Source organism: Trichocoleus sp. FACHB-6, assembly GCF_014695815.1.
GTDB classification, from domain to species: domain Bacteria; phylum Cyanobacteriota; class Cyanobacteriia; order Cyanobacteriales; family FACHB-T130; genus Funiculus; species Funiculus sociatus.
Window position 1 is genome coordinate 1 of record NZ_JACJOY010000077.1, and the last position, 115,343, is coordinate 115,343.

The window sequence follows — 115,343 nt, forward strand, 5'->3', positions numbered from 1 at the left end:
TTATGAGTTATTGCCAGAAACATCGGAGACTTTTATTTATCTGGCAATGATCCGTATCATGGTCAGGCGGTTGGCATAATATTTAACCCCTCACCACTTTTCAAACATCCTCTTAGAAATAAAAGGAATTTGTCCGCCTGCTTCTGCACTGGTATCCAAACTCACAGACTTTTCAACAGTTTCTTCGTTCTCTTGAGTAATTTCTTTGAACCAAGATTCAAAGTTGTTTAAGAGCTGAGCATTAAACTTCAAACCTAATTTGTATAGTTCATCAGCAACTTTTTTGATAATTACTAAATATAAATCCGTATACTCAGCATCAAGGATATCCAGTTCTGCATCCGCTTCTATATAAATAACTTTGTATTCAGATTGCCATCGATCCTGAATCCGTCTTAGCTCGGTACTTTTACCACAACCCCGATGTCCAGTAAACAAAATGGTACAAAATTCTGCGGCTTCAAGAAAGTCTAATCGAGTATTAACACTTTGAATTGCCTCTGTATTGCGAACTTGTGACAAGTCAACATAGTATCGCTCAATATCTGCACCAACCAGCGAACCAACATCACAGGCGCGAAACGCAGCTTTAAGAGTCGTAGCACGATTGAGAGGAAGTGAAGTCATCGAGTTAGCCTAATTGTAATAACTGAATAGAGCTATAAAAATTCATATAGCCAAATTCTAGGCGATTTGCTGTGCCATCTCAAACCCGATTGTGTCTTGCGGCAAAATCTACAAAAGCGATCAGCAAGTAGCGCTTGCATACATACGCTTCGCGATCGCTCCTTCCTCAAAATCTAGCAGAGAGCGATCGCACTCTCAAGAGGAAAATGCGATCGCTCTTTAGTTATTGCCCGATGCTACTGGTTCATCTGTGTCCCAGGAGTCGTCTGGGTTCCACGGTTCATCTGCGTCCCAGGAGTCGTCTGGGTTCCACGGTTCATCTGCGTCCCAGGAGTCGTCTGGGTTCCACGGTTCATCTGCGTCCCAGGAGTCATCTGCGTCCCAGGAGTCGTCTGGGTTCCACGGTTCATCTGCATACCCGGTCTTGCAGGGGTAGCATCGTTTCTTTCAGCAAATGTGTTGCGTGTCATCGTCGCCGCCATTTGCAAATGGCCCTGCACCCTTGGCAAAATCCTAGCAGCAAAAGCTCTCAGATCCGGATCTTGTCCCAGCAGCACTTGACGCTGGTACACAGCCTGACTTTCCATGTGACCGTTAAGCCCGCCCTCCATCATATAGGCTTTATCGAAATTCTCTCCAGACAACTGCTGAAGCTGCATCATTGCTGCTTCATACTTTGGCCCGGGAGTGGTTGGAGGAGTGACACCCTTCTGGGCGGCTAAGCTCATGAGTTCTTTATTTGCTTGCGTATGCTCGTTAATCATCTGTTGAGCAAACTGCTTTACCTCAGCGTTTGTTGACTTTCGCAACGCTAGTTGCCCAAGTTGTACTTCTGCTATTCCCCCGTGAGCAGCATCCATAACAAACTGCCTGTCTAAGGCGCTAAGTTGGTTGTTTCTTGGCGACATTCCAGGTGCTGGCGACATCGGCCGGTTTGGTGACATTCCAGGTGCTGGTGACATTCCAGGTGCTGGCGACATCCCAGGTGCTGGCGACATTCCAGGTGCTGGCGATGTGGGTCGGCTTGTTTGAGCTACGGCTGAGTAACCCAAAGACGCAAATAGTCCAGCTGCCACCAGAGCGGCAGTTGCTGTTGCCCGTCTAATCATTGTCAAAGTTCCTTACCTTTCTGAGTTTATATGTGTCCTAATACATTTATTAATCTGTCACCAGATTAATAATTTTAGGACGGTTTTAAAGCGCGATTTTTGTGATTTTTACCCAGACTAGGAGGAATATCTGAGCAGTCAACCATCTATTGTTAATGATGCTTTACTTTGGATAAATTCCCTCTTTCTTTAGGTATGTGTATTTACCAATTAAAGCTAAAACTTAATTCTAAAGAAACTATTAGACACCTAACTATAGATAGATGAAGGTTTATCAAAAAGCAAAATTAAAAAAACTTTAAAAGCAGTGCTTGGGCAATATCCAAGTCACAAAGAGGCTCTTGTGTAGCAAAAGCTTGCATTGAACAATTTGGGAGTGGTAGCGTCACAGAGCTAGTTAAATTTACGTAGAAGCTGCAATATAGCCCAAATGATTAAGCGATCGCTCCTTAGCCTCACTATAGGCTTAACTTTCCTAGAATCAGTCGTTCCAGTCGCCTTGGCCGCGCCACCCAGAAGCCCAGATCAAACTGTAGAATGTGAAATTTTGGTTGCGGGAGGCGGACTTTCCGGTGCCGCAACAGCATATGAAGCCTTGCTATCCGGGCGGACAGTTTGCTTAACTGAGATTACCGACTGGGTAGGCGGACAGATTTCCGCCCAAGGAACTTCGGCACTGGATGAACGCCCCACCCAGCGCCAGCAACTACTTTATTCTCGCGGTTACTTGGATTTGCGGCAGCGGATCAAGAGTAAATATGGAGAACTCAACCCAGGCGACTGTTGGGTAAGCGAATCCTGCTTTTTGCCCAAAGATGCTCATAACATACTCTTCAATCAGTTAAAAGATGCCGCCAGACGGGGTAAAGGCACGCTAAAATGGTTTCCCTCGACGGTGGTTAAGGAACTAGACATCAATCAAAGTGGGAAACTGATTCAAGGCGCGATCGCTATCCAGCATCGTCCCGTTAAAGGCGCACCACCGCTAAACACTTCACCCCTGTCTCAAACCATCGAAGATTCCTATCGCTACGAGAACTCCTCTCAGTTTGAAAAAAGTATTGTCCGCTTCGTACCCCAGCAGCGGAAAAAGCAAACCGGGGGAACAGCCCCTGATTGGTATGTAGTTGATGCAACGGAAACCGGGGAACTGATAGGCTTGGCGGACGTTCCCTATCGGCTAGGTATCGACCCCCGATCTTACCTAGAACCATCGTCCTCCAGCGAAACAGGCGATCGCTACTGCACCCAAGGCTTTACCTACACCTTTGCTATGGAGGCAACTAAAGAACCGCAAGCCCACACTCCGCCGCCGTTTTACCAACAATATGCGCCTTACTACAGCTATGAATTACAGCGATTGGCGGACTTTGGGCTTGTCTTTACTTATCGCCGCATTTGGAGTCCGAAAGAGGGACAACAAACCAAATTCGGGGGCATTACTTATAGCGCACCAACACCTGGCGACATCTCGATGCAGAACTGGACTTGGGGTAACGACTACCGCCCTGGAACTGCCGAAGATAACCTAATTTACAGCCGCGATCAATTGCAAGCTAGCGGACAGCTACAGCCCGGAGGGTGGATGGGAGGACTGCGGACAGAAACCCTCCGTAAAGGCGAAGAAAATGCCTTGGGATATTTCCATTGGTTGGTAGCCGGAACTACTGATTCTCAACTAGGGGCAAACGTCAAGCAGCCGCAACCCAATAATCGCTATTTGAGTGGGCTAGATTCCCCGATGGGAACAGCACATGGCTTGTCTAAGTACCCATATATGCGGGAAGGACGGCGGATTATTGGACGGCCTGGTTGGGGACATCCCCAAGGCTTTACCTTGTGGGAAATTGATATTTCTCGCCGCGACTACAACGAGGAATATTACCGCAACACTCTCTCACCACAAACCTATCGTAGTTTACGGGCAGCAATTGCAGGTTTTGAAGCAGCAAGTGCGATCGCAGGCACCAAGCCTCTAGATCAAATCATGCGGCGCAGTCGTTCCACGATTTACCCGGATTCTATCGGTATTGGTCACTATGCGATTGACTTCCATCCTTGCATGACTATGAGTCCCGCAGAAACTCCAGGCAACAAAGAACGTGAGGGCGAACGGCGGGGTGCAGGACAAGCGTATCCGTTCCAAATTCCACTCAGAGCATTAATTCCCCAAAAAATCGACAATATGTTAGTCGCTGGGAAAAGTATTGCTACCAGCCACATCGCCGCCGCCGCCTATCGGGTGCATTCCTTTGAATGGTCAGCTGGTGCAGCTGCGGGAACAACAGCCGCTTTTGCCTTGGAAAACGGAATAATGCCTTATCAGCTAGTAGATGAACTGCCTCGTCCGGAACCGCAATTAGAAGCGCTCAAACGTCGTTTGCAGAAAAATAGCAACCCAATTACTTTTCCAGATACCTCAATTTTTAACCAGAATTGGGAAGAGTGGAAGTAATATTTGCTAATGGCTAATGGTTAATGGCTAATGGCTAATGGCTAATTGTTTTTTATTAAAATAGCAATCCTATCTGAGGCATAAAATTCTTTCTTTTTCTTTTTAGAGTGCCTCGGCGGTTCGTTTTTTTACAAACCAATTAGGATTGCTATATTAGCAATTAGCAATTAGCAATTATTTTGCCGTTTCTACAGGCGCAGCCAACCACCCATCGCTGACACCAGCTTCCCGCAGCCGCATAGCACCGATATTGCGGCTGAGTACCGCTAACCCTGCCAAGTGAGCTTGCAAGCCTGCCGTACTAGCGCAGCAATCGGTTAGTATAATTGGTTCTACGCTGATGTCAAAAAGATCCATTGCAATTTTTAACACGCACATATCGGTATCGATACCGACGATGAAGATGCGCTTAATATCCTGCTTTGAGAGATAGTCTGCCAAAGAATCCGGCAGCCCGCATAGTCCCGACTTGGAAAAAATGAGGTCTTCTTCTGCAAAAGTTTCGAGTTCCGGGACAATGTTTGTGTCTGGTTCGTGGTTGCAGCCGTCCCAGTCGAGGAAGCGACTATATGGCCCATTTTCCGAGTTGATAAACCGAGTAAACAAAAGCGGTGTATAGTGCGATCGCGCGATCGCGCGGGCGATGCGTTGTGGGATGTGATGCGTGAATTCGTTGATGAAACCGGGTTGCACATCAACGACCAGTAATGGCTCGGACATTTAAATGGTCTTATATAAATTGAGGAGTCTATCTTTCATAATTAGAAGAGTTATTAAAGGAAATTTCTACCCCTCTAAAGTTATAAACCCACTTTTGTAGCCTAATTCTAGGTTAGGTTGAGGCAACCGAAACCAAACAAAGGCTCATTAATGATTGCTAGTGGCTAATTGAAGAATTACCATTAGCCATTAGCGATTAGCCATTAGCTACTTTTCAGACCAAATTGGCAATTGATTAATTTCTTCTAGGGTTAACTCCACATAGGTGATGTCATTTTCCTGGGCAATTTCTTGACCAAAATAGCCTTCTGGGCCATCGTGGGTGTGGGGGCCGCTGATACTAGCTGTATACTTGCCTCGCAGACGAGCTTGATTATATTCGCTGCCAACGTTCCACAGCCAGCGCGACGGGAAAATAATGCCGCCTATATCTTCAACCCAATCTCGACGGCCTCGCAGATGGTAGAAATGTTCGCTGGCACTAAAGCCAGTTCTGCCATTAAACACGCCACCAATCGAAACTATAATAATTTTTGCATCTAGCCACTTGTTAAGATAGCTAGCGGCACCCAAGGAAACTTCTACACCGCCACTCGTACCAGCGAGAATAATTTTAAAAGGTTTATTCTGAACCTGTGCGATAGGATACTTCGCATTCATCCGTTCGATGATGGCATCGGCAATCCCCTGATTATAAACCTCGCCATAACGAGGATCGGCTGAGATTGCGAATCGCCAGATATTGCGAATTTTGATCAGCACGTTTGCTATTCCAAACAAACCATCTGCCTTATTAGCAAAGTTCCATAGGGGCGCTAGCACTCGCTGACCTCCTAAACTTTTATTAGCTGCTGAGTAGGGGAAAACATCCCCTACGGCTACGCAGTTGGGATTAATTTTAACTATCCGGTCTAGAAACTCTTCTTCTCCGGGAGTTAATTCATTAGCAGAAAAATCTCCCACTCCTGAAAGATAAACAATGTAACAATTTATTTGGGAAGATTTAACAACAGAAGTTACCGCATTGTTAGGTGGCAGGGTATAGGGCTGGTTTTTCTTCAATCCTACAGTTTCAGCCCCTTGCCCTAGCCACCACATCAGTGTTCCCACAGGCGATATGATTCCCCAAATTAGGAGGATGAATCCCGCTAGGATCAATAACCTTAAGGTTCCACCCCGAAGCCATAGAAGTATCCGCCCAATTAGTTGCAGCATTCAAGAATGTCTAGTTACCTGATTTCATTATCATGCCGCAAAGGTTGAACTTTTTTTTGTAATCTGCTGTCTGAAACTGTATGCTATCAAGTTGTCAGCAATTGCGATCGCAGGGATTCAACGTGAGTGACCAGAAATCAAAAGGCAGTTTTGGAAAGACGCTTTGGAAGGCTCTCTCTTTGGATGCAAATTTTTATGAAAATGCTCCCAATAATCCAACAACGAATCGCATAGCCCGCACGATGGTGATTTTCGCCGCAGTGTCTCACGCTTTGGGCAGTGCAGTCATTTTATTAATTAATCGGGCATCGCTTCCTGTGCTAGTTGTTGCACTTTTGATAGATGGCATCAGCGTCATGGCAGGCTATTATTTTTGGACTCTAACTATCTCCAAGATCGGGGATTGGCTAAAGCCGAATCACGTAGCGTTTGGGGATTTGTTGATTCCGATTGGCTTTGCCTATGCTCCCCAAGTGCTGAACTTCTTAACGTTGATTCCTTTGCTGGGGCGGGGTATTGAGTTGGGGCTATCTGTCTGGAGTTTGCTGGCTGTTATTGTTGCAGTACGCCAAGGTTTAGATATTACTACGGTTTGGGCGGCGTCGATCTGTTTGGTGGGGTGGCCTCTGATTCAGATAGCGATTGGCTCTGTACAGGTACTTCAACAGGATTTAGTAGGGCGCTTTTAAGGGATTAAAAATTTAAAATGTCAGACAAGGGTGGTGCGGGACGTATTACCCGAAGCGTCGCCAGCTTAGAAGTTGGGGGAGGTTAGGCTTTGGTTTGCGGGATTTGTGTAATAAATCGTTAAAATGAGATAAATAGCTGTAAGTTAATTTTGTTAAAGTATTTTCGGAAACTGCCTTATGACTAGCAGACTTTCAGCGGTTGACGCGATCGCCTCTGCACCAATTCAAGCTCCTGAACGGTCTAGTCAAGTTGTCCGCAAACAATATCCCAATTACAAAGTCATCGTTTTGGACGATGATTTCAATACGTTTGAACACGTTCACGAGTGCTTGGTGAAGTATATTCCCCAGATGACGAGCGATCGCGCTTGGGAACACACCTACGAAGTCCACTTTGAAGGTCAAGCACTCGTTTGGGTTGGCCCCCAAGAGCAAGCAGAACTTTACCACGAGCAACTTTCTCGCGCTGGGTTAACTATGGCTCCTCTGGAAGCGGCGTGAAAAAGATAGCTAATGGCTAATAAACAATTAGCCATTAGCTATTAGCCTTTAGCCGTTAGTTATAATTGCCATTGCTTTTTCAACTGCTTGCAAGGCTTGGTCTATTTCTTGAGCTGATACAATTAGCGGCGGCACAAAGCGGATTACTTTGGGGCCTGCGGGGACGAGTAACACACCGTTAGCGATCGCTGCATTGACGACATCAGCACTCGTTAGCTGAGTTTCGGCATTTAATTCCATACCATTAATTAAACCCCAACCGCGCACTTCGCTAATTTGGTCGGGATATTTAGATGCGATCGCTTTCAACCCTGCTCTTAACTGTTCGCCGCGTTCCTGCACATTAGCCAGCAGATTTTCTTTCTCTAAGGTTTGACAAACAGTTAAAGCCACAGCACAAGCAAAAGGGTTTCCGCCAAAGGTGCTGGCATGATCTCCTGGCTGGAAGACATCACAGAACTTCTTGCACATTGTCGCACCAATCGGGATGCCACCGCCTAATCCCTTAGCAGAAGTGAAGATATCCGGCTCGATTCCCAGATTTTCATATCCCCAGAATTTGCCACTGCGACCCATCCCAACTTGCACTTCATCTAAAATCAGCAAGATGTCGTTGTCATCGCAGATTTTCCGCAATTCTTGGAAGTATTTGACATCACCGGGACGCACGCCACCTTCTCCCTGCAAGGCTTCCAGCATAATTGCGGTGACGTTTTGATCGCCTTCATCGAGGGTAGCGATCGCATTCTTGATCGCCCCAATATCGTTGTATGGCACGTAGAAAAATCCCGGCATCAACGGGGCAAAATTTTTCTGATACTTCGGTTGACCTGTGGCGGTAATCGTCGCCAACGTGCGCCCGTGGAAGCTGGCGTGAGCAGTCAAAATAATCGGCTTTTGTATCCCTTTGACCGTGTGGGCGTATTTCCGAGCCAGTTTAATCGCCCCCTCGTTTGCCTCAGCACCGGAATTGCAGAAAAACACCCGATCCGCGCAGGAATGCTCGATCAACCATTTTGCCAATTCCCCTTGCACCGGGATGTAATACAAGTTAGAGACATGGTGCAGAGTCTGAATTTGCCGAGTTACTGTTTCCACCAAGGCTGGGTGAGCGTGTCCGAGGGTACAAGTGGCAATCCCGGCAACAAAGTCCAGGTACTCGCGTCCCTCGGTATCCCAAAGACGGCAACCCGCACCCCGTTCTAAAGCTAGAGGATAGCGCCCGTAGGTACTCATCACGGAGGTGTCAAAGCCTTCTGGGTCATACGGAACAGACACACCTGACTCTGCCGGAATTGAGGGATTTTCAACCAGAGTTTCTAGACTCACTGCTTACTCCTAAAATTTTTTATCCTTATTTGGCAATCTTAAAGGGAATTTTCAAAAAGTTGTGTTTAAAGAGAACTATAAACGCTGAGAAAACAGAAAAAGGCTTACTTGCGAAAGGTTAGCTGAGACGGTTAACATCGTCCACGCGACTCCGGGTTGAGTCTACGATTGACCGTGAGCATTGCACTTTATCCAATTTGCTCCCCGACAAGGGTGATTTTGGGGAAGTACAAGCTGCGATCGCTGGTCACTTTTGTTTGTACCAATCAGCTAAATTAGATGATGCCTCTATTATCCTTAGCGGAACCCGCCGTCTGGTGCTTTCCGCAGCGGTTTATTCTCGCTAATCTTAACGAAACAAACCAACAGCCTCAAGCAAACATTGCAGAGTTAGTCCCGATTCTGATTATTCTCCTGCTAATTGCCACAGGTGTTGCCCTGGTGACGCAACGGCTTCGTGTTCCCTACGTCACGGGTTTAGTGTTGGCAGGTTTGCCGATTACCGAGCTATTTTCTCGTCGCATTGGACTAGATCCTTCTCTGGTTTTGAATCTTTTCCTGCCAATCCTCATCTTTGAAGCTGGCATCAATACAGATGTTAGCCGTCTCCGAAGCACGTTTAAACCAATTGCCCTCTTAGCTGGCCCAGGGGCTATACTTTCCTCTGGGATTATTGCCGTTCTGTTGAAATTTGGACTGGGGCTAGCTTGGATCCCGGCGCTACTGATTGGAGTCATTCTCGCAAACACTGATACGGTTTCAATGATTGCCGTTTTTAAGGAGATACCTGTACCCTCCCGGCTTTCCACGATCGTTGAAGGAGAAACCCTATTCAATGATGCTGCCGCCCTAGTTTCATTTAACCTGATTCTGACAGTGTATTCGACAGGTTCGCTCACGATATTAGAAGGAATCCAACAACTGTTATTTGTTGCCGTGGGAGGCAGTATCGTCGGCTTAGTCTTGGGCTACTTAAGCATACCTGTATTTATTCGTTTACACGATCCGCTTAGCAGTCTCTTACTGACAGTTGCAGTTGCATTAGGAACCTTTCAGATTGGGCAATCTTTGGGGGTATCTGGTGCTGTGGCTGTGGTTGTGGCTGGATTAATTTTCGGGAACATTGGGCTTTCTCGCAGCACGTCTGCTTCCGAACGAATTGCGTTGTTGAGTTTCTGGGACTATGCCAGTTTTGCGGTCAATACTTTTATTTTTCTGCTGATTGGTGTAGAAATAAACCCAGTGACCTTCTGGAGGACTTTGCCAGCAGTTTTGCTCGCAGTTTTGGCTTACCAAATTGCGCGAGTTCTCACTGTCTATCCTCTGTTGGCTGGGGTACGTTTGTTTGACCGTCCGATTCCATTGCGTTGGCAGCACGTCCTGTTTTTAGGTAACATCAAAGGCTCTCTTTCAATGGCTCTTGCCCTCAGTTTACCTACAACGCTACCGGGGCGAGAGCAGTTGATAGCCTTAGTGTTTGGTGCAGTGCTGATATCTCTGGTTGGGCAGGGGGTAAGTTTACCTTGGTTTGTACGACGTTTGCAGCTATCCCATTTCTCAGATTCCCGCCAGCAGGTTGAGGAATTGCAAGCTCAGTTGATTGCTTCTAAGGCGGCTCAAGATGAACTGGATAGTCTATTGAAAAAAGGGGTTTTGCCAAAAAGTGTTTACGAAGAAATCCGAGCCGCATATCAGGTGCGAGTGGCAGGGGCAGAAAAAGCGCTGCGGAATCTTTATAATCGTCGTCCGGGACAATTAGTTGAAGGCGATCGCTCAAAACTTGACGCGATTAGACGACGATTGCTATTGGCAGAAAAAGGAGCGTTGAATGAGGCAATTCGGCAGCGAATTCTCTCTGAGGGAATCGTGCAAGGGCGGATAAAAACGATTGATGAACAACTGATGAAACTAGAAGATGATTAGGTACAACCGTTGATAAAATCGATGGCTTGATGTAATGACCCTGGCTTCGTCACCATTAATATCGTCGCTCCCGGTTCTAACACTGTACTGCCGTTGGGAATCTCTAAATCCATGTGGGGATGGGATTGATAACCAATAATTAAAGAGCCTGTAGGAAATTGGGGTTCTTGAGCGATTTCAGCAACGGTAAGACCGACAACATAGCACTTTTCTGGAATCGAGAGTTTTAAAACTTCTATTTGACCTTGCTCAAAGTGCATCATGGATTCTACTTGCGGATACTCAATGGCATTCACCATTGTGGAAACTCCCAAATCGACGGTACTGATGATATGAGAAGCTCCGACAATGCGTAGGGGTTCGGCAAAATCACGGTGGCGCATTCGGCTCACAATATGGGAAACGCCGTAGTGTTTAGCAAGCGTGACCATTGCGAGATTTAAGGCATCATGACGGAGAACGGCTGCGACGGCATCAGCTTTGTGAATCCCGGCTTCTAATAGCACTTCGGTACTGACAGCACTGCCTTCAAAAGCCATTGCGCCGACTTCTTCGCGGGCATAACGGCAGGCACTCGGATCGATATCAATTACGGCGACGGTATGTCCCAGTTCTACCAACCGTTCCGCCAAATCCAACCCAACAAGTCCGGCTCCGCCAATGAGTACGTACATAGTTGATCTCTAAGAATGTTGACTTTATGTTTCACTTTACAAGTTGGGAACAGTTATCCTGCGATGGAATGCTCATTTTTTTTTACCCCTATTTTGACCTAAGTGAGTACAAGCACTGTACGCGATTCTCGGACAGCACTTGAACAAAAATATCGACGTATCCGCCAAGAGCTAATTGGCGGGACGATCGCTCTCGGCGGTGTAGCCCTCGGCGGTACTCTCTGGTATAAGCTGGTTGAGGGCTGGTCGTGGTCAGACGCGGCTTATATGACTGTGATCACCTTGGCAACTGTGGGGTATGGGGAAACTAATCCTTTAGGCGATCGCGGTCGGCTGTTTACCATTACCCTGATTTTGATGGGTGTGGTCAGCATTGGTTATATCGTCAATCGGTTTACAGAAGCCCTGATCCAAGGCTACTTTCAAGAAGGAATACTACTGAGGCAACGGAGGCGTTTGGTGGATTCCTTAAATGAACATTACATCCTTTGCGGATTTGGTCGCACCGGGCGGCACATTGCTGTAGAATTTGCTGCCGAGGGCATCCCGTTTGTGATTATTGACTCTCAGTCAGAGCAAGTAGAGGAGTCGCAGGGGCTGGGTTATATTGCCGTACAGGGTGATGCTACTCTGGATGATACTCTGCATCGGGTAGGAATTGACCGGGCGATTTGTTTAGTGGCGGCGTTACCTTCAGATGCGGAAAATCTTTATACGGTACTTTCGGCAAAAACGCTGAATCCGCAAATTCGCGCGATCGCGCGTGCTAGTACGGAAGAAGCTGTACAAAAGTTGCAACGCGCTGGGGCTGATGCTGTTGTTTCTCCTTATATTACTGGCGGTAGACGCATGGCTGCTGCTGCCCTTAGACCCCAGGTGATGGATTTTGTGGATGGGATTCTCACAGGGACAGATCGGGCTTTTTATATGGAAGAGTTTCTGATCGATCCCCAAAGTTGTCCAGTTGTCGGGCAATCTTTAAGGGAAGCGAGGTTGCGATCGCAATCTGGTGCTTTAGTTCTCGCGATTCGTCGCGCTGATGGCACTCTTATTGGCGGCCCCACTGGTGAAACTCAATTAATGCCTAAAGATTTACTAATTTGCATGGGTACGGCTGAACAATTACGAATGCTCAGTCAAATTCTTATTCCCATCAGTTCCCGCAAGTTCCGTCCACCTAAACACACTTAAAATTAAGCTTATGGTCAATTACTAATTACCAATTATGGCCTTCATTAATCCTAAAACTGATTATGCTTTCAAGAAAATCTTTGGTTCTCCGCAAAGTAAGGAGCTTCTAATCAGTTTCTTAAATACTTTCTTCTATGATGCTCAACCTGTCATCAAAGATTTATAAATCATCCATCCTTATCAATTTCCCCGCGTTTCTGGCTTAAAAGCGCAATAGTAAACAAAATCTTTTTTCAATTTTGGGCTAATACAAGGTAAAAGGTAAAAAGAAGGACTTTTGTACCTTTTACCTTTTACCTTTTTACCGCCGCCGTTCTCTAAACACAATCATGTTTTGCCGCATCGTCACGTTATAACCGCTGAAAAAGTTTTGTCCTAAAAGTGGCGCTCCGGCTACTAAAACTGTAAAATCTTCTATTACAGCACCGCCTACGTCAATAGAAGATACACGTCCTACTGGTACTTCAATAGTCTCACCATTAGCTACTTTTACTCGTGTTGTACCAGTCTTGCGAAACCCTATTTGATTTGCCATCTGTGGGGTAATTATTGTTACACTTGCCCCAGTATCTACCATCATTGGGAATCTACGCCTGTTGTTAAAAGTAACTTCAACTACGGGTATTCCCGACTGCCGTCCTATAATTGGAACTTCAAATATCTGTTGGTTCCTTCTTTGTTCCAAACGCTCTCTTCTTTGAGCCAATTGGTTTGTGCTTGCGGGACGTTCATTTAGAGATGAGTCTAAAGCAGCTGCTAAAACTTTTTCAGAGGTGTCCCCATAACTGTTATAGGCAACAGTGGTAAATGCTAGTGTGCCAGATAGTAAAAGGAGTGTGGCACCAAATCGAGAATGTTTTTGGATCATGGTGTGTAATAGATGCGCTTAAGAGCGTCAAAAAGTGAGTTTTACAAAGCTAAATTTTACACTACGCTGAACTTGCAATTCGCGTAAGCAACAACTGTTTGGCTTTACTGAAGTTATGGTAAAAACAGTAACAAAAAATACCTAACTTCTCAGGAGCGGCATGACATCAGTAATCACTTTTGTTGATCGCCACAAAGTCAGAAGAGCCAAATTTATCTACAACTGAAGTTGCAGTTTTCCAGATTAATTGGCAAATAAATTTGCCAAACTCCAGATGATCCGACGCACACCCCTGACGAAAGAGCTAATCAACAAGAGCTTTCATCGATTATTAATCTAGCTTTAGGGCGTTAACTGGCACTTCGTCCCAAGAATCAACTGTCCGCAATCTAGCAATCCAACCTGCACATTTTTGAACTTCAGTCAAGTTCTGTTTATAGGAATCATGACAATCTTTTGCCTGCTCCTCATTACAACAGGCAATGCAAGCATGGATCATACCAGACGGATCGATTTGTTCATTTACCCAAATGGTCATTAGGCCATTCCTCCTGAATTTTAAATGGATGGACTGGTTAAGTAGAGTTATTTGTTCAACTCAAGAAAAATCGGTTACCTCAAGGGCTGCACTCGCGCTTGTTCGAGGGATTTTATATTGATTTGTGGTTAATCTACTTATACCAAGTCGCGTTATCTCATACACCAGACCGTAATCGCAAGGCAAAGGTGTTTTGCAATTGTGGATTCACTTGTGTAACTGATTGACCTGCATTGATACCAATACCATTAACCACAGATATACAATACCACCGTTAAATCTTAGACAAAATTGGGAATTCTAAGAAAGGAACCGGAGGCGGTAGCCTTCTTAGCGCATCACTCAACTCTTGGCTCAAGGGAGGGAAGCGTTACCAAGCGTTCTGGACAGCGATCCATCCCCAAGACAAGCGCAGGAGTGAAGAATCGCCATCCTATTAGGTTAACTGCGAAAGGCAGTAGGACTCTAGTTCAGTCACAAATTTAATTTCATGAAATCTCGACTTCTCCGCTTTGCGTCCCTTTTCTTACTAAGCCTGGTACTCGTCACAGCTTGCAATGGTACGACAATCGTAACTTCCCGCCCAGAACAGCCGCCCTTGGAAGTCGGCTACAATCTGTGGCCTGGGCTTTTTCCGATAGCGATTGCTCAAGAAAAAGAATTCTTCACGGCTCAAGGGGTAAAAGTCAAACCCGTCTATATCCAAAACTTTCTAGAATCGGTGTCTGAGTTCACTGCTGGACAATATGATGGCGTCGCCATCACAGTAGGTAGCTTGATGAGCATTATTGGGAAAAACCCAGATGTGCAGATTGCGATGGCAACTGACGAATCGTCTGGTTCTGACTCAATTGTAGTTCGCCCGGATGTTAAAAGTGTCGCTGACTTGAAGGGTAAGCGCCTCGGCGTCAGGTTAGGCGATGGAGAATTATTTGTGAGCCAAATGCTCCAGAAACATGGTTTGACTACCGATGATGTGACGCTAGTCAACGTAGAAGGAGAAGCGGTTCCAGCACGTTTTAAGAGCGGTGATATTCAAGCAGGACATACTTGGGAACCATACCTATCGGAAGTAACTAAATCTGGAGGGCGAGTCTTATTCACCAGTAAGGATACACCCGGTTTAATTTCGACTGTAATCGTGTTTCGCACCTCGGTAGTACGCGATCGCCCACAAGACATTCAAGCTTTTATTCGCGCTTGGTTTCAAGCTCAAGATTACTGGAAGGCAAATCCCGAAGAAAGTAAAGCACTGATTGCGAAAACGCTCTCTATCAAACCTGAAGAAGTTTCCACTGAGGGTGTTAAGTTGTACACCTTAAAAGACAACTTAAAAGCATTTACTCCCGGTTCTACAACCGAGTCGTTGTACCATACCGCCAAATTGTACTCCGACTTCTATATTCGCACCGGAGGGCTAAGCACTGCCCCAGATATTCAAAAACTGATTAATCCTTCTTTTGTGCAGCCGTTGCAGGCAGGAAGCTGACAAAAAAATAGCATTATTCCATGCAATTAAACATCAAAATTCATTTAATATGAAATCTCGATTTTTCCGTTTTGTGTCTCTTTTACTGCTCAGCATTGTGCTGGTTACAGCCTGCAATGGCAGAACCTCTATAACCTCTAAACCTGAGCTTCCACCACTGCGAATTGCCTACAATCTGTGGCCTGGGTATTTTCCGATGGAAATAGCTTCAGAACAAGGATTTTTCGCAAAACAGGGGGTGGAAGTTGAACCTGTGTATTCAGAAAACTATTTAGGGGTTGTTTCTGATTTTAGTGCAGGTAAATATGATGGCATCATCGTAACATTGGGTGGTGTGATGAGCATCATTGGGAAAAACCCAGATATCCACATTGTCTTGGAAACCGATCAATCGGCTGGTGCTGACACTGTAGTGGTGCAGCGGGATATTAAAAGTATCGCTGACTTAAAGGGCAAGCGGCTTGGCGTAAAGTTAGGCGACTACGGGGAATTGTTTGTTGTCAAAATGCTGGAGAGCAATGGTCTTACTACCGATGACGTGACCCTAGTTGATATAGAAGGAGAAGCAATTCCAGCTCGCATAAAAAGCGGTAATATTCAAGCCGGACAAACTTGGTATCCCTACACATTAGAGGCAGTGAAAGCGGGAGCAAAGGTACTATTTACCAGTAAGCAAACCCCTGGTTTGATTCCGAATGTCATTGTGTTTCGCAGCAATGTAATACGCGATCGCCCTGCACAGATAAAAGCATTTGTCCGAGCTTGGTTCCAAGCCCAAGACTACTGGAAAGCCAACCCAGAAGCAAGCAAATCACTGATTGCTAAGCGGCTGAAGATTCAACCGGAGACTGTTTCAACCGATAACATTCATCTGTCCACTTTGCCAGACAATTTAAAGGCGTTTACTCCCGGCTTTACAGAAAAGTCGCTGTACCATACCACTAAATTGTACGCCGATTTCTCGATTCGGACAGGAGGACTAAGCGCTGCGCCGGATGTTCAAAAACTGATTGTTCCTTCTTTTGTGCAGCAGGTGCAATCGGGAAGTTGACACAAGAGCCAATATGATTGCATTTACTCACACGCATCAAAGCAGGTCTGTATGAAATCTCGATTTCTTCGTTTTGTATCTTTTTTTCTGTTGAGCATTTTACTTATTACAGCTTGCAATGGCACGACAACAGTGACTTCTCGCCCAGAACAACCGCCCCTGAGAGTTACCTATAATCTTTGGTCTGGAAATTTTCCGATAGCGATCGCTCACGAAAAAGGTTTCTTCCAACAGCAAGGGGTGAAAGTCGAACCCGTGTATATAGAAAACTATCTACAATCAGTATCTGCCTTCAGCGCTGGCAAATCTGACGCGATCGCTACCTCAATGGGTAGCATCATGAACATTTTTGGGAAAAACCCAGACGTGCAGATTATTCTGGCAACGGATCAATCGGCTGGCGCGGACGTTTTGGTGGTGCAAAGCGATATTAAAAGCATGAACGACTTAAAGGGCAAGCAAATCGGCACTAAATTAGGGGATTTTGGAGAATTATTTGTCACCACCTTGCTGGAGAAAAATCGCCTCACCACTGATGATGTGACCCTAGTCAATGTAGAACCGGAATCGGTTCCAGCGCGTTTAGAAAGCGGTGATATTCAAGCTGGAAATACGTGGGAACCATACACATCGCAAGCGGTTAAAGCCGGAGCGCAGGTGCTAGTTAGCACTAAGCAAACCCCTGGATTGCTTCCAAATGTCATCGCGTTTCGTACTTCGGTATTACGCGATCGCCCAAAAGACATTCAAGCATTTATTCGCGCTTGGTTTCAAGCTCAAGACTACTGGAAGGCGAATCCAGAGGAAAGCAAGACACTCATTGCGAAAACGCTATCCATCAAACCTGAAGAAGTTTCCACCAATGGAGTCCAGTTGTCAACTTTACAAGACAACTTAAAAGCTTTTACTTCCGGCACCACAGAAGAGTCGTTGTACTATACAGCCAAATTGTACGCCGATTTCTATACTCGCACAGGAGGGCTAAACACTGCGCCGGACATTCAAAAACTGATCGATCCGTCCTTTGTGCAGCAGTTGCAGCCAGGAAGTTGACCGCTTTGAGTCACACACATCAACAGGTTTTAGCATGAAATTTCGATTGCTACGCTTTGTATCTCTTTTATTACTCAGCATTGTGCTAATTACCGCCTGCAATAGCACGACAACCGTAACTTCCCGCCCACAGCCTTTGCCTCTTAGGGTCGGATATAGTCTCTGGGCTGGACACTTTCCGATGGCGATCGCCCAAGAAAAAGGGTTCTTCCAAGCGCAGGGTGTTAAAGTCGAACCCGTTTATTCAGAAAACTTTCTTGTACCCCTGTCAAACTTCAGTGCGAATAAAAATGATGGGGTTGCTGTGCCATTAGGTAGCGTTATGAGTAAGCTTGGGCAAAACCCAGATGCAAAAATTGTTTTAGTCACTGACCAATCAGCTGGTGCTGACGCATTGCTAGTTCAGCGCGATATAAAAAGCGTGGCTGATTTGAAAGGAAAGCGAATCGGCACTAAGTTAGGTGATTTTGGAGAACTGTTTGTCACCAAGATACTAGAAACTAAAGGTCTTTCTACTCAAGATGTCAGCTTAGTCAATATAGAAGCGGAAGCAATTCCAGCTTTCTTAAAAAGTGGTGAAATTCAAGCGGGGCAAACCTGGGAACCGTATCTGTCTCAAGCAGTCAAATCTGGGGCTAAAGTGCTATTCACCAGTAAGCAGACTCCTGGGCTGATTCCAGATGTCATCGTGTTTCATGGCAATGTGGTACGCGATCGCCCTCAAGATGTGAAGGCATTTATTCGCGCTTGGTTCCAAGCCCAAGACTACTGGAAAGCCAATCCAGAAGAAAGCAAAACAATAATTGCCAAAACCCTCAATATTAAACCTGAAACCATTTCAACAGATGGCATTAAGTTGTCCAGCTTGCAAGACAACTTAAAGGCATTTACTCCAGGTTCGACAACCCAGTCGCTGTATCATACAGCCAAATTGTACGCTGACTTCTATACTCGTACCGGAGGGCTAAGCGCTGCGCCGGATATTCAAAAACTAATCGATTCGTCCTTTGTGCAGCAGTTACAAAAGGTAAATTGACCGTGAAACAGTTCCAACTTTCTACTCTAGGCAGTAAGCTGATCTTTTCTTTCTTGGGTGTGGCGCTCCTCCCCTTGCTATTACTAGCATTTTTGAATCAGCGAGCCACACAAAAAGTGCTGACGGACAATGCTAATCAAACCCTCTTAACATCTGCTTCTCAAACTGCCCTGAGTATAGATGCCTTTATCAACTCCAATCTGGATGCTGTCCGGGTTGAAGCTCAGTTGCCAGTCTTAGCCAAGTACTTAAGTTTACCTGCTAACCAGAGACAAAGTATCGCCTCAGAAGTGGAGGGCGCTTTACGTTCGCTCAGCCGTAAAGATACTTTGAATATCTCGTCATACGCGCTGCTCGATCGTCAGGGGCGAGATGTAATTGATACGTATACACCAGACATTGGTATGGATAAATCTGACCAGGATTACTTCCAGAAACCGCTCAAAACTGGCTTACCCTATGTCTCGCCCATCCAGTTTTCTTCAACTACTAATGAGATCGGTTTGTACTTCAGTAGTCCGGTACGAAATGCATCGGGAAATATCATCGGTGTCTTGCGTATCCGTTATAACGCTGCTGCTGTCCAGCGATTAGTTAGCCAAAATACCGACCTGGTGAGAGGAAGCGCATCCTTTGCGATTTTGCTGGATGAAAACCATATCCGTTTAGCTCACGGCAACGCACCTGAGTTAAATTTTAAATCGGTTACGCCCCTGCCACCGGCTAAAGTGAAAGCGCTGCAAGCAGAAGGACGGTTGCCGCAGGGAAAAGAGGCAAACTTCTCGACAAATTTTCCTGATTTTGAGCAAGGTCTAGATAACGCTGCAACATCCCCTTACTTTACAACCGCCTTATCCTCTACAAACAACGAGCCGAACGCAGCAGCAGTTACCAAGCTAAAGACGCAGCCTTGGTTTGTGGTTTTCGTCCAGCCTCAATCGGTATTTCTCGCGCCCATCGAAGCCCAAGCCCGCGACACTTTGTTGCTTGCTTTGATTATTTCAGGTGCAGTTGTCATCACTGCTGTGACGACCGGACAACTGCTAGCTAAACCTTTGATTTACCTAACTGAAAGCGTTAGCGAATTTACTGCTGGCAACCTCGCAGCTCGTGCTTACATTAAATCAAAGGACGAAATAGGCCTCTTAGCCTTCAGTTTTAATAAAATGGCTTCGCAGGTCGGTAAACTACTCCAGGGTTTAGAAGAGCGCACCCGCGAACTGGAGGCGAGTCAACATGTAACCGTTGCGGTGAGCGAACTGTCGAAAGCGATCCTAGACTCGGAACTGCTGTTGCGCGAGGCGATCGCCCTGATGCAAAATCGCTTTGGTTTACACTATGTTCAGATATATCTATTAGATCAAACAAACAGCCAACTGGTTAGGTGGGCTGATTCTGGCAGTTACGATATACTCAGGCAAGACCAAAGTGCCTGTATCTCGCTGGAGTGCGCTCGCTCTGTTGTCGCTCATGCCGCCAGAACACACCAACCCGTCTGGGTGGATGCTATCAGTAATGTATTGACACAAGCAGAATTACAACCCGGTCAAGCGGGTTCCGAGGTAGCCATCCCGCTGATCAGTCGTGGCACGCTTTTGGGGGTGCTTAATATCCAAGATTACCAAAGCGATCGCTTCAGCCAAACCGATCTCGATACATTCAACACTTTGGCTGGACAAATCGCTACGGCTTGGGAAAATGCTCGTTTATTTGAAAAAATTCAAAAAGCTGAAGCTAAATACCGAGACAAAGCTAAAGAGTTGGAACAAACGCTACACGAGTTAAAACAAACTCAAACCCAATTGATTCAAACCGAAAAAATGTCTAGTTTGGGTCAATTAGTGGCTGGCGTAGCCCATGAAATTAATAATCCGGTTAACTTCATCTATGGCAACGTTACCCCTGCCAATGAATACCTGCAAGATTTATTGCAATTGCTGGATTTGTATCAGCAGTACTACCCCGATCCTGCCCCGGAAATTAAAACGCATATTGAAGACATTGAGCTTAACTACCTGACCGAGGACTTTCAGAAAATCTTGTCCTCTATGAGAGTGGGAGCTGAGCGTATACGTCAAATTGTTCTTTCTCTAAGAAACTTTTCTCGTTTGGATGAAGCGGACATGAAAGAAGTTAATATTCACGAGGGCATTGATAGTACGCTAGTGATTTTGCAAAATCAACTCAAAAATAAACCAGGGCATCCTGAAATTCAGGTGATTAAAGAATATGGCGAATTGCCCTTGGTCGAGTGCTATGCCGGACAAATCAATCAAGTCTTTATGAATTTACTCACGAATGCGATTGATTCTCTAGATGAGTACAACCATAAGCGATCGCTAGAAGAAATTAAAGACGATCCCGGCACTATCCGGATTTGCACCAGGGTTGTAGAGGGCAATCAAGTAGAAATCCGGATTATAGACAATGGTTTAGGTATTACACCAGAGGTTAAGCAAAGACTATTCGATCCTTTCTTCACCACGAAAACTGTTGGTAAAGGGACTGGGCTTGGCTTAGCGATTAGCTACCAAATTATTGTTGAAAAACATAAGGGAAATTTAGAGTGTATTTCTGCACCCGGAAAAGGGGCTGAATTGGCGATGAAGATTCCGATTAGAGTTTAGAATAAGTGTTTTTTTAAGAGAGCGATCGCGTTTAGCAATCTCATACCACTAATTCTCTATTAAATATACATAGTACACCGTTTTTGTCAACCTACTATTAGAAACCTAATCCCCAACCCTTTTCCTATTCCGGGAAGAGGAAATCACTCTTAGCCCCTACTCCGCACTTCGTACCGCTAAGGCGAAGACAGCGCTTCGCTGACGCTAACGCAGAGCAGGGGTGGGGCAGAGGTATCCCTTGAAGTATGGAGCTGGTGCCTATATACACTTGAAAACCAACTGCATAACCTGGTGTTTCTTTAAGAAAATATTAAGGTATGACTAATAAATGGTTATTGATATGAATATAATTTGATATCAATAACTATTCAGCTCCCTCCTGGGTTTATTCCCAACTTCCACAAGGTGAATCCATGCAGTCCTTTTGCGCCCAAAAACTGAAAACCTTGGCAGACTCAACACGGCTTGAGGTTTTAGAACTCCTGATGAACGGTCCCAAGCACGTTGGCCAGATAAATGCAGTGCTGGGGTTGCAGCAGAGTTTGCTATCGCATCATCTCAGAGTTCTCCGGGAGGAAGGTTTTGTGACGGCGACGCGAGATGGTAAAGCGGTGCTTTATCAGCTAGATCCCACAGTTCAGAGGGCAAATGCTGGGAAGGCGATTGACTTGGGATGTTGCCTACTCTCGTTTGAATCACACAGATAAAAAAAAACTTAAATTCATCACAGATGAAGAACCTAAAAATGCTTGCCTTCCTTTCGACGGGGTTAGCTGCTTGCTTCTGGCTGCAATCTTGTGCAAAGGCCCCGTCAGTGGCAAACCAGTCGTCCGATAAGTTACAAGGCAAACTCGTCTTGACTGGATCTAGTACGGTAGCGCCCCTTGCTTCAGAAATTGCCAAGCGGTATGAAACTCAACATCCGGGAGTCCGGATTGACGTGCAATCAGGTGGATCTTCGCGGGGAGTTGCAGATGCCCGTCAGGGTGTAGCGGATATCGGCATGGTGTCGCGAAGTCTCAAAGATAATGAAAAGGATCTGCAAGCCTTCACCATTGCTAAAGATGGCATCTCGGTCATTGTTAATAAAAACAATCCAGTTAAAAGTCTGAGTGACAAACAAATTGTTGATATTTACAACGATAAAATCAATAACTGGGAACAAGTCGGCGGGAAAGATGCTCCGATTACGGTTGTTAATAAGGCTGAAGGTCGCTCTACTTTAGAACTTTTTGCCAGTCATTTCAAATTAGAAACGAAAAATATAAAAGCCGATGTAGTGATTGGCGATAACGAGCAAGGAATCAAGACAGTAGCCGGTAATCCTAATGCTGTTGGTTACGTCTCTATTGGTTCTGGCGAATATGCTGCTACCCACAATACTCCCATCAAACTATTGCCAGTTGAAGGAGTAGAAGCCTCAATCGCCAACGTCAGTAAAGGTACTTTTCCTATTTCTCGCCCTCTGAATCTGGTGACGAAAACTACACCCACTGGATTATCAAAGAATTTTATTGATTTTGCCAGTTCCCAGAGCGTGCAAGACATTGTAAAGGAGCAATATTTTGTCCCAGTTACGAAATGAAGCCATCCTAGTCTGGATGTTGCGAGGAATGGCGATTGTTTCCGGTGCAATTGTTCTCCTAATTATAGTTTTCCTGATTTGGGAAACCTTACCTATTGTGCAAAATATTGGGCTTACACGCTTCTTCACAGACCCCTCTTGGCATCCAACAAGTGATGAATTTAACCTAACACCAATGCTTTCGGGGACGCTTTTGGTGATGTCTGGTGCAGTGTTAATAGCAACTCCGGTGGGCATTCTCTCAGCAGTTTTTTGTCACTATTACGCACCCCCAGTTTTAGCCAAACTTTACCGACGATTGATCGAGCTTTTGGCAGGGATTCCCTCGGTGGTTTATGGCTTCTGGGGTTTAGTTGTGCTGGTGCCAATTATCGGACGGATTCACCCGCCGGGGCCGAGTTTATTAGCTGGAACTTTAATTCTGACACTAATGATTTTACCCACCATTGCTCTAGTAGCGGACGCTAGCCTTGCCAACGTTCCCCCAGATTATCTGCGGGGGGCGGCGGCGCTGGGATTGGGGCGCTGGGCGATGGTGCGCGGGGTGGTTTTCCCGGCGGCAAAGTCAGGGCTATTAACGGGGATCATCTTGGAAACTGGACGGGCAATTGGCGAAACAATGGCAGTGCTGATGGTTTGCGGTAACGTGGTGCAGACACCAAAAAGTTTATTTGAACCAGTGCGGACGTTGACGGCAAATATTGCCCTAGAGATGGCTTATGCAGTAGGAAATCACCGCGCCGCCTTGTTTGTTAGCGGATTGGTATTAATGGCGATGATTGTAGTTTTAGTAATTGCTGCGGAAAAGAGCAACAAAGAAAACATTTATTAATGCGGTTCAATTAGGATTACTAACAAAACTTTGCGTAGATTGGGTTTGGTTTCTCAACCCAACCTGCAATTATTTTTAAGTGAATAGGATTATACTTCTATGAGTAACCCCTTAGGAAAATCACAAGTAAAAAGGCACAATGCAAAAGAAAAAACCAAGTTTTTGCATTTTAAATTTTTACCTTCTTCAGAGCTACTTTCAACCGTGGTCATTTGGGCTGTTGTGGCTGTGGTAACAGCTTCGCTGTTGTGGCTGTTAAGCGATATTATCTGGCATGGTATCGGTCAAATTAGCTGGGACTTTCTAACAACAGAACCGCGCAATGCTGGGCGAAATGGGGGAATCGCCCCAATTTTAGTCTCGACAGGGCTAATTGTGGGAGTCTGCATGGCGGTTTCAATTCCTCTGGGAGTGGGGACTGCTGTATTGCTGACTGAGTTCGCCTCGAATGATAGTATTTTGGGACGTTTGGTGCGCCTCAGTTTAGATGTTTTAGCAGGTGTACCTTCGATTGTTTTCGGTCTTTTCGGTAACGCTTTCTTCTGCAAAACTTTTGGGATGGGCTTTTCTATTCTTTCCGGTGGGTTGACGCTGGCGTGTATGGTGCTGCCGATTCTGATTCGCTCAACGCAGGAGGGCTTGCGAGGTGTACCGGACGATTATCGACGTTCGGCGGCGGCGCTGGGACTCTCGCGTACAGCAACATTATGGGAGTTATTGCTACCAGCAGCAATGCCTGGGTTAGTGGTGGGGTTACTGTTGGGTTTGGGACGAGCGATCGCAGAAACTGCTGCTTTAATCTTTACCAGCGGTTACGTAGACCGAATGCCAGAGTCATTGTGGGATTCCGGGCGATCGCTCTCCGTACACATTTACGACCTCGCCATGAACGTTTCTGGCGGTGAATCGAATGCCTACGCCTCCGCCCTAGTATTAGTCAGCTTTCTATTACTAATTAATGCGGCAATATCTTGGCTAGCGGTGCGTTTTCGGCAATCACGAATTTGGGTAGCGTAAGTTTCCCTGCGCCCTCTGCGTCCTCAGCGGTTCAAATTTTTCATGAAAAATACAAGCAAAAACGAGCAACACGCAACATTACTCTCAACTCAGCCACCGGAAATACAAACTGAGAATTTAAGCCTGTTTTATGCTAATAAACCAGCATTTAAAGATGTCACCTTCTCCATCAAATCCGGTAGCATTACGGCGCTTATCGGTCCTTCCGGCTGTGGCAAAACTAGCTTTTTAACTTGCCTGAACCGCCTCACCGATTTAACTGCAAGCTGTCGATTATCAGGGCGGATTCTGCTGGGAAATCAAGATGTGCAAGAAATCGATGTAATTTCATTGCGTCGCCGCGTGGGAATGCTATTTCAAAAACCCAACCCGTTTCCGCTTTCAATTATCAGAAATATCGAATTTCCGCTTAAGGAACACGGAGTGAAAAATCGAGAAAAAATCGATGAAGTTGTAGAGGATGCTTTGCGTGATGTCGGCTTATGGGATGAGGTGAAGGACAGGCTGAAATCTCCTGCCCTTGCCCTCTCCGGCGGTCAACAACAACGGCTGTGTCTTGCCAGAGCGATCGCGCTCAAACCTGATGTTCTCCTAATGGATGAGCCTTGCAGCGCCCTCGATCCACTTTCTAGTGAAGTGGTAGAGGATTTAATCGCTAATCTGCGCGGTAAATATACGGTTCTCGTCGTCACCCATAATCTGGCACAGGCAAAGCGCATTGCTGATGATGTGGCGTTATTTTGGGTTCAGGATGGCGCTGGACAATTGATCGAATCCGGTTCAGTTACCCAGATATTTGCATCCCCACAGCACCCTCTAACGGCTGCCTACGTCACTGGCAGAAGAGGTTAATGGTGCAGATGCTAGGTTGGTGAGGGATTCTCCAGCCACTCGGCAAATCCGCCAGTCGGGTAAGACATCTGCACCAATGCGCTCATAGAAAGCGATCGCGGGTTGATTCCAATCCAGCACGCTCCACTCCATCCGGCCGCAGCCACGGTCAACTGCAAGCTTTGCCAAATAGCTAAAAATCTGTTTACCAATACCTTGACGACGATATGCTGGGAGAACAAATAAGTCTTCCAGATAAATCCCCGGCTTGGTGAGAAACGTCGAATAGTTATGAAAAAACAAGGCAAACCCGACCGCTTGCCCATTATATTCAGCTATAATCGCCTCTACATAGGGTTTAGAGCCGAATAAGTGTTCTTTCAGGTCGTTAGCGTTGCCAGTGACAGCATGAGATAGTTTCTCATACTCTGCCAGCCTCTCAATCAAGCGAAACAGCACTGGCACATCAGCTGGAGTAGCTGGGCGCAAATTTAAATCATTGATCATTTGTAAATAGCTAATAGCTAATAGCTAATTGTAAATTACCATTAGCTATTAGCTAATAACTTAGCTAAGCCAGCCTTTCAAGCGTTTAGCGACTTGAGGGCGGCGCAGTTTCCGCATTGCTTTGCTTTGAATCTGACGCACTCGTTCGCGGGAAAGATTGAACAAACAGCCGACTTCTTCTAATGTGTAGGGTTCGCTGCTAGTTAAACCATACCGCAGAGAGATGACATCTTTTTCGCGCTCGGTGAGAACATCTCCTAAGACTTCCCAAATTTCCTGACGCATCATCGCTTCGCTCATTTGTTCTTCGGGAGATTGGTTATCACCATCTTCCAGAAGATCCATCAGTTCGGTTTCTTCACCCTTACCTATGCGATGATTTAGAGAAAGCGATCGCCTCCGCAACTGCAACAACTGCCGCAACTGGTTTGGCTCAATTTCTAGAGCCTTCGCCATTTCCTCTTCTGTCGGATTGCGGTGCAATTCTTGCTTTAATTCTCGCTGCGCTTTTTTGAGTTTATTCAGCTTCTCAACAATGTGGATTGGCAAGCGAATTGTCCGAGCATCATTCGCAATTGTCCGGGTAATTGCCTGACGAATCCACCAATAGGCATAGGTAGAAAACTTATAACCTTTGTCTGGGTCGAATTTTTCCGTCGCGCGGTTTAATCCGAGTGCGCCTTCCTGAATCAAATCCAGAAATTGAACGCCCCGATTTAAATAACGTTTAGCAATAGAAACAACCAAGCGCAGGTTTGAGCGAATCATCTTCCTTTTCGCTACTCTACCGCGATAAAGGTGATGCTCAAGCTGCCTTTCCGTCATGCCATCTGCTGCTGCTATTTCTGCCTTTGTAGGCTTGCGTCCCAACTCCTCTTGCAATTTTTCTTGAAGCGCCTCTATTTTTACTAAAAATTGGACGCGATGCGCTAACTCTACTTCTTCCTCTGGTTTCAGAAGTGGATAGCGTGCCATCTCTTTAAAGAAAGCTCCCACTGTGTCGTCGGAAACGGTTTTGCGGTAGCCGGAAGGGCGACCAGCCGCTAATTTATCGACTTCCTCTGAGATTTCAGCTTCGACACTGCCTATTTCATCAGATTCCTCTAGATGGTGTTGGGGAATATCTGCAAAATCGCTATCAGATATAGATTCCAGAGCGTCACTTGGGTTCAGTTCAGCAATATTCATAACAAGGTCTGAGTCGGTATTGGATAAAGCGAGTGTGTTTAGATGATTGCTCTCTTTGTACATATCCATGACGGACTGAAGACAAGCTCTCTAAGCAAAGAATCAAGGCTCAATTTTTATTTCTCCTTTTTACTTCTCTGCTATTTTTGTTGTTCATTTATCTGATAATGACTTAAGTAAATCAGCTACCAGTATTGAAACAATCAAAATGTCTTTTTCCCACCTGTTGAGAAAGCAAATTGCTTTTTTAGGCTACCAAAATATTCTTTTCTGATTGTTCTCCTGATTACAGAATATATAATTCCTTTAGATTTGGTGGAGATTTGGATAAAAAATCAGGAGAAATGAAGGTAAAGCTTTAGTCTATCAGACGGTTGCCTTTAGCTTTCACGTCGTGGATAAAATTCCTTGAAATAACTTATAGCAAATGCTTATGTTTGGGATTTTTGATAGTTTTGCTGCCTCCTGTTGTAACTAAGCGATTCTAAAAGTTTTTAAAATTTAATTGGTTATGCCAACAGGATCTCATATAATTATTAGCTTCGCTCTCTATCAATAGGGAGAAAAACACAGATGCGCTCTTTGCATGATAGATAGAGGGTAGCAAATTTACTTAGGACTGGGGGTTGGGGACTAGGGACTAGGTAAGACTTTTCCCAATCCCCAATCCCCAATCCCTGAAAGGTCAACAGCCAGCTAAAATTAACTGGTTACAGTAAGCGCAAGGAAGGGGTTTGCCGGGTGATGGCATCCGACTGCCAAGGTGGAGGGGAAAGAGTATGTCGTCAAATCCCAATTTCGTACTACAAGGCAGTGCGCTGGAGAGTAGAGCGTCCTACCAGTCTGGTTCTCCAGAGAATCAGTGGGTTGAAGTGCTGGTAGATTGTCCAGAGGCAGAAGCGCAAAAGAAATTGTATACGTACCGCTTGCCAAGTGAGTTGCAAGTGCAGCCGGGGGATATTCTGAGTGTGCCGTTTGGGGCGCAGGTGCTGGGAGCGATCGCTATCCGCATAAAAGACGCACCACCACCGGAACTGAACAGCGCCAAAATAAAGGATGTTGAGGATGTGGTCAGTGCTGGGTTTTTCCCGCCTAGCTACTGGCAGCTGCTCAACCGAGTAGCTGAATATTACTATACTCAGTTAATTCAAGTGATTCGGGTAGCATTGCCACCAGGATTGCTAGGGCGATCGCAGCGAAGAATCCGCCTTATTAAAGGAGACAAGAGAGATTCCCCAATCCCCAATCCCCAATCCCCAATCCCCAATCCCCAATACCTTAGTCCAGCGGCTCGTCAAATTCTAGAAATCCTGCAAGCTCAAAGTGCTGGAGACTATAGCTTCGCCTACCTGCAACGTCAAGTCAGAGGAGCATATCGAGCAGTACGGGAGTTATTGCGGAATAACTTGGTAGAAAGTTACCTAGAACCGCCCAGAAAAGGACGCCCAAAGTTACAGAAAGCAGTAACGCTGGTTGTGGATGTCTTCCCGATAGATGTGACGCAACGCCAACGAGAAATTTTGGAAGTGCTGCGAAGACGCGGCGGTGATTTATGGCTGACAGAGTTGCTGCAAATTTGCAACGCCAGTTCATCCACCGTCAAGACCCTGGAGCAAAAAGGTTGCGTTGTAATTCAAGAGCGAGAGATGTTGCGGAGTGCAGCAGAACCCGCTTTAGCTGAGGATCAACCGAAAGAGTTGACAAATGACCAAGCTCAGGCATTGGAAGTCATCACAAATTTATCTGGGTTCTCTGAGGTGCTGTTGCATGGGGTGACGGGAAGTGGCAAGACAGAGGTGTATTTACAAGCGATCGCGCCCATCTTAGAATCAGGACAATCAGCACTCGTTCTAGTGCCAGAAATTGGTCTTACGCCTCAGCTAACCGACCGATTCCGCGCCCGTTTTGGCAATAAAGTCTGCGTTTATCACAGCGCCCTTTCCGACGGCGAACGTTATGATACTTGGCGGCAAATGCTCGCAGGTGCAGCTCAAGTAGTAATTGGCACCCGTTCAGCCATCTTTGCCCCCTTACCGCGACTGGGGCTGATAATCTTAGATGAAGAACACGACTCCAGCTTTAAGCAAGACCAACCAGCGCCAACCTACCACGCCCGCACCGTCGCTACTTGGCGTGCTGAGTTGGAAAATTGCCCCCTACTTTTAGGTTCCGCCACACCCTCTTTAGAAACCTGGGTGAATATTAACCAGGGGTTCAGCCGAGAGTCTGGGATTGAGGGAATCCCCAATCCCCAATCCCCAATCCCCAATCCCCAACCCCCAATCACCCATTACCTCTCATTACCAGAACGCATTCAATCGCGCCCGCTACCACCTGTAGAAGTGGTAGATATGCGCTCTGAGTTGCAGCAGGGGAATCGATCCATTTTTAGTCGGTCGCTGACTGAGGGACTGCAACAACTGCAAGAACGAGGACAGCAGGGGATTTTATTTATCCATCGTCGGGGACACAGTACCTTTGTTTCTTGTCGCAGCTGTGGGTATGTGGTGGAGTGTCCGCACTGCGATGTTTCTCTGGCTTATCACCACACCCATGAGGATGCGGCCCAACTGTTGCGATGTCACTACTGTAACTTTGTGCGATCGCATCCTCAATCCTGTCCCGAATGCGGTTCCCCCTACCTGAAATTTTTCGGCAGCGGTACTCAGCGAGTCGCCCAAGAATTAGCGCAAGCTTTCCCCCAATTGCGTTTCATCCGATTCGATAGCGACACCACCCGCACCAAAGGCGCTCACCGAACCCTGCTGACCCGCTTTGCTAATGGGGAAGCCGATTTGTTAGTGGGGACTCAAATGCTCACCAAAGGTCTAGATTTAGCTCAGGTGACACTCGTGGGAGTTGTCGCCGCCGATGGTTTGCTAAATTTACCCGACTACCGAGCCTCAGAAAGAGCATTTCAAACCTTGACACAAGTTGCAGGTCGTGCTGGTCGAGGCAATGACCCCGGTCGAGTAATTATTCAAACTTACACCCCAGAGCATCAAGTAATTCAGGCAGTACGCCGTCACGAGTACCAGTCTTTTATCGAGACAGAATTACAACAACGAGAGGCGCTGAACTATCCCCCCTACGGGCGTTTAATTCTGTTGCGGCTAAGCAGCACTGATCCTGCCCAAGTTCAGGAAACTGCCGAATTGTTGGCAGCAACGCTTACTCAGAAAGATGAGGATAGCGCTGGTTACGAGATATTAGGGCCAGCACCCGCTACTATCTTACGGGTGGCGAATCGATACAGATGGCAAATTATGCTGAAGTTTGCGCCGGATTCGCTGCCACATTTGCCAGATTTTACCGAATTGCGTTTTCTTTGCCCGTCCTCAGTCAGCTTGACAATTGATGTTGACCCGCTGAATTTGATGTGATGGGTGATGGAAAGTTAGGAGTTATTAACTCTTAGCTCCTAGCTATTTCCAATTACCAATCCCCTAAGTTAACTCATCGGGATTAACGCCCATAGCTCTTAACCGTTCTGCCAAGCGTTCAGCGCGTTCTTCTGCCAGTTGGTTACGCTCCCACCCTGTGAGCAGGAGCTTCCCTTCGTGATCCCACCAACGCAACCACGGGAGTTCCATATTCATGTATTGACCCTGCCAAATGCCCAATTCTACCCCTAAAGGCTCGATGGGATAGTGTCCGCGCTCGTTAGGCTGCATCACATGATAGCGCCCGTTAATTAATTGGTACACTTCCACTCGTGCCAGATTTACTTCATAGATGCCATAGAAGGGAACGCGAATCGCCTGCTCGTAAACCCAAAATTTGCCAGTTATCGGCGTTCTGTCTCGTTCTTGGGAACCATCCCCTGAGACAAACTCCAGCACAATTAGCGGTGCAACGTATTCTTGCCACAAGACATAAGAACGCCGCACTTTACCATTCAAAGTTGGCGGGACATTCGGCACATAAAACCAGTCTGGTGCTTCTGCTCCTCTTTCTGGGGGTTCTGTTATCCGCCAATAGATACCGCTATCTTGACCGATGCAGTATTGACTATCGGGATGCAGTTGCACTAAGACTGGCTCTATAGAGTCTGTCAGTAGAATGCTCTGAGGATGTTCTTGAAAGTTTTTCCCAAATGTGCCATCCGACTCTGGTAACTGGGTGTGGTCGGGAAGGGTAAAACCGACGGCAAATGGTGTCTCGGCTGAGGTCATGGGCTGCCCTCTGAATGTAGCGGTTTACCAATTAATATTGCACATTTCTAGAATATAGTTTTCATTACAAGTAGATAAAATTAATTTGAATTTGGCACAGCGAGTAGGGAAAATTAAAAAGGTATTTCAGTTCTTATTGCTTAAATGATGCGCGTAATTGGTTTGATAAGCGGCACATCAGTAGATGGTATTGATGCTGCTTTAGTGGAAATTTCTGGTAAAGACTTGGATATAGAAGTGACTTTGTTAGCTGGAGCTACTTATCCTTACCCAGATGCCCTGTCCAAGCAAATTCTAGAGGTTTGTGGCGGGGCATCTTTGTCAATGGCAGAATTTGCCCAATTAGATGATGCGATCGCATCCGCTTTTGCACAAGCCGCCCAAAACATCCAAAACGGCAACCCGACCGCCGAATTAATTGGCTCCCACGGACAAAACGTTTACCACCGCCCGCCCACAGACGATTTGGAATTGCCGATTTTAGATTCTGGATTAAAAAAAATCCCAAATCCAAAATCCAAAATGGGGTACAGTCTGCAACTAGGTCGGGGTGCCTTAATTGCCCATCTGACAGGTATTCCAACTGTAAATAATTTCCGGGCTGCGGATATTGCCGTCGGTGGACAAGGTGCGCCTATGGTACCAGCAGTAGATGCTTATTTATTGAGCCACCCCGACAAGCACCGATGTGTCCAAAATATCGGCGGTATCGGTAATGTCGCTTATCTACCAGCGCGTCAGGGCAACTGGCTAGAAGACATCCGTGGCTGGGACACTGGGCCGGGAAATGCGCTTCTAGACTTAACGGTGCAGCATTTTACCAATGGAAGCAAAACCTACGATCAAGACGGTGCGTGGGCGGCAACAGGTACTCCCTGTAAGGCGTTGGTTGACCAATGGCTAAGCCAAGACTACTTCCAGCAGTCACCCCCCAAATCTACGGGTCGAGAGCTATTTAGCTTTGAATATCTACAACACTGTATAGCAGACGCTTCGGCTTATGAGCTTAGTACATCTGACTTGTTGGCAACGCTGACTGAACTCACCGCTGCGTCAATTGTTCACAGCTACCGGACTTTTCTGCCTCGGATGCCCGACGAGGTGTTATTGTGTGGTGGCGGCAGCCGCAATCTCTACTTAAAACAACGCCTACAAGCAACTCTGGAGCCTGTTCCGGTGTTAACAACGGATGAAGCTGGTGTGAGTGCCGATTTTAAAGAAGCGATCGCCTTCGCCGTTTTAGCATACTGGCGTAATCTAGGAATTCCCGGCAACCTTCCCCAAGTCACAGGTGCTGATAAAGCAGTGCTGCTGGGCGATGTCCATCTTCCCCACAACTCAAAAGACGCAAGGTGAGGAATTATTAATTCAAAACTCAAAACAACAGACGCGATTTATTGCGTCTGTACAATCCCAGTTCTTCGCTCTCGTGAGTAATAATACTAAAATCAGCGAGGGCATAAAGCCACAAAAGTATATGGGATTGTTCGTCACAATAGTCCGGTTATACTAAATTTACTTGCCGCTTTTAATCTAATTTTATCCGGGAACGGCAATAGGGTTAATGTGGATATCTAGAGGTGGTGGCATCATGGGATGAGAGTGATCAGAGGTTGAGTTCAAAAATTCTCCCACTCTCCCACTCTTCCCTGAACCCACGCCCGATCCCAACCGTATTGCCTGCAACGGAAGAATAGTTCCTGGCGGTGTTTCATATAGGCAGCAAGGTAGACAAGCGTGGGTCACACGTTTTTAATGGAGGCAGGACGCTGGAGGCTACAGGGAACTTGGCTGGAGCGCAACGAGATGCCAATCACCGTGAGAGGCAGAACCTTAGTAGCTTGGGGTAGAGAAAATTGGTTCACAATGGTGACAATGCTAAGTTTTCCTAGTACCGATCGCCAGGAAATTTCTTTGCAGTATCGCGGGCGTTTTGATGCAGGCGATCGCCAATATACCTTTGTTCTACAGCACAACGTCTTAGGTCGCGTTGAAGGCGAGGGCTGGGTTACGCCAGAATCAATTGTTCAGCGCTACTGGGTATTAGGCGATCGCCAACGGCGCAGTGGCTTTGAAACCCTGCACAGGATGAACGACAACACCTACTACCTATCCAGTGGCATCATGGCAGGTCATTTTTTAACCAGCACGATGGAGGGTACCCTAGAGCGTCTGCCAGAATCAAACTATTCTTAATCGCTCACTCGCTTTGGGGTGCGGGCAGTCAGCAAAAAGTATAAAGTGTGAAGTATAAAGTGTGAAATATTAAAGTATGAAATATCAACCAGTAAATTTCCACCTCTAGTTTTTTCTCGCTCTTTGTCTAGAAACTCATAACCGTCTCATTTTATAGACTTGAGGCTTCGCCCTTAAGCTTTCATCTTTTAGAATTTACGCCCTCGCCTCCTTACCTATAGGGATTAGGGCAAATAAATGATGCGGTGTAAGTTCTGTCGTTAAGACTTGAAACTTCCTGGTTTTTGGTAAAAGCCGTTATACCATTTTGGATTAGAAATTGGGAATTGGTAATTGATCTCTCCCCAATCCCCAGTCCCCAATCCCCAATCCCCAGTCCCCAATCCCTCCCCGACAGATGCTCCGCGTTTTAGGAGCCTAACTATGACGCCAGATCCCAACAATGGTCGCTTACTCGCTAATCGCTATCAACTCGTGGAGTTGGTAGGTAAAGGCGCAATGGGCAGAGTTTATCAAGCCAAAGATATGTTACTGGGAGGTGTCACCGTAGCCGTCAAGTTTCTCTCCCAGACACTGCTGAATCAAAAAATGCGCGATCGCTTCGAGCGAGAAGCCACCATCTGCGCTGTATTGGGAGAACAAAGCATACACATTGTCCGAGTCAGGGATTATGGCGTAGACGAAACCGAAATCCCGTTCTACGTGATGGAATTTCTGCAAGGAGATAGCCTTAGCGACGTTCTCAGAGATCGTCCCCTATCCGTGCCGAGGTTTTTAAATATAACTCGTCAAATTTGTTTAGGTTTACAATGCGCTCACCAAGGCATTCTTTTAGATGGCGAACTCTGCCCAATTATTCATCGGGATATTAAGCCGAGCAATATTTCCATCGTTCAAGACACCACTTTAGGTGAATTGGTCAAGATTTTGGATTTTGGCATCGCCAAACTGCTCCAATCAGATAGTTCTCAGACCAACTCCTTTATGGGTACTCTGGCGTATTGTTCTCCCGAACAAATGGAAGGTAGAGAACTCAATAATCGCTCTGATATTTATAGTCTGGGCGTGATGATGTTTGAAATGCTCACAGGTGAAATGCCCTTAATGGCAGAAACTCACTCATTTGGCGGTTGGTACAAAGCCCATCACTTCGTACCTCCTAGAACCTTTGAGTCAGTTAACCCGGATTTAAAATTGCCAAAGGCATTAGAAAGTTTGGTACTTAGCTGTCTTGCCAAAGCACCAAGCGATCGCCCGCAAACCGCCGCGCAAGTCCTACAAGCATTACAACCTTTAGAACAACGCTTTGGCCAAGGTCGGCAACTTGGTCAGCGCATTGGTGCAGTTTTATCCAAACTACCAGTTGTCGCTGAGCCTAAACCCAAGCATCTACCCTCAGCTGATGAAGTCTGTCGCTTAACTTCCTGGCCCAAAAACAAACCCATTGCAGAAATTGTATTTCCCCATCTGCTTCGCACTAGCCAAGAGAGTTTAGCAACCCTCTGGGTAATGCTGCATAAACAAGAAATTCACAATCGTGTCATCAGCACCCGCTACAACCAGTTTCTGTTTTTGATGTCTCCCCATCCAATGCTGCTGTGGATTACCGCCCTCTACAACCGCGAACTTGGCCCGCGTTGGCTCTCTTGCTACCTAGATTTAAAAACCCCGATGGGTCAGCAAATGGTGCGACAGTTAGGCGAAAGCGGGTGCTACCGTATTTTATTCTTTGCCCTAGAAGAACCCCCTCGCTGTGCCAATGTGATGACCTCCACGATTGCCCCTCTGCAACGCCAAATGCTGCAAGAATGGGCAAATACCAGTCAGACTTTAGTATCAGCAGCCCAACCGCAGATGAGTAAAAGTCTTCTCAAGCAGGAGTTCGAGAAGCTAAAGCCGAAGATTCTGATCAAGCTTGAATCTATTCAAACATCAGATTATTCTTCAGATATCTCAGGATGATAAAAAGTTAAAAATAATTGTAGGTTGGGCTTGTGGCCCTTTGTTACCCAGCACTCAAAAATGCGTTTGGGTTTTAGTTTCGTTACCTCAAACTAACCAACAGTGTTTGAGTTTTTAGCTAAAAGATTGGTGTAAATTAAGCAACTTCCAAATTCCAGACCGGAATATTTTCTTGCTGAAGTGCGTAATTGAACAAACTAATCAAAAAATCTAATCTTATACTTCAGCAAATAAAATAAGTAGCGGTTTTAACGGTAAACAGTTTTAAAAAATACGCTTTATCGAAACTTGAACTAAAGTTGACGCCCCGGCATCCCCAGCTTCTTTCCTTCTTGGAACAAAGCAAGAGACGGAGGTCGCCTACTGCGACACGGGATGCTCTACTCAAATTGAGCATTTGGCTCTAAGCCCCATTGGTGCTTTAGAAGATGCTTGTATGTCGCTTCGCGCATCATCATTTGTTCGTAGAGCTTAACCAAGAAGTGCTGAGCCTGTTCTCGGCTCATATTCTCCACCTGAGTTTCAAAAGAGCGAATACTGAATTGTTGTTCCAGAGACAGTTGTATAGGTTGGTTCATAGCTAACTCCGACTTTAGAGTGAGTGTGTTGTTTACTAGATGAAGCACCGAAGTAGTAAGGCTTGACGGGGACGAACAGGTTTTGTTTCTGCTCTTATTACGAAAGATAACAATTATTTGACAAACTGCCCATCTCTCTTAATGTGTACTTCTGTTATACCAAAAGAATGAAAATCAGCCCGGAGACTTTAATTCCAGAGCTGATGTAGTTTTATCAAGTTGTCAAAGGCAAAATTGCTCAGTACGAACAAATGACTGAGTAGATTTACTCAGTCATTTGTTCGTAGCGGTTAGCTCTAGTTATAGGTAGCTGACGAATGACTAATCACCGCTTGAGGAGTCAAGTGCCACAATCACCACGGTGATATTGTCTCTACCCCCTTTATCTTTAGCCGCCTGAACGAGGTTCTCGGCTGCCTTTTCCAAGGAGGACAATTTAAGGTAAGTCCCAATCAGATTATCCGAAAGTTCTTCGGTGAGTCCGTCACTACACAGCAGCAGCTTGTCGTCCGCTTGCACATCCATCGGTTGGATATCAATCTGACGCAAATCCTTACGACCTAGACACTGGGACAAAACGTGACGCCAGGGGTGCATCTTAGCTTGTTCTGGGGTCAATTCCCCTGCTTTCATCGCTCGCGCTACCCAGGTATGATCCTCAGTAATTTGCTCTAGCTTGGAGCTTCGGAGCCGATAAAGGCGAGAGTCGCCAATGTGAGCTACCCAGGACTGATTTTCCCGGAAAACCACCACTACGCCCGTTGTACCCATGTCTGAGCGCTCTGGATGATCGTCTTGATCCTGGATTATGGCGTGATTCGCCTCGAAAAAGGCTTTTTCTAATAAAGCTTGAGAAGACTCACTTGAATGCCAATGCTCATTCAAATAGGTATGAATGGCGTGAGTAGCGATTTGACTCGCCTCTTGGCCTCCTGCGTGTCCTCCCATGCCATCAGCAACGATGAAAAATCTCCCATCAGGATCGATGTGGTAATCATCCTGGTTTACGGAACGAACAAGTCCCGGATCGGAGAGGCCCGTGAAGCGACATATCATAAATGATCCGCTGGCATCAGCAACTTTACTTTACAGTAATCAAAACATACGATCAAATCGGTCGAGGCGCATGAGCTGGCGGATCAGGACAAACCCCAAAGCAACTGAAACCAGAATAACTGCCACCGCCAGCCCGACATGACCATTAACGAATAGGATGGTGGCTGACAGGGTGAAAGCACTGATTAGTAAAGTATAGTTGGTTAAGAGCTGAATACTGCTCATCCGCCGCATAATTCGGTCTGATTCTATAGATCGCACCCGAATTCGCAGGTCGCCGCGCTCTAATTTTTCAATCGTATCTTCAATGCGCCGGGGCAAGCTCAAAGCGGTACTGCTGACTTGAGCTGCTTGACGCCCCAGTTCATTGAGAAAACTGTTGCGATCGCTTCCATTACTCTCTGTCATAATCTGCATTGCAAAAGGTCTTGCAACCTCCATAAAGTTAAATTCTGGGTCTAAGCCCTTTCCTACACCTTCTAAAGTAGAGAACGCTCGCATCACAAAGGTGAAAGTTGCTGGGAAGCGAAACGGTTGGTCGTAGGCAATTTCATAGAGGTCTTCGCTAATGGCAGCTACTGATTGGTTTTCAAACGGCTTATCCATGAAGTGATCCAGCATATACTGAACCGAGCGCCGTACTGGCCCCATATCGTCTGTTGGCGCTAAAGCCCCCAGTTCGACCAGAGATGTTACTACTCTGTCAGCATCTTTTTGGGCAATGCCAAAAAGCGTTTCCATTAGTTGTTCGCGGATGTTGGACTTGATGCGCCCCATCATCCCGAAGTCATAGAAAATCAAGGAACCTTCAGCACTTACTGCTATATTTCCTGGGTGAGGGTCGGCGTGAAAAAACCCGTCGTTGAGGAGTTGTTGCAGGTAAGCTCTTGCGCCCATTTGAGCGAGTTCCTTCCTGTCTAGTCCAGCTGCTTCTAAGGCTTCATAGTGGCTAATTTTAATCCCTGGAATATACTCCAAAGTCACCACCCGTGGAGATGTATACCGCCAGTAGACACGCGGTACTTTTACCCAATCATAGGCGCGAAAGTTACGACGAAATGTATCGGCGTTACTGCCTTCATTCAGGTAATCAATTTCTTCCCAGAGAATTCGGCAGCACTCTTCATAGATTCCCAACCAGTCGCGGCCCCGGCCCCACTCTGGATGATTTTGAAAGAAACGGGCAATTCCTTTGAGGATTTGCAAATCAATGTTAAACAGCTGCCGCAATGCTGGACGCTGTACTTTGACTACGACTTCTTCGCCGCTATGTAGAGTTGCTTTGTGTACTTGCCCCAGACTAGCTGCGGCGAGGGGAATTGGGTCAAAACTTTTGTAAAGCTCTGGGATTTTTTTCCCTAAATCCTTTTCAACAATCGCTACTGCTTGTTCGTAGCTAAAAGCGGGTACTTTATCTTGCAGCTTGGAAAGTTCCTCTACATATTCTGAGGGGAACAAATCGGCTCTGGTAGAGAACAGCTGCCCGACTTTAATGAAAGTCGGGCCCAAATCCAAGAAAGTTTCTCGAATCCAGATTGCTTGCGCTGTGCGTCTTTGGGCTTGTTTTGCCTCGGTGATTCCGCCGGGATAGCTCCAAGATTTGTTGTAGCGCCAGATTCTAAACATGAGGCTTAAAACAAAGCCCCAAATGTCTATAAAGCGGCGTTGGCGGGAATAGCGATCGCTATTCCATCGGTAAGCCTGATCCGTGTGGGCTTTACCGACAGCCCGCTGTTTACTTGTCACAACAGCCGCTTTTGCCTTGGATTTCACAGGGTCACTAGGATAGGCTGACACTCGGATTCCTAAAAACTTGGTTTATTAAAGGTCTTGGCGCACAGAAATGGAGTTTTGAGTTTTGATTTGGATAATTAACAACCAACAAAACTGAATTTTTACTCAGAACACACAGGCGAGATGCCTGTGCTACACATTCACACAGAACGGCTGCGATAGCGCTGTAACTCGGAACGGAAACGAGCAACTTCTGCTCTGAGTTCATCAATTGTCGCTTGCAAATCTACGGGCTGGCTACCCTGCGGCACAATGGTTGTAGTGGTTCGCCCCCGCATGACAGTTTCCATTTGAGCGTCCGAGCGTTCGGTGACTTTTATGGTAAATTGCCGCAGAGACTCTCGTTGTTCGGCATCAAATTTACCAATTTCCGAAAAAGCATTGGTTAGAGCGTTCTCTACCTGCTCGTTAACTGCTTCCGCTACTGCTCTGCCAACAAAAAAGGCATGAACTACAGGATTATTCATGGAAAATTTTAATGTGCGTCCGTTACAAATTATAACTTGATTGCTCTCAATACTACCTATAGCTGAGGTTGCAGCTCAGATGGCAGTGTCACTGGAGCGGGTGCCACTGGGATGACAATAGCAGATGGCGGTGATAGCAAGCTATTTTGAGGAGTAGGCTCAGGGATATCTGATATCGGCCAGTCGTTGCGGGGGGGAAAGGATTGCTCGGTGTGTAGGATAGAAGAACCGGGTGATATGGCGGCATGATAGCGAATTGCCAAGCCAAACCCAGCACCAGCACAGGTAGCGATCGCAGCTGTCATCATTAACGTCTTGGGTGGGGTGAGCTTTGGCGGTTTTAAGTTTGGTAGGGCTGGGGTAATCTTTACCTTACTGAGTTTTGTAGAGAGGCGATGAATCGCCTCTTGAGGTTTAAAATTCGGTAAGGAGATTTTCAGTTTGACTGGGGCGATGGGGCGCTTCGTCTTTACTGGAGTTTTGAGTTTTTTCGGGGCTGTGCTGACTTGTGTTTTGTAGGGGCGGGATTTCCCTGCCAATTTTGGGCTTAAATTCCAGTTCACCCCTTTGGTAATATCTTGTTCTTGCTTCTGCTTCTGTGGGGCTGGGGGCTGGGGACTGGGGACTGGGGACTGGGGACTGGGGACTGGGGGCTGAGGCAGGACGGCTATTGGGGGAATCTCTGGGATACTGCTAGAAGGCAGCAGGGCCAGCCAATTTTCTACCGTTTGGGGACGAGATTCGGCTTTCATTTCCAAGCCACTCCCAAGGGCAGCGATCGCTTTTTCACCCAGATTTGGTTGCAACTGCCGCAAATCTGGTAGAGGAATTTTCTCTCTTAACGATGCCGGAATTGGGGGTTCACCTGTCAGCAAGCAATACAGAGTTGCCGCCAAAGCATAAATATCTGTTGCTGGGGTACGCTTTTTCTTGGGAAAATACTGTTCAATTGCAGCATAACCAGGACTCACCAAGCTGGCGTGAGTTTGGATCATTCCTGGTGTCAGTTCTCCGGCAATACTAATTACCAGCACCACATCATCAGTATCCTGACGGCGGATGATGTTTTGCGGTTTGATATCCCGGTGCAGTAAACCTGCTTTGTGGACTAAACTCAGGGCATTGCCAATTTGACGAATATAGTCTATGGCTTTTTCTTCTGGCAGGGGCTTAATATCTGTGATTTCCGCCAGAGTCTGCCCCTCGATGTACTCCATTACGATAAAAGACTGTCGGGACTCTTGAAAAAGGTCGAGAACCCTAACCAGGTGAGGATGCTTGACTTTAGCAAGGCGACGGGCGCTACTCTCAAATTGCTGCCTAAATCGCTCAAAATTGGGATGAGTCCATAGGCTCTCATTAAGGGTTTTGATGACGACCGTTTGCCCTGATTTGACATGAGTCGCCCGGTAGGTAATCCCAAAGATACCTTGATCCAGGGGGGTGCCTAGGATATATTTGCCGTTCTTCAGGACTGCGCCAGCCGTTAATTTCATTAAGTAATTGTTACGGTGTTCCCAACTATGCTACCGCCAAGCAAAGCGATTATATATTAAAAATTGAGAATTATAAGTTAAAGGAAGGATTTTTAACTTATAATTGTGAGCTTTTATTTTTTCCGACAAATCTACCCTGCTTTGGTGTGGCTTTAAAGTGGATAATACTTTGCGAGGAAACTTTCGGCATCAGCGCGATCGCGTATTTCTCCGTCGAGAGTTGCCGCTAACAGATGATCCAGCATTTGCTTGAACTCGCGCCCCGGCTTGTAGCCCAATGCCTTCAGGTCGTTACCATTCAACGGCGGCTGTATATGAGCATATTGGGTGAGATATTTCCAAATAAGTCGCCGAATCGGACGCTGACTCTGCACAGCAATTAAAATCAAAGTTGGCAAGCCGTATTGCTTCAGCACTCGCGTAATTTCGCTGGGGTGAATGCACGCTGGCAAAGATTCCGCGACATTAGCTTGATCCAGATCCAGTTGTTGTAGCCGCTTGATACTGTCATCGGGTAGCTGGAGATTTTTGGCGACTTTCGGGCGATATTCCGGCGCGAGGTGAGCAATTAAAACTTCCAGCCGCATCTGCCAATGGTCAAGGGTTTTCTCAGGATCGAAGCGACGCAGACACCGCTCTAGTAAACGCACTTGCTTCCACAACTGGTCATCTAGTTCTAGGGTAGAATGCAGGCACTTGAGCGCTTCTAGATCGCCGAGTAACTTTAAAGCCCCTTTCCAGTAGGGAGCCTGTAAGATGTATTTCAGCTCTGCCTTAAGCCGTGTTTGTAGGGCGGGTGCCTTACTATTTTGGATAAGCGATCGCTCGTAAATTCCACTGTCCAACGCATAGCGGATATAGCGTTCCGTCTGGGTTTCAAGCTGAAATCCTAGCCGCACCGCAAACCGCACCGCACGATAAATTCGGGTAGGATCTTCGATAAAACTATTGGCGTGGAGAACGCGAATTTGACGCGATCGCAAATCCCGCAAACCGCCAAAAAAATCCAACAATTCACCTGCACGAGGTGACGTAAGTCGCACAGCTAAAGCATTGATAGTGAAATCCCGCCGATATAAGTCTTGGCGAATCGAACTAGCCTCAACTTCTGGATTCGCCGCCGGGTAAGGATAAAACTCTGTCCGCGCCGTGGCAATATCCACCCACAGAGAGTCTAACACTGGATCGAGGTGCCACAACAGCGCCGCAGTTTGAAATTGACCGTGGACTTCCAGACGTGCCTCTGGGTAAGTATTTTGGAGTGCCTTAGCTAGTTCCACACCAGCACCGACATCAGCCGAACGGTGGAAGCCATCAACCACCATGTCGATATCTGACAGCAACAAAGTTTCATCGGGATCGGCTAGTAATAAATCCCGCACTGCACCGCCGACAAGGTATAAATGCCAACCGCGTTTTTGAGCTTGTTCGGATGCTTTGGCGAGGAATTCCCAGAGAGGAGGCGCAAGGCGATCGCGTAACTGAGTGCTGAATGATGTAGAGACGCGATATATCGCCTCTTGAGTGCTGAGTGTTTTATTGTACTCACCCTTGAGCCCTGGTTCCTCAGTCCTATCTTGGTGCAATTGGCGCAAAACATCGGTGCGCGTGACAATTCCCACTAACTGCCCATTTTCTAACACTGGCAAGCGTCCGACATCGTAAGTCACCATGATGGACTCAATCTCTGGCAGTGAGGTATCCGGGGTAATCGTGTTTAAATTCGTAGTCATGTAGCCTTTGACTGGCGCATGACTAAAGCCGTGATGCAACGCCAGATCGATATCTCGTCGGGAAATAATTCCTACTAGGGGAATTGGGGATTGGGGGTTGGGGATTGGGGATTGGGGACTGGAGATTGGGGACTGGGGATTGGGGATTGGGGTTTCCCCCAGTCTTCGACTCTCGTGTTGAGCTTCTACCACACACAGACCAGAATGCCCGTAACGTAATAAAATACGCTGAGCTTGCTCAATTGTGGTCTCAGGGCGAATTGTCCGTACTGGCGATGACATTAATTCCCGCGCTGTCGGTGGCTGGGGAATTTGCGCGATAAGTTCATTTACTAACCGTTCGAGAGTTGCTTGGGGATCGACTCCGCGAGTTGTCACGGATGCAGCTTGAGAATGTCCGCCACCGCCCAACGGTTGAAATAATTCATTGAGATTGGTGCCTTCAATACGCGATCGCCCAATCACAGTTAATCTTTCTTCACCAGCATCTCCTACTGGAAACGTAGCTGCCAGCAACAAAGCATCACTTTCGGTAATATCAATAAGTCGAGAGGCAATGCTTGACAATCCAGGCACAAAGTCAGCAGTTTGCAGGCGCACCCAGGAAACTTTATAGTCCTCAACAGTTGATTGCAAGTTGTCCAGCGCCGAAGCGAATAATTCCTGCAATTGGGGAGACAAGCCGGGATCGACGTACTGGGCGATTACCGACAAACTTGCCCCTTGTTCCATCAACCAAGCTAATGCGATCGCATCTCTGGCTGTCGTTCCCTCATAAGTCAGCGAACCAGTATCAACGTGAATCCCCAAAGCCATCACGGTCGCTTCTGAGGCGGAAAGCTGAATTTCTGCCTGCTTTAGCTGTTCTACAATTAAAGTCGTCGTGGCTCCTACCCGATCGATATAGGTGCTAGTGGCGGGAATATCGCTTTCAATGTCTTGGTGATGGTCATAGACGACAACTTCCGCCAAATCTGGTAAATCGAGCCATTCGGCGGCTTTACCGATGCGATCGCGCTTTTGAGTATCCACCACTGTTATCGACCGAATCTGTTCCGGACGAACAGACCGTCTTTCTATCAACGCATACTCATCCCGATGCAATGCCAAAAAATCCCGCACTGCTGGATGACTTCCACCAGTCAGCACTATCTTCGCTCCCGGAGAAAGGCTCGTTAGCCCCACCGCCGCTGCTAAAGTGTCAAAATCCGCTGTAGTGTGGCACAAAATTAGGTGCATAATCATTACTTAATAGTTAACTTAATAGTTAATAGTCAATAGTCATTAGGCATTAGTTCTTAGTCCATTGGTGTCAACTTAAGCCCTGGCGAATCGAATTCGCGGCTACAAAAACGAAGTCCTCCTGCCTTGGCTAACGCTCTGATCAAGATTCTTAGAGCCCGCCTGCGCGGGTTTCCTTTATATAACTGCGGTTTCAACCGCCAAGCTAACGTTAAGTTGACACCAATGGTCCTTAGTCCTTTCCCAATGACCAATACGTATGTTTCTTTTTTGCATGAGAGCCTTTTGCATGAGAGCCTTTTTTTGATACGGTACTACTAATCGCGGTTAATTTTAGCCAGCCCGTTGCTGTCTTGGGAGAAGAAGAGATGACAATTTTATTTCAGTTGGTACTAGGTGCTTTAGTTTTGTTGTCATTCATTATGGTCATTGGTGTCCCAGTCGCCTATGCCTCGCCTCAGAACTGGGATCAGTCAAAACGGCTTATTGTCCTCGGTTCTGGTGCCTGGATTGCTTTGGTACTTCTGACCGGGGGCCTGAGCTTTTTTGTAGTTTAAAAGTCACACTTAATTCAGTGGTCAGTGGTCACGGAAACGTTCCAACGCTTACAGATAACTGATGAGTGACCACAGACCACAGGCCACGGACCACAGACCACAGACAAAAAGCTCATATTTAAAAACATGGCAGTTTTCGAGGGAACGTTTACTCAGACTCAATCCCTACGGTTTGCGCTCGTCATTGGTCGCTTTAACGACATGGTGACAACCAAACTGCTAGAGGGTTGCCAAGATTGTCTGAAGCGCCACGGCATTGATGTCAATCCTGAAGGCACTCAAGTTGACTATGTTTGGGTGCCTGGTAGTTTCGAGGTGCCTCTGGTGGCTAACCAGTTGGCGCTCTCGCGCCGATACGATGCCATAATTTGCCTGGGCGCAGTCATCCGGGGTCAAACTCCCCACTTTGATTATGTCGCCTCGGAAGTCTCTAAGGGAATTGCCGCCGCTGGGTTTCAAACTGGGGTGCCGATAATTTTTGGCATCCTGACAGTGGATACTATGCAGCAAGCCTTGGAACGGGCGGGCATCAAAAATAATAATGGCTGGAATTATGCCATGAATGCTATAGAAATGGCGAGTCTAATGCAGCATATCAAAGGCAATGTAGGGACAGCTGCCTACGGTGACAATGCTGCTCATGTGGTGACAACTCAGGCGCTGCCATCGTCGAACCGCGCGATCGCCGCTGAGTCAACTGTTGAACACAAATCTTCGTCCATATAGCGATCGCTACCAAGAAGGCTCAAGGATTGTTCGTCAATGATGTTCGCGCCGCTTTCAAAATAATGCGATCGCGTCCCTGATTTTTTGCCTGATAAAGTGCCTCATCCGCCATAGCAATTAAAATTTCCGGCAAACAATCCTCAGTAGGAATGACGCTAGAAACACCCAAACTTAGGGTAACGTAGTCGCTCACCTTTGATTGAGCGTGGGGTAGTTTAAGTTGTTGCACCTTCAGGCGAATTGCCTGCGCCACTGCGGTTGCTCCCTCAGCAGAGGTATTGGGCAAGATTGCCGCAAACTCCTCGCCACCATAGCGAGCCACCAAGTCTGCTGGACGCTTAACTGCACGGCTTGCGGCTTTAGCCAACTGTTGCAAGCAATCATCGCCGGACTGATGCCCATAACAATCGTTGTATCGTTTGAAATAGTCTACATCGAACAAAATTAAGGATAAAGGCTGTTGTTCCCGTGCTGCCCGTTTCCATTCGTGGGAGAGATAGTCATCAAAACGACGACGATTGGCAAGCTGGGTTAAGCCATCTATACTGGCAAGGCGTTGTAATTCCAAGTTTGCCTGTCTGAGAGCCGCTTCTGCTTTTTTGTGCTGAATCATCGAACCGAATTGGGTTGCGATGGCATTAACCAAGGAAAGCGATCGCTCATCCGGTGCCATTTCATGCCTTTGGAAAAACACTAATACTGCCAGAACTTGATGCCCGATAGTGCATCCGCGCCGCTTCGCGAACCCAATCGGAATTCCCAGCGAACCTTTGAGTCCCGCTTCCGCAGCAATTCCACTACGACGAAAAATCCGATCGTTCTCCCGCGAAACATCTGCTATCCATTCCAGTTGTTGAGAAAGCCAAACCCGTCCGGCAAGTCCCTCGCCCAGAGCAAAGCCAAACGTTTCGCTTTGCTGTCGAAATTTATTCAGCCGGACATCACTGGCATACCAAGCGCGGCTGTATTCTAGTGCAGTTCCCTCCTCATTTGGAATCCAAGCTTCCCCAAAATCCCAACCAATAGTTTTACAAACGTTTGCTAAAATCGCTTCTAATGCCTCTTCCACATCAGTAGCTTCACTAATTGCTTGAGTCGTAGTCAACAAAAGTTGCAATTGGGCATTTTGGGCTTGCAACTCTAACTGAAACCGCCGCAAACGCAATTGATTTTCAATGCGTGCCAAAACCTCGACATATTCAAAAGGCTTTGTGATGTAATCTACCGCACCCAACATAAACGCAGTCACTTTATCAAAGTTTGCATCCAAAGCACTAATAAATATCGTCGGGATATCACAAGTTTGCTTGGAAGCTTTTAGGCGCTGGCAAACTTCATATCCATCCATGCCTGGCATTTTGATATCAAGTAAAATCAAATCAGGAGGACTTGAACGGACAGATTCAAGAGCCAGTTTGCCATTAGGAGAAATTCGCACTTTATACCCCTGACTCGACAAAATTTGAGTTAATAAAGTAATATTTTCAGGTGTATCGTCTACGACTAATATGTTAGCTTTAGATTTAAAATACTGCCCCTGATTCATAGTTTTTTTATCGTAATAGGTAATAATAGATAGATTAGGAAGCCACCTCCTCCCCTGTGTTCCCCACATTGAGGAGCGTCGCGTTTGAGGAACGAAACCCAACCTCATCTAATAAATTGTTGGGTTTCTAATCAAAAATTTTACCCAACATCATCTAATAAATTATTGGGTTTCCCTATAGCTCAGCCCAAGCTACAAATTACATATCCTAGATTAATTCTTCTAAAGTTACTTTCGACCCAAAATAAAATAAGTTTTCATTTCCCCTTTACCTTTAATTAGTACAGTCCCTCGTTCTTTAAAAATAAATTTCTCCTTTAACCGCTCATAAACTGCTGCCGTTACCTGAGTTTCGCCGGGAATACCGCTTGACTCCATACGAGAAGCAACATTAACTGTATCACCCCAGAGATCGTAGCTGAATTTACTCAAACCAATAACCCCAGCTACCACCGGGCCGATATTAATACCAATACGCAGACGAAAATTATCGTTGCTTTGGGCGTTGAATCTAGCAAGAGCAGCTTGCATATCTAGTGCCATTTGCGCGGTTGCTTCAACATGATCTAATCGGGGTATTGGTAGCCCTCCAACTACCATGTAAGCGTCCCCAATTGTTTTAATTTTTTCCAGTCCGTGTTGTTTAGATAATAAGTCGAAATCACTAAAAATATGATTCAAAATTTCTACTAATTCGGTGGGACTTTGGTTAGAAGCAAAATCAGTAAAACCTACTAAATCGGCAAACATGACACTAACATCCGAAAAGCTATCAGCAATTACCTGGTGTTTTTTTTGTAACCGTTCAGCGATAGGCTTTGGCAAGATATTTAATAGGAGTTTGTCGGTTTGTTGTTGGGCTATTTTTCGGGCGGTAATGTCTGAAACTGTTCCTTCGTAGTAGAGTAGCTTTCCTTTAGAGTCACGCACTGCACGAGCATTTTCAGAAATCCAAATAATCTTGCCGTCTTTGCGGTAAACTTGAGATTCAAATCCGAGTACAGCATGGTTTACTTCCATTGCTTCCCTAAAATCGCGCCGCCGATTAGGGTCTACATAAAGCTGCTGTTCGACATTTTTGAGACTTGTCATCAAATCTGCCGGAGAGTCGTAGCCATAAATTTTTGCTAGTGCTAGATTGGCACTCTGGTAACGTCCACAAGGTGTAGTTTGGTAGATACCCTCTACCGCATTTTCAACAATACTGTGATAGCGTTCTTGCGTAATTCGCAGTATTTCTTCAGTTTGCTTGCGTTGAATTAGAGAAGGTAACTGTGTAGCGACTGCGGCTACTAAATTTATAATTCAGGAATTGATGGTCGCAAAATTTTTGTTGAAAAAAATTAAAATCGCTAATACTTCATTATCTAGTATAATGGGAACCCCGAAACTAGATTTTAAGCCAAACTTAACAATTTGAGGATACCGAATAAATAGGTCTTTTTCTATAAAAACATCTTCTATCCACTCTGCTTGTTTTGATGCCCAAATTCTACCTTGAAAACCAACATTGAGAGCAGAAGCCACTGTTAAGCTGTGATTTTTAAACTCGAATAAGCTAACCTCGCTACCATACCAAGCTTGGCTACATTCTAAAACTTTGTTATCATCGGGAATCCAAGCTTCTCCATAATCCCATTGGATTGTCATACACACTAAACGCAAGACAGCTTGCAAAGCTGAGCGAACATCATCTCGGTGACTAATGGCTTGGGTTGTTGCAAGTAAAAGACGAGTTTCAACTTCTGCTTGTCGGCGTGCGTCTAGGTACTGTTGCAGTAGTGTATTCTGCTCTATCATTTGTAACTGGAGTTCGCGCAGGCGTAGTTGATTCTCGATTCGAGCTAAAACTTCTAAAGGTTCAAAAGGTTTTGTAATATAGTCCACTCCACCAACTGTAAAGGCATTAACCTTATTTAGAGCTTCATCTAAAGCACTGATAAAAATTACTGGAATATCACGGGTTTGCTTTGAAGCTTTCAGATGTTGGCAAACTTCATAACCATTCATTTCTGGCATATTGATGTCGAGCAAAATTAGATCGGGAGGATTGCTCTGACAAGAGTTTAGGGCAAAGTTTCCATTGAGGGAAACTCTCACTTTATAGCCATTTCTAGATAAAATTTGAGTTAACAGCTTTAAATTTACTTGGTTATCATCTACCACCAAAAGATTAGCTTTAGATGTAATAGTCTCTGTTAATTTCATGTTTTGACTATAGGTTGAAGTAAAGTTAATAATTGGTCAAATTGATATTGGTTTGCTAAAGAAAGTAGAGCATTTGCCAAAACTTCATTTTGTAGATGCACTTGTTCCAAGAGTGCCGTAATTTGTTCCAAGTCTCCCTCAATGATCGCCTGACGCAACCTCGCCAATAAATCTTTAGGCAAAACGGCGATATCGGCGGCACTCAACGCTAACGGCTTGGCTGAAATTGTATTGGATACAGCAGTTGATTCCTCATAAATAAAGGATACGTCTAAATGTTTGTGTAGGGCCTCAAAGATATCTTCTTCTTGGAAAGGTTTGCGGATAAAATCATCGCAGCCCGCTTCCAAAACAGCCGCTTTCTCAAATTCCAAGGCACTAGCAGTTAGGGCAATAATAACTGTACGGTGATTGGAAATCGGGAATTGGGAATTGGGAAATCTTCCTTCCCTTGTCCCCAGTCTTTTTTGCCTAGCTTGAATGCGTTGAGTCGCTTCATAACCGTCCATCACTGGCATTCGCATATCCATCAAAATTAAGTGAGGTTGCCAGCTTTCCCAGATTTTTAATGCTTCGGAACCATTGTTCGCTGTTTGCAGTTCAAAGCTCAGGAAACTGAGGAGTTTAATCAACAGTTGGCGATTGTAATCACTGTCATCTACAACGAGTATTCTATAGCGAGGTTGGTTGGGGGCTAAAGCAATGACGCGGCGGCTTTGGCGCTGGTTTTCAACTTCGTTTGGGGCAACAATGCCCGCTGAAATGTCAAATTTAAACGTTGTACCTTGTATAGGTCTAGTAGTTTTGTTTTCCTGCGATTTATGCGGAAATTGCTGTATTGTGGAAGCGTGAGATAAGGCGGGATTTTTATTAGAAATTGAAATATTGAGTTCCCAGTCAGCCAAACTGGGAGTGAAGGCTTTGCCGCGACTGATGACGGTCATTTCACCTCCCATTAAGCGAATGAATTGGTAGCTGATACTTAATCCTAAGCCTGTCCCTTCCTGCACTTGTTGACCGGATACGGTTTGCACGAAGGGTTGAAATAGGTTGTGGAATTCATCGGCAGCAATACCAACTCCTGTGTCGGAAATTTCAAAGGCGATTAGGGATTGGGAAAAAGAGTTTTGAGTTTTAAATTTTGAGTTTTGAGAATTCAAAATTGAGAAATCAGAACTATTCTCAGCCTCCAACGTTACTCTGAGTGACACACTTCCGTGGGCGGTGAATTTAACAGCATTACTGAGCAGGTTAATCAGCACTTGCCGCAACTTTACTTCATCGGTGCGAATATGTTGGGGGACATCAGAGGCAAGTTCAAATATTAACTGTAAGCCTTTATCTTTGGCTTTTAAAGAAAACATATCTTCGACATCACCTAGTAAACGGTAGAGGTCGAAGTTATTTTCATTAAGCGCCATGCGTCCGGCTTCAATCTTGGAGAGATCAAGCACTTGGTTGATCAGGGTGAGTAGATGTTCGCCGCTACGACGAATGATGCCGAGATTTTCTTGTTGTTCGGTAGAGAGATTTGTGGAGCGATTTAGCAGTTGGGAGAAGCCGAGAATGGCGTTGAGGGGGGTTCGCAATTCGTGACTCATGTTGGCTAGGAAGCTGCTTTTAGCACGGCTGGCGGCTTCGGCAGCATCATGAGCTAGTTGAAGTTCTTGTTGTACTCGTTTGCGATCGCTAATGTCTCGGCCTTCTGAGATGAGTAGTGTCACCTGTCCGGCTTCGTCGAGTATGGGACGGAGTGAAAAATCGATAGCAAGAACCCGATCCTCTCGGCCCAACACGTCAACTTCATAACGAATAAATTTACCGTTTGCAGCTTGGGCGATCGCTACTTTTAATTGTGCTTGCGTTTCCGGGGAAATTGTCCACCATCTTGCTTCCCAAAACGGCTTACCGACAACATCCGATCGGATAGCGCCCGCAAAATCCAAGGCTGTTTGGTTGGCTTCCAAAAGAATTCCATCCGGTTGAAGCAGCCCCACAAACTGAAAAGCTTGATCGAAGATAGCACGAAATCTTTTTTCGCTTTCGCTCAGTGCTTCTTCTACTTGTTTGCGATCGTTAATATCCCGTCCTACTGCTTGGTATTCAACAATGCGACCAAAGTCATCAAATATTGCCCGGTTGATCCACTGCGTCCAACGCACCTCCCCGCGAGCAATCACCCGATTTTCATTGGTGACGACGGGATTTTCCTTACTGACGCAATTCATCATTTGAGCCACATATTCGCGGTCTTCTTCAAACACAACAGGTTCGTAGTGATTGTTAATGAGTTCTTCCTGTCTTCTTCCAAAAAATCGGCAGAAGGCTTCATTAACAAAGCTCACCGTACCGTCTGGCAATATCCGGACAATCAGTTCCGTCTGCTGTTCGAGGATGGCGCGATAACGGGCTTCTGATTGCCGCAATGCCGCTTCCGTTTGTTTTAGTTCCGTAATATCTGTGGAAATCCCGCAGATGGCATAAACACTGCCGTCGTGACGTTTAAGGGGAACTTTTACAGCCAAAAAGTGACGCTCTTCGTTGTTAACAACACCGACTTCATCAAAACGAAGTACAACACCACTTTCAATAACCTGCTTATCATTCTGTGTGATGGATTTGGCCATCTCTTTTGAGTATAATTTGAAATCATTTGTCCCGATAATTTCTGCTTCGGAAATGCCAAATAATTCCACACATAAACGATTGGCGTAGATGTAGTTGCTGTTTAAATCTTTGATGTAAATAGATGCACCAACATTTTCTATAATTGCCGATAGTTTTTGTTTACTGTTTTGTAATGACAATTCTATCTGCTTGCGTTCGGCAATTTCTTGCTGTAATTGTGCATTGGCTTGGGCTAGTTGAGCCGTGCGTTCAGCAACCTGGAGTTCTAGAGTTAGGTTGTAATCGGCTAAGAGTTGTTCTGCCTGTTTGCGAGAGGTGATATCAATGAGCAAACCATCCCAGACGATATCGCCATTGGGCTGCCGTTCGGGGCGGGAGGAGCCTTGTACCAACTTGAGGCGACCGGAGGGAGTAATAATGCGATACTCCATTAACCAGGGCTGTAGGGTCTGCGCTGACACCGTAATGCTTTCTAATAGAGGCGCGATATCATCAGGATGGACGATATCAAACACAAGTCGGGCATCCTGCACCACAGCCTCTGGTTTTTGTTCGTAGAGTTCCTCAGTGCCTGGGCTGGCATAGGTAAATTCGTGTGTTTTGTCAGGATGCAGCACGTAGCGATAAATAACACCAGGTAAATTTTCTGCAAGGCGACGGAACTTGGCTTCGCTTTCTTGCAGGGCAGCTTCTACCTGTTTGCGCTCCGTGATATCGGTGATAGTTCCTATGTAACTAATGACATTGCCATCAGCATCTTTTTGGGCGATCGCTTGCCCAAATACCCAGAGAACGCTGCCATCCGGTCGCGCAAAGCGGTACTCGCATTTAAAGGGGATATCTCGCTGTACCAAGTTATACCAAGCAGCGATGACGCGATCGCGATCGCTGGGGTGTAGATTCTTCGCCCAACCCGCCCCAAAAGCTTCTTCTTGGGAAACTCCGATCATTTCAAAACTGCGCTCATTCCCATACAGGCAATTGCCTTGGGCATCGTGGCGGAAAATTCCGACAGGGGCAGCTTTTGCTAAAGCAGCATAGCGTTGTTCGCTTTCTTGCAGTGCTTTCTGGGCTTGTTTGCGATCGCTAATATCGTGAAAAGCGGTAATGGCGTAGGCAACATTCCCCTGACTATCAAATACCGGAACTGTTCGCATCTCCAGAGCGATCGCTATTCCATCTCGACGAATTTCCATATCATCCACCATGACCGTTTCTCCCTGAAGCGATCGGACGCAGGGGAGGCGATCGCCCGGATAAAGTTGGTCAGTTCCCGCAAGATAAACTTGATAGATAGCAGAGCGATTTTCCTGTCTCGTGTCGAAAATCACATCTGTACCCAATAGCTGCTTTCCCACCTGATTTGTATAGGAAATGCCATCCCGATTGATCACAGCAACTCCAACAGGTAAGGACTCCAACAGTTGATTTATTCGCTGCTCGCTCTTCTCCAGTGCCTCATTTAAGCCTTCCATCTCTGTAAAAGATACTTGCAGTTCTTTCGCCATTTGATTGAAAGACTTGGCAAGTTCCCCAACTTCATCACGACGGTCAATTTCAACCGTTTTATCCCACTCTCCTTTAGCAACTTTCTTGGCGGCGGTATTCAGCCTAAGAATCGGTTTAGTCACCCAAGAGGCAGTTTTTATGCTAATGACTATAGAGCCAATTAAAGCCAAAATACACAACAGAATAGTTCTGTGGTTATTAGCGTTTATTTGCCCCATAAAATCCGCTTCTGGAACAACGGCTACTATGAACCAATTTAAGCCAATATCATCTTTCCAGGGGGTTATACGCACAAAGTGGCGTTGGTTGTTTTCTTTTATTTGTAGCTGTTGAGTATTTTTAATCTGGTCGAAACTACCAAATTGTTTTGTTAAATAGCGAACGGTTGCCCGCATCAGCGGATCTTTGCTCGCCGATACTGGAATTCGTTGTAGTTGCCCATTAACTACAGTGTAGTTTTGCTGATTACTTGAACTAGCTACTAATAATCCATTTGGTTCTAAAATGAATATCTTGCCGGAGCGACTAATACTTAAACGCTGCAAAAACATATTAATATCGTTTAAGTACAAATCAACAGCAGTCACCCCGCTTAACTTACCAGATTGGGTAGAAAATGGATTGACTGCCGTGATGGTCAGTCCTTTGTTTGCCTCCCCAATAAAGGCATAAATTTCGCTCCACGTTGGTTTACCTTTTTGGACAGCTGCTTTATACCAAGGGCGACGGCGCGGATCGTAGTTGGGAACAACATTTAATTTTTTGGTGCGGTTTGCTTGGTTGTCTGTGGCGTAAGAAACATAACTACCGTTGGTTGTACCGTCGGTTACTTCGATAATGTAGGAAAGCGTGCCATCTCGCCTAACTGGGCCTGCACCGATAAACTTGCCTTGTTCGTTACCTGTATAAATAAAACTAACGGAATTAAATGTCTTAATTCGTTTGAGAAAATAAGTGTCCAAACCTTGCAAGTTCTGGGAGTCTAGGTTGATTTTTCCTAATTCCAAGTCATCGGCAACGACTTGTGCAACTTTTTGGGGAAGATCAGTATAAGATTCAAGGTGTTGCCCAGTGCGATCGCTCACCTGGTTCATTAACTGATTGGCAAGATCATTCACCGCCTGTTGCCCATTTTTAAATGAGAAATAAGCGACCAACCCCACTGTGGCGGAGATTTGGACAATGAAGGGAACAATCAGAACCGTTTGCAGGGGGAGTTTTCCTACGACCTTGGTGACAGACCAATTTAGCCGTTTGAGTAACATAGTGCCTTTTATTTTTTCAGTTGGTAGCTCATGCCCCTGAAAATGAAGGAAGTTCTAATTTAACTTCACATCTGGGTTCTGTAATCTCGGAGAGCAAACCTATTGCAGGCTAGATCGCCTTATCGGTCGCTGTTTTTCTGGGATAAATTTGCCCAGTGCGATCGCATCCACACACAGCCAAGCTAGCTGTCTGGTTGAGGTAATAGACCTTACTATTGGAATTGAGAATTTTACTCCAGAGAATACTGAATGTCAACTACCTTTGGTGGGATAATATCTTATTCAAGTTAACATTTTTATCAAAGAGGTTTCCAGTAGGGCTACCCAAAACAAAAAACACTGTAAAATTCTTCGCCCAAAAGGTAAAAAACAGTTGACAAATTCCGAGAATTTTGCGAACCTAAATAAAGAGCAAATTTTTGCGGGTATAGCTCAGTGGTAGAGCGTCACCTTGCCAAGGTGAATGTCGCGCGTTCGAATCGCGTTACCCGCTTTTTATAGTTAAAATAATAGCGGAAGCTGTGACAGGTTAGAAGTAGAGCTGCAAATCTTAGTATTTACGAGCCGTGACCTGTTTATACCAAGGTTCTCAGTGTTAAAATTCGCCTAAGTAGTATGTGACTTAAAGCGAATTTAGTAGAACCTTCCTCCAAAGGCGGTTGTTAGGTGTCTACGGAATCAACCGCTTGGATGAACCTGCTGCACAAACATACTTTAGGTAAGTGTTAAAAATTTTTGTTTAATTAGCGCTTGTGCCATCTCAGAAAGATCAGAAAATAGACTTAAATATCGATTATCCGTGTCCGTGCCGAAGGCGGGGGCGGCTGGTACCCATTACACTAACAGAAGCATTTGGCTGCGATCGCTGTCAGCAAATCTTCGTAGTAGAAGAAAATGGGTATGTAATTGAGCAACTTTCTACAAGCTATCCTTACAAGCGAAGTTGGCGGTGGAGCGGTCATCGCTGGAGTACCGCCCATCCCAGCCTGGGGGACAGCTACATACCGATGTCTTTAGGCATCATTGTGGTGGTGCTGATCGCCGGGCTTTTCTTAGCTCAGATTTCACCACAAGCGCCACAAAGTATCATAATTGTTCTATTTGCAATGGTGAGCGTGCTGGCGCTACTGCTGCCGGCGCTGATGATCTGGCTGACTCACCGTCGTTAGCGCAATGACTAACATTTTTAGATTGGCACCTGATCCGATTACTGCCGTTCGCCGCGCTTATGAAGCTTCCCTGGAATTAGCAACCACCAGGGGGGTAGACCGCAGTCGTGCTGTGGGAGCAATGGCGAAGGCGCTCTCCAAATCCCTAGACGATATTCTGGAAGCGAACACGCTGGATCTGGAAGCTAGTCGGGAAATGGCGGTACCAGAAATGATTTTAGATTGGCTGAAGCTGACACCGGAACGGCTTACTAGCACTATCCAAATTTTGCAACAGTTAGGCGAGTTGTCCGACCCGATCCGGCGGGTGATGAATGCGACTTATCAGCTGGAACACTCCCAGACTTACTCTCAGCTGATGCCCTTGGGGGTGATAGCTTTAATTTACGAAGCGTTTCCGGCGCTGGGAGCGATCGCAGCCGGGATGTGTCTGAAAACTGGCAACAGCCTGATTCTTAGAGGCGGTAGCGAAGCCAGTCACTCAAACGCGGTCATTGTCGAGGTTTTACAGACTAGCTTAGAACAAGCTGGTTTGCCGCCGGGATGTCTGGAGTTACTACCTTCAGATCAAGGTGCTTCCATCCGAGATTTAGTGACTCAAGACCGATATTTGAATTTAGTCATTCCCTACGGTCGCCCCAGTTTAGTGCAGAAAGTGGTGCAAATGTCAACTGCACCAGTCTTAAAATCTGCTATGGGCAACTGCTACTTATATTGGTCGCCTAGTGGCAGCTTAGACACGATCCGAAACGTAATCATAGACAGTCATCAGAGTGAACCTGACCCGGTGAATGCGATTGAGAAAGTGCTGATTCATACCCATTGCAAGCCCTCATCTCTGACAACGCTTTGGAACAGCTTGAAGGAAAAAGGGTTTCAACTCAGGGGAGATGAGGAAATAGTAGCAAAGTTTCCCGATCTGAAACTAGCTCTAGAATCAGAATGGAGTGAAGCTTATCTCAACAAGACGGTGGCGTTCAAAGTAGTGGATAGTATCGAGAGCGCCATCATTTGGATTAATCAATACAGCAGTGGTCACGCTGACTGCTTGGTTTCCGAATCTTACCAGGAAAGCCGCCAATTTGCCTTGGGGGTAAATAGTGCCTCTGTGTACCTGAATTCTTCGCCAAGATTTTCCCGCAACCCGAAACGGGGAGACTCCCTGTTTCTGGGAATGTCCAACCAAAAAGGACACCGCCGAGGGCCAATTAGCTTGGAGACATTTACAACGGTTAAACACGTTGTGCAGGGACATAGTTAATGGCTAATGGATAATTATTCAACCATTAGCCATTAGCCATTATTGTTCTTTCCCGACGAGTTTTACCTTAGAGGCAAGACCTAAAGATTGCAGGAATTGAATAGTCATCCAAGTTAAGTCAATTTCCCACCATTTCATCCCGTGACGAGCAGAATATTGATAAGCGTGGTGGTTGTTGTGCCAGCCTTCGCCGTAGGTGAGTAATGCCACCCACCAACAATTAGTAGAGCGATCGCTAGAATCGTAAGTGCGATAACCAAACTTATGCGTTGCACTGTTGACAAACCAAGTGCAGTGAAACACTGCCACTAGGCGAACAAAAATGCCCCAAACCACAAACGGCCAGCCACCCAGTAAGTAGAGAACAACCCCCAAAGCAATTTGGATTGGGAAAAAATACTTTTGTAAAAACTGATAAACCGGGTCATCAGCAATATCTTTGGTAAAGCGAGGGATTTCCTTATCCGCTGGGACGTGATACAACCAGCAAGCCATGTGACTCCACCAAAAGCCCAAATTGGAATCATGGGGATCTTGTTCCTGATCCGAGTGCAGATGGTGCATCCGGTGCAAGCCCACCCAATCAATCACCCCTCCTTGGCAGGTTAGGGAACCGCAGAAAATGAGAAAATATTCCAGCCACTTAGGGACTTGAAAACTGCGGTGAGTCACAAGACGATGGAATCCGAGGGTAATTCCTAGTCCACCAGTCACCCAGTGAAGGAAGACCGCCACACCTACTGCTGCCCAGCTAAAATTACTTGGCAGTAAAGCAAAAAGCGCTGCTATGTGAATCACTGCCATAAAGATGATGACAGTCCACTTAGGGCGTAGGGGTAAGGCTTCCCTTACCTGTTCTTGGTCATTAGTTGTCGCAACAGTCATGCACTAACCTTAAAACGAATTTTACAGCCCCATCTGCTATCCAGATTTGGGATTTTGGTTTGATTTCCAGTAGAGGCAAGGCTAGAGCCTTGACCTTACGCCTGGAAAAGCAGATTTTGGTTTGGGGAAAACGCTCCAAAATCTAATATAAATAGAAAATCTCTTTTTCCAGGTGATGATGAACAGCTTTCAACAGCTACAGGAAGCAGAAAAGGCACTGCTTCCGATTTTTTCCGGAATCGACGCGACAGTCAAGCAAAATCTCAAAAAAGTGCTAGAAGCTTTTCGTCACCATCGGGTGGGAGCGCATCATTTCGCGGGTGTCAGCGGTTACGGACACGACGATCTAGGGCGGGAAACGCTTGATAAAGTGTTTGCCCTCGCCGTGGGAGCAGAAACAGCTGCGGTACGGGTGCAGTTTGTTTCTGGTACTCATGCGATCGCCTGCGCTTTGTTTGGCGTTCTCCGTCCGGGAGATGAAATGTTATCAGTTGCGGGTGCGCCGTATGACACATTAGAAGAAGTCATTGGAATAAGAGGCAAAAATCAAGGCTCTCTACTTGATTTTGGCGTAAATTACCGAGAATTGGCTCTTACTAGCGAAGGAAAAATAGACTGGCAAGCGTTAGCTCATGGCGTAAGCGATCGCACTCGTCTGGTTTCGATCCAGCGTTCGTGCGGTTATTCTTGGCGTTCCAGCCTCTCAATTGCCGAAATTGAAAAAATTGTCTATTTAGTCAAACAACAAAATCCCCACACCGTCTGCTTTGTTGACAACTGTTACGGAGAATTTATTGAAGATCGGGAACCAACCGCCGTTGGTGCTGACCTAATGGCAGGCTCTTTAATTAAAAATCCCGGTGGTACGATTGTCACAGCTGGCGGCTACGTTGCTGGACGAGCAGAATTAGTGGAAGCTGCCGCCTGTCGCTTAACAGCGCCCGGAATTGGCTCTGCTGGCGGTGCCACCTTCGATCAAAATCGCCTGCTATTCCAGGGATTGTTCCTCGCCCCGCAAATGGTAGGAGAAGCCATGAAAGGCAATCACCTCACAGCTTACGTGTTTGATAAACTAGGCTACCCAGTGAATCCTTTGCCAATGGCACCCCGCCGCGATGTGATTCAGGCAATCAAACTCGGTTCTCCAGAGAAGCTGATTGCCTTCTGTCGGGCGATTCAACAGCATTCACCCATAGGTTCCTATCTGGAACCAGTTCCAGACGAAATGCCTGGTTATGAGAGCCAGGTAGTCATGGCTGGGGGTACGTTTATCGAGGGCAGCACCTTAGAGTTTTCCGCAGATGGTCCGCTGCGGGAACCATATGTGGTGTTTTGTCAAGGGGGAACCCATTGGAGCCATGTAGCGATCGCTCTTGAATCCGCGATTGAAGCCATCGGCCCAGCTTAGAATAATTTCCTGCCAAGAGGCAAAGGCGCAAAGTTTTGCTTAGCGTCTTGGCGCGAAACCTTCAAGATTCCGGCAATTTATACTGCCCGACAATCCGCTTGGCATATTCTGGTACGTGCGCCTCTAACTTCTCCGGATGATTGCGCTTCACATACAAATAATTGCGGGTGAAGTGGGAATCAATCGAGAAACGGGCATACTCTAAACCTTTGGGGCCAATTTTTTCAATAACGACTCCCATCAGCTTTGCCGCCCACATCGGGAGAGTAACGCCTTTATCATAAGCAGGGATACTTTGTTGTACCGCTTCTTTGCGGTTTCCGTGGGACATCACTGGCTGCGTGTCTATCTGATCTTGCACCAAATCCAGCATTTCTTTGCCAGTATCATTCCGCACCACAATCCACTGCCAGCCAAAAGGTGCGCCCATGTACCCTACTACTAAATCTGCCAGAGAATTGACGTAATCAAAACAGCTCATGCAAGAAGGAGCAAATACATCCTTCAACTGGTTGGTCTTCAATCCAAAGAAAGGCACCATTTCCATAGAGCCATCTTCGTGCTTAAAGTGAACCCGGAAATCTTGCATAAACTCGTAATGCACGACTGTATCCGGGGAACGGCTGGTGGTTTCCAAGAATTTTTGCAAGCCAGCGCGGTTAACATTATCCACACAGGGCGTACCCAAAACGTAGAGCTTTTCTAGTCCCAGTTCCTTCTCTACGGCTCGTAATGCCTGGATTTGGCAACCAACGCCAATTACCAACAGCCGCTTCATCCCAGATTGTTCGATTTGCTCCAACACCGAAAGATTAGGCGACAGCGTTGGTTTATTCACCCGCGCGGCGAGAATCTCCTCTGGAGTGCGAGCAATTATCGGCATCGGCTGAAATCTGTCTTCCTTAGTATTCTGGACGCAGACGACACCTTCAACCATGCCGCGATTCAGCATTTCAATGGCAATGGTGCTGACAATTCCCGTCCACTGCGCCCCCTCAATTGGCTCAATTTTCCGCGCCGCCATCATCTCTTGACTAACCCCAAAGTACCAATCATCGGGATTATCTAGATTGCGGCTTCTTCCGTGGATTTGTTCTTCCAGTTCAGCTATCTGCTGATTAAGAAATGCACACGCTTCCTTGACATAGTGAATATAGTATGTGTCGCACAGCCCGCACTCGCTACAGAGTTCTTTAGCAGGGCGACGGCTAGAGGGTTTGAGGGCTTTGGCTTTATCGTGAGGGCGCACCGAAGTCATATTAAGGTCAGCTTATTAACTAAAAACATCTATCTGAGCAAGATAGCCCAAAGCTTACTTTTACACAAAAAGCCAGAGAGGTGATGAAGACTTCAGTAATTATTACGAAGCATTAATAATTTACTTAGTTTAATTTTGAGTAAGTTCTACTACCCAGATGTAACTGCGATAGATAGCTGAGCGGACACCAGAGCTTGTGAATTTTCATATTCCTTAAAAGGCAAGAAACTCATGGGATTATTCGAGCGCATTAGCCTAAATGCCAGAGCAAATCTGAATGAAGCGCTTAGGAAGGCTGAAGACCCAGAAAAAATTTTGGAGCAGTCCATCATTGATATGCAGGAAGAGCTAGTGCAGTTGCGTCAGGCAGTTGCCAGAGCCATTGCCGCTCAAGAACAGACTCAGCAACAGTACAACGAAGCCCAAAAATGGGCGGCTCGCATCCAGATGGTTTTTTATCGGCCACAAGGCGACGGAAATCTTGCTAAAGAAGCGCTAGTACGCGCGAAAGCAAACGCCGACACTCTGAAAACCACTTTGGATCAGCAGAAGGCTCAGGTAAAAACTCTCAATCGCAACTTAATTGCCCTGGAAAGTAAAATTTCTGAAGCCAAACAGCAACAGGATAGGCTCAAGGCACGGGTACAAGCTGCCAAAGCTCAGGAACAGCTTCAAAATGCTGTGGGACGTTTAAATACCAGTAACGCGATGAGCATCTTCGAGCGCATGGAAGAAAAAGGTTTGGAATTGGAAAGCCGTTCCCTGGTGACGGTAGAACTTACTGGCAATAATTTAGAAGAGCAATTTGCCAGGCTGGAATCTCGAAACGACGTTGATGATGAATTGGCGGCGATGAAGGCACAACTGACTGGTTCTTCCACAACCCAGGTACAACTACCGTCAGCTAACCCAACTACTACCTTTAAATCTAATTCAGCAATTGATAAGGAATTGGAAGACCTTAAAAAGCAACTTGATAACCTTTAAAAGGCAGACTGTCGCATAGGAAATAGACTCGTTTACCCTGCTTCATTATTGAGAGTAGATGGGGAAGGAAAAAACGCGATCGCTTTCCCACCTTCCACTAAAATGCCAAACCCAGCCAGTTAAACTAGCTGGGTTAGCAAATTTATACTAAAACCTTATCACCCAGGGCGAACATCAAGACAGCCTTCTGCATAATTCACTTCTGGAACTTTACCAGCAATCATGCGATTTACAGTCTCGCCATTCGGAGAGACAAAAACGAGACGGAAGTCTTTGTTAGCAAAGCTGCTTGGTTGAACGACCCAAGCTTTACCTTTTTCGCTGTTGGGAAGACGACTTACCTGAATTTGTCCGGGATAAGCAGACTTAATCGTGCTTTCTGTATCGTCAACTTTGATACCATGAACAGTGGTAATTTTATTGGTTTCAACTTCTACCGTAGCGATACGACCTTGAGTGACCATGAAAGTAACACCCTCAGGCCCATTTGCTGGCTTGTAGTAGTCACAGACGCGATTGGGATTTTGCCGGGATGGAACTATTTGAGTCCCAGCAACGCTTGATGCCTGAGCAACAGTCATGTTAATTTTAACTGACCCAAGTCCGTCAATCGATAATCCCGATTCGGTTGTCAGTTTTTCGGCTTTCTTGAAGCAAGTATTCTCGCCACTTTGATCGCTTAAGCAGTTGCCATTTCTATCCAGAATAATAACTGAGTTGATAGTTGGAAATTGCTTAAGGGTGTTATTAATAGAGCTTTTTTGACGAGCATCATCTCCAGTGCCTCCTGAAATTACCGATTTACAAAATTTCAGTTTAGCCGTTCCATTCGTGATAGAAAGTGTAAAATTTTTACCACAGTTGGAAGTGCCTTTGAATTCAATAGGATCACTCAAACCACGAGCTTTTTCCTGACTTGTCGGCCCTGCGATTAATTGCTCAATAGCAAACTGAGCAACGCTGGCACTTGAAGTTGTCCGGAAAACTGGCTCAACATAAGTGAAATCTTGACTGGTTCGGATGTTTTTAGGAAAAAAAACTTTAACCTTTTTGAGAGCTGCTGGAGCTTGGGCAGATACGGCTGGAGTTGCTTGTTTAGTTAGATTGGTTTGTTGCGAGATGGTTGCGTTAGTTAATGATTCAGCGGGTGATAGTCTTTGTGACGACATTGCATTTATTGTTTGGCTACCACAGCCACTAATTCCCACAAATGCCACGAAAAGACAAAAATTAAGTAAGGTTGGTTGGCGCATAAAGATTTTCATTCCGAAACTTGTGAAGCTTTACTTCTATACCTTAAAAAGCCTTCAGCATAAAAGTAAGCTAATTATGTGTCAATATTTAAAGTGACATTTGAAGTCCACTAAATGTTTCCGGCTCCAATAGCAGAAGCACTTTGTTTAGCAACAAACATTTTTATATAGTTGCGAGACTTTGGGATAGTTGCCAATCGGCTATTTTTTTAAGAGGTGTCGAGGACAATTTATGTAGTGGCATAAATTAATTTAAGGAAAAGTAGGGACACGGCATTGCCGTGTCCCTACCTGCGCCCTACAAGGAGGGCTGTTCTTGTTAGGACTGTATTGGACTCAACTGCAAGCCCCTATGTTCGAGCTGCTTGCAGATTAGTCTTACCAAGGATTGCCAATCATAGTAAATGCTGCCCAGTAATAGGGATGAGTAAAAGTTGTATTTCTTAAATTTGATAATTCAGCCGGGAGATCCACCCTCTGTTTAGAGCTATATAAATATCCTGACTGCAAGCGAATTTGCCCCTTAAGCATAGCGATTTGTGCCTGCCGCAAAGCCTCTGCCTTGATAGGTGACTTCTTCAACTGCTGATAAAACTCGGTCATCACTCCTAATGTCCCTTCGTCGCTGATGTACCAGAGACTTGCCAGCGCTGACTTAACGCCTGCTTGTACCGCCAATCCAGCAAACCCCAACTCAGCTTCTTCATCTCCCAATGCTGTGCGACAGGCACTTAGCACCAATAATTCTACGGGCGGGTTATTCCAGCCCAAAGTTCGCAGTTGGTCGAGGCGTAGTTGTTGATTCCACAACTGGATATAAGAATTACTGATGTCTCCGGGCTGAAATTCGGCATGAGTTGCCAGGTGGACAATACCAAAAGGCTGCTTGGAACGCTGGCTTTTGAGATTTTCCAGAGTGAAGCCATCGTTAAGAAATGACTTACCTTGCCACAATTGCGTAATCGTAGCTAACTCCACTGGTACCGCTGGTAAAGGCTTTTGATTAGAAAATTCTGAACTACCCATTGCTAGGAGTTTGGAGTTTTTGATGTTTGTGTAGCGGGTGTCAGTTAAGGTGAGACTGGGCATCAGGCTGAGGCTGTACTTTTCCACCAAAAATTGTTTGCCATCATGGAGAGCAGCTAGGGGCATGGAGCGCAAACCGGAATCTAAAATAAATACCAGATTCTGGATGTCTTCAGCTTGTAAATCAGCCTCTAGCGGTGCTATCAGCCACTGATAGAGTTGCTGGGAAGAGGTGAGGTAGCCCTGCTGGCTGGCAACGTTTTTGATTCTGTTACTAAATTGTTGCGCGACTTTGAGCGCTTGCGATCGCTTAACACCAGTCACCTTGCGAATGGTTTTCCCTTTAGCAGTCACCAGAACCAGTTCCAGTTCGTCTTCTGGACTTCTGAGTTCAGAGTTTGGATTTTCTATTAATTCCGAATCAACAGATACTTTGACAGCCGGAACAAAAAAGACGTAAATGATCGCTGGTTTAATGCCTGTTGCTGAATGGATTTTTCGCAGCTGGTTGCGAATATCTGACAGGGATGAGGGGCCGCGAGTGATAGCTGGTTGTTTAAGATGTTGCTGAAATTGCTGGGTGAAGTTCTGTTCTAACTCCCCAATCAGAAAGTCAATCGAATCTGAGTCCAGATCGCTACTGGGCGAAATTTGTAACGACTCAAGCTGTGAATAAATTAAAGCTGTTTGGCTTGGGAACGAGACATCCGGGGGTGACACTACAGGTGGCATAGCAACCGGAGGAGGTAGCACTACAGGTGGTATAGCAACCGGAGGAGGTAGCACTACAGGTGGTATAGCAACCGGAGGGGGTAGCACTACAGGCGGCATTACCACCGGAGGGGGTGGCAATACAGGCGGCATCATCGGGGGACGGGATACCGGCGGACGGAAATCGGTAATGATTTTAATATTGCCTAAAGTGTAGCTGCCGGGAAACGATTGGTTTGGCGCGATCGCATAACTTCCACTCGTCAGAGAACCGCTTGTCCCGTTGTTGGTTGCATCACCCACATTAAAGGGAGTGTTTAGTAAACCACCGCCGTGCCGAATTGTAATGTCTCCTACCCCTAAACCCCCGGCTGTGGAAATGCTTGCTATTTCCTGATTTTGGTCGGTGAAGGTGCCTGTAACCAGAAAAAATCTCTCTGTGGTAATGTCTACATTGCCGCCAGTGCCATTGGTGCCACCTTGGGCGTTAATGGAGACGACTTGGATATCGCCAGTTGGATCTAGAGTGACGTTACCGCCATCTCCTAAACTAGAGCTATCGATCGCACCAGTGGTAATTGTGTTACTAGCAATAATATTGATGTCTCCACCCTGAGTCACTCCTGAAGAATTCAGGTTTCTGGTACTAACAGATCCTTGATTGCTCGTAAGGTTAATTCCCCCATTGGCGGTTATGTTGTTTGTGGTGATGTTCTGGTTTGCCAGTAAAGTAATTGAGGCATCGCCTAACCCCGTAATCGTTCCAGTTGCGGTGATGGAACCCGACAAAAGTGGTGATCGCATTATCACTGGATCGTTGAAGGTGATGTCACCCGATAATGCGATCGCTCCCGATCCGTCAGCTTGTCCAATAGTTATTGAGTTGAAGCCATCTGCAAATGATGTCCCTGTCGCTGCGATCGTTAAATTTTGACTGGGTGTTAAAGGTTGCAATCCCAAATTCCTGCCGCTACCGCTGACTGCGTTCCCCAAATTAATCTCAGCAGCTGTCAGTGTCGCGTCAGATAGCAACTCTAATGCGTCCAGAAAATTTATCTGACTTGCGTTGACATTTCCATTAATCTGTGTATTTCCCAGAGCGTCAGTGCTGAGGATATTTAGGGGATTTTTACTCCCTACGGCACCGAGAAAGGTCGTTGTGCCTGTGCTATTCAATGTTAAGCGTTGATTTCCATCAACACTGCCGTTGAAAGTGATATTTCCACCGCCAGAATCGAGGGTGACATCAGTACCAAGCTGGATATTATTGCCCAGAGTAATGTCACTACCGCTTGTAGCGATGCCAGCATTTAAGGTTGTAGTGGCACTGTTGAGGGTAATTGAGGCGTTCCCTGCTCCAGTAATTATGCCATTAACAGCGATCGCGCCGTTGGGAGACTGAATCTTCACCGGATCGCTGAAGATGATGTTATTGGGGATGGTAATCGTCCCGCTACCGTCAATTCTGCCGATGGTAAGCGAAGCAAAGCCATCTTGCAATAAACCCAACTCAGTTGCAGTCAGATCCAAAGCAGTTGTAGTGTTGTCAATTCCACCGATAGCGATCGCACCGTCTGGCGTAAACGGTTGAATAGTAATATCCCCAGTCCCGCTAATCGGTCTATCTCTCGTAAAATCAATTTCATTGCTAGTTAGGCTGATATTCCTCCCCTTCAAAGTGCCAGTTTGATCGGAACCAGTCACATTGGAACCGCCTAAAATAATGCCATTAGCTGCCGTGAGACTAATATCACCACTACTGCCAGCAGCGCAAAAAACACCCGAACTTGAAATACAAGATGCCACGCTGCCTTCGGCATTTCTCGCAGCAGTATTAATCGTGCCACCAGTGCTGGTAATGGTGATATTTCCACCATTTAAACCACCTCTCGTCTGAATGTCGTCGCTTTCAATGTTGCTGCCAGCAGTGATAGAAATATTGCCACCGATCCCATTTTCACCTCTAGAGAGAACATCTAGAAATGAAATACTGCCAGCAGCATTGAAAGTTATATTGCCGCCATTTCCATTACTACTTACTGACACATTACTATCATTAATAGTAATGTCTCCCCCTGCATCTAAATTAATATTGCCGCCATTACCTGAACCTGTTAAACCATTCCAACTAGCACTAATTCTGAAAATATTAATATTGCCCTTAGCCTGCACAATTACAGGGCCAGCATTTACACCATTAATGTTAGTTCCCGTGTTGATTCTGCCTACCTGAATACTGCCTGCTGGCAACAAGCCGATAGCGGGGGATGAGAAAGGTGCAGAAATATTAACAGGATTGGCTAATTCGTCCACGCCCGCCCGCAAAATCAATGCGCCATTTGTAGTCGGATCGGTTAAAAGGGCAATATCTGGGTCTGAACCCGGAAGTATATTAGTGTCTGGCCCTGTAATTGTAATATTGCCACCTTGGATGCTACCTTTAGCCTCAATCTTGAGAGCGACACCACTATAATTTCCGAAAGAAACATTACCATTAGAGCTGATAATTGGGTCATAGAGACTAACAAAGTCTCCTGGTTGACCTGACAATTTCAGCATCGACAAACTACCGCCACTGGCAAAGTGAGTATCCCCAGAGATATTGCCATCGCTAACCAGATTCAGGTCGCCGCCGCTAACAAAAGGTGTCTGTGAAAGATGATTTAGGGCTAGGATATCAATGTTCTGATTGCCCTGGATGAAGAGATTGCCTCCAGCATGGGCGATAAAGGGATTCGCCACACTATCTCGCACCCGCACCGTATTTTGAGCTAACAACTGTAAGTTGCCAGTTGTCAACAGCTGGCTTTCCACCAGAGTCAGGTTGTTAGCTGCTGATAGTGTAGCTGTTTGAGTAGCGATCGCTCCCTTGATTGCCACATCTCCATTTTCCACCAACAATCCAGAGCCTGTCAGTCGCACTTGACCATTGTTGTCCAGTGTCAACCCCGTGGCATTCCCCACACCAGAACCCGTAAGCAGTTGGGGCAAAGATAAGGCATTAGGATTTCCAGTCTCCAGTCCCCAGTCCCCAGCCCCCACCTCCAAATTCAGCAGATTTCCCGCCAAAGAGATACGAACCAAGCTTTCACCAGGTACAGCGGCAACGACAATTTTACCTCCTGGTGCTTGCAACTCTCCTGTACTAACCACAGTACCGCCCAGCAACGTGAGATTTTGATTGGTGCCTACAGACAGCTGACCTTCGTTGATAATAGTTCCAGGCTGGGAGGTGTTGAAGACAAAAGCATTAGGATTGCCTACCAAAGCAGCATAATCATTGCCGCCCATTGTATTAAACCAACCGGAATTAAAGCCGATACCAGTAGCGGTGGTGGCAGTAAAAGAGGCAGGCACATTAAGAATAGCGTTTGCACCAAAAACGATGCCAGCTGGGTTGAGCAAGAATAAGTTGGAGTTGCCGCCTGTAACCTGGATAATACCGTTAATAACCGAGGCTTCTCCACCTCCTACCCTCCCAAAAATGTTCTGGATGGATGGGTTGGAGAGAAAGTTGACAATCTGGTTTTGGTCGATGCCAAACTTGGTGAAGCTGTGAAACAGATTCGCTTTGTCGCCCGATAGCTGACCGCCAGTGATATTGTATACAGAAGTTCCGGAAGGACTGACAATCGTCCCTGTGCCGTCAGATGCTGGAACTATGGTTTGTGCCAGCACGTATTTGCCGCCTGTTGCTGCTGCGACTAAAAATATACCTAAAATTTGGCTAGTTCTTCTGAATCCTAATTTCACAAGCTCTTTTATGTTTTGCTGAATCTCCTAGAACTCGACTTGGTGCAAGTCCGGTTCTAGTGTGGTGAACCTGACTGCTGCCTGCCTGAGTGGATCTAAACTAACTCCAGATACTTGTAGGCAGCAGCCTGCAAACGTTGGATAAATGTCTTTTTTGCCTTCCTCCTTACACTTCTTTTCCCCTAACTCTGAGCCTGTTTAAACTCTTTTAAGTAAGACTCAGGTTTACGGTTGCACTGTTATATTAATTTACGCACTCAAGGCTATTTTGGGTTGGGTAGACTTGACCCACATGATGTTAAGTGAGTAAAAATTACTGATGGCTCAATCTACAAACCTTGCCGATCAGTAGATTATCATCATCTTTAAATTAGTGTCTCTGTCTTGGGCAGAGGATTTAGCTTCTGGCGGTAGAGTGGGTATTGCTTTACAAATGTAGTGACTGGTGGGGAAAGCCCGCTCTACTACGCCTGTTTATTTACGCTCACCTACTTAGCACAGTGCGATCGCGTACCATCCTCAGAATTTTCTAAATGGCATCTGGGGTATCTGCTGATTTCCCAAGGCAAAAAATTCCTTCCGCTCTGATCGAGAGGATGTTTAGCTTTTTCTAAGTTAACACTACAGTCATAAACAATTTATAAAGTTAACAATAAGTAAGTTACTTTCAACATATTAAAAGTTTCTTTTGTATTAAATAAAAAGATAACGCGAACGGAAAATTAATTTAGTCTGGACTTACCGTGGGGCAAAATTCTGGGGATAGGTAGGGGGAAATTTTAAAATCTATTATCCACCCATTGATATGCCAACGTATTAATCCAATAGCCACTAACTTTTACATAAATTAAGCAAGAAAGCTCAATCAGGGATATGGGAGGAGCAAAGAATCTGGCTGATGAGTGTTGTCAGCATCAAGAAAGTTCTCCCAAACTATGGAAGTATTAGAATGCGATCGCTAAACGTCGGTAAAAACTGAATGGAGCAAAATCCTCGCCAAATAGCATTTATCGCCCTGAGAGACGTTCACCGAGGGGCTTTCGCTGATGTGGCACTTGACCGAGTGCTGCGAAAAGCCGATCTGAGCGCTCCCGATCGACGGTTGGTGACAGAATTAGTTTATGGGAGTGTGAGAAGAGTGCGATCGCTTGACTTTCTCATCGACCGATTAGGCAAAAAAAAATCTCACCAACAACCTCCAGACCTTCGCAGCATCTTACATCTAGGCTTGTACCAACTGGCTTATCTGAGCCAGATTCCCGCTTGGGCTGCTGTCAATACCACTGTAGAACTAGCTAAAGAAAACGGATTTTCTGGACTTTCCCGTTTTGTTAATGGTTTATTGCGACAGTATATCCGTCTTGTAGAGACAAATGCGATCGCGTCTTTGGAACTGCCAGAAAACCCAATTCAACACTTAGGAATTTTACATAGCTATCCTGACTGGATTATTGAAGCTTGGTTAAACGAGTTGGGAAAGACAGAGACTGAACAACTCTGCCAATGGCTGAACCAACCCCCAACAATTGACCTCCGGATAAATACCCTTTGCACCTCAATAGAGGAAGTAGAAGCAGCAATGCAAGCTGCTAGCGTTGGTGTTACTCGCGTTCCCTATCTACCGCAAGCTTTAAGATTGACTAACACAAAGGCTGAGGAAAGGGGGGACGCAGGGACACCGGGACTGGGGACTGGGGGCTGGGGACTGGGTGAAGAATCTTCAAGGGTTCCCAATCCCCAATCCCCAATCCCCAATCCCCAATCCCCAATTCCCAATCCCCAATCCCGAATCCCCAATTCCCAATCCCCAATCCCCAATCCAAAATCGAAAATCGAAAAGTTGCCCGGTTTCAGTGAGGGTTGGTGGACGGTGCAAGATAGTAGCGCCCAACTGGTAAGTTATCTATTAGATCCTCAACCTGGTGAAGTAGTAATTGATGCCTGCGCTGCACCGGGAGGAAAAACTACTCATATTGCAGAATTAATGGGAGACAATGGGGCAGTGTGGGCGTGCGACAAGACTGCTTCCCGCCTCCGAAAACTCAAAGAAAACGCCGAACGGCTAGGCTTGCAGTCGATTCAAATTCAGCTTGGCGACAGCCGCAGCTTAACTCAGTTTATCAACACAGGCGATCGCGTCTTATTAGATGCTCCCTGCTCAGGACTCGGTACGCTGCACCGCCACGCCGATGCACGTTGGCGGCAAACTCCAGACACAGTTCGGGAACTTTCGCAGCTTCAAGGGGAACTCTTAGATCAAGTAGCTACTTGGGTAAAACCTGGTGGAATTTTAGTTTATGCAACCTGCACACTGCATCCGTTGGAAAATGAAGGTGTGATTCACTCCTTTTTAGAACGCCACCAAGAATGGCAGATTTCGCCACCCAACCCCAATTCCCCTTTCTCAGCTTTTAGTACCCCCGCCGGGTGGATCAAAGTCTGGCCTCACCGACATCAAATGGATGGATTCTTTATGGTTCGGCTACAACAGAAACATTAATAAGCCTATATGGTAGTTGTGGTTGCGATATTCTGTTGATGCTTGATGAATTAATCTGTTAGGGGAAAGTAGAGAAAAGCCTATGGTCGCCAATTCCAGTATTAAACAGCTTGTCAAGATTCTCATCGGTGCGGCTTGGATTGATGGCAGAATACAGCCAGAAGAACGGCAATATCTCCAGCGAGTAGCCAAGGAAAAAGGCATTGCTGACGATCCAGAGCTTCAGCCGTTATTGTACGAACTCGTATCTGTAAGCCCCAGCGAGGTCTACAATTGGGTTCAGGATTATTTAGGCGATCGCCCTAACATGGAAGATTACCAGCGCCTTATCGAAGCCATCAGCGCCTTAATTTACAGCGATGGCGAGGTGGCAATTGAGGAAGCTAAACTCCTGACTCGATTACAGCTTCTAGATCCCAACAGCGAAGCGCAGAAGTCTACTCCTAGCCCTGTCCTGAAAGCGATTCAAAAACTCTACCGCCGATGGGCTGACCTTCAGGGATAGTAAACCTCTCTTCAAGTTGAATTTCTTCATCCGAATTTTGTCAGTGAAGGCACACCTATCCTTAGGTGTGCCTTTCTTTTCATACTCTTCCAGTCCGCAGGGGGAGGAGCGAGAAAACGAAGGCAAAAGCCTCCTCAGGGAACAATACTATATTACTCAACCAGAAAACGAAGATTAAGAGTTTTTCTACAACAAGCAACTATTTTACCACCCATGCGTCTTTAAGTCTTAGGGAAAGTACAACTTTCCGCTGAACCTGTATTTATTTCCCTATTTTGTCAAAAACTAAAAAAAAATGATTTGACATCAAATTTTTAGGAACCTATTAGAGAATTACAGGTCAAAGTAAACAAAGGGACGAGAAAAACGGAGAACGCTCACAATGTCTAACTTCAAGCGCATACAATCAGGAACAGCTTTATTAATGTTATTGGGAATGACATCAGGCACGGTGGCACCAATGGTGCAAACGATGATGACACCTGCACCTGCTGTTGCTCAAACTACTGTCAGTTTTAGCGATGTATCTTCAAACTACTGGGCAAGAGATTTTATTGTAGAACTGGCAAGAAGAGATGTTATCGCAGGATTTCCTGATGGTACATTCCGCCCCAACGATCCAGTAACTCGCGCTCAGTTTGCGGCTATGGTTCGTAAAGCTTTTGATAAAGCTAACATCCGCAACCCTGTCAATTTTAGCGATGTTGCATCAAACTACTGGGCTTACAACGCGATTCGGGAAGCTTACGCAATGGGATTTTTATCGGGTTATCCCGGTAATGTCTTCCGCCCCGGACAGAATATTCCTCGCGAACAAGTTCTGGTTTCTTTGGCAAATGGTTTGAACTACAGCACCAGTAATGTAGCCAGCAGTTTGCAACTTTATAACGATGCTTCTTCTATCTCTAGCTACGCTCGCAACAGCATTGCTGCTGCTACAGAAAAGAGCATCGTGGTGAACTATCCTACTGTTAGCGCGCTGAATCCAACTCGGAATGCTACTCGTGCTGAGGTGGCAGCTTTCATCTACCAAGCTTTGGTTAGCGCTGGGCAAGTGGCAGCAATTAATTCGCCCTATATTGTGGCGCTTAATGGCACACCAGACACACCTCCAGTAAACACAACTTTAGCTATTCCGTCTGGAACCACCATTCCCGTTAGGTACGATAAAGAAAAAATTCTGGTCACGCCTGACGAAAGGGCACCCCTGACGTTGACGGTGGCAGCTAATATTACTACCGCCGAAGGGACTGTGCTAATTCCTGCTGGTAGTCAGATTGTGGGTGAATTGCAACCTGCACCTAATAGAGGAGGCACCCGGTTTGTTGCCCAGCAGCTGATTCTGCCGAATAATCAAAGGCTACCGATAAATGCCATTTCTCAGGCAATTACCAAAACCGAAGATGTTACTAAGGGTGCCAGCCTGAGTAATATTATCAAGGATGCTGCTTTGGGCGCGGCGGCGGCGGCGGCGGTTTCGGCAGTAACTGGTGACAAAGCGATCGCTACCGAAGAAGTTTTGGGCGGTGTTGGTATCGGCGGTTTAATCGGTCTGTTCCTCGGTCGGGACAAAGTTAGCTTGATTGCAATTGACCCGGATACTGATCTGAATCTGAGATTGCGCGAGGATTTGGTGATTAGACAGTAATGAATGGCTAATGGGCAGAACTTAGCAATTAGTCATTCGCAATTAGCAACCAAACAATAAATGTTGTTCCCGGTCTTGAGGTATGGGGGGAACTATCAGTAACCCAGCTTAATATAGCTGGGCTTTTTATTTCTATGTCACCGTGCATTTGTTTGACTAAATCTCGCGCGATCGCTAACCCTAATCCACTCCCAGGTATGTCGCTTTCTGCCTGAACTCCGCGATAATGTCGCTCAAACAGATGCTCTCTATCTTGGGTTGGAATGCCGGGGCCGGTGTCGCTAATGGCGATCGCTTGAAAATTTCCTTGCGGCGAGGAACGCTCCTCTCCTGCCTGAATATAAACCTGTCCTCCGGCTGGAGTATACTTCAAGGCATTGTCGATCAGATTGCTCAACACTTCCCGCAACGCTTTGGCATCAGCTTGCACTGGCGGCAAGTTTGGGGAAATTTTGGAAAGTAAAGTCAGATTTCTCTCAGAGGCGATCGCTTTTGCGTTAACTAAAAGCGGTGACAAAACTTCCGCTACCGAGCAAGATTCCAACGTCAGCGCTGAATCGGGAAGTAGGGAGTGGGATGCAGGTAATGGGCAAGAAGGCGCAATTGGCACCGACGCTAACGGCAGTGTATAACTTGGTTCTAGCTCTTCTTGATTCATAGCAACTGCTCGATCGAACTGCAAGAGCAATTCTTGCAAGCGATCGCTTTCACGCACGATGCTGTTAGCAACTTCCCGGTTAGCATCTCCCGGTCGCAGTCTTCTGACGAGCAATTTGCCAAACGTCCGCAAAGCTGTTAAGGGATTGCGAAATTGGTGTACAAGATCGTCTAAAAGGTCGCGCTGTTGCTCCCCAAGACGCTGTTGCTTACTTAACTGCTGCTCGAACCATTCAGAGCGTTGATCTAGAAAACAAGCGATCGCCAGCGTCCCAGCAATGCGTTCAATTGCCGCTCGTTCTCCTTCGTTCCAAGGTCTGTCTTCCCGCGCTGTTAGTAAAAACCCCATCACCACACCCTCATGAATCAGGGGTAGTACGATTTGACGAGAGGAACCGCTTATAGCATGATCGGTATCGGGCGACCGCACTATACCCTCATCCGCGCCCTTCTGGGGCGTATGAGCCGACTCTTGGGCAATCATCAGCCGGGAAGCTTCTCGTAACCGAGGAATAGATTCCATCGACCCCTTAGAAGGTGCGACCAAAGCCCGCTCCGTTTCCCACGACCTCGCTGTCGGCGGGTAAGCCACAATTGGTCTTAGCTTAGCTGGGACACCATCTACCAGTTCTTCGGTCAAATACACGACGCTCAAGGCAGCACCCAGCCCTTGAGTTAACAGTGCCACCTGCGATTGGCACAGAGCAACGAATTCTGAACTGGTAGGCATAAACACATTCGCCTTTGTTTCGATGTTTAACGGCTTCACCGAGTAGAATTATCCCGATCTCGCTTTCTTTCTATGATGTCGCGCCTGGGTGCAACTGGTGCAAGAGCCAAAAGGCGTGCAAATTTGTCAATTTTTTTTAACCTTTGTTAATAAATTTATATTTTTTCCGGTATTATCTCAGTTTGACAGATGTTTTCGACTACCTAAATTTTCCCATAAACAAGGTAATTAAGCGAATTTTAGGGTTAAGCTAAAGTTTAAGGGGCGCAAGGTAGCTTATAGAGCCTCTATTCCCCAGTTGCTTTTGTTTTATTTGAATCTCTAAACTTCTGCTTGATTTGTATCAGTCTATGAAAAGCAGTTGATATTTTGAACTCAAACCGATATACTTGCGACGGTTTTTGTATCTATCATTACAACTGTCAAATATAAATAGGAGGTAATGACGTTGGCTAGAAGACGTAAGCGTAAAAGTCGCCGTCGGCAGGAAGGACGGAGAATTCTAGAACACGTGCCTCAGTTTAGTATCGAAAGCGGCGAAGATAAACCGGTCACGGCTGCGAGAAGGTTTATTCAAACCGAGGGAATACTTCCACCTGCTTTGCTACTCGTAAAGCGGAACGAACACACCACAGATCGGTACTTCTGGGCAGAAAAAGGATTGTTTGGCGCTCAATATGTGGAAGAAAACCATTTTCTGTTCCCCAGTCTCAGGATAATGGACAATAGCGCCCAAACGCCTACAGTTGCGGCTGTTCGTAGCAACTGAGACGTGGAAAGGCTGAGGGATGAAGTAAAAAAGCAAAAAGCAAAAGGCTCTCATACAAAAAAGAATTCTTCACTTTTTCCGATCTGGTCTCTAAGATTCGGAGAAGCAAAGCTACATCCTTTATTTGGGGCGCTTTTTTCCTTTTACTCTTTTTGCTCATCCTTCCCCTTTCCAACCCTTGGTTAATATAGATTATTCAATCACAGGCTTTAATTGCAGCGCCTCTTGCAAAGCCGCCAGTTCATCACGATGGGCAGTGACAGTAATTAGGCTTTTGGTTCCAGTGGCTTCACTTGCTAAGGCTTCCAGCTTGAGAGATACCTGCTCCTTGCGACCAGCTTTTTTCCAGTAAAATACTCCAGCTGCTGGCGATAGGAGAACTAAACCAAGAAAAACTTTAGCCAGATTGGGAAAAAGCATCGCTAAAACAAGTGCTAAACACAGGAAGCCACAAAAGGCTAGCAGGCTCAGGAAAATAGCCAAAAACCAGCTAGGGCGGACAAATCCCTGAAATGTAACTTGATTTTGCGCCGCATCCACGGCAGCAACCTGATAGGCCCGATTGTCAAAATACTGCTGCAATTGAGCTAGAAGGGATTCTTCGGATTGCTCTGTAATGAGTTGTACTTGTTGGGTTCGGTCTTTTGCGGAGGCTCGAATAAAGAAAAATAGACCAACTGCCAACAACAGTGTTAACAAAAACGTTGAGGATAAAACAGTCGTATTCACGGATTTCTAGCTTTCAGCCAATGAGAAATAGGCAATAGCCTATAGCGTATCGCCTATCGCCAATATTTGGCACTTTCTTCAGATTGCTTGTTTATCCCCCCTCATCGTATAGTCGTCCCAAAGACGGGCAAGGTCTAGAGCTTGATCCCGGCACTCTGGGCGAATTTGATACATCCGGCGCGGTCTTCCTCGCCCTTCCACTTTTTTCCAATAACCAGTGATGGCAGCTTGGTCTTCTAGGAATTTTAGGGCGCTGTAAAGGACGGTATCAGAGAGTCGATAGGTTGGATATTCACTCTCAAGTCGTCCGATGAGTTCTGTCCCGTAAGATTCCCCACCCAACAAGACCCAAAGGACATAACACACCGCTAGTTCCTTGTTGAGATAAGTGGGAGGAGGGTCTTGAAAAAACTGATATATATCCTCAAATTTCATGTGCATAACTCATTAAGCTCCCCAGCCAAACAATTTGGAATGGGATATGTTTCCCCAAACTAACGATGCTTTTATCAACCCGGAAAATTCACCCGTCAATCAGCGCGTTTCTCACCCTTGCACCCTTGTATGCACCCTTATAGACGTAGATAGTTCGTTGCTTTAGTGCTTTTATCTCACAAAAAGACTGAACGATACCATTAATTTTAGACACTCAGTTCTGGGTTGACCTGCCAGAGTTCATGGGTGATTTTACCATTCTTATCGAATTGGACTTTGTAGGAAATTGACAGCACTACAGGAGTTCCGTGGTTAGACTTGGCAGCGATCGCGATCTGGGCTTCGATTACGCGATTGGTTTGTTTGCCAAATGCCAGCTCGTCGCCAGAAAGATGTTTTTTGACAACCTGGAAGTCTTGAATGTGGTACTTTGAAAAAAATTCCTCCCAGGCTGGGTAGATTGACTGACCCTGATAAACTTCATCCAGCGCGCCATAGGATCGGATTAGAATGGCATTGTCACTGTATTGAGTGACTGTAAGCTCTGGATCTTCAGTGGCGATCGCGCGAAAGTGCTTCTGAACCACAGAAAGCGGTTTTGGAGTAAAGGCACCTTGGTAGACCACCAAACTGCACACCAAAGCAATGGCGTAAGTGGCGGAAACTAAATGCTGCCTAAGAGTCGGTTGCAGAAACTTCATAATGCTGCTTCCAATTCGATTGGGCTGCTCTTGAAAAAGGCAGGCGTTTAATCACAAAGTGATTCGGGTGCCTGCTCTTGACAGAGTGACGGCGAGGTTCACTTAAAAGTTCTCCAGAGTTTAAACATCTTTGTATTTTGTTGACCAGAGAGATTACTCTAAAACCAAAGAGCGATCGCTACTTGTTCAACACAACACCTTTTGTTTAGAGACATCCGGAATCAAGCCGCCTTAAAATCAAGCCATGCAAGAAAAGTTTGACTCTCCTCCCGTTCCTTCAGCTATACAACGGATTGCCAGTGCTTTCCGCATAACAGGCTGGATAGGCTTTTGGGTTCAGTTAGTGCTATCTGTTGTCTCCACCCTGATTTTTTTGTTTGCTATCCCATCTGCCGGACCCCGTGCTGGCGGGGGTGGTGCCAGTAATCCGGGGACTGGGGGCAGTATATTTTTTGCTGTTTGCGGCCTTTTAGTGCTTTATTTCAGCATTTATCAGGCTTTTCGATACACCCGTTTAGGCTTACATTTAAAAGATTCTAATCCTAACCTGCGCCCTAAGAAGGCAGATGCGATTAAAGTTTTAAGATTTGGATTAACCGTGAGTTTGGTAGGGCTACTGCTGGCGGTTGTAGGGGCAGAAGCGATTACTGGCACTCTATTGGCAAAGTCTCTTTCTCAGGCTCAGGGTGGTGTGGCAATCTACGATCCTCAATTTATTAATCGGCTCATTCAACCATTGGATATCTTTGTAGTGCTGGCAAATACCCATACGATTACCGCCCACGTTGCCGGAGTTATTGTTTCTTTATGGTTGCTCAGTCGCGTTAATAAACAGTAACAGAGGGCTAGAAAGGAGGGGATTCACGACGGGCTAGGGAACAGAAGAATCGCTAGTATTTTCCTCAATTCATAATCCCCTTCCTAAAGCACTTTACTTGCCTGATATGGTGAAACTTATATTTAAGAATCCATAGCGCCCTAATCTAATTTTTATTAGGTTAATATAGCGCTGATAGAGTGAGTTAAAATTTTAGGAGTGTCGGATTTATTTCCTCAACCCAGCCTACTAGCTTAAACAGTTGATTGTTGGCGCTGATAGAGTGAGTAATACAATCCTTTCTTTTGCATCAGTTCCGAGTGGTTTCCTTGTTCCATTAAAACGCCTTTTTCCAGTACCAATATTAAATCTGCTCGCTTGAGTGGTTCAAAGCGGTGAGCAATCATAAATACTGTGCGATTTTGCGAAACCTTCTGGATGTTTTGTAGAACTTGTTGCTCAGTTTCACTATCAAGGGCGCTAGTGGCTTCGTCGAGAATTAAAATCGGGGCTTGCGAATGGAAAAGACGAGCTAAAGAAATTCTTTGCCGCTGTCCTCCAGACAAGGCTGTACCGCGCTCTCCGACAGGGTTTTCGTAACCTTGAGGTAGTTCGCTAATGAAGTCGTGGGCGGCTGCTAATCGAGCGGCTTCTACAACTTGTTCGGCGGTGATATCTGGATTGCCCAAAGTGATGTTTTCTAAGATGGAACCGTTGAAGAGAAAATCTTCTTGGAGAACTACACTAATTTGTTGCCGCAGAGATGATAAATCAGCACTTTTAATATCAAATCCATCGATAAGAATGCGCCCTGATTCAACGCTGTAAAGTCGCTGCAAAAGTTTAGAAAGGGTACTTTTTCCTGAGCCACTTCTACCGACAATTCCAACAAACATTCCTGGCTGAACTTTGAAGGAAATTCCGCGTAAAATTGGTTCTTGATTAGCATGGTAGCGGAAGAAAACTTGGTCAAAGGTGACTTGACCTTTTAGGGTCGGTAAAACTAAACCGGAACCTGGTTCGGCTTCGGGGGCGACGTTGAGAATATCTCCAATTCTGTCTACAGATAGCAGAACTTGTTGCAGGTTTTGCCAGAGTTGTACTAAACGTAAAAGTGGTCCGGTCATCCTACCGGAAAGCATTTGAAAGGCGACTAGCTGACCGATTGTGAGCTTCTGACTGATGACTAGGGTAGCTCCAAACCAGAGGATTAGTAGGTTGGAAAAGTTGGTGAGAAAGTCGCCGATATTGTTGCTAATATTGGAGGTGGTGGAAGCTTTAAATCCGGTGCGGATGAAACGGGCAAATAATCCTTCCCAGCGATCGCGTGTTGTTCTCTCCGCCGCATGAGCCTTCACAGCGTGAATCCCCGTCACCGTCTCGACGAGAAAGGATTGACTGTCCGCACTGCGGTTAAAGGTTTCGTTCAGCCAGTTTCGCAAAATCGGCGTGGCAACTATTGACAAAATGGCAAATAGGGGAATCACCGCCAGCGCCACAAAGGTGAGTTTGACGTTGTAGTAAAACATCAATGTCAAATACACCACGGCAAAGATGCTGTCTAAAATCACAGTCATCGCCGTACCAGTGAGAAACTGGCGGATATTTTCCAGTTCCTGTACCCGCGCCACCGTGTCTCCCACCCGGCGCGACTCAAAATAAGCCAAAGGTAGCCGCATCAGGTGACGGAACAACTGCGCTGATAAGCTGAGGTCTAGACGGCGTGCGGTGTGGGTGAAGATGAATAGACGCAAAATGCCTAAAACTGCTTCAAATATAGCAACAGACAACAGAGCGATCGCCATTACATCCAAAGTCGGCAAACTCTCCTGCACCATCACCTTATCAATCACTACTTGCGTAATTAATGGTGTAGCTAAACCCAATAACTGCAACGTGAAAGAGGCAAACAGCACCTCAGACAATAATCCCCGATAGCGCCAAACCGCAGGTAAAAACCAACTAAGGTTAAATTTATCCTGCTTTTGGATCGGTTCAACTTGCCAAAGTTGCCCATCCCAAGCAGTTTCCACCGCAGACAGAGGAATGCTCTCGCAAATTTGACTGGGATTGAGGGGATTAGCGATAATTAAGCGATCGCCTCTCACCTCGTACACCACAACCCAGCTTTCCTGTTCCCAGTGCAGCAACGCTGGCAAAGTTAGCTTTCGCAACTCTTCAAAAGAAACTATCACCCGTCGTAGCACCAGCCCCATTTTTTCTCCAGCTTCCACTAGATTTCGAGGGCGTTGTCCCCGCAACTGGCGCTGCACCCACTCCAGGGGGGCAGGGTTTTCCAGCTGCTGCGCCACCATTGTTAAACAAGCAGCTGCTGTATTGAGACTGGAAACAAAGGGATAATTTTGTATCGGGGCGCGTCGCTCATTTTCTACTGTGGCATCCAACACAGGCAAGATGTCTGCGCTACCTTCCTGCTGCCAGAAACTATCAATTTCTGGCGATGAAAACTCACTCCACAGCGAAGCATCCCAACGCACTACTATCACTTCTTTGCTGGCTGCTACCGCCTTGAAAAGCCCGGAAAGCTTCTGCAAGTCACCGAACCAATCCCCTGCTTCCAGAGTTGCCAAAGGCTTAGCAGCGCCTTCTTCCCGCAAACGCACCTTCCCAGACACAATAAAAAACTGGTCGCCGGGACTCTCCGTAGACCAAATTTTTTCCCCCAGAGTGTAGCGACGTGTCTCGGATTGAGTTTTAAATTGCGCTTGCTCTTCAGGAGAAAGCAAGCTTAGAGGTGGCGCATCCCAAGGCAAGTTCTGAGATTGATCGACAATTATCAACTTACTTGCAGCTTGACCGTTAGTTTTTGAATTTTCGCTGCTAGCCATTGCTCAAAAAGTTCATTTTGTAGTGCTTCCTTTAGCTGACCATCTTCTAACGAGGCTGGCAGAAACTGTTCAACTCGAAACAAAGCCCAAGTTTGTTCCAGTTCTAACGGCCCGACTAACTCGCCAGGACTGGCTGTATCAACAGCTGCTCTGAGTATATCCGGTAGCGTTCCTCGACTGACTGGCCCCATCATGCCATTCACAATGCGGTCGTCGGTGAGAGAATACTCTTTGGCTAGTTGCTCAAAGCTGGTTCCTTCCTCAATTTGGCTATGTAACTCCTCCGCCAATTCTTGTTTATCCACAACAAGGCGAGAGAGTACCACCCGATCTAAAAAAATTTTACGTTCGATAAAATATTCTTGTAGTTTTGGCTCTGCAATCGTCGCTTTAAGCTTTGCTAGCTTAAAGCCGGAACTAACTTGATTGTGAAAACTTGCATAGTCTGTACCGTTTTGAGTTAGCCATTCTTGGAAACTCTTGGGGTCAGTTAAACCGCGCTGCAAGCGAAAATCAATCACTGCTTGCTCAATTGCTGCGGAACTCGGTTGCACTTGGAGTGTTTGCAATTCTTGCTCTATTACGTGCTGGCGGAGGATTTCGCCGATGAAAGTATTGAGTTTTCCAGAGGATTGTAAATATTTTAGAGCTTGCCCAAGGGTTACGGGCTGGTCATCAACGATCAAAAAGGCTGCTTCCATGAAGTAACGAAGGTAAGTAGATGTCCAGAACTTATACAATGTCTGGTTAAATTATTCCGTACTTGCTGGGATTCCCAACCAAGTCTAGTGTAGTTGCCCCGATCGCGATCGCGCTTTTGTGTCATCAACGTTTACAAAAGCTGCCGATGCTATGAATCCCATAATGAAATAGGTTTTCCACATCTATTATCTTCTAATCAAAGAACCACAGTCCACAGAAACCCGGCTTCAAGGAAGAAACCGAGTTTCTAGAACCACAGAGTTATTTTTTAGGCGGTAGCGATCGCGATAGATCGTATGTCAACATTAGCGCGTGCAGAAGTGGTATTGTCACCCAAGAACAGGAAGTTAGGTGTCTCATAAGGATCGTAAGGCAAGGGGCCAGCGATCGTTCTGGTATGATCGAAGGCTGTGTAGTCGCGGAGTGCGCCTGTCAAGATTTGGGAACCATTGACGAGAAGCTGGTAATTGTTCCCTTGGACTCTGAGATCGTACTTGGTCATGCTGGTTGTTGACCTCAAAACTCCCTCACTGTGAGTGAAAAGTGTTCGATTAGCACTACCTACAGGTACATTAGCTCCACCATCCTGCGCCCAAATTTCATTATTCCAGAAGCCAAGCTCGATGCCCTTCTGTCCGTCGCTGCTGATGGTAGTGATGCTGAAACCTGCCCGGTCTTGTTTTCCGTCGTTGTTATCATCGCTGGTGTGAGCTTCGCTGTTAATCTTCACCTGGAAACTGATGGTATAGCCACTATTTCGGTCAAGGGTGGGGAATAATGGATTGACCAAAGTAGCAGGTGAGACTTCTCTGTAGTTGCTATAGCCAGCCGGAACCAGGTTATTTGAAGTGCTATTTAAGTTGACCCCACCGCCAGCGAGGGCTGTTTGAGTGCCAGCAGGAACAAAGGGAGGTAAGCCTTGAGTTCCAAAAGCTAGATAGCCTTGGGTATCCGGCGTACTCGTTCCATTGTAGAGGGTGTAGGTATCGGGAACGGAATTTACTGTCAGCGCCAGTGTTTTACTATCGCTCAAAGCAGCACCACCTGTATTACCCTGGTCATTAACACTGATGTTAATGCTGTCAGCACCGAAGTAGTTAGTGTTGCCTCGGTAGGTAAGATTGCTAAAAGCTGTGTTAATGGCTGCTAGCGTCCCAGTGAAGGTCATGGTAGAGCTGCCGTTTCCTCCTGCTGGGCCAAAGGTAAGTCCATTTGTGGAGCCAAAGGTTAGTCTACCTTGGCTGGCTGATAAAGTGACTCGCACGGGGTTACTGCCAGCATCGCGATCGCCGATACTGATCCCTGTAATTGTTAAATCGGTGTCTTCATCTACAGTTTTGGCACCAGGTACAGTTATTACAGGCGCATCGTTCACTGGGATTATAGTGATGCCTCTACTTACCGTCGCACTCGTACCACCGTCACCATCAGTCATCGTAAAGCTGACAGTACGGTTAAGGTTGGATTGATCGTCGTAGCTATTCTGATAAGTGATGTTTTGCACTAAGGCTTGGGCAGCAGTAGCAGTGGCATTACTATTAAAATTGACGGAAAAAGAAGTAAGTCCACCGCTATAAGTACCAATAACAGTTCCTCCGTAGGTGATCGTACTACCCGATACTCCAATCTGACCAATAGCTGTACCTTGGTTGCGAATCCCTAAGATATCAGAAGCGTTAGAGACTGGGCTTAAACTTACGTTTAGGGTGCCAGTGTCGAAGTTGGGGGAGGTGGTATCAGTAACCGTTGCCCCCGCCCCAATTAACGCTCCTGGTCCGTTCTCAGTATAAGATACGGTTCCAGTTGGCAGTCCAATGACGGGTGCGGTATTGATGGGAGTGGCAGGATTGGCAGACATTCTCAGGTTGTAGTAACTATCGCCACTTTGCCGATAAACTTTGACGAAGTAGGTGCCTGCATCTAGAGTGGCACCGATGTATTCTCGATAACTACCTCTTCGAGTTGAACTAGCGATCGCCTGATTCGGATTGCTGCTGTTGAACAGTTGAACATTGGCATCAGCGCTCAGTCTACCAAGGGTAAGGAACAAGCTGCTGCGACCACTGAGAGTGAATTTGTAGTAGTCCAAGGGATCGGCGGCACCCACAAAGTCCCTGTAGGGAGTGACACTGGTAGTGAGGTTGATATTTCTGGCTTGATTAAATGAGTTTCCGGCATAATCTGCTGGCATGACCATCCCCTCCTGAAAGTAATAAGACTGGTGATTACTCTATTTATTTCTTTCTTGTGGAGGATGACAAGCTTATTAGTCAGCTTTAACTAATCTTCATACGTCGCTTTATACAGCCTTTACAATTGCAGACATTTATCTAAGTAATTTCTACAATCAGGAAACAAAGCGATCGCACCCTCAACCCATTCCAGCAGACACAGCTAAGGCTAATAATATAGCCGCGATCGCGCCGATCAATGTATTGATTACATTCACTAATTCGTTGGTAAGCCATTCTAGGCGACTTTGCAATGTGGCACCAATTACACTTTCTAAATTGGTAGCAATAAACGCCGCCAACACACACAAAAGCACACCCAACAGGTCAATTGTACCAACGCCCCAGCCAACGAACGCGATCGCTGCCGATGCCACTATCCCAGCTAAAGTCCCCTCTAAAGATACCGCCCCTTCAGTTCCCCGCGCCACGGGTTGTAAAGTGGTGATCAGAAATGTGCGTTTACCGTAAGCTTTCCCGACTTCACTGGCGCAAGTGTCCGAGAGTTTGGTGCTGAAACTCGCCACGTAACCCAACAGTAGTAGGGGTATCCATTGGGGTTGTCCTAAATAATTAGCCACCAGCACTCCCAAGGCGCAGAGTGTCGCCGTAAAAGCCGAACCCCAGACATTTTCTGGCCCTCGTGCGCCAGAACGTTTCTCTGCAATTCCCTCGGCTTCCTTTTGCGCCATACCGATGCGCGTGACCCCAGAACCAACGAGAAAATAAAACATTACCACTAAATATCCCGGAAAGCCGAGGGTTCCCCAGATGATAACGCCCAGGGCCCAACTGTGGAGTAATCCCGCCGGAGTAAGAAGCTTTTTCGGGGCGAAATAGGCGACAATCGCCAAAATTGTATTCAATGCGATCGCCACTAGCCACGGATTGACAGAATTAATCGTAGAGAGCATTAGCATAAATCTGAAAACATTAAACTAATTCAAAATTAAGCCAACAGCTATGAACCCAACAATATTTCATCTTGCCTTTCCGATCAGCAATGTTGCTCAAGCCAAAGCCTACTACGCTGATGGACTCGGTTGCAAAGTTGGACGGGAAACGCGCGATGCTGTAATTCTAAATTTATCCGGTCATCAACTCGTTGCTCACGTCACCAAAGAACCTCTTACCCCGCAACGAGGTATTTATCCTAGACACTTTGGGCTGATTTTTACCGCCGAGTCTGACTGGGAAGCAATGCTGGAACGGGCGCAACAACGACAGCTACAATTTTATCAAGAGCCTAAGCATCGCTTTCCCGGTCAACTGACAGAGCATCGCACCTTTTTCTTAGAAGATCCGTTTTATAATCTGATGGAGTTTAAATATTACGCTCATGCTGAGGCGATTTTTGGCGTTCGGGAGTACGCTGAAGTTGGCGATTCTCCTTAGGAGACGCTTCGCGATCGCTCTTAAGTGGTTCTGAGAGTGCTTTAGCCACAGCTTTAATTGCCCTGATGTCTGTAATCATCCACGGATGGAATAATATCGGCAGCTGCACGTCCTTACCTACAGGCATTTGCGAACTTTTCGGAGGCAAAATTATTAAATCGTAAGGTGTCCAGATAGAAGTGAAATTCAGCTGCTCCAGCATCTCGACATCCCGATTCAAATCATATAATAAACCGCTATCAGGTCTCATCTGACAGCAGCCTTCGCCATTGTGAAAGTATCCTGCCCAGGTTCCATTATTGGGTGCTGATATAGTAATAAAGCGCTGCACCCGCTTGATTCCCCCCAGTCGCTGCACGTAGTAGCGGCTGACAATGCCTCCCATGCTGAAGCCTACTAAATCTAGTGGTTGTTCTGGTGCAAAGGTTTTGGCAATGTAATCGGCAACCTGCACAGCCAGAGAGTCAAGACCCGCTTCACCAGTGTTGGGAAGGAGACTAATATCGTATACAGTCCAGCCTCGCTGTGTCAGGTAGGGAGCCATTTTATGAAATACGGCGGCTGTGTCGTTGATGCCGTGAACCAGTAATACGGGGTTAGGCTTGTCGCTGGAGTTCATTTTGCTCATAGTTGACTCATTTAATTTCAGCTTAGACTGATGCGATCGCTTCTTTCGACGAGCCTGGGACACCCTACCCACTGGCTGACTCTTTTACCAAAATCTGAGATAAATGTAAAGTATTGCAACCAGGCAGCAATCTGCCATTGGTAAGCATCTGGCTAACTGTACTTAATGAAACAAAGAATGTAAAGTTTTATAAAGAAGTATCGATGAATCTTGCGCTTGTCCGCCGTAAAAATTCATAATTCGATCTGGATAACAATTTTAGGGATGCCGCGTAGAGCAAATGTAAAGCAACGCCCTTTTAGAAGGAGCAGTTCTGTGTGGTATTTGTAATAACACTCTTGAATTAAAGTTAGAATTGCTTGTTGCAATTTTTTTGAATACTGAGTCAACGTCATCTAAGCGCCAGGAGTAATCATAAATGTTCGGTTTTATCAAAAAATTGTTCGGTGGAATTGCCGCTTTCTTCGGAGGGCTTTTTAGTTCTGAAAAGTCTGAGGACAAGAAGGCTATAGCTCCTAAAGCTGGCAAAAAGTCTGGATACTACATGGAGCTTGACGAGTCAAAAGACTCTAACGAACAGAAGAAGGCTGAACCAGTCAAGGCTCAACAATCTCAAGACAAGAAGCAAGAACCCGCAAAGACTCAACAATCCCAAGAGAAGAAGCCAGAACCCGCAAAGGTAGCAGCGTCTACGGCTAAAAAGGATTCACCAAAGCCTGAGAAGAAGTCTGAAGAAAAAACTGAAGCAGCAGCGATCGCTCAAAGACCTAAAGTTGAGCTAGTTCAGACTGCTGAAGGAGTTGAGGCAGTACCTGCTACTAGTAACGGTAAGATTCCATCCTCGAATGACACCACTTTTGCTCCCAAATATTTGAACCCAGTTACCAGTTCTCAGAGCCGTCGCCGTCCAGGCCCCAGCATGAGCAACTTCATGGACATGGCACGTCAAGTGAAAACGCCAAAGTCATAAAAAGGCTTTCATTCGATTCCCCCTAAAAAAGGGACAGCAAAAGGCAAAAGATTATTTCTTTTGCCTTTTTTTATTATTGTTTTTTGCCTTTTATACCACCGGTTCACTTAACGCTTTTTGCATTATTTTGCACTTCTGAGGAAAACCAGCCCACTGTACAACTGGAAGGCAGGGTCCCAGAGGGTTTCTTCGCGGCGAAACAAGTGAATGTGGGACTTGAGGCGTTTTAGCATTTCGGCGTAATCTAGGGCTGATTGGGCAAAAAGGTTGAAATCAGACCAAACTGGTGTCTGTTGCAGCTGCTGGTTTAAGAAAGTGAGTAAATTATTCCAGTTAGTGCGGTTGGTGGGTTGATTGGACTGCTGTGAGTTAAAGGGAATACCCTTCGGAAACTGGTAGCTGCTGTCCGAGAGGCGGAGTATGCTGCGTCTGGCGGGGAGATGCAAGTCGCAAAATTGCGCGTAATCTTGGGTTTTGGTTTTCCATTGCAGCTTGTGGTGGGCATCTTGGTCTACAACTTCTTCAAAAATGGGTAACTGTCCCTCTACGCGATCGCGCACTTCTGACCAGCTAAAGTTGAGAGAACCAATCTGAGAACGATCGTTTTCACAAACCACGCTAACTTGCGGAGTAACAGAGACAAAATGGCTGACTTTGAAAACGTTAATTTTCTCAATGTCTGCCAGATTTGCCCAAAAACAAGGAATGTCAGCTTGCTGCAATTGCTGGCTGTAGTATCGCATTTCTCCTACCAAGCCAGTACGGTACAGCCGCCAGCCGCGACTGGGCAATTGTAGGCGTGCGCTGTAGGGGTCTAGCTGCATAATCCGAGCTAAACTTTGGGCAGCTGATTGTTTTGCCTCCTGACTCAGGGCTTCCAGAACTAAGACACCAGCTTCGGTATCTTCTTTTGAAGCGGTGGCTTGGGCGATCGCTTGTTGCCGTTTTCTTTGGGCGATCGCTTCTAGACGTTGCAATCCTTGCCGTGCTTGGGACATAATTTTCGGATTCGTTGCATCCCTTAGCAGTTGCCGATAAACAGTTTCTGCCGCTTCCAGCTTGCCTGTTTCTTCGTGCAGTCGTCCTACATAAAGCTGCACTGTAGGATTTTGCGGCATTTGTTTCACCAGGTTTTTCAGTAACCAAGCAACTGTTTTATAGTCTTTGCGCTCAAAGGCTTCGGCAACTTGTTCCAGCATGGAAAGAATTAAAAATTATAAAGTTAAAAATTTAAAATTCGGGCAGTTGATAGATAATTTCCATCCTACTTTACCCAACAATTTTTTAATCTTCAAAAGCAGCAGCTACCAGAGATAAGGCGACAAGTGGGGCGGTGACGGCTCTGAGGATGCGACGACCAAGAGAAACAGGTTGGAAACCGGAAGCGATCGCCTTCTCGGTTTCAGCAGCCGTCCAGCCGCCTTCTGGGCCTATTGCGATGGCAATGGATGGGTGTTGGGGATTGGGGATTCGGGATTCGGGATTGGGGGAATCGCCACTCCCGGCAAAATCTTTATTTTGCAAACAATCTCGTAAATGGGGAGAGTCGCCACGCGCAACGCAGATATAATTTTTGTCTTTTGCTAATGACAAAGCTGTGGCAAAGGGAACAGGATCTAAAATTGTTGGTACGATTTGACGTTCTGATTGCTCAGCTGCTTCTATAGCAATTCGTCGCCAACGTTCGAGTTTCCCGGTGCTGGGGTTTAGGAGAGTGCGATCGCTTACTAATGGCACAATTGCTACTACTCCAACTTCGGTACTGTAGCGCACCACTTCATCAAAACCGTTGCCTTTTGGCAAAGCTGCCATCAGCGTAATTGCTACTGGCAACTCGGTGTTTGGCTGGAGAATTGGTTCTAGAATCTGCGCTTGGTTGCCCTCTAGTTTAGCCAGCCACCAGTGTCCGAGTCCATCCATAGCAATAAAGCGATCGCCCTCCCGCAACCGCAACACCCGACTCAAGTAATGCTGTTGTTCAGCCGTCAGGATAATTTGCTGGTTCTGAAATTGGGAGGGTGCGATCGCTAGTCTTTGCATCGCCAATTTGTTTTCCCACTACTACCAAACTTTTAATTTTAGCTGGGAAAACTTTAGCTGACTTAATATGTCACCTGGCTAGTATCTACTGCTTTAGTACCATCTACTTTGGCAGCTACCTGTTCGATATGACTCAAGATGGATCGATTAGGTACAGACCCTTTAAGAAGGATAGTTCCCCCATCTTGGGCGATATCGAGGGTTTCAATATTCTTGATGTTCGGATCTTTATCAAAAGCAGCTGCAACCCGCTTTACTAAACCGTTGGAATCGTATTCGCCCTCAAGTCCCATATTTTCTGGAGGTGGGGGAGGCGAGTGTACCCCAGCTTTCTCGCGCAACTCCAAGTCATACTCGCCAGTGAGTCCGGGACTCATTTCCTCTTCAATAGCTTCAGCATCGTGCTTGCTCTCTACTTGGCTATTATATACTTGTCCAATTTGCTTTTCTAACCAAGTCATAATTCTTCTCTCCTAACGGAGTTTCTGTATCTTCCATTACACATCTCCCTATTTCTAATTGCATCCCCCATCGGAAATTAGCCATCCGGTATAGGAATTAATCCCAAATAGGGTTGCTTTTAAAGTTAAAAATACCAAAACAAGCGATTTGTTGGGTTAGCTAAACAATACTTCTGGCTTTTGTTCCGTAAAGCTTAGCCGCACACATCCAACCTAAAACTACAACTGAGAGTGACACCAGAAGATTAAAGGCACGCCTAACGACACCTTTGAAACCAATTACCACGAATCATCCTAAGAAACGAAAAAAGCCTGCACGGCAGGCTATAAATTCGTTACTAGGGAATTGGGAATTGGGAAAAAGTCTTACCTAGTCCCCAGTCCCCAGTCATCAGCCCCGACTACTCCGGCGACGCTTGGTTAGCCTGCAAATAGGCTTCAATAGCATCACTCGCTAACTGAGTCACTGGCTTACCCTGACGAGCTGCCTCTGCTTTCAAGCGAGTATATACCTCATCGCGAACATTGATCCGACGGCGGATTTTAGCGGCGACTTGAATTTCAGATTCTTCTGGCAGTACCACCTCATTAATTAAGCCAGCGTCTGACTGGGGTGATACAGCTTCAGATTCATAATCGACGGTAAACTGGCGAATAGCATCAAAACCGACACGATCGCAAAAATCTCCGAAACTCTCCTCCGTTTGTCGCGACTGCTTGAAGAAGACAAAAATTGGCTCTAACTCAGCTTCCAGCTCGTTGATGTGCAGCCGATCCATGTATGCTCTTGAAAGCCGCGTTTGGTCAGGCGAAGCCCCCAGCCAAAGCTGATAAGACTCAGGCGCACTGCCAACCAAGCCTAACTCTGCTAAGTAAGGACGCGCACAACCATTCGGACAACCTGTCATCCGCACGATAATCTTTTCGTTTGCCAATCCTACTTTTTCTAGTAGCGATCGCAACCGATCTAAAATACCAGGCATCGCCCTTTCCGACTCGGTGATTGCCAAGCCGCAAGTAGGCATTGCTGGACAAGCCATCGAATACCGCACTAACGGATCGATCTTATCTGCATCTAGCTCAACTCCGCAGTTTTGGAGAATCTGGCTAATTGCCTGCTTCTGTTCTGGTTCAATTTCGTAAATAATCAGGTTATGGTTCGGCGTCAGGCGCAAGGGTAAGGCAAATTTCTCCTGAATTTCCCGAAGTGCTGTCAAGAGTTTAAAGTCGCCTTCGTCTTTAATCCGACCATTTTCGATGGAAATTCCCAGGAAAAGCTTACCATCGCCTTGTTCGTTCCATCCCAAGTAATCTTGGTATTTAAACGGCGGTAATTCCTTAAAAGGTGCCAGTTTTTTACCAAAGAAACCTTCGACAGTTTCCCGGAATTTCTCGACTCCCCAATCCTCAATCAGATATTTCATCCGTGCATGACGACGGTTGACGCGATCGCCATAATCTCTTTGAGTGGAGACAATTGCCTTAATCAGGTCGTAGATATCATCTTTTTCTACATACCCAATTGGGTCTGCCATCCGGGGAAACGTTTCTTCTTTGTTGTGAGTGCGTCCCAAACCACCGCCAGCAAAGACGTTAAACCCTTCTAATTCTCCAGAAGCGCTGGTTATTACCACCAAGCTAACATCCTGGGAATACAAGTCTACCGAATTATCTCCCGGTACTGTCACGGCACACTTAAACTTCCGCGGCATATAATGCTCGCCATAAATCGGTTCTTCTTTCCCGTGTATTATGGTGCCGTTGCCGTTGCGTTGACGCGCCGCTTTTACCTCTGGGTTTTCTTCAGCACTGATAGCTTTTTCGCCATCCAGCCAAATCTCGTAATAAGCACCAGTCTGGGGTGTCAGCAGCTCGGCTATATTATTGGCATACTCCCAGGCATACTCGTATTCTGGGCGATTTTTAAAAGGTGCTGGTGGTGCCATCACGTTGCGGTTGACGTCGCCGCAGGCTCCCAATGTCGATCCCATACTGTTTATTATGGATGCGATCGCGCTTTTGAGATTTTTCTTCAAAATCCCATGCAGCTGAAAGCCTTGGCGAGTCGTAGCGCGTAGCGTCCCACTGCCATATTCAGATGCCAGTCGGTCTAAGGTCAGATACAGTTCTGGTGGTGTGAAGCCCCCCGGATTGCGGGTTCGCAGCATGAACTGGTAATCTTTCTCCTGACCCTTAACCCGGTTATCCCGGTTGTCCTGCTGGTATGAGCCGTGAAACTTGAGAATTTGAGTAGCATTTTCTGTGAAGCAGTTGGTGTCTTCCAGCAGCTCACTTGCCACTGGTTCACGCAAATAGTTACTGCGTTCTTTTAGTCCTTCTACTTTAGAAAGCTTTTGGACGGGGGAAATCGGAGATTTTACCATCGGAACTATGCGGCTGAGAGGTTGAATATCACCAGTAAATCGGTCGGAATTTCGGTGTATATCTTTATGGTACTATCACCACTCTCAGTCTCTTGCGATCGCCACCAAAAACCTTGAATTTTAATAATAGTTACAGAAAGCTGGGGAGGAGGGGATTGAAGTTTGAGAAAAATTTCTCGTTCCCAGTCCCCGGCTGGCAATGGCAAAAGCCTCCTGTAAAGCGTTCCCAGGTGGCTAGAACAGGAACACACCAGTAACGCAAATGAACCGCGTTGGCGGAGCCTGCGCGTTAGCGCTTAGACACAAAGGAATAAGAGTTTGAGAGGGTTTTTGAGTAAGTCCTCTGGAAGAGAAAACAGAAAAAAAGACAGGCAAGATGCCTGTCCTACTTTCAGAAGATTTTAGATTTTAGATGCTTGCCTGTTGATCTAGAAACCGTAGCCTACGCCCACATTGACGCTGACAGAAGATGCAGGACTATTTTGGTAAGGTTTGATTCCCAGTTTGGCATCACTGAAGACGACAATATCTTTGGCAACTTCCGCTTCTACACCTGCTGTCACAACGGGAGCGCTTTTGTTACCAAAGGTGGATGGCTTGCCTTCCGCTTCATGAATGCCGTAGCCAAGACCGACGTAGAGGTTGGCGTTGTTGGTAATAGCCTGGTCGTAGGTAATTGTCGGGATAATGGTGCTGGTTTCATTTGTGAACTGCACGGAACCTCTAACAGAAACTGGCGTCCTTGGAACCGCGTAGCGACCTTGAATAACACCGCCGATAGCAGCAGCATCTCCGTCTTGTCCACCATTAAAGGGGTTAGCAGAAGCGCCTACACCTACATAGTTTGCATCTGTTCCTGTAGGTTTAGCAGAGGCGGCAAAACTAGAGCCTAAAATTGGAGCGATCGCTAGTGCTGATAATACAGAAATTTTGGCAACTGATTTGAGAGCGCGTTTCATAATTAATTCCATCAATTCGGCTGGTTTACATTTGCCTTGTTATTCTCAATGTCGTTGTAAAAAGCAAAAGGTTCCAGAAATTTGACGAGAAATTATTATTGCCTAAAGTAAGTTATTTTTTTAAGCCGTAGACTGCTATAACGACCTACTGGTAAGTCTTGCATCTCTTATTTACGGTTGATTCATTACATCTTTATGTCTAAAGTTAGATATATCTTTGCCAGAAAGCTAGGCAGCCATAGCATTCGCTTAAATTAGCCGCCTATGACGGTGGACTGTTAGAAAACTGTCACAGACCGTCCGGAAGTACAAACTATCAAATAATGAAATATCCATTTCAACAAATGAATATTCCAGAGCAATAAATATGGTAAACTAGGTTATATTATAGATAGAATTTTTTAAAAAGGTTGCAGCCTGTTTATGTGAAAATGAAAGGCGGCAATTGAATCATTATCGTAGGTGGGAGAGCCACCTTTGTGTTTTGAGCGCTCTTAAGGCGTAGCGTTTGAGGCTACGACCAACGCAATATAAGCGTTTGTTGGGTAACGCTATCAACCTACAATTATTATGTGAAAAGCAGCATAGAAGACAGGCAGAGAAATGCTAAGGCGCATATACACTTGCGTCGCGTCCGGAAGCTTTTGCTTGATAAAGAGCCTCATCAGCTGCCTTTAGCAGCGTTTCCGGTAAGGTATCGCGATCGGGAACCGTACAAGCGACACCCAAACTGAGGGTGACATACTCGCTGACGAGGGAACTGGCATGAACAATCTTTAATGCTTGGACGGCGGCGCGAATTGTCTGTGCAACTTTAAAAGCACCGCTTCCGGTAGTATTTGGCAAGATAGCCGCAAATTCTTCGCCACCGTAGCGAGCAACTAAATCCGCAGGTCGCTTGAGAGCAGTGGCAATCGCGTTAGCGACTGCAATTAAACAGGCATCCCCGGCTTGATGACCGTAGGTATCATTGTAAGCTTTGAAACAGTCAATATCGCACATGATCAGAGACAGAGGAATGCGATCGCGTTTAAGCCGCCGCCACTCTTGGTCTAAGTATTCATCAAACCGGCGACGGTTTGCCACCTGAGTCAGACCGTCTAAAGTAGCAAGGCGCTGTAACTGAAGATTAGCGGCTTGCAATTGTTGATAGAGTTCCGCTTGTTGAATTGCCATTCCCACTTGCGCCGAAAGCGATTTAAGCAAATCGATTTCCCAAGGTTGCCAATGTCGGGAATCGCGACACTGATGAGCAACCAGCAACCCCCACAATGTGGGGTGTGAAGATTCAGAATAACTAGAATCTCCCAAGGTTTGAACCCTTTCTTGTAGGATGGGAACGACTAAGTTAGCTCTAACCTGAAATCGCTCCAATAAATTGATGTGACACTGGCTGAGTCCGGATGTATAGATATCTGTCACCGCTTGGATGCGACCGTGCTGATAAAGACGGACGTAGTTTTCACTAAAGCAAGAATCTGCAATGCAGGTTCCCAGAATGGGAGCCCATTTGGGGTCTTGTGACTCCACAGTGATAACACCAGTCCAGTCTGGCTGAAAACGGTGGACTAGAACGCGATCGCACTCTAGAAATTGCCGCACTTCTGCTACTGTAGTGTTGAGAATCTCTCCCAGATCGAGAGACTGACGAATGCGCTCTAGCATTGAGCCGATCAGTCGTTCCCGGAAACATTGCAGCCGCAGCGCCTCCTCAGTGGCTTTACGATCGGTGATGTCGGTGATAGTGCCAATGAAGCCGACAATATTATCCCCTAGCCCTTTTTCTGGTACCGCCTGACCAAAAACCCAGCTTACTACTCCGTCAGAACGCCGAAACCGATACTCGTAGGCAAAGGTGCAGTTTCCTACTATTGCTTGGTGCCATTCAACGAGCATACGTGAGCGATCGTCAGGGTGTATCGCTTTTATCCAGCCTTGTCCTAGTGCCTCAGCCAGCGTCAGTCCCGTGAGTTCGCGCCAGCGCTCATTGACATACAAGCAGTTCCCTTCAGCATCTGTGTGGAATATTCCTACTGGCGACATTTTAGCTAGGGTGTAATACCGATACTCACTTTCTTGGAGAGCTTGTTCTGTCCGCTTACGCTCAGTAATATCAGTAGTTGACCCCGCCATCCGATAGGGTTTGCCAGTTTCGTCTCGAAATGCCATCCCACGACAGAGAAACCACCGAACACTACCATTTTTGTGCAGCATCCGGTGTTCAATTTTAAATTGAGGTGTTAACCCTTCTATATGGATATTCGCTGAAGTCATCACCCATTCCCGGTCATCAGGATATATCAGCCGCAGCCAAGCAGCCTGGTGATTGGGAATTTCCCGATCCGTATAACCGAGCATCGCCTTCCAGCTGGGGTTGAAATATATTTCACAAGTCTGGAGATTCCAGTTCCAGAGTCCCACCTGACCAGCTGTGACTGCTAAGGCATAGCGTTCCTCTGCTTTGTGGGCGGAAGTGATATCCTTCATCTGACACCTCTGTGAAGATTCCCATTCACCCTAAAAAGTAAGTTTTTTTGCCATGATAAGCGCAGTCTAAAGTAGATAGAGGAAATGTTACAGATAGTGTTTTCTTGGGGTGTGCCATGTTGCTCCAATTGCGCTATTTTTGACGCAACGTTTGTTCTAGCTGGTGACGTTCTAGATTTAGGGATAGTTGCTGGAAGGTAAGTGGGGGGATTTCAATTTAGTAAATCTCATGTCTGAAAGATAAGCGATCGCAGGGCAATGTCTAGTGGTGTGTGATCTGGGTGTTTTAAAGTGTGTTTAAATTAATATGACATTGTGCTGTTATAGCGGTTTTTCTTCCAGTCGAACATACCTCGCATTACGGAACGTGGTAATCTATCTATTGCGGCTGTTGTGGATGAATGCAGTTGCCCGTAACCGCAACCATTGCGCGCCAGAGAATTGAAAATCACAAATCAATACATCTCGGTTAACGTTGTAATGTAACCTTAACCTAAATGTATCGAGTCGCCTACAGCGATCGCTTTCGTCGCCGCTTCAGATGAAACGCACCAGCGATCGCGTCCGCGTGCTTTCGCCTGATACAATGCCTCGTCAGCTGCCTTTAGCAGAGTAGCCGATGAGACATCAGGCATAGGAATTAGGCAAGCGATGCCCAAACTGAGCGTGACACACGGACTAACTGTGGACTTGGCATGAGCAATTCCTAAAGCCTTGACTTGCTCTCGGATTGTTTCTGCTATGTGTAGCGCACCAAAAATCTTAGTGTTGGGCAAGATCGCCGCAAATTCTTCGCCGCCGTATCGTGCCACTAAATCTGTTGACCTTTTTAAGGCTAGACGCAGGGCAGCGCCAACATTTTGTAGACACAAGTCTCCAGCCTGATGACCGTAAGTATCATTGTAAGGCTTAAAAAAGTCAATATCGCACAGGAGCAAAGATAGGGGCAATTTTTCTCGTGCCATATGCCGCCACTGTTGATCGAGATATTCATCAAACCGTCGTCGGTTTGCCAATTGAGTCAGACCATCGAGGCTGGCAAGGCGCTCTAACTTTTGGTTTGCCGCCTCCAGCTGGTTGAAGAGAAAAGAAGTTTGCAACAGACGGCGCACGCGCTGGCGCAGTACAGGCCAGTGGATCGGTTTAGTGACGAAATCAGTGGCTCCCACCTCAAAAGCTCGGTCAACGGACTGTTTGTCCTCAAGACCTGTAATCATCAAAACAGGAGTGCGATCGCCTCCGGGGAGCGCTTGCAATTGTGTGCAGCAAGTGAAGCCATCCATCACTGGCATGATGGCATCCAGCAAGACAATATGCGGGGCGAGGCTTTGGAAAGCGGCTAAGCACTCCTCGCCATTCTCAGCCTCAATGACTTTGTATCCTTCTTTCTCCATTGCTCGTCGCAGCAGACAGCGGATGATTCTGTCATCGTCCACCACAAGGACAACCGATTTGACAACAGAAAGCTCGTTCATTCTTGATGCCGCGCTCGTTCTTCTTGCAATCCCGTTTTAACACGTTCATACTCAGCTTCTATCTGGGATATAAGCGCTAGTGCGGCTGGATTGAATTGACCGTTTTTAGCGATCGCTTCTACTTGCTTACAAAGCTCAGATAGAGCGATCGCACCCAGCGTTGCACTGGTTGACTTCAGGGTGTGACCCGCGTGTCCCAGCGCCAGTGTATCCACGGCATCAGCGGAATTTCGCATTGATTGCAACAGTTTCGAGGCATCTTCCAGATAACTATCAATCACCTCCACCATAACGGATGCAGCATCGTCGCCAAACATATCAGACAGCGCTTGCAGTTTTGAATGGTCAATTGCTGGCTTGTTAATAAAAACCTCGGTTGCGTCGGCGGCTTGCCTGGGAAGCGGTCTACAAAGCTCTAGTGCCTCAACCAGCGCCGATCTATGAATCGGCTTGCTAATATAATTGTCCATCCCCGCCGCAAAGCATTCATCGCGATCGCTCTGCATAGCATTCGCAGTCATCGCAATAATCCAGGGACGTTCTTCATAAGGCAATTCCTGACAGATGTGACGAGTTGCCATCAAGCCGTCCATCTCTGGCATCTGGACATCCATCAGAATCACATCATACGGCTGGCGTTGCACAGCTTGCAGCACTTCCAGACCGTTGCTAGCAATATCAGCTCGATACCCCAGACTTTGCAACATATGCAGCGCCACCTTCTGGTTCACAACATTGTCTTCCGCTAACAGAATTCGTAACGGCAACCGTTCGTGCATGGGATCAATTGGCACTTGTGAAGAGTGGGAATATGGTGAAGCGGGCAACTCGCCCAGGATACCGCTCAAAACATTGTAGAGCTGAGAGTGTTTAATTGGTTTATTCAGGAAAGCCGCAAAATTGACTTCGCACTTCTCAATAGGCGTATCTCCTTTGCTAATAGAAGTCAACATCACCAGGGGCAAATGCTTGCCTCTAGCCAGAGTGCGAATTTCTGTTGCTAAACTCAGACCATCCATATGCGGCATTTGCATATCCAGAATGGCGATGTCGAACACTTCCCCACTGGCAAGCCAACGCAGTGCTTCTTCCCCAGAAGCAGCAGCACGAGGAATCATTCCCCACGAAGTCGCCTGCAATGTCAAAATTTGCCTGTTTGTAGCGTTGTCATCCACAATCAGCAGCTTTTTCTCAGCCATCATCTTGTGCGGATTTAAGTAGTCAACAGGCGAGGGATTGGGAACAGATGGTGCTAGCAGGGTGAAATAAAAGGTAGAACCTAGCGAATTGGGGATTGGGGATTGGGGATTGGGAATTGGGGATTGGGAATTGGGGATTGGGAATTGGGGATTGGGAATTGGGACTTCCTTCCCTTGTTCCCCAGTCCCCAGTCTCCAGCCCCCAGTCCCCAGCCCCCAGCCCTCAGGCGAATTTCCGGCAATACTGATTTCTCCAGAAGCAGCTTTACTAACAACCCACATTTTACCGCCCATCAATTCGCTCAACCGATGACTGATGGCAAGGCCAAGACCAGTTCCTCCATATTGGCGACTGGTAGAAGAATCAACCTGGCTGAAGGCTTTAAACAGCCGATCCATCCGTTCTTTAGGAATACCAATGCCAGTATCTCTGACGGCAAATTGGATTTCATAAATAGGGGATGGGGAAGAATTGTCCCCAGTCCCCAATGAAGTAACTTCAACAACGACTTCCCCTGCTTGGGTGAATTTGACAGCGTTGCTGAGCAGATTTACTAAGATTTGGCGTAACCGAGTGACATCCCCTGCGATCGCGATTGGCACAGAAGGATCTATCAGGTACGCTAATTCCAGGTTTTTTTCTGCCGCTTTGTGCGCTAGTAAGTCGAGGGATTCTTCTATACAGCAGCGCAAATTAAAAGGCTGTTCTTCCAGATCCAACTTGCCAGACTCGATTTTAGAAAAGTCGAGAATATCATTAATGATGCAAAGTAAAGCATCCCCACTGCTGCGAATGGTTTCGGAAAAGTCTCGCTGAGTAGGGGAAAGTTCCGTGTCAAGCAACAAACCAGTCATACCAATCACCGCGTTCATGGGGGTGCGGATTTCGTGGCTCATTGTCGCTAAAAATTCACCTTTGGCGCGGCTGGCGGCTTCCGCCTCTCGTTTTGCTTTTTCTAAGGCAAAATTTTGCGTGGTTAATTGTTCGCGTTGGCGCGTTTCTTGCTCTAAAAGTCGGGCTTGCGCCAAGGCGATGCCTACTTGATCTGCTACGGCTTCTAATAATTCGATTTCATCATCTGTCCACTGGCGGAAGTCGTGGCACTGATGTAAGCCTATGGCACCGTTTGGTTCTCCTTGATAGGAAGTGCGAATCGCCAACATGGATTTGAGGTTGATTTGCTGGCATATCGAAGATGCTGCGTCTAGCAAAGGATCGATGTAGACGTTTGAAGAGACAACGGCCTGATCTTGACCTATCATCTTTTCAGCATGAGGATTGCCGATAATTGGCACTTCTATACCCAAAATTGATTCATACCCAGGCTCTAAATACTCAGCCATAAATGGAATTTTCGGTTCCGTGGGCGTGAGAAGATATGAGTGTATGACACAACGATTGACGGCAAAGGCTTGACCGATTTGGGTAGCTGTGGTTTGGAAAATTTCCAGGGTATGCAGCTTGGCGCGAATCTCTTGGGTAATGCTTTTAAGCAGCCAGGCTCTGGAAACTTGCCGATTTAGGGCGTTGTGGGCTTTTTGATGCTCAATCTGGCTACCCACCCACTGCGCCATTAGCTTCAAAAGCTCTTTGTCTACAGCTTTAAATTTTTGACTTCGCACCTTAGCACTGGCGAAGCTGAGAGTGCCGTAAATCTCCCCGTCCACGATGACGCGGACTCCCATATAAGCTTCTATTTTTACTGCCTTGTAGGCAGAATGATTGCACCATTGGGAATCGCTCTTGGACTCAAAGCTAATTGGTTCGGTTGCTTGCAGCGCCGCGTGGCAATAGGTCTGCTCTAAATCTAAAATATCTCCTTTTTGCAGGCAATTGTCCTGTGTTTCGATTCCTCGAACTATCAAGCGTTTCTCGTTACCACCAAAAGCCACGCTTTCAAGTTCCGTTAAAATCCCAATTTCTAAACCAAATCGCCAGCATCCCATATTCAGAAGCTGTTCGATGCGTTGGTCAAAGTTGAGGTTTTGGGCAGCAGTTACTTCATAAAGTAACCGAATTGCTGCCTCGCTCTGTCGCAGTTCTTCCTTTGCAGCTTTTTGCTCGTTGATTATCTCGGTGAACATGATGATGCCACCAATTTCACCCCCAGTCTTACGCCAAGGATGTATTTCCCACCGCATCCAGCCTATTCTGCCGTCAGCACTCAGGAATACGTCTTCCTCACACTTCTGGACTGAACCAGCAAGAGTGCGCTGATGAATTTTTTTCCAGCGGTCAGGAATTTCGGGGAATACGTCGTAGTGAGAGCGACCGATGATGTTTTGGTCGCCTAGATTGTAATCTATCAGCCATTGGCGACTGGTGATGATGTAACGCATATGGCAATCAAGCATGGCAACGGCTGCTGGTGTGTTGTTCACGAACAGGCGCACGAGTTCTTCCCGCTGACGCAGTGCTTCTTGTGCCAGCTTTGCGCTAGTGATATCGCTGCCAATTCCCAGAAACCCGGTTACAGCACCTTGTTCATCGCGTAAAGCTGTCACTGATAGCAGCACTGGGAAGCGACTGTTGTCTTTACGAATGTAAGTCCATTCGCGCTCATCTAGCTCTCCCTGACGAGCGCGGGTCACAAATACTTCAAAACCTGGTTCAACAGTGACTCCCAGTTCTTGCGATAGTTCTGCGGCACGCTGCACTACTTCGTCTATGTCATGAAATATGGCAGGCGTGGTTTTCCCAATTACTTCTGAAGCTGCGTATCCTAAGCATCTCTCGGCGGCGGCATTAAAGGTGCAGATTGTGCCGTCTGGTGTGGTGGAAATGATTGTGTAGTTGGCGCTATCCAAAATTGCCCGTTGTAACCTGGTTGTCTCTTGTAGCTTCCGCTGTGCAAGTTTAGCGAGAGTGATGTCTATCGCTACACCCAATACTGCTGGAGTTTCTGAGCCAGCAGGGCTGAAGGGAATTTTAATAGATTGCATAATCCGCACATTGCCCTGGTGATCGGTGAGCGTTTCTTCGGGAATGATTTGGAGTTTTCCACTATTTATGACTTCTAAATCAGCTTCTAGGTACCGACGGGCATCTTCAGGTAATGGCACAAAGTCAACTTCGTTTTTGTACAACATTTCCTCAACTGTTGTACCCAATACCTCTGCGATCGCTTTATTGGCCATAATGTAATTGCCATTCTGGTCTTTGGCGAAAATGCAATGAGGCACCAAGTCGATTACCTGACGCAATACGCGATCGCTTTCTTTGGCCTGCTCTAGGGCGTCGAAGCGATCGTTTATATCTCTGAGGGTGCCAGAGGTGCCGATAATTGTTCCATTAGCGATGGTCAAGCGGGCGTGAATTTCTATCCAACGGTAGCCGCCGTCTTTAGTTAAATATCTAATTTCATGGCGACAATAATCTTTTTTGCCTTCAATTAATAGTTGAAATTTATCTATATTGTCTTGACAATCGTCGGGATGAATGTATTTGTAAAACTCAGTGCCGATACTTTCGGCAATAGAAAATCCAGTGATTTCTGTCCAGGCGGGATTGAGAAATGTCAATAATCCGGCTGCATCTGTCTGAAAAATTACTTCTTTAATATTGTCAATGACGGAGCGATAGTTTTTATTGCTTTTGTGCAGCATCTGCACAGCCCGCTTCCGCCTGCTATCTGAGCGTTCTAACTTAGCAATATTAACTCTAAGCTCCATCTGCGCGATCGCTTGCCGCCCCAAAGCTTGCAACCCCTGAATCTGCTCGTTTGTTAAATTTCGTGGAATCGTGTCTAGCGCACATAAGGTGCCAACAGGAAAGCCGTCCGGTGTCACTAAGGGAACTCCCGCATAAAACTGGATACTGGGATCTGACACTACCAGCGGATTAAGAGCAAAACGTTCATCTTCTAAGGCATTGGGTACGATCAGCGGTTCATCGCGCGAGAGAATGGCATGGGCGCAGAATGCCACTTCCCTAGGTGTTTCGGTTGCTTCTATGCCGACTTTTGACTTGAACCATTGCCGATTTGCATCCACAAGGCTAATTAAAGCAATGGGAGTGCCGCAGATATAAGAAGCCAGCGCCGTCAGGTCGTCGTAGGCAGCTTCGGCAGCAGTATCGAGAATTTGATAGCGATGTAGTGCCTGGAGCCTAGCCGCCTCATTGCTAGGACGGCTAGGTGCTGCCCAATTCTTAGGCGACGGTTGTGGCGCTTGAGGGGAAGAATCCTGCCTCTTGCCCCTAGACTTGACTTTTGAGCTTTTAAATAATGACAACTGATGCAGAAACTGCAAACAGTTGTTAGCCAAGTGTTGTAGGAGAGGATGGAGGACTTTCATAAGAAAAGATCAACTAGAGCTGAAAGATCGCTGGGAAATTTTCCTTTGAGGTTCTTGCTGAAAGGCTACCCCAACACGGCGTACCTGTCTAACCTTACGGAAATGCCCCAGGAAAATCGATTTGATAATTTGATTGATTTTTGTGCAAAACCCAGTAGATACACCAGTCAAAATCGCCCCTACTCCATGTAAGACCTCTTCCCTAGGAAGAGGTCTTACAATCTATGATTCCCAAACAGGGGGGTTAAATTTCATTCACGTCGATCAGCTCTTTATTTCTCCTGTCAAACTTCCTCAGACAGGATTGAGTTCTGCTTAGGCTCAATTGTGAGATTGGGTAAGCCTTCGAGTTTTTCTTTTTGTTGGGCTTCTTCGACTTGAGGCACCAGGAGGGTTAAGCCGCCGGGAACGCACTCAATGTCAACGGGAGTTGTGCCAATGATTTCCCCATCCAGAACGACTTTCTGGGGGGGATCGGTTCGTACTTGAATTCGTCTAGCGCGTAGATAACCGATGTCTTCTCTCTCGGCGGCATTACCACTTAAGGCGGTTTGGAGTAAGTGATAGGAAGCTGCGATCGCTCCTGCCCTGTTTACTGGTGCTACTACTGTTAAATCTAGCAAGCCATCATCCACAATTAGACCAGCTGGCCCTTGCGCCAAAACTGATGTGGGTGGTGCGGCGTTGGCAACTGTCACCGCCGCCGCCGCAAGTTTAATGATTTTGTCTTCTGTCTCAATCTCAACTTCAAACCTGTCGAAATCCCGCAGCTGTTGGAATCCGGCCAAGATATAAGCTAATATACCGAGGCGATTTTTAGTTTCCCTATCCGCCCGTTCCACCATTTCCGCCTCGAAACCAATGCCAGCTAGTAAAACCATTGGTTTGCCGTTACAGTAGGCGGCATCTACTACCCTGGTTGTCCCTCCCAAAATCGTTTCGCAGGCGGCATCTATGGTGTCGGGAATTCCCATCGCAGAGGCAAAGGCGTTGGCAGTACCCCGCGAAATGATACCCAGCGGAATATTGGTTCCCACTAAGGCTCCGGCGGTGGCTGAGAGGGTGCCGTCACCGCCGGAAGCAATGATGCTACTAGCACCTCTTTCAATGGCTTCTTTTGCCAGTCGAGTCGCATCAATGTCTGGTGTCGTCAGATATATATCCAGGTCAATTTCTGGATCTAAAAGCGCTCGGATTTGTGCCAAATCTCGGTCAGGGTCGCTTTGACCTGCAACTGGATTAAAGATGAGACAGGCAGAACGGTTCATAATCTTAGTTTTTAGTTCTTAGTTATTAGCCATTAGTCATTAGTTATTAGTTGTTAGTCATCAGCCCTTAGTCATTATTTATTAACGGGATGGGCAGTTCTTGATTTATCATAGGGCTGCTGCCCCGCCTGCTGTCATCAAACAGGCGGGACGCAGATATTCAAGAAAAGTTACAAATTGCGTTTGTTAGTCATCAGTCATTGACAACTGACTAATCACATCCCTGTCCCAGGCGACGCATATTGAGAACATCACTGATTTGGCGAATTTGGGTAAAGCAGCGCTCAAGTTGGTCGCAGTCGCGTACATCGATGCACAGGTCGATTACTGCTGGTCGTCCTTCAGATGTTTTCACTGTTGCACCGCGTACATTAATGTGGTCATCGCTCAAACGCGACAGGATATCGTTAAATATTCCCACACGGTCAAGCACTTCTATTTGAATGTTGACAGAGTATGTTTCGGGACGACCTGCTGCTGTGTTTATGGGGTTCCAGCTGACCGGGACTACGCGATCGCCCGCTACGTTAACCACATTGTTGCACCCTTGTCGATGAATGGAAATGCCGCGATCGCGTGTAACTACACCGATAATCGCTTCACCAGGCAGGGGCCCGCAGCACCCAGCGCGGTGATAAAGTAATCCTTCTACGCCAGCAATCGGGGATTTATTGGTATTAGTAGGAACAGAGCGTGTCGGTGTCGGCATTTGTACAGATGCGAGATCCCGCATTTCTACCGGGGCAGCCAATTGCGGCTGAGTTGCTTTGACGGCTTCGCGGATGCGATTTACCACCAAACTCAGGGTGACTTCGCCGTAACCTAAAGCAGCAAGTAAATCATCGACGCTGTGGTAGTTACATCGCTCAGCTACTGCTTGCATTGGTGTAGATTTCAGCAATGCTTCAAAGCCACTTTTACCCATTTCTTTTTCTAGCAGTTCCCGACCGCGGGCGATGTTTTCGTCGCGATGCGATCGCTTATACCATTGCCGAATCCGGTTTTTTGCCCCGGTTGTCATCACAAACTTCAGCCAGTCCAAACTAGGACGGCTGTTTTTCTGGGTGATAATCTCCACAATATCCCCATTCTTCAGCGGCGTGTCTAGCGTCACCATCCGCCCATTTACCCGCGCACCAGTGCAGCGATTTCCAACTTCTGTGTGAATTCGGTAAGCAAAATCAACCGGAGTGCTGCCACCAGTCAAAGGGACTACATCGCCTTGGGGTGTAAACACATAAACATCGTCATCAAATAAATTGTCTTTAACGTTTTCCAGGTATTCCTGGGCATCTTTCAGGTCGCTTTGCCATTCCAGCAGCTGCCGCAACCAGGTGAACTTCTCATCTACCGCCGTCATCTTAGTCCGGCTAGAACTCCCCGTTTCCTTATATTTCCAGTGGGCTGCAATTCCATACTCTGCCACATGATGCATTTCCAAAGTACGAATTTGCACTTCTAGGGGACGACCTGTTATTCCCACAACAACCGTATGCAGTGACTGGTAGCGGTTCGGCTTGGGTAAACCAATGTAGTCTTTAAACCGACCGGGAATCGGTCGAAAGGCATCGTGAATTACTGCCAAAGCCCGATAGCATTCTTCATTCGTCTCAACAATTAACCGAATCGCTGCTAAGTCGTAAATTTCATGAAATTCTTTCTGCTGCCGCCGCATCTTCTGATAAATTCCATAGAGATGCTTGGGTCGTCCGCTGATATCAAAGTAGTTGATTCCAGAGGAGGCGAGTCCCTGACGCAGAATTTCTACAACGTTTGCCAATCTGATTTCTCTGTCTACCCGTTTCTCCGCCACTAAATCTTGCATTTGGCGGTAAGCTTCGGGTTCGAGATACTTGAAAGTTAAATCTTCCAGTTCCCACTTAAAGCGCCCGATACCGAGGCGATTTGCCAGAGGTGCAAAGATTTCTCGCGTTTCTAAGGCAATTCGCCGCCGTTTATGATCCGGTAGGTGTTCTAGCGTCCGCATATTGTGCAGTCGGTCTGCTAGTTTGACTACAATTACCCGAATGTCCTGCGCCATTGCCAGAAACATTCGGCGGAAGTTCTCGGCTTGGCGTTCTGTCTTGCTGGAGAAGGTTTCGGAAAATTTAGAAAGCTTGGTAACACCTTCTACCAGATGACTCACTTCTGCGCCAAAGCGCTGTTCTATTTCTTCGATTGTGATTTCTGTATCTTCGACTACATCGTGCAGGAAGCCGGCAGCAATCATAGCACTGCCACCGCCAAGGTCGCGCAAAAGTCCGGCAACGGCCACGGGGTGGCAAATGTAGGGTTCTCCAGATTTGCGAGTCTGTCCTTCGTGCAGGGAATAAGCAAATTCAAATGCGCGACAAATCAAATCTGCATCGGCTAATGTAGGAGAGGGTTTGCTACCCGCACCTTCCGAGGTTGCCAATGAGGTGTTTTTTTGACTGTCGTTCTGCCCGGATAGCAAACATTCCTGTAGCCAGTCAGGAATAACACAGTTAATGGTAGTAGGAGTCTGAGTTTTGGTGTTCATACTGTCAAGCATCATAAAGAGTAAAAATAGCCAGTCAGTAGCGGATGGGTGGCAAAAATGCTAGGGGCTGCGTTGAAAAGTCCCTAGTATATTGGAATTTTGGATTTTTATTCAGCAAGGCTCGATGGTAAGAATATTGTCAGAACAAGAGAGATGCTATGGGAAAGCCGGACGAAGCGATCGCATTTTGTAACCACTTCTACGCTTTTTGCTTATTGCTCTTGCGCCGATATCAAACTTGCTTGAAGGTCACAAGCCTACACCAGTTACCTGATGTTCACCACTCGCCTTTCAGGAATAGACAAAATTCTTTACATTGATTCTAGCGGAACTAAGTGACAATGTTGCCCCAATCTTACCGCCAAGGCTATGAGAAATTTGCAATAGCTTTAGAGCTGCTGCTGCAAGCAGTGAGGGCTGATAATCAAGAGCCAGGACTGGTAAATGAGAGATTTCAAGCCTTAAAACAAGTTTATGCCCAAAATATCGCCATTTTCAGCGGCGAGGAGTTAACGTCCGAAACGTTTCCTCGGTGGCAGTCTTTCCAGACAGAAATAGTGCGATCGCAACGACTTCTAGAGATGGATGCGATGTTTTTGCAGGCTTCTGGCAATTCAGCAACTGTCCTTAAGAGGAAAAATGCGATGAGCGATCGCGTCTCTACTCTGATAAGCTACTGCGAAGCACTCCTGCAAGCAAAAAGCGAATAGCTGCCCTGATCCCCGTGTGAGAGAAGAGAAGCAAGAATTAAGGGTAGTGCTAAACAGGTAAGGATGCATTGTAGTGGTGAACGAAGTACCAAATTGCCCCGATATGGTTCTCCAACTTCTTAGAAAACGATAACGTCTTCCTCACTAAACGCGATACCCGCTGGCGCAAAGTGCAGTTAAACCGCTCAATATAACTGGTCTTACCACTGTCTTTACCCACACTTTGATGTCGCTTACTTGGAAAGACCTCATCGTACGCAGACCAAAAATCGGTGTAGGCAACCGCGCACTGTCGATACACTGTTGGCAATGCCTTCCACAATCCTTGTGCGCCCTCCCGACTGCGCTCGCCGACATACACCCCGACAATTTCTCGTGTTTCTACATCCAGTGCCAGCCAAATCCACTGCTTGTTGCCTTTGCTGCCCACAAACGACCACATCTCATCACACTGAATGGTTAAACGGCCTTTTTTTTTGTCGGTACCTGCACTTGCCGGGGCACGTTCTGATATTTTTCATTGACGTAACTTTGGAGCCAAGGTTCTGAAACACCAACGACTCTGGCAATCCCGGCTAAGGGAATCTTCTCCAACAGCAATTTATCAATTAAAGTTTTGGTTGCCTGGTCAATGATTTTGTTCTGGGGGTCTTGCACAAACTGTCTACCGCACTCACGGCATCTAAAGTTCTGTTTACCGTTATGGATTTTGCCGTTTTTGACGACGTGAGTTGACTGACAAACGGGGCAAGTTGGTTGGGAATCAGACATAGAGCTTCTGATGGAACTGTATTTCTCCTATCCTTACATCTTTAGGACTACCGAATTAAGATAGACGATTTGGCAGTTTTTTTTCAATGGGACAAGAAAAATAGCTGCCTTGTGGAAGTGCAAGATGTCACCACAAACCAGTAAATTAATAAAAAAATTGAACTGGGAGGGGAAAAGAACTGGTGAACTGTCCCAAATGTAAGAATGTACAACTACTCGACGGTACGCTGGAGGGAAATTTACCTGTAAAGCAGTGCCACGAGTGCAAGGGAACCTGGATTCCCTCTGTAGAATATGAGGCATGGCAGAGTAAGCAATCGCAAGTGACACCCGTAGATCCTGAATTGCTCTGGCAAACGCTGGATGTGAATTTTGTGCAGTCTCCCTACGATATGAAAGCGGCGCTGTGTCCGGAGTGCAGTCGCTATCTTTCCCGCGCCAAGGTGAATCTGAAGACAGCGTTTTATCTGGAACGCTGTTTAAATTGTTCTGGGATTTGGTGCGACAAGGGTGAGTGGGATGTGCTATCTAAACTAGGGCTGCATACTACAATTGAGCAGCTATTTTCCAGCGAATGGCAAACTCGGGTGCGGGAACGGCAGCAGGTTGATAAAGAACGCGAAGCCACAATCGAAAAACTAGGCCCAGACTTGGCATCGCAAATCTTTGAACTAGCTGAAGCTCTAGCAAAACATCCTAACGGAGATTTTGGTGTAGCCTATCTAATGCGGCAAGTAGGAGTTAGTAAATAATGGGAATTGGGGATTGGGGATTAGGGATTGGGAACCCTTGAAGATTTTTCACCCAGTACCCAGTCCCTTGTCTCCCCAGCCCCCAGTCCCCAATCTCCAGTCCCCAGCCCCCATCCCCCCTTCCCAATGAGTGAATCCCTGTTTTGTGTAGAAAATTTGCGAGTCGCCTATCCCAGCCGCCGATCTGATTCAATGCCTAGTTGGGCTGTGGATGATGTTTCTTTTACCCTGGAACCAGGAGAAAGACTCGGTTTGGTGGGAGAATCGGGTTGCGGTAAATCAACGCTGGGACGAGCTGCAATGCGCTTGTTACCAGCCTCGACTCGGATTGAGGGACGGGTGACGTTTGCTGGACAGTCGGTTTTTGATCTAACTCCACCCCAGTTGCGGCGGTTTCGAGGGGAAGCGGTGGCGCTGATATTTCAAGATCCGATGACGCGCCTTGATCCCCTAATGACGATTGGGAAACACTGTGTAGAAACTCTCAAAGCGCATCAACCGCAGCTGTCGCAGCGACAGGCGAAGGAAAAGGCGCTGTCTACTTTAGAGGCGGTGAAGATACCAGCCAGCCGATGGTCGCAGTATCCCCATGAGTTTAGCGGCGGAATGCGGCAACGGGTAGCGATCGCTCTGGCTTTGCTCCTCAATCCTAAGTTAATTGTGGCAGACGAACCCACGACCAGCTTAGATGTCACCGTAGCAGCGCAGATTCTACAGGAACTGACGCGCCTGTGCAACGAGCGGGAAATGGCGTTATTGCTGATTTCTCACGATTTGGCAATGGTGGGCGAATATTGCGATCGCATTGCGGTAATGTATGGTGGCAAAATGGTAGAAACTGGTGCCGCCAAGTCTATTTTTAGCAGACCGCAACATGAATATACGCGATCGCTCCTAGCCGCAGCTCTGCACCTCAGGGCAAAAGAGGGAGAGAGTGGGACGGTAGGATTGGGAGAAAAAGCCTTTTCCCCCCAACCCCCAGTCCCTCTTCCCCAGTCCCAAGTCCCGATTTTGCAACTCACAGATTTGCAGCAGCACTACACTTTAGAAAGCAATTTTTTTACCCAGATGTTTTCTAAGGAAGTCCCGGTTATCAAAGCGGTGGATGGGATCAACTTAGCGCTTTATCCTGGGGAAATTCTCGGCTTGGTGGGGGAATCTGGATGCGGGAAAAGTACCTTGTCCCGGACTATTTTGCAGCTAATTCGCCCTACTGGAGGGAAAGTTGAGTTTTTGGGGAAAAATTTAACCCAGATGTCTCAAGAGAGTGTAAGGGCAACGCGGCGGGAAATGCAAATGGTATTTCAAGACCCCCATGCTTGCTTGAATCCGTTGATGACGGTGGGGCAAAGTATTGCCGATCCCCTGTTTATCCACAAGCTGGCTACCCCTGATGAGGCGAAAGCGCAGGTGATGCAGATGCTTGAGAGGGTGGGGTTGACTCCTACAACTGAGTATTATCAGCGTTATCCATCGGATTTGTCTGGCGGACAGCAGCAACGGGTAGCGATCGCTCGTGCTTTGATTACCCGCCCGAAACTGCTAATTTGTGATGAGCCGGTGAGTATGCTGGATGCCAGTGTTCAGTCGCAGGTGCTTGCCCTAATGTTGGAGTTAAAGCGCGACTTCGATCTCACGTATTTATTTATCACTCACGACCTCTCAGTAGCAAGATTTTTGTGCGATCGCATCGCCGTTATGAATAGCGGTTGCATTGTCGAACTTGGTTCCACCGAAGACATTTTTACTAACCCCCAGCACCCCTATACTCAGACCTTACTGCAAGCCGCTCCTTTGTTAGTATCCCAGCAAATCTAAAAAGTTATGAACTTTGGTAAAAACTCAGAGTTATGCCCGTGTCTATGAACGAAATTTTGTGCTAAAATTTTCCAGAAGACTTAAATTCGGCTGTATGTTTGTTATTTCTATTGACAGGCGTTTCTCCGGATTAACTTTCTACACATCTGATTCTGGAGATATCCAATGTCTATCTATGTAGGCAACTTATCCTACCAAGTTACGCAAGAAGACCTCAGCAACGTATTTGCTGAGTACGGCACTGTTAAGCGGGTTCAGCTACCAACCGACCGTGAAACTGGTCGGATGCGTGGTTTTGGTTTTGTAGAAATGTCAACCGAAGCTGAAGAGAACGCTGCTATTGAGGCTCTTGATGGAGCTGAGTGGATGGGACGGGATCTGAAAGTAAACAAAGCCAAGCCCCGCGAGGATAATAAAGGTGGTGGCGGTGGTGGTGGTCGTTCTGGCGGCGGTGGCTGGGGCGGCAACAGCAGAGGCGGCGGCGGCGGCGGCGGCGGCGGCGGCTACAGACGCTAATAAAGCTATTCCGCTAAGGCAATCAACTTACTCATAATTGCTGGATATTAAAGCTTATTGCTCCTTACTATCCAGCAATTAAGCCAATTTTAGGAGAAGACAGGATGACCCAAGTAGTTGTAGGCGAAAATGAAAACATTGAGTCAGCCCTGCGCCGATTTAAGCGTCAAGTCTCTAAAGCTGGAATTTTTCCAGATATAAAACGCCAGCGTCACTTTGAGACTCCCCTGGAAAAACGCAAGCGCAAAGCGATCGCCAGAAGACGTAAAAAGCATTTTCGTTATTAAGTCTTAAAAAAGACTCTCATGCAAAAGGCAAAGAATTCTTTGCCTTTTGTATTTTTTAATGGGGATTTTCCTGCACAAATCCATATAGCTATAACAATCCTATTTGAGCTATGAAAGCTACCTTTTAAACCTTCCGCCTAGGCGCGACCGGAGGAGGAAAGGGGGAGTTTATATAACAACAATTCAAGCGTTAGGTGCCTACATCTATAGGGACATGGCAATGCCATGTCCCTACCAAGGTGGACTGGATGTTAGCTAGTAGAGTGGTAACGAAACCCAACTTTTCGTGCTGGTTTTCCCACCCTCAAAAGAGTTTACTAAATTTCGTACTTGCAAGAAAATAAACATTTTATTTTCTTAAAACTCCCACTGTGGGCGGCTTTTGGACTAATTATTCACCCTAATTATAGAAACGAAACGGCTAGAATGGCGTGAACAGTTTTCAAAAAAGGCTGCTATGACAACCTTCCCGCCTCAAGAAAGTACAGCCCACAATCAGCATCGGTGCTACTGCCTGAATCCTAATTGTAAGCAGCCAGAAAATTCTGGTAATGCAACTATCTGCTCTAGTTGCAGTGCAAACCTACTGCTACAAGATCGTTATCGAGCCATCCAACAAATTGGACAAGGTGGCTTTGGCAGAACTTTTCTGGCTACCGATGAGTCTAAATCATCCAAAGCACGTTGCGTAATTAAGCAATTTTTTCCTCAACAACAAGGTACTAACAATCGGAAAAAAGCAGCAGAGTTATTTCGTCAAGAAGCAACTCGCCTAGAGCTATTAGGTAAACATCACCAAATTCCTCAGTTGCTGGAATATTTTGAGCAAGATGACCATCAATATCTAGTACAAGAATTTATTGATGGGCAAAACTTAGCTCAAGAACTTGCCCAAAAAGGAGCTTTTAACGAAACAGAAATTCGGCAACTACTGCAAAGTTTATTACCCGTCTTGCAGTTCGTCCACAGCCATCAGATGATTCACCGGGACATCAAACCGGAAAACATTATTCGCCGCCGTAAAGATAACCATCTCGTATTAGTCGATTTTGGTGCTGCCAAATACGCCACTGAGACGATGTTAGGCAGAACAGGAACAGTAATTGGATCGGCAGCGTATACGGCTCCCGAACAAACTAAGGGTAAAGCCGTTTTTGGTAGCGATTTGTATAGTTTGGGCGTTACCTGTATCCATTTGCTGACTCAAATTCCGCCTTTTGATTTGAGCGATACCAGCGAAGATACCTGGGTTTGGCGGCATTTTTTACCCAAGCCAGTTAGTAAACAGTTGGGTAGTATTCTCGACAGAATGCTGAAAACTGGGACAAAGCACCGCTATCAATCAGCAGCGGAAGTTTTGCAAGATTTAAATTTGAGGCGGCTTCCAGTTGTTAACAAGTCTAAGAAAAAATGGCTGGTGGCGGGTGCCATTTTGCTGTTTGGATTTGTGGGAGTGAGGTATCTAGTATCTCCCGTGGCCCAGCAGGTTTCGATACCAGAAAATCGAGTGGCAATTAAGCCTCCAAAATCTGGCGGTTTATTGGGCACGGTAAATGGGCAGCAGCAGGCGTTTCCTCTAACACATACGGAAGTGATGGCGAAAGTTTCCGGGAATGTGTCGCGGGTGTCAGTGACGCAGACATTTACAAATCCCTTTAATAATCCTTTAGAGGCGGTTTATGTGTTTCCACTTCCGGATGAAGCGGCGGTGGATGATATGGAAATAAAAGTAGGCGATCGCATCATCCGAGGCAAGATCAAAAAACGCGCTGAAGCTAAACAAATTTACGAGCAAGCTAAGCAGCAAGGGCAAACTGCTGGCTTATTAGAGCAAGAGCGAGATAATGTGTTTACTCAGTCTCTTGCTAACATCAAACCAGGGGAAAAAATTGATGTCACCATTCGCTATACAGAAAGCCTGAAGTTTGAAAAAGGCAATTATGAATTTGTCTTTCCGATGGTAGTGGAGCCGCGTTACGTCCCCGGAAATCATGTTGCTGATGCCGCAAAAATTAACCCCCCAACCTTGTCAGCCGGAACCCGTTCTGGACAGGATATAGGCGTGACCGTGGAAATTGAGGCGGGAGTGCCGATTAGTAACTTGCGATCGCCTTCTCATCAAATCCTGACCGCCAAAGACGGTCGGATGATGCGGGTTGAGTTGAGCAAACAAAACGCAATTCCCAACAAAGATTTGATTTTGCGCTATCAAGTTGCCGGGAATGAAACTCAGTCCACAGTATTAACTGATGCAGATGAACGAGGCGGACACTTCGCCAGTTATTTAATCCCAGCAGTGCAGTATCAAAGCAATGAGATTGTACCAAAAGATGTGGTGTTTCTCATGGATACCTCTGGGTCGCAATCGGGCGAACCAATTCAGCAATCTAAAGAACTGATGCGGCGGTTTATCAATGGGTTAAACCCTAACGATACGTTTACGATTATTGACTTTGCCAGTTCCACAACTCAGCTTTCTTCCACACCCTTACAAAATACGCCGAAAAATCGACAAAAAGCGCTAGATTATATCAATCGCTTAGATGCAAATGGCGGTAGTGAGTTATTGAACGGCATTCAAACTGTATTGAATTTCCCAGAGGCTCCAGAAGGGCGGCTGCGGAGTGTTGTGATGATTTCTGATGGTTTGATCGGTGACGACGAGCAGGTAATTGCAGAAGTAAAAAAGCGTTTGAAGCCGGGAAATCGGCTTTATAGTTTTGGTGTTGGCAGTTCAATTAACCGCTTTTTAATCGACCGCATTGCCGAGGAAGGACGGGGAACTTCGGAAGTTGTACCGCCCCAGGAACCAGCGCAGAAAGTAGTTGAGAAGTTCTTTCAAGATATTAATAATCCCGTGCTGACGAATATTGAAGTTAGCTGGGAAGGTTCTGGAAAAGCACCAGAAATTTATCCTTTGAAAGCACCGGATTTGTATGCTAATCAGCCGTTGGTGTTGTTTGGACGCAAAGGCGATCGCGCTCGTGGTACTTTGAAAATTACTGGCATTGCTGCTGGTGGTAAGCGCTATGAGAAGAAGTTGCCGATTGATTTTGAGGGTGGTGGGAATGATGCGATCGCGCAACTTTGGGGACGCGCCCGAATCAAAGATTTGATGAATGAAATTTATGGCAATGAGAACCCAATAAATGTCAAAGCTGTTACAGATACAGCGCTGGATTATCGGTTGTTATCTAAATACACTGCTTTTGTCGCTGTCACTGAACAAGTGCGAGTTGATCCTAAAAAGACTCAGAAGGTGCAAGTACCAGTAGAAACACCGGAAGGGATGGATGCCGAATCAACTTATAGTGGCAGCGATCCAGTACCAGAACCAAGCCAAATTTTAGGCAATATTCTAGCAGTTGTCTTACTGGGGATGTACTTTACCTGGAAGCGATCGCAGAAATTGGAAAGTAAGCAATAATTTCAGGTTTTGGCAAAGGGGAATGAACCACGTTGGCGTTCGCTAACGTGGTTTATTTAAAATTGATTTTCTCTTGAACAATTATCAATCCTTCAAAAAAAGCGCGGACTCCACAATTTGTACCAGGAAATCCATGTTTTTTCTAAAACTTGATAAGCCTTTTCAGGAGAAGAATTATTTAAAGGAACCGACAAATGCGCCCAAAGACAACGCACATCCCGCAAATCTGCCTCACCTAGCAACCAGGGAAGAAAACGGCTCAACCGCACATCGTAGATATATCTGTTGCGCCTAAACTGATAATCTGTCACCGTACTACCGCCACGCGGATTAATGCAAGCACTCAGATAAGCTCGTTTTTGATAAACAAAAAGGCTATAAAAACCTATCCCATGCTGTTGACGTGAAATTGGTAGAGGTTGATCGGGAGACGACGGTATATTTGTATATTTATTAATATAAAGTCTGATATTTCCATCCGTCTTAACCAAATATCGCATTTCTATATCCAGTGGAAAACCATTCTGGATGTAGCGATAATGCCTTCCAGAAATGTATTCAGACGACTCAGCAATTTGATCGACTAAGGGCCTGCTTGCCAAAGGCTGCCATTCCGGTAAGGAAACTGCTGCGGGAAAAACCAAAGAGGGCTGGATGCGATCGCTTAAACTGGGATACAAAATTGACTTTGCCAGCACAAACAAGACACTGCCAAAGGTTGTAGCTAACAGGGAAATCCGAATTTTTTTCCAGCAGTTCATGATTGTAACTTTACAGTTTTTAGTACCATAAAATGGCAAAATAATCCGAAAATTAATACAGCACTCGTAGAAAATATTAGCGAGCCATCTCCTGTATGCCAGTATTCAAAAGCTTGTTGATGAGATAATGCTACTAAAACAGCCATAAGGGCAACTCGCACCCCATTAACCGCAAATCCCAAAACCACAGCCACAAAAGGCAGCAATATTTTTTTTGTTAAATTAGTAGGAACCATTACTAAAATAATAAATGCTAGTCCCAGAAGCTGGAGTATTAAACCTATACCAGAACAGCCAGAGTAAACCTCTATAGAACCTTTAGGTAGAATAATAAAGACTCCCTGAAGAGATACTTCAAACCCCAAAATCCAAAGAACAAAAGCTGCAAACTTAGCTGTGAATATAGATATATCACCAATTAATAATATCCATCCTTGAGCTATGGCTAGAAAAGCCAACAATAACAGTTCCTGCCAATATTGTCTTAATCCCTTCAAACCGGAAGCAAGAAGACATAAGCCTAGTAGAGAAATGAAAGGTGAGATGCGAAGAAAAGAAACAGAATTAGACAGATGCAGACTTTTAATCAGCACCAAAATAATCAAGGATGCACCAAAAAAGCTAGAAAAAACTCCACTTTCAAGATTTAAAGTGTCGCGTTTTTTCCAAAGCAGGGACGATACAGCCAGCCAAAATAGGAAACTTGTACTCAGCAGTTCAGTATTGTCACTTCTCCAAGTCAAATGAAGATGAAGAGTAATTAAAGCTGCTGCGATCGCTAATACCCAGAATTTTAACTCTTTGACAACTTTCAGGTTGCTCATGATTAAATTAAAAGTTTAATCTGTAGCTATAGCAATCTTAATCCATTGATGAAATTCTCTTCTTCTGCGCCCAGTCGCGTCTGGGCGGTTCATTGAAGAATTGCTACATCAGAAAACACTGACGTTGTAACGCTTCCTGCAACAAAATTTGATAATCTGTATCGTCAATTATATAAGCACCAAAACGTTCCAAGTGGGGATTCATCATTTGAGCATC

At 46.3% G+C, this 115,343-nt stretch carries 85 protein-coding genes, 1 tRNA gene and 3 pseudogenes (1 of these 89 running past the window's edge); 41 read left to right on the forward strand and 48 right to left on the reverse strand.

The annotated features are described in order from the left end of the window. Positions 1-156: 156 nt before the first annotated feature. Positions 157-627, reverse strand: a pseudogene (locus H6F66_RS14600) (ATP-binding protein); the annotation flags it as partial. A 91-nt stretch (positions 628-718) separates the two neighbouring features. Here H6F66_RS14600 and H6F66_RS28925 point away from each other — a divergent pair. Further along, entirely contained in the window at positions 719-850 is a 132-nt protein-coding gene (locus tag H6F66_RS28925) for a hypothetical protein (protein WP_277873968.1), read from the forward strand. Positions 851-863: 13 nt separating this feature from the next. Here H6F66_RS28925 and H6F66_RS14605 read toward each other — a convergent pair whose 3' ends face one another. Continuing rightward, positions 864-1,736, reverse strand: a complete 873-nt coding sequence (locus tag H6F66_RS14605; protein ID WP_199295497.1) for a DUF4142 domain-containing protein — start codon at positions 1,734-1,736, stop codon at positions 864-866. A 430-nt stretch (positions 1,737-2,166) separates the two neighbouring features. Here H6F66_RS14605 and H6F66_RS14610 point away from each other — a divergent pair, with 430 nt between their 5' ends. Then, complete coding sequence (locus H6F66_RS14610) at positions 2,167-4,191, forward strand: FAD-dependent oxidoreductase (protein WP_190422487.1); 2,025 nt, start codon at positions 2,167-2,169, stop codon at positions 4,189-4,191. A gap of 174 nt (positions 4,192-4,365) precedes the next feature. Here the strand turns inward: H6F66_RS14610 and H6F66_RS14615 are convergent, their stop codons facing one another. Both H6F66_RS14615 and H6F66_RS14620 read right to left on the reverse strand, forming a co-directional pair. Then, positions 4,366-4,911 carry an isochorismatase family cysteine hydrolase gene (locus tag H6F66_RS14615; RefSeq protein ID WP_190422489.1) on the reverse strand — a complete coding sequence of 182 codons (546 nt, stop codon included), beginning with the start codon at positions 4,909-4,911 and terminating at the stop codon, positions 4,366-4,368. Between the two features lie 207 nt (positions 4,912-5,118). Further along, a complete protein-coding gene (locus H6F66_RS14620; protein ID WP_190422491.1) occupies positions 5,119-6,126 on the reverse strand; it encodes a hypothetical protein in 1,008 nt (335 codons plus the stop codon). 80 nt (positions 6,127-6,206) lie between these two features. Here H6F66_RS14620 and H6F66_RS14625 point away from each other — a divergent pair, with 80 nt between their 5' ends. After that, entirely contained in the window at positions 6,207-6,815 is a 609-nt protein-coding gene (locus H6F66_RS14625; protein ID WP_199295496.1) for a hypothetical protein, read from the forward strand. Positions 6,816-6,992: 177 nt separating this feature from the next. Beyond that, positions 6,993-7,316, forward strand: coding sequence for an ATP-dependent Clp protease adapter ClpS (gene clpS, locus H6F66_RS14630; protein ID WP_190422493.1), 324 nt, complete (start codon positions 6,993-6,995; stop codon positions 7,314-7,316). Positions 7,317-7,364: 48 nt separating this feature from the next. Here clpS and H6F66_RS14635 read toward each other — a convergent pair whose 3' ends face one another. Continuing rightward, on the reverse strand, positions 7,365-8,645 hold the full coding sequence (locus H6F66_RS14635; RefSeq protein WP_190422495.1) for an acetylornithine/succinylornithine family transaminase: 1,281 nt from the start codon (positions 8,643-8,645) through the stop codon (positions 7,365-7,367). 279 nt (positions 8,646-8,924) lie between these two features. Between H6F66_RS14635 and H6F66_RS14640 the strand changes: the two genes are divergently transcribed. Further along, positions 8,925-10,568 (forward strand): sodium:proton antiporter, encoded by a 1,644-nt coding sequence (locus H6F66_RS14640; RefSeq protein WP_242019344.1) that lies wholly within the window; start codon positions 8,925-8,927, stop codon positions 10,566-10,568. Here the strand turns inward: H6F66_RS14640 and H6F66_RS14645 are convergent. Continuing rightward, positions 10,565-11,242: a TrkA family potassium uptake protein gene (locus tag H6F66_RS14645; RefSeq protein WP_190422497.1), complete on the reverse strand. Its 678-nt coding sequence runs from the start codon at positions 11,240-11,242 to the stop codon at positions 10,565-10,567. The genes H6F66_RS14640 and H6F66_RS14645 overlap by 4 nt on opposite strands. Positions 11,243-11,344: 102 nt before the next feature. Between H6F66_RS14645 and H6F66_RS14650 the strand changes: the two genes are divergently transcribed. Next, positions 11,345-12,433, forward strand: a complete 1,089-nt coding sequence (locus H6F66_RS14650; protein ID WP_190422499.1) for an NAD-binding protein — start codon at positions 11,345-11,347, stop codon at positions 12,431-12,433. Positions 12,434-12,467: 34 nt separating this feature from the next. Next, positions 12,468-12,596: pseudogene (locus tag H6F66_RS29340) on the forward strand (PD-(D/E)XK nuclease family transposase); the annotation flags it as partial. 138 nt (positions 12,597-12,734) lie between these two features. On the opposite strand, the gene H6F66_RS14660 reads toward H6F66_RS29340, so the two are convergent. Beyond that, the gene (locus tag H6F66_RS14660; RefSeq protein WP_190422501.1) at positions 12,735-13,301 is read right to left on the reverse strand and encodes a retropepsin-like aspartic protease; all 567 of its coding nucleotides are present in this window, start codon (positions 13,299-13,301) and stop codon (positions 12,735-12,737) included. 331 nt (positions 13,302-13,632) lie between these two features. Then, positions 13,633-13,839 carry a glycogen debranching protein gene (locus H6F66_RS14665; RefSeq protein ID WP_190422503.1) on the reverse strand — a complete coding sequence of 69 codons (207 nt, stop codon included), beginning with the start codon at positions 13,837-13,839 and terminating at the stop codon, positions 13,633-13,635. A 490-nt stretch (positions 13,840-14,329) separates the two neighbouring features. Between H6F66_RS14665 and H6F66_RS14670 the strand changes: the two genes are divergently transcribed. The 10 genes from H6F66_RS14670 (at position 14,330) to H6F66_RS14715 (ending at position 25,381) form a co-directional block, all read left to right on the forward strand. Continuing rightward, positions 14,330-15,328, forward strand: coding sequence for an ABC transporter substrate-binding protein (locus H6F66_RS14670; protein ID WP_190422505.1), 999 nt, complete (start codon positions 14,330-14,332; stop codon positions 15,326-15,328). Between the two features lie 49 nt (positions 15,329-15,377). Further along, positions 15,378-16,379: an ABC transporter substrate-binding protein gene (locus H6F66_RS14675; protein ID WP_190422507.1), complete on the forward strand. Its 1,002-nt coding sequence runs from the start codon at positions 15,378-15,380 to the stop codon at positions 16,377-16,379. A gap of 51 nt (positions 16,380-16,430) precedes the next feature. After that, positions 16,431-17,432, forward strand: a complete 1,002-nt coding sequence (locus H6F66_RS14680) for an ABC transporter substrate-binding protein (protein WP_190422509.1) — start codon at positions 16,431-16,433, stop codon at positions 17,430-17,432. Positions 17,433-17,466: 34 nt separating this feature from the next. Continuing rightward, entirely contained in the window at positions 17,467-18,468 is a 1,002-nt protein-coding gene (locus H6F66_RS14685) for an aliphatic sulfonate ABC transporter substrate-binding protein (RefSeq protein WP_190422510.1), read from the forward strand. A 2-nt stretch (positions 18,469-18,470) separates the two neighbouring features. Continuing rightward, positions 18,471-21,095 carry an ATP-binding protein gene (locus H6F66_RS14690; protein WP_190422512.1) on the forward strand — a complete coding sequence of 875 codons (2,625 nt, stop codon included), beginning with the start codon at positions 18,471-18,473 and terminating at the stop codon, positions 21,093-21,095. Positions 21,096-21,508: 413 nt separating this feature from the next. Continuing rightward, positions 21,509-21,802 (forward strand): metalloregulator ArsR/SmtB family transcription factor, encoded by a 294-nt coding sequence (locus H6F66_RS14695; protein ID WP_190422514.1) that lies wholly within the window; start codon positions 21,509-21,511, stop codon positions 21,800-21,802. A 38-nt stretch (positions 21,803-21,840) separates the two neighbouring features. Beyond that, positions 21,841-22,680 (forward strand): phosphate ABC transporter substrate-binding protein, encoded by an 840-nt coding sequence (locus H6F66_RS14700; RefSeq protein WP_242019202.1) that lies wholly within the window; start codon positions 21,841-21,843, stop codon positions 22,678-22,680. Continuing rightward, complete coding sequence (gene pstC, locus H6F66_RS14705) at positions 22,661-23,512, forward strand: phosphate ABC transporter permease subunit PstC (protein WP_199295248.1); 852 nt, start codon at positions 22,661-22,663, stop codon at positions 23,510-23,512. Before H6F66_RS14700 ends, pstC begins: the two co-directional genes overlap by 20 nt. Positions 23,513-23,611: 99 nt before the next feature. Further along, positions 23,612-24,529, forward strand: a complete 918-nt coding sequence (pstA, locus tag H6F66_RS14710; RefSeq protein ID WP_190422518.1) for a phosphate ABC transporter permease PstA — start codon at positions 23,612-23,614, stop codon at positions 24,527-24,529. 42 nt (positions 24,530-24,571) lie between these two features. Continuing rightward, entirely contained in the window at positions 24,572-25,381 is an 810-nt protein-coding gene (locus tag H6F66_RS14715) for a phosphate ABC transporter ATP-binding protein (protein WP_190422520.1), read from the forward strand. On the opposite strand, the gene H6F66_RS14720 is transcribed toward H6F66_RS14715, so the two are convergent. Together H6F66_RS14720 and H6F66_RS14725 are read right to left on the reverse strand one after the other, a co-directional pair. Then, positions 25,346-25,867 carry a GNAT family N-acetyltransferase gene (locus H6F66_RS14720; RefSeq protein WP_190422522.1) on the reverse strand — a complete coding sequence of 174 codons (522 nt, stop codon included), beginning with the start codon at positions 25,865-25,867 and terminating at the stop codon, positions 25,346-25,348. The genes H6F66_RS14715 and H6F66_RS14720 overlap by 36 nt on opposite strands. A gap of 60 nt (positions 25,868-25,927) precedes the next feature. After that, positions 25,928-27,055, reverse strand: a complete 1,128-nt coding sequence (locus H6F66_RS14725) for an RNA polymerase sigma factor, RpoD/SigA family (RefSeq protein ID WP_190422524.1) — start codon at positions 27,053-27,055, stop codon at positions 25,928-25,930. Between the two features lie 779 nt (positions 27,056-27,834). Between H6F66_RS14725 and priA the strand changes: the two genes are divergently transcribed. Further along, positions 27,835-30,438, forward strand: coding sequence for a primosomal protein N' (gene priA, locus H6F66_RS14730; RefSeq protein ID WP_190422526.1), 2,604 nt, complete (start codon positions 27,835-27,837; stop codon positions 30,436-30,438). Positions 30,439-30,501: 63 nt separating this feature from the next. On the opposite strand, the gene H6F66_RS14735 is transcribed toward priA, so the two are convergent. After that, complete coding sequence (locus tag H6F66_RS14735; protein WP_190422528.1) at positions 30,502-31,230, reverse strand: Uma2 family endonuclease; 729 nt, start codon at positions 31,228-31,230, stop codon at positions 30,502-30,504. A gap of 144 nt (positions 31,231-31,374) precedes the next feature. On the opposite strand from H6F66_RS14735, the gene H6F66_RS14740 reads away from it, so the two are divergent. The 3 genes from H6F66_RS14740 (at position 31,375) to H6F66_RS14750 (ending at position 35,388) form a co-directional block, all read left to right on the forward strand. Then, positions 31,375-32,586 carry an anhydro-N-acetylmuramic acid kinase gene (locus tag H6F66_RS14740; protein WP_190422530.1) on the forward strand — a complete coding sequence of 404 codons (1,212 nt, stop codon included), beginning with the start codon at positions 31,375-31,377 and terminating at the stop codon, positions 32,584-32,586. Between the two features lie 381 nt (positions 32,587-32,967). Continuing rightward, positions 32,968-33,426, forward strand: coding sequence for a hypothetical protein (locus tag H6F66_RS14745; protein WP_190422532.1), 459 nt, complete (start codon positions 32,968-32,970; stop codon positions 33,424-33,426). A 423-nt stretch (positions 33,427-33,849) separates the two neighbouring features. Then, positions 33,850-35,388 carry a serine/threonine-protein kinase gene (locus tag H6F66_RS14750; protein WP_190422534.1) on the forward strand — a complete coding sequence of 513 codons (1,539 nt, stop codon included), beginning with the start codon at positions 33,850-33,852 and terminating at the stop codon, positions 35,386-35,388. Positions 35,389-35,768: 380 nt separating this feature from the next. Here H6F66_RS14750 and H6F66_RS14755 read toward each other — a convergent pair whose 3' ends face one another. The 6 genes from H6F66_RS14755 to H6F66_RS14780 form a co-directional block, all read right to left on the reverse strand. Then, entirely contained in the window at positions 35,769-35,966 is a 198-nt protein-coding gene (locus H6F66_RS14755; RefSeq protein WP_190422536.1) for an NblA/ycf18 family protein, read from the reverse strand. 321 nt (positions 35,967-36,287) lie between these two features. Next, positions 36,288-37,022 carry a Stp1/IreP family PP2C-type Ser/Thr phosphatase gene (locus H6F66_RS14760; protein WP_190422538.1) on the reverse strand — a complete coding sequence of 245 codons (735 nt, stop codon included), beginning with the start codon at positions 37,020-37,022 and terminating at the stop codon, positions 36,288-36,290. Positions 37,023-37,061: 39 nt separating this feature from the next. Continuing rightward, positions 37,062-38,768: an AarF/ABC1/UbiB kinase family protein gene (locus H6F66_RS14765; RefSeq protein ID WP_347269391.1), complete on the reverse strand. Its 1,707-nt coding sequence runs from the start codon at positions 38,766-38,768 to the stop codon at positions 37,062-37,064. 188 nt (positions 38,769-38,956) lie between these two features. Continuing rightward, the gene (locus H6F66_RS14770) at positions 38,957-39,283 is read right to left on the reverse strand and encodes a DUF6825 family protein (protein ID WP_190422540.1); all 327 of its coding nucleotides are present in this window, start codon (positions 39,281-39,283) and stop codon (positions 38,957-38,959) included. 56 nt (positions 39,284-39,339) lie between these two features. Continuing rightward, positions 39,340-40,779 carry a serine/threonine-protein kinase gene (locus H6F66_RS14775; protein WP_190422542.1) on the reverse strand — a complete coding sequence of 480 codons (1,440 nt, stop codon included), beginning with the start codon at positions 40,777-40,779 and terminating at the stop codon, positions 39,340-39,342. Positions 40,780-40,931: 152 nt separating this feature from the next. After that, entirely contained in the window at positions 40,932-43,751 is a 2,820-nt protein-coding gene (locus H6F66_RS14780) for a CBS domain-containing protein (RefSeq protein ID WP_190422720.1), read from the reverse strand. A gap of 371 nt (positions 43,752-44,122) precedes the next feature. On the opposite strand from H6F66_RS14780, the gene psbZ reads away from it, so the two are divergent. Beyond that, positions 44,123-44,311, forward strand: coding sequence for a photosystem II reaction center protein PsbZ (psbZ, locus tag H6F66_RS14785; RefSeq protein ID WP_190422543.1), 189 nt, complete (start codon positions 44,123-44,125; stop codon positions 44,309-44,311). A 126-nt stretch (positions 44,312-44,437) separates the two neighbouring features. Then, positions 44,438-45,037, forward strand: coding sequence for a 6,7-dimethyl-8-ribityllumazine synthase (gene ribH, locus H6F66_RS14790; RefSeq protein WP_190422545.1), 600 nt, complete (start codon positions 44,438-44,440; stop codon positions 45,035-45,037). Between the two features lie 19 nt (positions 45,038-45,056). Here the strand turns inward: ribH and H6F66_RS28015 are convergent, their stop codons facing one another. The 3 genes and pseudogenes from H6F66_RS28015 to H6F66_RS14805 form a co-directional block, all read right to left on the reverse strand. After that, a complete protein-coding gene (locus H6F66_RS28015; RefSeq protein WP_190422553.1) occupies positions 45,057-46,583 on the reverse strand; it encodes a diguanylate cyclase in 1,527 nt (508 codons plus the stop codon). A 228-nt stretch (positions 46,584-46,811) separates the two neighbouring features. After that, positions 46,812-48,791: pseudogene (locus H6F66_RS29345) on the reverse strand (adenylate/guanylate cyclase domain-containing protein). After that, positions 48,788-54,193: a PAS domain S-box protein gene (locus tag H6F66_RS14805; RefSeq protein ID WP_190422555.1), complete on the reverse strand. Its 5,406-nt coding sequence runs from the start codon at positions 54,191-54,193 to the stop codon at positions 48,788-48,790. The pseudogene H6F66_RS29345 and the gene H6F66_RS14805 overlap by 4 nt, the downstream one beginning before the upstream one ends. Before the next feature lie 421 nt (positions 54,194-54,614). Here H6F66_RS14805 and H6F66_RS14810 point away from each other — a divergent pair. From H6F66_RS14810 to H6F66_RS14820, 3 genes are all read left to right on the forward strand, one after another. Further along, positions 54,615-54,686 (forward strand) — tRNA-Gly (locus H6F66_RS14810). Positions 54,687-54,945: 259 nt separating this feature from the next. Continuing rightward, on the forward strand, positions 54,946-55,362 hold the full coding sequence (locus tag H6F66_RS14815) for a hypothetical protein (protein ID WP_190422557.1): 417 nt from the start codon (positions 54,946-54,948) through the stop codon (positions 55,360-55,362). 4 nt (positions 55,363-55,366) lie between these two features. Then, positions 55,367-56,623, forward strand: coding sequence for a glutamate-5-semialdehyde dehydrogenase (locus H6F66_RS14820; RefSeq protein ID WP_190422559.1), 1,257 nt, complete (start codon positions 55,367-55,369; stop codon positions 56,621-56,623). A gap of 39 nt (positions 56,624-56,662) precedes the next feature. Here H6F66_RS14820 and H6F66_RS14825 read toward each other — a convergent pair whose 3' ends face one another. Beyond that, complete coding sequence (locus H6F66_RS14825; protein WP_190422561.1) at positions 56,663-57,508, reverse strand: acyl-CoA desaturase; 846 nt, start codon at positions 57,506-57,508, stop codon at positions 56,663-56,665. A 178-nt stretch (positions 57,509-57,686) separates the two neighbouring features. Here H6F66_RS14825 and H6F66_RS14830 point away from each other — a divergent pair, with 178 nt between their 5' ends. Next, positions 57,687-58,916 (forward strand): methionine gamma-lyase family protein, encoded by a 1,230-nt coding sequence (locus H6F66_RS14830; RefSeq protein WP_190422722.1) that lies wholly within the window; start codon positions 57,687-57,689, stop codon positions 58,914-58,916. A gap of 61 nt (positions 58,917-58,977) precedes the next feature. On the opposite strand, the gene H6F66_RS14835 is transcribed toward H6F66_RS14830, so the two are convergent. Continuing rightward, positions 58,978-60,174: a Coenzyme F420 hydrogenase/dehydrogenase, beta subunit C-terminal domain gene (locus tag H6F66_RS14835; protein WP_190422563.1), complete on the reverse strand. Its 1,197-nt coding sequence runs from the start codon at positions 60,172-60,174 to the stop codon at positions 58,978-58,980. 231 nt (positions 60,175-60,405) lie between these two features. On the opposite strand from H6F66_RS14835, the gene H6F66_RS14840 reads away from it, so the two are divergent. Further along, a complete protein-coding gene (locus H6F66_RS14840) occupies positions 60,406-61,161 on the forward strand; it encodes a PspA/IM30 family protein (RefSeq protein WP_190422565.1) in 756 nt (251 codons plus the stop codon). A 158-nt stretch (positions 61,162-61,319) separates the two neighbouring features. On the opposite strand, the gene H6F66_RS14845 is transcribed toward H6F66_RS14840, so the two are convergent. Together H6F66_RS14845 and H6F66_RS27735 are read right to left on the reverse strand one after the other, a co-directional pair. Further along, positions 61,320-62,426 (reverse strand): GerMN domain-containing protein, encoded by a 1,107-nt coding sequence (locus H6F66_RS14845; protein WP_190422567.1) that lies wholly within the window; start codon positions 62,424-62,426, stop codon positions 61,320-61,322. A 366-nt stretch (positions 62,427-62,792) separates the two neighbouring features. Beyond that, positions 62,793-67,904: a CHAT domain-containing protein gene (locus H6F66_RS27735; RefSeq protein ID WP_199295246.1), complete on the reverse strand. Its 5,112-nt coding sequence runs from the start codon at positions 67,902-67,904 to the stop codon at positions 62,793-62,795. 979 nt (positions 67,905-68,883) lie between these two features. Here H6F66_RS27735 and H6F66_RS28400 point away from each other — a divergent pair. The 3 genes from H6F66_RS28400 to H6F66_RS14870 all read left to right on the forward strand — a co-directional run bounded on the left by H6F66_RS28400 (position 68,884) and on the right by H6F66_RS14870 (position 72,557). After that, positions 68,884-70,404 carry a 16S rRNA (cytosine(967)-C(5))-methyltransferase gene (locus H6F66_RS28400; RefSeq protein WP_242023770.1) on the forward strand — a complete coding sequence of 507 codons (1,521 nt, stop codon included), beginning with the start codon at positions 68,884-68,886 and terminating at the stop codon, positions 70,402-70,404. An 82-nt stretch (positions 70,405-70,486) separates the two neighbouring features. Next, complete coding sequence (locus H6F66_RS14865; protein WP_190422569.1) at positions 70,487-70,909, forward strand: TerB family tellurite resistance protein; 423 nt, start codon at positions 70,487-70,489, stop codon at positions 70,907-70,909. Between the two features lie 382 nt (positions 70,910-71,291). Further along, on the forward strand, positions 71,292-72,557 hold the full coding sequence (locus H6F66_RS14870; protein ID WP_190422571.1) for an S-layer homology domain-containing protein: 1,266 nt from the start codon (positions 71,292-71,294) through the stop codon (positions 72,555-72,557). A 28-nt stretch (positions 72,558-72,585) separates the two neighbouring features. Here the strand turns inward: H6F66_RS14870 and H6F66_RS14875 are convergent, their stop codons facing one another. Continuing rightward, complete coding sequence (locus H6F66_RS14875) at positions 72,586-73,944, reverse strand: GAF domain-containing sensor histidine kinase (protein WP_190422573.1); 1,359 nt, start codon at positions 73,942-73,944, stop codon at positions 72,586-72,588. 448 nt (positions 73,945-74,392) lie between these two features. Here H6F66_RS14875 and H6F66_RS14880 point away from each other — a divergent pair, with 448 nt between their 5' ends. Next, on the forward strand, positions 74,393-74,713 hold the full coding sequence (locus H6F66_RS14880) for a DUF3155 domain-containing protein (protein ID WP_190422575.1): 321 nt from the start codon (positions 74,393-74,395) through the stop codon (positions 74,711-74,713). A 192-nt stretch (positions 74,714-74,905) separates the two neighbouring features. Here H6F66_RS14880 and H6F66_RS14885 read toward each other — a convergent pair whose 3' ends face one another. The 3 genes from H6F66_RS14885 to H6F66_RS14895 all read right to left on the reverse strand — a co-directional run bounded on the left by H6F66_RS14885 (position 74,906) and on the right by H6F66_RS14895 (position 76,578). Continuing rightward, entirely contained in the window at positions 74,906-75,442 is a 537-nt protein-coding gene (locus tag H6F66_RS14885) for a cofactor assembly of complex C subunit B (protein WP_190422577.1), read from the reverse strand. A gap of 78 nt (positions 75,443-75,520) precedes the next feature. Continuing rightward, on the reverse strand, positions 75,521-75,877 hold the full coding sequence (locus H6F66_RS14890; RefSeq protein WP_190422728.1) for a PadR family transcriptional regulator: 357 nt from the start codon (positions 75,875-75,877) through the stop codon (positions 75,521-75,523). A 206-nt stretch (positions 75,878-76,083) separates the two neighbouring features. Continuing rightward, positions 76,084-76,578: a hypothetical protein gene (locus H6F66_RS14895; protein WP_190422579.1), complete on the reverse strand. Its 495-nt coding sequence runs from the start codon at positions 76,576-76,578 to the stop codon at positions 76,084-76,086. Positions 76,579-76,822: 244 nt separating this feature from the next. On the opposite strand from H6F66_RS14895, the gene H6F66_RS14900 reads away from it, so the two are divergent. Further along, positions 76,823-77,416: a DUF3611 family protein gene (locus H6F66_RS14900; protein ID WP_190422581.1), complete on the forward strand. Its 594-nt coding sequence runs from the start codon at positions 76,823-76,825 to the stop codon at positions 77,414-77,416. Between the two features lie 233 nt (positions 77,417-77,649). Here H6F66_RS14900 and H6F66_RS14905 read toward each other — a convergent pair whose 3' ends face one another. From H6F66_RS14905 to H6F66_RS14920, 4 genes are all read right to left on the reverse strand, one after another. Continuing rightward, the gene (locus H6F66_RS14905) at positions 77,650-80,244 is read right to left on the reverse strand and encodes a peptidase domain-containing ABC transporter (protein ID WP_190422583.1); all 2,595 of its coding nucleotides are present in this window, start codon (positions 80,242-80,244) and stop codon (positions 77,650-77,652) included. Further along, positions 80,193-80,945, reverse strand: coding sequence for a peptidylprolyl isomerase (locus H6F66_RS14910; RefSeq protein ID WP_190422584.1), 753 nt, complete (start codon positions 80,943-80,945; stop codon positions 80,193-80,195). Before H6F66_RS14910 ends, H6F66_RS14905 begins: the two co-directional genes overlap by 52 nt. Positions 80,946-81,214: 269 nt before the next feature. Then, positions 81,215-83,137, reverse strand: coding sequence for a pre-peptidase C-terminal domain-containing protein (locus H6F66_RS14915; RefSeq protein WP_190422586.1), 1,923 nt, complete (start codon positions 83,135-83,137; stop codon positions 81,215-81,217). A 180-nt stretch (positions 83,138-83,317) separates the two neighbouring features. Continuing rightward, positions 83,318-84,091, reverse strand: a complete 774-nt coding sequence (locus tag H6F66_RS14920; RefSeq protein ID WP_190422588.1) for a TIGR00297 family protein — start codon at positions 84,089-84,091, stop codon at positions 83,318-83,320. 49 nt (positions 84,092-84,140) lie between these two features. Here H6F66_RS14920 and H6F66_RS14925 point away from each other — a divergent pair, with 49 nt between their 5' ends. Further along, positions 84,141-84,572, forward strand: a complete 432-nt coding sequence (locus tag H6F66_RS14925; protein WP_190422590.1) for a VOC family protein — start codon at positions 84,141-84,143, stop codon at positions 84,570-84,572. Here H6F66_RS14925 and H6F66_RS14930 read toward each other — a convergent pair. Further along, positions 84,502-85,200 (reverse strand): triacylglycerol lipase, encoded by a 699-nt coding sequence (locus H6F66_RS14930; RefSeq protein ID WP_242023771.1) that lies wholly within the window; start codon positions 85,198-85,200, stop codon positions 84,502-84,504. The two genes, H6F66_RS14925 and H6F66_RS14930, sit on opposite strands and share 71 nt — an antisense overlap. A 418-nt stretch (positions 85,201-85,618) precedes the next feature. Here H6F66_RS14930 and H6F66_RS14935 point away from each other — a divergent pair, with 418 nt between their 5' ends. Then, on the forward strand, positions 85,619-86,170 hold the full coding sequence (locus H6F66_RS14935) for a hypothetical protein (RefSeq protein WP_190422592.1): 552 nt from the start codon (positions 85,619-85,621) through the stop codon (positions 86,168-86,170). 122 nt (positions 86,171-86,292) lie between these two features. On the opposite strand, the gene H6F66_RS14940 is transcribed toward H6F66_RS14935, so the two are convergent. The 11 genes from H6F66_RS14940 to H6F66_RS14990 form a co-directional block, all read right to left on the reverse strand. Further along, positions 86,293-87,369, reverse strand: a complete 1,077-nt coding sequence (locus tag H6F66_RS14940; RefSeq protein WP_190422593.1) for a tetratricopeptide repeat protein — start codon at positions 87,367-87,369, stop codon at positions 86,293-86,295. Between the two features lie 85 nt (positions 87,370-87,454). Further along, positions 87,455-88,210 carry a 16S rRNA (uracil(1498)-N(3))-methyltransferase gene (locus tag H6F66_RS14945; RefSeq protein ID WP_190422732.1) on the reverse strand — a complete coding sequence of 252 codons (756 nt, stop codon included), beginning with the start codon at positions 88,208-88,210 and terminating at the stop codon, positions 87,455-87,457. A 62-nt stretch (positions 88,211-88,272) separates the two neighbouring features. Then, positions 88,273-88,671, reverse strand: a complete 399-nt coding sequence (locus H6F66_RS14950; RefSeq protein WP_190422595.1) for a BON domain-containing protein — start codon at positions 88,669-88,671, stop codon at positions 88,273-88,275. Positions 88,672-89,072: 401 nt separating this feature from the next. Beyond that, on the reverse strand, positions 89,073-91,055 hold the full coding sequence (gene sir, locus H6F66_RS14955; RefSeq protein ID WP_190422597.1) for a sulfite reductase, ferredoxin dependent: 1,983 nt from the start codon (positions 91,053-91,055) through the stop codon (positions 89,073-89,075). Positions 91,056-91,060: 5 nt separating this feature from the next. Next, positions 91,061-91,255 carry a hypothetical protein gene (locus H6F66_RS14960; protein ID WP_190422600.1) on the reverse strand — a complete coding sequence of 65 codons (195 nt, stop codon included), beginning with the start codon at positions 91,253-91,255 and terminating at the stop codon, positions 91,061-91,063. Positions 91,256-91,483: 228 nt separating this feature from the next. Then, positions 91,484-92,014, reverse strand: coding sequence for an outer membrane beta-barrel protein (locus H6F66_RS14965; RefSeq protein WP_190422602.1), 531 nt, complete (start codon positions 92,012-92,014; stop codon positions 91,484-91,486). A gap of 606 nt (positions 92,015-92,620) precedes the next feature. Then, positions 92,621-94,501 carry a diguanylate cyclase gene (locus H6F66_RS14970; protein WP_190422610.1) on the reverse strand — a complete coding sequence of 627 codons (1,881 nt, stop codon included), beginning with the start codon at positions 94,499-94,501 and terminating at the stop codon, positions 92,621-92,623. A gap of 488 nt (positions 94,502-94,989) precedes the next feature. Continuing rightward, positions 94,990-95,976 carry a PleD family two-component system response regulator gene (locus tag H6F66_RS14975; RefSeq protein WP_190422612.1) on the reverse strand — a complete coding sequence of 329 codons (987 nt, stop codon included), beginning with the start codon at positions 95,974-95,976 and terminating at the stop codon, positions 94,990-94,992. After that, complete coding sequence (locus H6F66_RS14980; protein ID WP_190422614.1) at positions 95,973-101,471, reverse strand: PAS domain S-box protein; 5,499 nt, start codon at positions 101,469-101,471, stop codon at positions 95,973-95,975. Before H6F66_RS14980 ends, H6F66_RS14975 begins: the two co-directional genes overlap by 4 nt. A 284-nt stretch (positions 101,472-101,755) precedes the next feature. After that, positions 101,756-102,739, reverse strand: a complete 984-nt coding sequence (locus H6F66_RS14985) for a YegS/Rv2252/BmrU family lipid kinase (protein WP_190422622.1) — start codon at positions 102,737-102,739, stop codon at positions 101,756-101,758. 211 nt (positions 102,740-102,950) lie between these two features. Then, complete coding sequence (locus H6F66_RS14990; RefSeq protein WP_190422734.1) at positions 102,951-105,260, reverse strand: bifunctional (p)ppGpp synthetase/guanosine-3',5'-bis(diphosphate) 3'-pyrophosphohydrolase; 2,310 nt, start codon at positions 105,258-105,260, stop codon at positions 102,951-102,953. A gap of 341 nt (positions 105,261-105,601) precedes the next feature. Between H6F66_RS14990 and patD the strand changes: the two genes are divergently transcribed. Then, positions 105,602-105,970 (forward strand): heterocyst frequency control protein PatD, encoded by a 369-nt coding sequence (gene patD / locus H6F66_RS14995; protein WP_190422624.1) that lies wholly within the window; start codon positions 105,602-105,604, stop codon positions 105,968-105,970. Between the two features lie 49 nt (positions 105,971-106,019). Here patD and H6F66_RS15000 read toward each other — a convergent pair. Beyond that, a protein-coding gene (locus tag H6F66_RS15000) for an IS1 family transposase (RefSeq protein ID WP_190422627.1) occupies positions 106,020-106,741 on the reverse strand; the annotation gives its coding sequence in 2 pieces (ribosomal slippage) (positions 106,020-106,453 and positions 106,453-106,741; 723 coding nt in all). 182 nt (positions 106,742-106,923) lie between these two features. Here H6F66_RS15000 and H6F66_RS15005 point away from each other — a divergent pair. The 5 genes from H6F66_RS15005 to H6F66_RS15025 all read left to right on the forward strand — a co-directional run bounded on the left by H6F66_RS15005 (position 106,924) and on the right by H6F66_RS15025 (position 113,541). Then, positions 106,924-107,493 carry a zf-TFIIB domain-containing protein gene (locus H6F66_RS15005; protein ID WP_190422629.1) on the forward strand — a complete coding sequence of 190 codons (570 nt, stop codon included), beginning with the start codon at positions 106,924-106,926 and terminating at the stop codon, positions 107,491-107,493. Positions 107,494-107,619: 126 nt separating this feature from the next. Beyond that, the gene (locus H6F66_RS15010) at positions 107,620-109,311 is read left to right on the forward strand and encodes an ABC transporter ATP-binding protein (protein WP_190422631.1); all 1,692 of its coding nucleotides are present in this window, start codon (positions 107,620-107,622) and stop codon (positions 109,309-109,311) included. Between the two features lie 165 nt (positions 109,312-109,476). After that, positions 109,477-109,827 (forward strand): RNA-binding protein, encoded by a 351-nt coding sequence (locus H6F66_RS15015; protein ID WP_190422633.1) that lies wholly within the window; start codon positions 109,477-109,479, stop codon positions 109,825-109,827. Positions 109,828-109,931: 104 nt separating this feature from the next. Beyond that, positions 109,932-110,114: a 30S ribosomal protein S21 gene (rpsU, locus tag H6F66_RS15020; protein WP_190422635.1), complete on the forward strand. Its 183-nt coding sequence runs from the start codon at positions 109,932-109,934 to the stop codon at positions 110,112-110,114. A gap of 457 nt (positions 110,115-110,571) precedes the next feature. Further along, positions 110,572-113,541 (forward strand): VIT domain-containing protein, encoded by a 2,970-nt coding sequence (locus H6F66_RS15025; protein WP_190422637.1) that lies wholly within the window; start codon positions 110,572-110,574, stop codon positions 113,539-113,541. A 92-nt stretch (positions 113,542-113,633) separates the two neighbouring features. Here the strand turns inward: H6F66_RS15025 and H6F66_RS15030 are convergent, their stop codons facing one another. The 3 genes from H6F66_RS15030 to aat form a co-directional block, all read right to left on the reverse strand. Beyond that, a complete protein-coding gene (locus H6F66_RS15030; RefSeq protein WP_190422639.1) occupies positions 113,634-114,302 on the reverse strand; it encodes a cyanoexosortase A system-associated protein in 669 nt (222 codons plus the stop codon). After that, positions 114,299-115,126, reverse strand: coding sequence for a cyanoexosortase A (crtA, locus tag H6F66_RS15035; RefSeq protein ID WP_190422641.1), 828 nt, complete (start codon positions 115,124-115,126; stop codon positions 114,299-114,301). The genes H6F66_RS15030 and crtA overlap by 4 nt, the downstream gene beginning before the upstream one ends. Positions 115,127-115,229: 103 nt before the next feature. Continuing rightward, on the reverse strand, positions 115,230-115,343 hold the end of the coding sequence (gene aat, locus H6F66_RS15040; RefSeq protein WP_190422643.1) for a leucyl/phenylalanyl-tRNA--protein transferase. It continues 462 nt past the right edge of the window; only the last 114 of its 576 coding nucleotides appear in the window; its start codon lies off the right edge, out of view — the gene reads right to left on this strand; its stop codon occupies positions 115,230-115,232.

Coding starts and splice junctions, on each gene's coding strand:
- H6F66_RS14875 (WP_190422573.1), bottom strand. CDS start 73,944: ATGCCTACCAGTTCAGAATTCGTTGCTCTGTGCCAATCGCAGGTGGCA.
- H6F66_RS14725 (WP_190422524.1), bottom strand. CDS start 27,055: ATGAATATTGCTGAACTGAACCCAAGTGACGCTCTGGAATCTATATCT.
- H6F66_RS15015 (WP_190422633.1), top strand. CDS start 109,477: ATGTCTATCTATGTAGGCAACTTATCCTACCAAGTTACGCAAGAAGAC.
- H6F66_RS14605 (WP_199295497.1), bottom strand. CDS start 1,736: ATGATTAGACGGGCAACAGCAACTGCCGCTCTGGTGGCAGCTGGACTA.
- H6F66_RS15025 (WP_190422637.1), top strand. CDS start 110,572: ATGACAACCTTCCCGCCTCAAGAAAGTACAGCCCACAATCAGCATCGG.
- H6F66_RS14805 (WP_190422555.1), bottom strand. CDS start 54,193: ATGTTACTCAAACGGCTAAATTGGTCTGTCACCAAGGTCGTAGGAAAA.
- H6F66_RS14965 (WP_190422602.1), bottom strand. CDS start 92,014: ATGAAACGCGCTCTCAAATCAGTTGCCAAAATTTCTGTATTATCAGCA.
- H6F66_RS14915 (WP_190422586.1), bottom strand. CDS start 83,137: ATGCCAGCAGATTATGCCGGAAACTCATTTAATCAAGCCAGAAATATC.
- H6F66_RS14940 (WP_190422593.1), bottom strand. CDS start 87,369: ATGCTGGAACAAGTTGCCGAAGCCTTTGAGCGCAAAGACTATAAAACA.
- H6F66_RS14910 (WP_190422584.1), bottom strand. CDS start 80,945: ATGGAAGCAGCCTTTTTGATCGTTGATGACCAGCCCGTAACCCTTGGG.
- H6F66_RS14780 (WP_190422720.1), bottom strand. CDS start 43,751: ATGCACCTAATTTTGTGCCACACTACAGCGGATTTTGACACTTTAGCA.
- H6F66_RS14760 (WP_190422538.1), bottom strand. CDS start 37,022: ATGATATGTCGCTTCACGGGCCTCTCCGATCCGGGACTTGTTCGTTCC.
- H6F66_RS14870 (WP_190422571.1), top strand. CDS start 71,292: ATGTCTAACTTCAAGCGCATACAATCAGGAACAGCTTTATTAATGTTA.
- rpsU (WP_190422635.1), top strand. CDS start 109,932: ATGACCCAAGTAGTTGTAGGCGAAAATGAAAACATTGAGTCAGCCCTG.
- priA (WP_190422526.1), top strand. CDS start 27,835: ATGTCGTCAAATCCCAATTTCGTACTACAAGGCAGTGCGCTGGAGAGT.
- H6F66_RS14920 (WP_190422588.1), bottom strand. CDS start 84,091: ATGCTCTCTACGATTAATTCTGTCAATCCGTGGCTAGTGGCGATCGCA.
- H6F66_RS14670 (WP_190422505.1), top strand. CDS start 14,330: ATGAAATCTCGACTTCTCCGCTTTGCGTCCCTTTTCTTACTAAGCCTG.
- H6F66_RS14610 (WP_190422487.1), top strand. CDS start 2,167: ATGATTAAGCGATCGCTCCTTAGCCTCACTATAGGCTTAACTTTCCTA.
- H6F66_RS14620 (WP_190422491.1), bottom strand. CDS start 6,126: ATGCTGCAACTAATTGGGCGGATACTTCTATGGCTTCGGGGTGGAACC.
- H6F66_RS28015 (WP_190422553.1), bottom strand. CDS start 46,583: ATGAATCAGGGGCAGTATTTTAAATCTAAAGCTAACATATTAGTCGTA.
- H6F66_RS14900 (WP_190422581.1), top strand. CDS start 76,823: ATGCAAGAAAAGTTTGACTCTCCTCCCGTTCCTTCAGCTATACAACGG.
- H6F66_RS14840 (WP_190422565.1), top strand. CDS start 60,406: ATGGGATTATTCGAGCGCATTAGCCTAAATGCCAGAGCAAATCTGAAT.
- H6F66_RS14905 (WP_190422583.1), bottom strand. CDS start 80,244: ATGGCTAGCAGCGAAAATTCAAAAACTAACGGTCAAGCTGCAAGTAAG.
- H6F66_RS14645 (WP_190422497.1), bottom strand. CDS start 11,242: ATGTACGTACTCATTGGCGGAGCCGGACTTGTTGGGTTGGATTTGGCG.
- H6F66_RS14720 (WP_190422522.1), bottom strand. CDS start 25,867: ATGATCAATGATTTAAATTTGCGCCCAGCTACTCCAGCTGATGTGCCA.
- H6F66_RS14895 (WP_190422579.1), bottom strand. CDS start 76,578: ATGAAGTTTCTGCAACCGACTCTTAGGCAGCATTTAGTTTCCGCCACT.
- psbZ (WP_190422543.1), top strand. CDS start 44,123: ATGACAATTTTATTTCAGTTGGTACTAGGTGCTTTAGTTTTGTTGTCA.
- H6F66_RS14625 (WP_199295496.1), top strand. CDS start 6,207: ATGCTATCAAGTTGTCAGCAATTGCGATCGCAGGGATTCAACGTGAGT.
- H6F66_RS14970 (WP_190422610.1), bottom strand. CDS start 94,501: ATGAAGGATATCACTTCCGCCCACAAAGCAGAGGAACGCTATGCCTTA.
- H6F66_RS14685 (WP_190422510.1), top strand. CDS start 17,467: ATGAAATTTCGATTGCTACGCTTTGTATCTCTTTTATTACTCAGCATT.
- H6F66_RS14755 (WP_190422536.1), bottom strand. CDS start 35,966: ATGAACCAACCTATACAACTGTCTCTGGAACAACAATTCAGTATTCGC.
- H6F66_RS14835 (WP_190422563.1), bottom strand. CDS start 60,174: ATGACTTCGGTGCGCCCTCACGATAAAGCCAAAGCCCTCAAACCCTCT.
- H6F66_RS14660 (WP_190422501.1), bottom strand. CDS start 13,301: ATGATCCAAAAACATTCTCGATTTGGTGCCACACTCCTTTTACTATCT.
- H6F66_RS14945 (WP_190422732.1), bottom strand. CDS start 88,210: ATGCAAAGACTAGCGATCGCACCCTCCCAATTTCAGAACCAGCAAATT.
- sir (WP_190422597.1), bottom strand. CDS start 91,055: ATGGTAAAATCTCCGATTTCCCCCGTCCAAAAGCTTTCTAAAGTAGAA.
- H6F66_RS14930 (WP_242023771.1), bottom strand. CDS start 85,200: ATGAGCAAAATGAACTCCAGCGACAAGCCTAACCCCGTATTACTGGTT.
- crtA (WP_190422641.1), bottom strand. CDS start 115,126: ATGAGCAACCTGAAAGTTGTCAAAGAGTTAAAATTCTGGGTATTAGCG.
- H6F66_RS14845 (WP_190422567.1), bottom strand. CDS start 62,426: ATGAAAATCTTTATGCGCCAACCAACCTTACTTAATTTTTGTCTTTTC.
- ribH (WP_190422545.1), top strand. CDS start 44,438: ATGGCAGTTTTCGAGGGAACGTTTACTCAGACTCAATCCCTACGGTTT.
- H6F66_RS14700 (WP_242019202.1), top strand. CDS start 21,841: ATGCTTGCCTTCCTTTCGACGGGGTTAGCTGCTTGCTTCTGGCTGCAA.
- H6F66_RS15010 (WP_190422631.1), top strand. CDS start 107,620: ATGAGTGAATCCCTGTTTTGTGTAGAAAATTTGCGAGTCGCCTATCCC.
- H6F66_RS14890 (WP_190422728.1), bottom strand. CDS start 75,877: ATGAAATTTGAGGATATATATCAGTTTTTTCAAGACCCTCCTCCCACT.
- H6F66_RS14665 (WP_190422503.1), bottom strand. CDS start 13,839: ATGACCATTTGGGTAAATGAACAAATCGATCCGTCTGGTATGATCCAT.
- patD (WP_190422624.1), top strand. CDS start 105,602: ATGTTGCCCCAATCTTACCGCCAAGGCTATGAGAAATTTGCAATAGCT.
- H6F66_RS14735 (WP_190422528.1), bottom strand. CDS start 31,230: ATGACCTCAGCCGAGACACCATTTGCCGTCGGTTTTACCCTTCCCGAC.
- H6F66_RS14950 (WP_190422595.1), bottom strand. CDS start 88,671: ATGACTTGGTTAGAAAAGCAAATTGGACAAGTATATAATAGCCAAGTA.
- H6F66_RS14740 (WP_190422530.1), top strand. CDS start 31,375: ATGATGCGCGTAATTGGTTTGATAAGCGGCACATCAGTAGATGGTATT.
- H6F66_RS14985 (WP_190422622.1), bottom strand. CDS start 102,739: ATGAACCGTTCTGCCTGTCTCATCTTTAATCCAGTTGCAGGTCAAAGC.
- pstA (WP_190422518.1), top strand. CDS start 23,612: ATGAGTAACCCCTTAGGAAAATCACAAGTAAAAAGGCACAATGCAAAA.
- H6F66_RS14975 (WP_190422612.1), bottom strand. CDS start 95,976: ATGAACGAGCTTTCTGTTGTCAAATCGGTTGTCCTTGTGGTGGACGAT.
- H6F66_RS14865 (WP_190422569.1), top strand. CDS start 70,487: ATGGTCGCCAATTCCAGTATTAAACAGCTTGTCAAGATTCTCATCGGT.
- H6F66_RS14675 (WP_190422507.1), top strand. CDS start 15,378: ATGAAATCTCGATTTTTCCGTTTTGTGTCTCTTTTACTGCTCAGCATT.
- H6F66_RS14695 (WP_190422514.1), top strand. CDS start 21,509: ATGCAGTCCTTTTGCGCCCAAAAACTGAAAACCTTGGCAGACTCAACA.
- H6F66_RS14640 (WP_242019344.1), top strand. CDS start 8,925: ATGATGCCTCTATTATCCTTAGCGGAACCCGCCGTCTGGTGCTTTCCG.
- H6F66_RS14715 (WP_190422520.1), top strand. CDS start 24,572: ATGAAAAATACAAGCAAAAACGAGCAACACGCAACATTACTCTCAACT.
- H6F66_RS14925 (WP_190422590.1), top strand. CDS start 84,141: ATGAACCCAACAATATTTCATCTTGCCTTTCCGATCAGCAATGTTGCT.
- H6F66_RS15030 (WP_190422639.1), bottom strand. CDS start 114,302: ATGAACTGCTGGAAAAAAATTCGGATTTCCCTGTTAGCTACAACCTTT.
- H6F66_RS14750 (WP_190422534.1), top strand. CDS start 33,850: ATGACGCCAGATCCCAACAATGGTCGCTTACTCGCTAATCGCTATCAA.
- H6F66_RS14990 (WP_190422734.1), bottom strand. CDS start 105,260: ATGAACACCAAAACTCAGACTCCTACTACCATTAACTGTGTTATTCCT.
- clpS (WP_190422493.1), top strand. CDS start 6,993: ATGACTAGCAGACTTTCAGCGGTTGACGCGATCGCCTCTGCACCAATT.
- H6F66_RS14980 (WP_190422614.1), bottom strand. CDS start 101,471: ATGAAAGTCCTCCATCCTCTCCTACAACACTTGGCTAACAACTGTTTG.
- H6F66_RS14825 (WP_190422561.1), bottom strand. CDS start 57,508: ATGACTGTTGCGACAACTAATGACCAAGAACAGGTAAGGGAAGCCTTA.
- H6F66_RS14615 (WP_190422489.1), bottom strand. CDS start 4,911: ATGTCCGAGCCATTACTGGTCGTTGATGTGCAACCCGGTTTCATCAAC.
- H6F66_RS14830 (WP_190422722.1), top strand. CDS start 57,687: ATGAACAGCTTTCAACAGCTACAGGAAGCAGAAAAGGCACTGCTTCCG.
- H6F66_RS14770 (WP_190422540.1), bottom strand. CDS start 39,283: ATGAATAATCCTGTAGTTCATGCCTTTTTTGTTGGCAGAGCAGTAGCG.
- H6F66_RS14820 (WP_190422559.1), top strand. CDS start 55,367: ATGACTAACATTTTTAGATTGGCACCTGATCCGATTACTGCCGTTCGC.
- H6F66_RS14935 (WP_190422592.1), top strand. CDS start 85,619: ATGTTCGGTTTTATCAAAAAATTGTTCGGTGGAATTGCCGCTTTCTTC.
- H6F66_RS28400 (WP_242023770.1), top strand. CDS start 68,884: ATGGAGCAAAATCCTCGCCAAATAGCATTTATCGCCCTGAGAGACGTT.
- H6F66_RS14775 (WP_190422542.1), bottom strand. CDS start 40,779: ATGAAATTAACGGCTGGCGCAGTCCTGAAGAACGGCAAATATATCCTA.
- H6F66_RS14680 (WP_190422509.1), top strand. CDS start 16,431: ATGAAATCTCGATTTCTTCGTTTTGTATCTTTTTTTCTGTTGAGCATT.